General features: G+C 64.4%; 97 protein-coding genes, 2 tRNA genes and 9 pseudogenes (1 of these 108 only partly in view). 52 read left to right on the forward strand and 56 right to left on the reverse strand.

Translation table 11 applies throughout. The annotated features are described in order from the left end of the window. From RZR99_RS00205 to tssB, 16 genes are all read right to left on the reverse strand, one after another. Positions 1-1,480, reverse strand: a 1,480-nt coding sequence (locus RZR99_RS00205) for a type VI secretion protein IcmF/TssM N-terminal domain-containing protein (RefSeq protein WP_407655379.1), incomplete at its 3' end; no start/stop codon positions are given. Continuing rightward, on the reverse strand, positions 1,477-2,139 hold the full coding sequence (locus tag RZR99_RS00210; protein ID WP_323117715.1) for a DotU family type IV/VI secretion system protein: 663 nt from the start codon (positions 2,137-2,139) through the stop codon (positions 1,477-1,479). The genes RZR99_RS00210 and RZR99_RS00205, both read right to left, overlap by 4 nt. Continuing rightward, positions 2,136-3,530: a type VI secretion system baseplate subunit TssK gene (gene tssK, locus RZR99_RS00215; protein WP_323118011.1), complete on the reverse strand. Its 1,395-nt coding sequence runs from the start codon at positions 3,528-3,530 to the stop codon at positions 2,136-2,138. The genes RZR99_RS00210 and tssK overlap by 4 nt, the downstream gene beginning before the upstream one ends. A gap of 23 nt (positions 3,531-3,553) precedes the next feature. Beyond that, positions 3,554-4,264, reverse strand: coding sequence for a type VI secretion system lipoprotein TssJ (tssJ, locus tag RZR99_RS00220; RefSeq protein ID WP_323117716.1), 711 nt, complete (start codon positions 4,262-4,264; stop codon positions 3,554-3,556). Between the two features lie 8 nt (positions 4,265-4,272). After that, positions 4,273-4,665 (reverse strand): DUF4150 domain-containing protein, encoded by a 393-nt coding sequence (locus tag RZR99_RS00225; RefSeq protein WP_323117717.1) that lies wholly within the window; start codon positions 4,663-4,665, stop codon positions 4,273-4,275. Between the two features lie 29 nt (positions 4,666-4,694). Beyond that, positions 4,695-5,426, reverse strand: a complete 732-nt coding sequence (locus tag RZR99_RS00230) for a DUF3540 domain-containing protein (RefSeq protein WP_323117718.1) — start codon at positions 5,424-5,426, stop codon at positions 4,695-4,697. Further along, a complete protein-coding gene (locus RZR99_RS00235) occupies positions 5,423-6,487 on the reverse strand; it encodes a pentapeptide repeat-containing protein (RefSeq protein ID WP_323117719.1) in 1,065 nt (354 codons plus the stop codon). Before RZR99_RS00235 ends, RZR99_RS00230 begins: the two co-directional genes overlap by 4 nt. 17 nt (positions 6,488-6,504) lie before the next feature. After that, positions 6,505-9,054 (reverse strand): pentapeptide repeat-containing protein, encoded by a 2,550-nt coding sequence (locus tag RZR99_RS00240; RefSeq protein ID WP_323117720.1) that lies wholly within the window; start codon positions 9,052-9,054, stop codon positions 6,505-6,507. Positions 9,055-9,079: 25 nt separating this feature from the next. Further along, complete coding sequence (locus tag RZR99_RS00245) at positions 9,080-12,076, reverse strand: type VI secretion system Vgr family protein (protein WP_323117721.1); 2,997 nt, start codon at positions 12,074-12,076, stop codon at positions 9,080-9,082. 26 nt (positions 12,077-12,102) lie between these two features. Then, entirely contained in the window at positions 12,103-14,745 is a 2,643-nt protein-coding gene (tssH, locus tag RZR99_RS00250; RefSeq protein WP_323117722.1) for a type VI secretion system ATPase TssH, read from the reverse strand. Continuing rightward, entirely contained in the window at positions 14,732-15,748 is a 1,017-nt protein-coding gene (gene tssG, locus RZR99_RS00255; protein ID WP_323117723.1) for a type VI secretion system baseplate subunit TssG, read from the reverse strand. Before tssG ends, tssH begins: the two co-directional genes overlap by 14 nt. Further along, the gene (gene tssF, locus RZR99_RS00260; protein ID WP_323117724.1) at positions 15,736-17,472 is read right to left on the reverse strand and encodes a type VI secretion system baseplate subunit TssF; all 1,737 of its coding nucleotides are present in this window, start codon (positions 17,470-17,472) and stop codon (positions 15,736-15,738) included. Before tssF ends, tssG begins: the two co-directional genes overlap by 13 nt. Positions 17,473-17,499: 27 nt before the next feature. Next, entirely contained in the window at positions 17,500-17,952 is a 453-nt protein-coding gene (gene tssE / locus RZR99_RS00265; protein ID WP_323117725.1) for a type VI secretion system baseplate subunit TssE, read from the reverse strand. Continuing rightward, a complete protein-coding gene (locus tag RZR99_RS00270) occupies positions 17,949-18,437 on the reverse strand; it encodes an Hcp family type VI secretion system effector (protein WP_323117726.1) in 489 nt (162 codons plus the stop codon). The genes tssE and RZR99_RS00270 overlap by 4 nt, the downstream gene beginning before the upstream one ends. Positions 18,438-18,607: 170 nt before the next feature. Beyond that, positions 18,608-20,134, reverse strand: a complete 1,527-nt coding sequence (tssC, locus tag RZR99_RS00275; protein WP_323117727.1) for a type VI secretion system contractile sheath large subunit — start codon at positions 20,132-20,134, stop codon at positions 18,608-18,610. After that, positions 20,131-20,625, reverse strand: a complete 495-nt coding sequence (gene tssB / locus RZR99_RS00280) for a type VI secretion system contractile sheath small subunit (RefSeq protein WP_323117728.1) — start codon at positions 20,623-20,625, stop codon at positions 20,131-20,133. Before tssB ends, tssC begins: the two co-directional genes overlap by 4 nt. 261 nt (positions 20,626-20,886) lie before the next feature. Here tssB and RZR99_RS00285 point away from each other — a divergent pair, with 261 nt between their 5' ends. The 3 genes from RZR99_RS00285 to tssA are packed head-to-tail and all read left to right on the forward strand — an operon-like array spanning position 20,887 to position 25,110. Continuing rightward, positions 20,887-22,656 carry a sensor histidine kinase gene (locus RZR99_RS00285; protein WP_323117729.1) on the forward strand — a complete coding sequence of 590 codons (1,770 nt, stop codon included), beginning with the start codon at positions 20,887-20,889 and terminating at the stop codon, positions 22,654-22,656. Next, positions 22,653-23,387 (forward strand): response regulator transcription factor, encoded by a 735-nt coding sequence (locus tag RZR99_RS00290; protein WP_323117730.1) that lies wholly within the window; start codon positions 22,653-22,655, stop codon positions 23,385-23,387. Before RZR99_RS00285 ends, RZR99_RS00290 begins: the two co-directional genes overlap by 4 nt. A gap of 43 nt (positions 23,388-23,430) precedes the next feature. Next, a complete protein-coding gene (tssA, locus tag RZR99_RS00295) occupies positions 23,431-25,110 on the forward strand; it encodes a type VI secretion system protein TssA (RefSeq protein WP_323117731.1) in 1,680 nt (559 codons plus the stop codon). A 215-nt stretch (positions 25,111-25,325) separates the two neighbouring features. On the opposite strand, the gene RZR99_RS00300 is transcribed toward tssA, so the two are convergent. From RZR99_RS00300 to RZR99_RS00315, 5 genes and pseudogenes are all read right to left on the reverse strand, one after another. Then, a complete protein-coding gene (locus tag RZR99_RS00300; RefSeq protein WP_323117732.1) occupies positions 25,326-25,715 on the reverse strand; it encodes a hypothetical protein in 390 nt (129 codons plus the stop codon). Between the two features lie 49 nt (positions 25,716-25,764). After that, positions 25,765-26,511, reverse strand: a complete 747-nt coding sequence (locus tag RZR99_RS00305; protein WP_407655381.1) for a YadA family autotransporter adhesin — start codon at positions 26,509-26,511, stop codon at positions 25,765-25,767. 61 nt (positions 26,512-26,572) lie between these two features. Continuing rightward, the gene (locus tag RZR99_RS33260; protein WP_407655382.1) at positions 26,573-27,910 is read right to left on the reverse strand and encodes a hypothetical protein; all 1,338 of its coding nucleotides are present in this window, start codon (positions 27,908-27,910) and stop codon (positions 26,573-26,575) included. Between the two features lie 445 nt (positions 27,911-28,355). Continuing rightward, on the reverse strand, positions 28,356-29,711 hold the full coding sequence (locus tag RZR99_RS00310; protein ID WP_323117733.1) for an autotransporter strand-loop-strand O-heptosyltransferase: 1,356 nt from the start codon (positions 29,709-29,711) through the stop codon (positions 28,356-28,358). 46 nt (positions 29,712-29,757) lie between these two features. Next, a pseudogene (locus tag RZR99_RS00315) lies at positions 29,758-30,756 on the reverse strand (N-acetylmuramoyl-L-alanine amidase); the annotation flags it as partial. 916 nt (positions 30,757-31,672) lie between these two features. On the opposite strand from RZR99_RS00315, the gene RZR99_RS00320 reads away from it, so the two are divergent. From RZR99_RS00320 to RZR99_RS00330, 3 genes are all read left to right on the forward strand, one after another. Beyond that, positions 31,673-33,382, forward strand: coding sequence for a pyridoxal-dependent decarboxylase (locus RZR99_RS00320; protein ID WP_323117735.1), 1,710 nt, complete (start codon positions 31,673-31,675; stop codon positions 33,380-33,382). Between the two features lie 163 nt (positions 33,383-33,545). After that, positions 33,546-33,621, forward strand: a tRNA-Ile gene (locus tag RZR99_RS00325). Position 33,622: 1 nt separating this feature from the next. Then, positions 33,623-33,713 (forward strand) — tRNA-Leu (locus RZR99_RS00330). A 413-nt stretch (positions 33,714-34,126) separates the two neighbouring features. Here the strand turns inward: RZR99_RS00330 and RZR99_RS00335 are convergent. The 7 genes from RZR99_RS00335 to RZR99_RS00365 form a co-directional block, all read right to left on the reverse strand. Further along, on the reverse strand, positions 34,127-34,903 hold the full coding sequence (locus RZR99_RS00335; protein ID WP_323118013.1) for a phytanoyl-CoA dioxygenase family protein: 777 nt from the start codon (positions 34,901-34,903) through the stop codon (positions 34,127-34,129). Positions 34,904-35,089: 186 nt separating this feature from the next. Continuing rightward, on the reverse strand, positions 35,090-37,204 hold the full coding sequence (locus tag RZR99_RS00340) for a TULIP family P47-like protein (RefSeq protein WP_323117736.1): 2,115 nt from the start codon (positions 37,202-37,204) through the stop codon (positions 35,090-35,092). Positions 37,205-37,848: 644 nt separating this feature from the next. Next, on the reverse strand, positions 37,849-38,010 hold the full coding sequence (locus RZR99_RS00345) for a hypothetical protein (protein WP_323117737.1): 162 nt from the start codon (positions 38,008-38,010) through the stop codon (positions 37,849-37,851). A gap of 539 nt (positions 38,011-38,549) precedes the next feature. Continuing rightward, a complete protein-coding gene (locus RZR99_RS00350; protein ID WP_323117738.1) occupies positions 38,550-39,890 on the reverse strand; it encodes a TULIP family P47-like protein in 1,341 nt (446 codons plus the stop codon). Continuing rightward, positions 39,887-40,222 (reverse strand): hypothetical protein, encoded by a 336-nt coding sequence (locus RZR99_RS00355; protein ID WP_323117739.1) that lies wholly within the window; start codon positions 40,220-40,222, stop codon positions 39,887-39,889. The genes RZR99_RS00350 and RZR99_RS00355 overlap by 4 nt, the downstream gene beginning before the upstream one ends. Positions 40,223-40,307: 85 nt before the next feature. Further along, positions 40,308-41,711 carry a TULIP family P47-like protein gene (locus RZR99_RS00360; RefSeq protein ID WP_323117740.1) on the reverse strand — a complete coding sequence of 468 codons (1,404 nt, stop codon included), beginning with the start codon at positions 41,709-41,711 and terminating at the stop codon, positions 40,308-40,310. Positions 41,712-41,753: 42 nt separating this feature from the next. Beyond that, positions 41,754-43,904: a TULIP family P47-like protein gene (locus RZR99_RS00365; protein WP_323117741.1), complete on the reverse strand. Its 2,151-nt coding sequence runs from the start codon at positions 43,902-43,904 to the stop codon at positions 41,754-41,756. A gap of 1,263 nt (positions 43,905-45,167) precedes the next feature. Here RZR99_RS00365 and RZR99_RS00370 point away from each other — a divergent pair. The 7 genes and pseudogenes from RZR99_RS00370 to RZR99_RS00400 form a co-directional block, all read left to right on the forward strand. Further along, positions 45,168-46,604 (forward strand): MFS transporter, encoded by a 1,437-nt coding sequence (locus RZR99_RS00370; protein WP_407655383.1) that lies wholly within the window; start codon positions 45,168-45,170, stop codon positions 46,602-46,604. A gap of 1,615 nt (positions 46,605-48,219) precedes the next feature. Continuing rightward, entirely contained in the window at positions 48,220-49,344 is a 1,125-nt protein-coding gene (locus tag RZR99_RS00375) for a nitrilase-related carbon-nitrogen hydrolase (protein WP_323117742.1), read from the forward strand. Positions 49,345-49,586: 242 nt separating this feature from the next. After that, positions 49,587-49,961: a hypothetical protein gene (locus RZR99_RS00380; protein ID WP_323117743.1), complete on the forward strand. Its 375-nt coding sequence runs from the start codon at positions 49,587-49,589 to the stop codon at positions 49,959-49,961. Between the two features lie 105 nt (positions 49,962-50,066). Further along, positions 50,067-50,546 carry a glycoside hydrolase family 24 protein gene (locus RZR99_RS00385; protein ID WP_323117744.1) on the forward strand — a complete coding sequence of 160 codons (480 nt, stop codon included), beginning with the start codon at positions 50,067-50,069 and terminating at the stop codon, positions 50,544-50,546. Between the two features lie 516 nt (positions 50,547-51,062). Next, positions 51,063-51,431 carry a hypothetical protein gene (locus tag RZR99_RS00390; protein ID WP_323117745.1) on the forward strand — a complete coding sequence of 123 codons (369 nt, stop codon included), beginning with the start codon at positions 51,063-51,065 and terminating at the stop codon, positions 51,429-51,431. Positions 51,432-51,511: 80 nt separating this feature from the next. Next, positions 51,512-53,725, forward strand: coding sequence for a sigma 54-interacting transcriptional regulator (locus tag RZR99_RS00395; RefSeq protein ID WP_323117746.1), 2,214 nt, complete (start codon positions 51,512-51,514; stop codon positions 53,723-53,725). Positions 53,726-53,831: 106 nt separating this feature from the next. Continuing rightward, a pseudogene (locus RZR99_RS00400) lies at positions 53,832-54,215 on the forward strand (integrase core domain-containing protein); the annotation flags it as partial. 587 nt (positions 54,216-54,802) lie between these two features. On the opposite strand, the gene RZR99_RS00405 reads toward RZR99_RS00400, so the two are convergent. Continuing rightward, entirely contained in the window at positions 54,803-55,438 is a 636-nt protein-coding gene (locus RZR99_RS00405) for a hypothetical protein (RefSeq protein WP_323117747.1), read from the reverse strand. Positions 55,439-56,155: 717 nt separating this feature from the next. Between RZR99_RS00405 and RZR99_RS00410 the strand changes: the two genes are divergently transcribed. From RZR99_RS00410 to RZR99_RS00445, 8 genes are all read left to right on the forward strand, one after another. Continuing rightward, positions 56,156-57,541: an amidase gene (locus tag RZR99_RS00410; protein WP_323117748.1), complete on the forward strand. Its 1,386-nt coding sequence runs from the start codon at positions 56,156-56,158 to the stop codon at positions 57,539-57,541. Positions 57,542-57,564: 23 nt separating this feature from the next. Next, the gene (locus RZR99_RS00415) at positions 57,565-58,452 is read left to right on the forward strand and encodes a polysaccharide deacetylase family protein (protein ID WP_323117749.1); all 888 of its coding nucleotides are present in this window, start codon (positions 57,565-57,567) and stop codon (positions 58,450-58,452) included. 48 nt (positions 58,453-58,500) lie between these two features. Further along, positions 58,501-59,256, forward strand: coding sequence for an SDR family NAD(P)-dependent oxidoreductase (locus RZR99_RS00420; RefSeq protein ID WP_323117750.1), 756 nt, complete (start codon positions 58,501-58,503; stop codon positions 59,254-59,256). A gap of 26 nt (positions 59,257-59,282) precedes the next feature. Continuing rightward, on the forward strand, positions 59,283-60,041 hold the full coding sequence (locus RZR99_RS00425; protein ID WP_323117751.1) for an SDR family NAD(P)-dependent oxidoreductase: 759 nt from the start codon (positions 59,283-59,285) through the stop codon (positions 60,039-60,041). Between the two features lie 59 nt (positions 60,042-60,100). Further along, on the forward strand, positions 60,101-60,388 hold the full coding sequence (locus tag RZR99_RS00430) for a hypothetical protein (RefSeq protein ID WP_323117752.1): 288 nt from the start codon (positions 60,101-60,103) through the stop codon (positions 60,386-60,388). Further along, on the forward strand, positions 60,385-61,437 hold the full coding sequence (locus tag RZR99_RS00435) for a CobW family GTP-binding protein (RefSeq protein ID WP_323117753.1): 1,053 nt from the start codon (positions 60,385-60,387) through the stop codon (positions 61,435-61,437). The genes RZR99_RS00430 and RZR99_RS00435 overlap by 4 nt, the downstream gene beginning before the upstream one ends. Positions 61,438-61,514: 77 nt before the next feature. Beyond that, complete coding sequence (locus RZR99_RS00440) at positions 61,515-62,666, forward strand: ABC transporter substrate-binding protein (protein ID WP_323118015.1); 1,152 nt, start codon at positions 61,515-61,517, stop codon at positions 62,664-62,666. A 69-nt stretch (positions 62,667-62,735) separates the two neighbouring features. Then, positions 62,736-63,725: a GntR family transcriptional regulator gene (locus tag RZR99_RS00445; protein WP_323117754.1), complete on the forward strand. Its 990-nt coding sequence runs from the start codon at positions 62,736-62,738 to the stop codon at positions 63,723-63,725. A gap of 130 nt (positions 63,726-63,855) precedes the next feature. Here RZR99_RS00445 and RZR99_RS00450 read toward each other — a convergent pair whose 3' ends face one another. Beyond that, the gene (locus RZR99_RS00450) at positions 63,856-64,764 is read right to left on the reverse strand and encodes a LysR family transcriptional regulator (protein WP_323117755.1); all 909 of its coding nucleotides are present in this window, start codon (positions 64,762-64,764) and stop codon (positions 63,856-63,858) included. A gap of 78 nt (positions 64,765-64,842) precedes the next feature. After that, positions 64,843-65,148: pseudogene (locus RZR99_RS00455) on the reverse strand (IS256 family transposase); the annotation flags it as partial. A 554-nt stretch (positions 65,149-65,702) separates the two neighbouring features. Here RZR99_RS00455 and pxpA point away from each other — a divergent pair. Both pxpA and RZR99_RS33265 read left to right on the forward strand, forming a co-directional pair. Beyond that, positions 65,703-66,485 (forward strand): 5-oxoprolinase subunit PxpA, encoded by a 783-nt coding sequence (gene pxpA / locus RZR99_RS00460; protein WP_323117756.1) that lies wholly within the window; start codon positions 65,703-65,705, stop codon positions 66,483-66,485. A 619-nt stretch (positions 66,486-67,104) separates the two neighbouring features. Beyond that, positions 67,105-67,286: pseudogene (locus tag RZR99_RS33265) on the forward strand (IS3 family transposase); the annotation flags it as partial. Between the two features lie 244 nt (positions 67,287-67,530). On the opposite strand, the pseudogene RZR99_RS33560 reads toward RZR99_RS33265, so the two are convergent. Next, a pseudogene (locus RZR99_RS33560) lies at positions 67,531-67,714 on the reverse strand (IS110 family transposase); the annotation flags it as partial. 360 nt (positions 67,715-68,074) lie between these two features. Beyond that, positions 68,075-68,710, reverse strand: a complete 636-nt coding sequence (locus RZR99_RS00465; RefSeq protein WP_323117757.1) for a histidine phosphatase family protein — start codon at positions 68,708-68,710, stop codon at positions 68,075-68,077. A gap of 254 nt (positions 68,711-68,964) precedes the next feature. On the opposite strand from RZR99_RS00465, the gene RZR99_RS00470 reads away from it, so the two are divergent. After that, positions 68,965-69,573: a hypothetical protein gene (locus RZR99_RS00470; protein ID WP_323117758.1), complete on the forward strand. Its 609-nt coding sequence runs from the start codon at positions 68,965-68,967 to the stop codon at positions 69,571-69,573. 64 nt (positions 69,574-69,637) lie between these two features. Further along, a pseudogene (locus RZR99_RS00475) lies at positions 69,638-69,730 on the forward strand (GNAT family N-acetyltransferase); the annotation flags it as partial. Positions 69,731-69,913: 183 nt separating this feature from the next. Here RZR99_RS00475 and RZR99_RS00480 read toward each other — a convergent pair. Continuing rightward, on the reverse strand, positions 69,914-70,309 hold the full coding sequence (locus tag RZR99_RS00480) for a hypothetical protein (protein ID WP_323118030.1): 396 nt from the start codon (positions 70,307-70,309) through the stop codon (positions 69,914-69,916). Positions 70,310-70,811: 502 nt separating this feature from the next. On the opposite strand from RZR99_RS00480, the gene RZR99_RS00485 reads away from it, so the two are divergent. Together RZR99_RS00485 and RZR99_RS00490 are read left to right on the forward strand one after the other, a co-directional pair. Beyond that, entirely contained in the window at positions 70,812-71,189 is a 378-nt protein-coding gene (locus tag RZR99_RS00485; protein WP_323117759.1) for a hypothetical protein, read from the forward strand. A 100-nt stretch (positions 71,190-71,289) separates the two neighbouring features. Further along, positions 71,290-71,850 carry a cupin domain-containing protein gene (locus RZR99_RS00490; protein WP_323117760.1) on the forward strand — a complete coding sequence of 187 codons (561 nt, stop codon included), beginning with the start codon at positions 71,290-71,292 and terminating at the stop codon, positions 71,848-71,850. Between the two features lie 67 nt (positions 71,851-71,917). Here the strand turns inward: RZR99_RS00490 and RZR99_RS00495 are convergent, their stop codons facing one another. The 7 genes and pseudogenes from RZR99_RS00495 to RZR99_RS00525 form a co-directional block, all read right to left on the reverse strand. Beyond that, positions 71,918-72,601, reverse strand: a complete 684-nt coding sequence (locus RZR99_RS00495) for an ABC transporter permease subunit (RefSeq protein ID WP_323117761.1) — start codon at positions 72,599-72,601, stop codon at positions 71,918-71,920. Then, positions 72,588-74,216 carry a transporter substrate-binding domain-containing protein gene (locus RZR99_RS00500; RefSeq protein WP_323117762.1) on the reverse strand — a complete coding sequence of 543 codons (1,629 nt, stop codon included), beginning with the start codon at positions 74,214-74,216 and terminating at the stop codon, positions 72,588-72,590. The genes RZR99_RS00495 and RZR99_RS00500 overlap by 14 nt, the downstream gene beginning before the upstream one ends. Beyond that, complete coding sequence (locus tag RZR99_RS00505; RefSeq protein ID WP_323117763.1) at positions 74,213-76,504, reverse strand: methyltransferase domain-containing protein; 2,292 nt, start codon at positions 76,502-76,504, stop codon at positions 74,213-74,215. Before RZR99_RS00505 ends, RZR99_RS00500 begins: the two co-directional genes overlap by 4 nt. A 329-nt stretch (positions 76,505-76,833) precedes the next feature. After that, the gene (locus RZR99_RS00510; RefSeq protein ID WP_323117764.1) at positions 76,834-77,199 is read right to left on the reverse strand and encodes a DUF1493 family protein; all 366 of its coding nucleotides are present in this window, start codon (positions 77,197-77,199) and stop codon (positions 76,834-76,836) included. A gap of 3 nt (positions 77,200-77,202) precedes the next feature. Then, positions 77,203-77,433, reverse strand: a pseudogene (locus tag RZR99_RS00515) (STM2901 family protein); the annotation flags it as partial. Beyond that, positions 77,422-77,754, reverse strand: a pseudogene (locus RZR99_RS00520) (DNA adenine methylase); the annotation flags it as partial. The pseudogenes RZR99_RS00515 and RZR99_RS00520, both read right to left, overlap by 12 nt. Before the next feature lie 52 nt (positions 77,755-77,806). Beyond that, on the reverse strand, positions 77,807-78,343 hold the full coding sequence (locus RZR99_RS00525; RefSeq protein ID WP_323117765.1) for a hypothetical protein: 537 nt from the start codon (positions 78,341-78,343) through the stop codon (positions 77,807-77,809). A gap of 312 nt (positions 78,344-78,655) precedes the next feature. On the opposite strand from RZR99_RS00525, the gene RZR99_RS00530 reads away from it, so the two are divergent. The 9 genes from RZR99_RS00530 to RZR99_RS00570 all read left to right on the forward strand — a co-directional run bounded on the left by RZR99_RS00530 (position 78,656) and on the right by RZR99_RS00570 (position 86,177). After that, positions 78,656-78,958, forward strand: coding sequence for a YXWGXW repeat-containing protein (locus tag RZR99_RS00530; RefSeq protein WP_323117766.1), 303 nt, complete (start codon positions 78,656-78,658; stop codon positions 78,956-78,958). Between the two features lie 330 nt (positions 78,959-79,288). Next, positions 79,289-79,849 carry an RNA polymerase sigma factor gene (locus tag RZR99_RS00535; RefSeq protein ID WP_323117767.1) on the forward strand — a complete coding sequence of 187 codons (561 nt, stop codon included), beginning with the start codon at positions 79,289-79,291 and terminating at the stop codon, positions 79,847-79,849. Continuing rightward, entirely contained in the window at positions 79,846-80,280 is a 435-nt protein-coding gene (locus RZR99_RS00540) for a hypothetical protein (RefSeq protein ID WP_323117768.1), read from the forward strand. Before RZR99_RS00535 ends, RZR99_RS00540 begins: the two co-directional genes overlap by 4 nt. Then, on the forward strand, positions 80,277-80,771 hold the full coding sequence (locus tag RZR99_RS00545) for a periplasmic heavy metal sensor (protein ID WP_323117769.1): 495 nt from the start codon (positions 80,277-80,279) through the stop codon (positions 80,769-80,771). The genes RZR99_RS00540 and RZR99_RS00545 overlap by 4 nt, the downstream gene beginning before the upstream one ends. Positions 80,772-80,911: 140 nt before the next feature. Beyond that, entirely contained in the window at positions 80,912-82,366 is a 1,455-nt protein-coding gene (locus RZR99_RS00550; protein ID WP_323117770.1) for a DUF1800 domain-containing protein, read from the forward strand. Then, complete coding sequence (locus RZR99_RS00555) at positions 82,363-83,523, forward strand: DUF1501 domain-containing protein (protein WP_323117771.1); 1,161 nt, start codon at positions 82,363-82,365, stop codon at positions 83,521-83,523. The genes RZR99_RS00550 and RZR99_RS00555 overlap by 4 nt, the downstream gene beginning before the upstream one ends. Before the next feature lie 92 nt (positions 83,524-83,615). After that, positions 83,616-83,837, forward strand: coding sequence for a hypothetical protein (locus tag RZR99_RS00560; RefSeq protein ID WP_407655384.1), 222 nt, complete (start codon positions 83,616-83,618; stop codon positions 83,835-83,837). Positions 83,838-84,232: 395 nt separating this feature from the next. Beyond that, positions 84,233-84,493, forward strand: coding sequence for a P-loop NTPase family protein (locus tag RZR99_RS00565; protein WP_323117772.1), 261 nt, complete (start codon positions 84,233-84,235; stop codon positions 84,491-84,493). A 271-nt stretch (positions 84,494-84,764) separates the two neighbouring features. Continuing rightward, a complete protein-coding gene (locus tag RZR99_RS00570; RefSeq protein WP_323117773.1) occupies positions 84,765-86,177 on the forward strand; it encodes a hypothetical protein in 1,413 nt (470 codons plus the stop codon). A 138-nt stretch (positions 86,178-86,315) separates the two neighbouring features. On the opposite strand, the gene RZR99_RS00575 is transcribed toward RZR99_RS00570, so the two are convergent. The 9 genes and pseudogenes from RZR99_RS00575 to RZR99_RS00615 all read right to left on the reverse strand — a co-directional run bounded on the left by RZR99_RS00575 (position 86,316) and on the right by RZR99_RS00615 (position 93,828). Next, positions 86,316-87,956, reverse strand: coding sequence for a hypothetical protein (locus RZR99_RS00575; protein WP_323117774.1), 1,641 nt, complete (start codon positions 87,954-87,956; stop codon positions 86,316-86,318). Positions 87,957-88,026: 70 nt separating this feature from the next. Next, positions 88,027-88,830 (reverse strand): annotated as a pseudogene (sctT, locus tag RZR99_RS00580) (type III secretion system export apparatus subunit SctT); the annotation flags it as partial. Further along, a complete protein-coding gene (locus RZR99_RS00585; RefSeq protein WP_323117775.1) occupies positions 88,827-89,339 on the reverse strand; it encodes a type III secretion protein HrpB7 in 513 nt (170 codons plus the stop codon). The gene RZR99_RS00585 and the pseudogene sctT, both read right to left, overlap by 4 nt. Beyond that, positions 89,336-90,664 (reverse strand): type III secretion system ATPase SctN, encoded by a 1,329-nt coding sequence (sctN, locus tag RZR99_RS00590; protein WP_323117776.1) that lies wholly within the window; start codon positions 90,662-90,664, stop codon positions 89,336-89,338. Before sctN ends, RZR99_RS00585 begins: the two co-directional genes overlap by 4 nt. Next, on the reverse strand, positions 90,661-91,377 hold the full coding sequence (gene sctL, locus RZR99_RS00595) for a type III secretion system stator protein SctL (protein ID WP_323117777.1): 717 nt from the start codon (positions 91,375-91,377) through the stop codon (positions 90,661-90,663). Before sctL ends, sctN begins: the two co-directional genes overlap by 4 nt. Further along, positions 91,362-92,039, reverse strand: a complete 678-nt coding sequence (locus RZR99_RS00600) for a type III secretion protein HrpB4 (RefSeq protein WP_323117778.1) — start codon at positions 92,037-92,039, stop codon at positions 91,362-91,364. The genes sctL and RZR99_RS00600 overlap by 16 nt, the downstream gene beginning before the upstream one ends. Beyond that, positions 92,036-92,857 carry a type III secretion system inner membrane ring lipoprotein SctJ gene (gene sctJ / locus RZR99_RS00605; RefSeq protein ID WP_323117779.1) on the reverse strand — a complete coding sequence of 274 codons (822 nt, stop codon included), beginning with the start codon at positions 92,855-92,857 and terminating at the stop codon, positions 92,036-92,038. Before sctJ ends, RZR99_RS00600 begins: the two co-directional genes overlap by 4 nt. A 1-nt stretch (position 92,858) precedes the next feature. After that, a complete protein-coding gene (locus tag RZR99_RS00610; RefSeq protein WP_323117780.1) occupies positions 92,859-93,257 on the reverse strand; it encodes a type III secretion protein HrpB2 in 399 nt (132 codons plus the stop codon). 16 nt (positions 93,258-93,273) lie between these two features. Beyond that, on the reverse strand, positions 93,274-93,828 hold the full coding sequence (locus tag RZR99_RS00615) for an HrpB1 family type III secretion system apparatus protein (RefSeq protein WP_323117781.1): 555 nt from the start codon (positions 93,826-93,828) through the stop codon (positions 93,274-93,276). A 237-nt stretch (positions 93,829-94,065) separates the two neighbouring features. On the opposite strand from RZR99_RS00615, the gene sctU reads away from it, so the two are divergent. The 12 genes from sctU to RZR99_RS00675 all read left to right on the forward strand — a co-directional run bounded on the left by sctU (position 94,066) and on the right by RZR99_RS00675 (position 104,797). Then, positions 94,066-95,187 carry a type III secretion system export apparatus subunit SctU gene (gene sctU / locus RZR99_RS00620; protein ID WP_323117782.1) on the forward strand — a complete coding sequence of 374 codons (1,122 nt, stop codon included), beginning with the start codon at positions 94,066-94,068 and terminating at the stop codon, positions 95,185-95,187. Next, the gene (gene sctV, locus RZR99_RS00625) at positions 95,184-97,238 is read left to right on the forward strand and encodes a type III secretion system export apparatus subunit SctV (protein WP_323117783.1); all 2,055 of its coding nucleotides are present in this window, start codon (positions 95,184-95,186) and stop codon (positions 97,236-97,238) included. The genes sctU and sctV overlap by 4 nt, the downstream gene beginning before the upstream one ends. Before the next feature lie 11 nt (positions 97,239-97,249). Further along, positions 97,250-97,855, forward strand: coding sequence for a type III secretion system protein SctP (gene sctP, locus RZR99_RS00630; protein WP_323117784.1), 606 nt, complete (start codon positions 97,250-97,252; stop codon positions 97,853-97,855). Between the two features lie 32 nt (positions 97,856-97,887). Next, complete coding sequence (gene sctQ / locus RZR99_RS00635; RefSeq protein ID WP_323117785.1) at positions 97,888-99,012, forward strand: type III secretion system cytoplasmic ring protein SctQ; 1,125 nt, start codon at positions 97,888-97,890, stop codon at positions 99,010-99,012. Next, entirely contained in the window at positions 98,999-99,649 is a 651-nt protein-coding gene (sctR, locus tag RZR99_RS00640; RefSeq protein ID WP_323117786.1) for a type III secretion system export apparatus subunit SctR, read from the forward strand. The genes sctQ and sctR overlap by 14 nt, the downstream gene beginning before the upstream one ends. A gap of 19 nt (positions 99,650-99,668) precedes the next feature. Further along, positions 99,669-99,932: a type III secretion system export apparatus subunit SctS gene (gene sctS / locus RZR99_RS00645; protein ID WP_323117787.1), complete on the forward strand. Its 264-nt coding sequence runs from the start codon at positions 99,669-99,671 to the stop codon at positions 99,930-99,932. 80 nt (positions 99,933-100,012) lie between these two features. Continuing rightward, the gene (locus tag RZR99_RS00650; RefSeq protein ID WP_323118017.1) at positions 100,013-100,804 is read left to right on the forward strand and encodes a type III secretion system protein; all 792 of its coding nucleotides are present in this window, start codon (positions 100,013-100,015) and stop codon (positions 100,802-100,804) included. Between the two features lie 190 nt (positions 100,805-100,994). Further along, complete coding sequence (hrpD5, locus tag RZR99_RS00655) at positions 100,995-101,993, forward strand: HrpD5 family protein (RefSeq protein ID WP_323117788.1); 999 nt, start codon at positions 100,995-100,997, stop codon at positions 101,991-101,993. A 20-nt stretch (positions 101,994-102,013) separates the two neighbouring features. Further along, complete coding sequence (locus RZR99_RS00660; protein ID WP_323117789.1) at positions 102,014-102,265, forward strand: type III secretion protein; 252 nt, start codon at positions 102,014-102,016, stop codon at positions 102,263-102,265. 183 nt (positions 102,266-102,448) lie between these two features. Beyond that, positions 102,449-102,631, forward strand: coding sequence for a hypothetical protein (locus RZR99_RS00665; protein ID WP_323118018.1), 183 nt, complete (start codon positions 102,449-102,451; stop codon positions 102,629-102,631). An 89-nt stretch (positions 102,632-102,720) separates the two neighbouring features. Continuing rightward, positions 102,721-103,176 (forward strand): CesT family type III secretion system chaperone, encoded by a 456-nt coding sequence (locus RZR99_RS00670; protein ID WP_323117790.1) that lies wholly within the window; start codon positions 102,721-102,723, stop codon positions 103,174-103,176. Between the two features lie 187 nt (positions 103,177-103,363). Next, complete coding sequence (locus RZR99_RS00675) at positions 103,364-104,797, forward strand: helix-turn-helix domain-containing protein (protein WP_323117791.1); 1,434 nt, start codon at positions 103,364-103,366, stop codon at positions 104,795-104,797. Positions 104,798-105,118: 321 nt separating this feature from the next. Here the strand turns inward: RZR99_RS00675 and scpB are convergent, their stop codons facing one another. Then, entirely contained in the window at positions 105,119-105,958 is an 840-nt protein-coding gene (gene scpB, locus RZR99_RS00680) for a methylmalonyl-CoA decarboxylase (RefSeq protein ID WP_323117792.1), read from the reverse strand. After that, positions 105,955-107,142, reverse strand: coding sequence for a CaiB/BaiF CoA transferase family protein (locus RZR99_RS00685; RefSeq protein ID WP_323117793.1), 1,188 nt, complete (start codon positions 107,140-107,142; stop codon positions 105,955-105,957). Before RZR99_RS00685 ends, scpB begins: the two co-directional genes overlap by 4 nt. 115 nt (positions 107,143-107,257) lie before the next feature. On the opposite strand from RZR99_RS00685, the gene RZR99_RS00690 reads away from it, so the two are divergent. Then, positions 107,258-108,106, forward strand: coding sequence for a LysR substrate-binding domain-containing protein (locus RZR99_RS00690; protein WP_323117794.1), 849 nt, complete (start codon positions 107,258-107,260; stop codon positions 108,104-108,106). 315 nt (positions 108,107-108,421) lie between these two features. Here RZR99_RS00690 and RZR99_RS00695 read toward each other — a convergent pair whose 3' ends face one another. From RZR99_RS00695 to RZR99_RS00705, 3 genes are all read right to left on the reverse strand, one after another. Next, on the reverse strand, positions 108,422-108,724 hold the full coding sequence (locus tag RZR99_RS00695) for an XRE family transcriptional regulator (RefSeq protein ID WP_323117795.1): 303 nt from the start codon (positions 108,722-108,724) through the stop codon (positions 108,422-108,424). A gap of 80 nt (positions 108,725-108,804) precedes the next feature. Next, the gene (locus RZR99_RS00700) at positions 108,805-109,959 is read right to left on the reverse strand and encodes a branched-chain amino acid ABC transporter substrate-binding protein (protein ID WP_323117796.1); all 1,155 of its coding nucleotides are present in this window, start codon (positions 109,957-109,959) and stop codon (positions 108,805-108,807) included. An 842-nt stretch (positions 109,960-110,801) separates the two neighbouring features. After that, positions 110,802-111,647: a hypothetical protein gene (locus RZR99_RS00705; protein WP_323117797.1), complete on the reverse strand. Its 846-nt coding sequence runs from the start codon at positions 111,645-111,647 to the stop codon at positions 110,802-110,804. 312 nt (positions 111,648-111,959) lie between these two features. Here RZR99_RS00705 and RZR99_RS00710 point away from each other — a divergent pair, with 312 nt between their 5' ends. Beyond that, the gene (locus tag RZR99_RS00710; protein ID WP_323117798.1) at positions 111,960-112,565 is read left to right on the forward strand and encodes a GNAT family N-acetyltransferase; all 606 of its coding nucleotides are present in this window, start codon (positions 111,960-111,962) and stop codon (positions 112,563-112,565) included. Between the two features lie 337 nt (positions 112,566-112,902). Here RZR99_RS00710 and RZR99_RS00715 read toward each other — a convergent pair whose 3' ends face one another. Beyond that, positions 112,903-113,391 carry an HrpB1 family type III secretion system apparatus protein gene (locus RZR99_RS00715; RefSeq protein ID WP_323117799.1) on the reverse strand — a complete coding sequence of 163 codons (489 nt, stop codon included), beginning with the start codon at positions 113,389-113,391 and terminating at the stop codon, positions 112,903-112,905. 271 nt (positions 113,392-113,662) lie between these two features. On the opposite strand from RZR99_RS00715, the gene RZR99_RS00720 reads away from it, so the two are divergent. Both RZR99_RS00720 and RZR99_RS00725 read left to right on the forward strand, forming a co-directional pair. Then, positions 113,663-114,244 carry a hypothetical protein gene (locus tag RZR99_RS00720; RefSeq protein WP_407655385.1) on the forward strand — a complete coding sequence of 194 codons (582 nt, stop codon included), beginning with the start codon at positions 113,663-113,665 and terminating at the stop codon, positions 114,242-114,244. Positions 114,245-114,377: 133 nt separating this feature from the next. Then, on the forward strand, positions 114,378-115,343 hold the 5' portion of the coding sequence (locus tag RZR99_RS00725) for a sensor histidine kinase (protein WP_323118020.1). Its footprint extends 105 nt past the window's final position; 966 of the gene's 1,071 nt are visible here — the first part of the coding sequence; it begins with the start codon at positions 114,378-114,380; its stop codon lies off the right edge, out of view.

Raw genomic sequence — 115,343 nt, forward strand, 5'->3', positions numbered from 1 at the left:
CGGGCGTCGCGCCGGCGAGCCGGCGCGGAAACCGGGGGCCGTCGGGCCGGTCGATCGCGGCGAGCGCGCGGGCGATGCGATCGAGCGTCGCGGCATCGCGCGCGGGATCGCCGGTGTATCGGGGATGTGCCGGATAGGCTTGACGGAGCAGTTCGATGGTCCGCACGTCGACGACGAACCACGCGGTCATCCACGACCCGATTCCGACGCAGGCGAGCAGCCACGCCGCGAGGCCGATGCGTCGCGTGGTTCGGCGACGCCGGCTCGGCTGCTCGACGGGGCGCGACGCATCGCGATCCCGCGGCAGCAGGCGGGCGAAAACGTCGTGCAGGAACAGGCCGGCGTCCTCGGGGCGGTGGAGCGGCGCGGCGTCGAGCTGTTCGGGCAACGTCGACGAGCGCGCGCCGCCTGTCTGGCGGCCGCTCGCGAACAGCAGACCGCGCAGGTACGGCGTTTCCTGATAGACGTTCGGGCCGAATGCCGCGCGCGCGAACGTGTCGAGCGGCGGCCGCAGGCGGGCGAGTTCGTGCGGCAGCAGCAGCGCGCCCGGCGACGGCGGCCCGCCGCGCGCCCATAGCGTCGTCCGCAGCGCGCCCAGACGGTCCGCGACGCTGTCGAACGCGTGCGCGACGAATACGGTCGCGTCGTGATCGCCGAGATAGCCGAACGCGCGCTCTCGATCCGCCGGCGCGAGTTGCGCGGCCCATTCCTCGAAGCCGTAGAGGCGATCGCACTGCGTGACGAGCAGGTAGACCGGGAAGCGTTGCTCGAACAAGCGGATCAGATGTTCGAGTCGTTCGCGGATCGCGCAGCCGTCGCTCGTCAGCGCGTCGCGGTCCGCGTCGAGCAGGCGCGCCGCGTCGAGCGCGACGACGACGCCGTTGATCCCGCCGCGCGAACGCGTGCGGCCGAGTTGGTCCAGCACCGCGCTCCACGCGCGTTGGTCGGCGTCGGGCGCGCCGGGATCGGCGAAACGGCCGGCGAGATCGAGCACGATCGCGTCGTCGAAGCACCACCAGTCGCAGTCCTCGGTCGGTTCGACGTGCGCGGCGTGATCCGCGCGCCGCAGCGGCGACGCGAGGCGCGCGCGGGCCAGCGCGGTCGTCTTGCCCGCGCCGGAGCGGCCGAGCACGAGGTACCACGGCAACGCGTCCAGCGGCCGGCCGCCCAGCCGCGACGACGGCGCGGCGCGCGCGAGGGCCGCGACCGCGGCGCGCCAGCGCGCGGCCAGCCGGGCTTCCGGCGCGTCGCCGCCGGTCAGCCGTTCGGACGCGTCGAGCCGCGCCAACTGCCCGCGCGCACGGGCGGCGCGCAGCGCGCGCCGCGCGTAGCGGCACAGGAACCAGCCGCCGAGCCCCGCGCAGAACAGGGCGACGGCGAACCATTGCGGCCAGTCGAAATAAAGCGCGACGGCCCAACTGAAGAGTGCGAGCGCGAGCAGCGCGACGACTCTGAAGAGCAGCATACCGATGGTTTTCATCGCAGTTTCGAGAGAGTCGAGTCGACCATGTGCAGGATGACGACGTGATAGAGCAGACCGATCGACAACAGGATCGCGAGCGGCAGCCCGAAGTCCAGGCCGGCGCGCGCGAGGCGGCGGCGCGTGCGGGCGCGGCGCGCCGCGTCGGGCGATTCGCCGCCCGCATAGGCGGCCGGAAACGGCGGCTCGCCGTCGGCGGATGCGTCGACGCCGAGCTTGTCCAGCGTGCGCCGCAGAATCGCGTCCAGCGGCTGGCCGTCGGGGTCGTAGCCGTAGCGGCCGCGAAAGCCGAGCCGCAGGCAGAGCAGGTAGATTTCCAACACCGGCGCGCGGGTGGCGTCGAGCGCTTCGAGGCGCTCGAAGAACCCGACGCCCGCATGCGACGTGTCGAAATAGCGCTGCTGCAACAAGTGCGGCGTCCAGTGGGCGGCTTGCGCCCAACGGCTGTTCAGCACGGCTTCGTCGATCCACGCGCAGGCGGCGAACAGCGCGTCGTCGACGTCGGTGTCGTCGATCCCGGCGCGCGCCGCGTGGGCGCGCGCGCTTTCGATCTGCGCGTCGAGCCACATCGCCGCTTCGGCGGCCTCGCCGCGCGGGTGCTGCGTGAGCTGCCGCGCATAGGCGAAGAGCGGCATCAGCGAATCGGAGAGCCTCGTCATGCTTGCCTCACCGCGGCGAACTCCGCGTGCAGATCGTCCGGCGCATCGAGCCAGCGCAGCGACAGACGGCCGTCGCGGCGGATCGCGTCCCACTGCCGGCCGGTCTGCTCGATCCGGAAGTACTGCGCGCGGCCGCGGCGCGGCAAGCCGCGCGGCGCCTCCGGCAGGCGGGTCAGCGCGACCCCCGGCAGCGCGAGCGCGGCCAGTTGCGGCATCTCGTCCGTCGCCGCGACGCGGCCGCCGTGCAGGAAACGTCGGGCGAGCGCGTCGGGGTCGCCGTCGGCGCGGATCACCAGATAGCAGAGATGGCGCGCGCCGAACAGATCCGGCGGGAGTTGCACCGATCGCTGGTCGGGCGCCTGCGCGCCGTCCGGCTCGAACGTCGCGGCGAACTCGGGGCCGACCGCGATTTCGTCGAGCAGATGGTCGATCAGCGCGTGCGCGCGCGAGAAGCACGCGCCGAGATCGCGATGATCGTAGCCGGGCAGGCCACCCTGCGCGTCCTGCGTTTCGCCGAGCATGTCGAAGCGCTCCGAGAACGTGCTCAACTCGCCGACGATTTGCCGAAGCGCGCCGTAGACCGTCCACGGATGCAGCCGATCGCATTCGGCGAGCTGGAACAGCATCGGACCGAAGCGGTTCAATGAGCGCAGCGCGAGCAGGAACGCCAGGTAGCTCGCGTCGAAATCGGCGTGCCGCATCTCCCGTGGGCTCTTGTATTGCTGAAGCCGTCGGGCGCGGCCCGCGAGTTCGTCGCGGATGCAGACGAGCCGGGCGAGCAATTTCGGCGAGCCGGACATCGCGTAGCAAGGCGGCACGAAGTCGTCGTCGAGGCACAGGCGGTCCCCATCGCGCACGATGCGGGCGATCGGGATCGTTTCATGGTCCGCGAACGCATCGCGTTCCGGCTCGAAGATGATCTTCAGCACGTGCGTGAGCGTGCGAAGCGGCGCGGGCGGATGATCCGAATAGAGATCGCCGACGTCGTCGCCGACGGGCAGCGTCGCATAGCGGGTCGGCGCGTGCGGCAACGCGTCCGCCGCGGACGCGATCGTCACGTTGTTCGCGTCGCGCGCGAGCCGTTTCAGCGCGACGTGGACGAGCAGCGGGCGGTCGCCGTCGAGCCACGCGGGGTCGAACGGACGGGCGGCGACGACGGCGTTGCCGGGATAGACGACGTGACTGCGGTCGGCGAACAGCAAGCGCGCGGAACGGATCTCGACCACGCGGTTGTCGATCGCCGGCTCGGCGAGCGCGAGCGCCCCGACGCCCCAGAAGTGCGGCAGGCCGGCCGCGAGCCAAGGCTCGGCGCGGTGCTGCTGATGCAGGTCGGCCTGTTGAAAGTGTTGCGGCTGCAGGAGCATGCCCTGATGCCAATAGACGTTTTCCATGTCGTTCATGTCGGATGCCGGGGTTACCGTTTGGGCGGCGCGTCGCCGGCGTCGCGTGGCGGCAAGGTCAAGACCTTCGCGCCGTTGTCGAGCGTCGCCCATTCGCGCGCCCCCGGCGGGGGCAGGGTCAGGCGCGTCGCGCGCGCGTCGGTGATGCTTTGCGCGCCCAGTCGCAGCTTCAGTTCCAGCACGCTCGGCGCGGCGTGATAGACGGACGTGAACCAGCCGTGCTTGTCGACGGCCAACGGCACTTCATAGAGCCGCGTCGCGCGCGGACCGTCGAAGTCGTAGTAACCGGCGACGATGCCGACGTAGCGCGTCTGCTGCGCGCGGTCGATCGACAGCGCGATGCGCGCGCCCGGTTTGACGACGTAGCGCGTCGTCTGGATGAAGCCGGTCGCCGCCACGCCGGCCGCCAGCGCGACGCGCAGCCGGTCCGGATCGTCGGCGAGGGTGCGGAACGTTTGCGCGTCCGCGCCCTGGAAGATCGTGAGCAGCAGCGTGTGCGGCGCGCCGAGGTAGGTGTTCAGACTCGGCGACGCGTCGACGTCGAAACGCAGCGCATCGGGCGCGTAGTCCCAGTGCGTGTCGGCGCGCGCCTGTTCCTCGGTGACGCCCGCGGCGCAGGCGGTCAGCGCGATCGACACGATGAGCAGGGTCAGCGCGGCGACGGCGCGGGCGCCTGCCGCGGAACGGCGCGAGGCCGCCGGCGTGAAGGTCGTGAATGCGATCATGGCGGCCCTCAGCTCATCGCCATGACTTTTTGTTGGCTGGGCTGCAGCACGACGCCGGCGGCATTGCCGTCGTTCTGCTTCGTCGGCGTCGTGAGCCTCACGACCGGACTGCCTTCGAACTTGACCTTCGTGCTTCCCGCCGTGAATTCGACCTTGCCCATGATCTTCCTGGACATCACGCCGCCGACGCTGCCGGGCTGGTCGCCGTTCGTCATCGGGATCGTGGATTTCTTCGTGAGCGCAGGCGCGCCGCAGACGAGCACCTTCATCGTGATCGACGCGCCCATCGGCGGCATGCCGGTGTTCGGGTAGGGGATCGGAACCGGACCGGCGGGGGTCGGCGTCTCGCAGACGTCGACGGGACACATGCACAGCCCGGAGGCCGCGGTGACAATGAACATGATGGAACTCCGCAATAGAAAATGGGAAATCAGCCGAGATCGATGCGCGCGCCGTCGATGCCGACTTGGCGGTCCGCGAGCAGCGTCACGTCGCGGGCATGCAGATGCGCGCGTTCGTCGACTTGCCAGCGGATGCGTCCGGCGCGGGTGTCGTCGACGCCTCGCACGCGGCGAAAGCAATGGCCGAGCAGATGCCATGCCCGATCGAACACGCCGGTGAAGCGTTGCGCGACGAGACGGGCGTCGCGCGCGCGGCCGTCGACCGACTCGGCCCGGATGTCGAGCCGCGCGGCGGACACCCGGGCGCGCCCGGCGCTCAGATCGATGCGCGGCGCATCGGCGTCGATCCGGTCGCGGGCCGCGAGCGCGATGCGCGATGCGTCGATGCGCAGTCCGTCGACGCCCGCTTCGAGCGCGACGCCGCCGGGCAGCGCCAGCGTCGCGAGCGGCGCACCGCCGCGCGCGAGCACGGTCAGCACATAGGCGTGCGCCGAGCCGGCGTCGTCGAAGCCTGCGTCGCCGGACATCGATGGCGTGACCGGGGAGCGCCAGATCAGCACGAAATCGCCGACGTCGGGCGCGAGCAAGCAACCGGCGGCGCGGCGCGCGCGGACCATCGGATCGTCGAACAGCAGCCATTCGCCGACGCGGCCGGCGACGCGCGCCGTGTGCAGCGACGGATCGGCGGCTCGCGGCGGCGCGCTCGCCGAGTCGGGTGGAGGCGAGGCATGCCTCGGCGGGGGCGAGTGGCGGGGCGTCATGATTGATGCGCGGTCCATTGCTCCGCCCGCGCGAGCCCGGGGTCGGTCGGGCGTGCGCCGCGCTTGCGCGCGCCTTCCCAGCGGGTGGCGCGGTCATCGACGTTGTGCAGGTTCGCATGCGAGAAGTCCGCGCCGGAGCAATCGGCGCGCGACAGGTTCGCGTGAGAAAAATCGCAGTAGACGAAGCATCCGTCCGCGAATGTCGCGCGCTCGCAATCGGCGTGCGAGAACAGCGACAGGCGTGCGTCCAGTCGGCTCGCCCGCGCCGCGCCCAACTGCACGCGCGTGAAATCGGCCTGGTCGAACGTCGCGCAGGTCAGGGTCGCGCCGACCAGCGAGGCGCCCGCGAAGCGCGTATGCCGGCCCTGCGCGCCGATCAGCGTCGCGCGCTCGAGATTGGCGTCGAAGAACAGGGTCTGCATCAGCGCCGCGCCGCCGAATTCGCTGCCGGACAGATCGGCGCGACAGAAATGGGTCATCGTCAGGTCGCAACGTTCGAGGCGTTGCCCGCTCAGATTCGCGCCGGTGAAGAGCGCGTTGGTCAGTCGAGCGCGCTCGAAACACGCGGTGGACAGGTCGGCGTCCATCGCGGCGAACCGTTCCAGTTCGGCGCCGGTGAAATCGGTGCGCGCGAAGCGGCAATCGACGGCTTCGCTGCGCGACAGCTTCGCGTTCGCGCATCGCGCGTCGGTGAAGTCGCATCCGTCGAACGTCGAGCGCGCCCAGAGCGCGCCGGTCAGCGTCGCGTCGGCGAGATCGACGCCGGTCATCGTGAAGGCGTTGCCGGTCGTCGCCCGCAGGCTCGCGGCGCGCAGCGCGACGTCGTGCCAGCTCGACGCGTCGAGCGTCGCGCCGTCGACGCGCGCGTTCGTCAGATCGCAATCCAGCCAGCGCGTCCCGTCGAGCCGCGCGGCCGACAGATCCGCGCCGCGCAGGGTCACGCGCTCGAACGTGCAGTCGGACAGATCGCGGCACGACAGGTCCGCCTGTGAGAGATCGACGCCGGACAGCGTCCGGGTGTCGGCGAGGGCGGCGAGCGCCGCGTGAAGAAGGTCGGGCATCGGCATGATCGGTGAGGTCAACGGGAGGGCGTGAGTTCCGGGCGCCCCTCGACGACGAGCACGGTGCGCGCGATGTCGGCGCCGTCGAGCTGCGATGTTTCGAGGGCCGTGCCGTAGCAATCCACGCCGTACAGGTTGCTGGATTGGAGTTGCGCGCCGGCCAGCCGCGCGCGGCGCAGCGACGCGCCGAACAGATTCGAGAAACGCAGGTCCGCGTGATTCAGATCCGATTTGGACAGATCGGCATGCCGCGCGCTCGTCAACGTCAGCTGCACGCCGCTGGCGGCCGCGCGGACCAGGCTCGCGCGATCGAGCGTCGCCTTGTGCAGGTTCGCGTGATAAAGGTCGACGCCGTCCCAATTCGCGTCGTCGAGCGTCGCGAGGCTCAGGTCCGCCTGGGCGAAGCAGGTCGATGCATCGGCGCGCGAATGGCGCAGCGACGCCGAGCGGAATCGCGCGTTCGGTGCGTGCGCGCCGAACCATTCGACGCCGTCGCACTGCGCGGACGCGAAGGTCGTCCCCGCCAGCTTCGCGGCCTGGAAGCTGGCTTTCGGCAAATGGGCCGACGTGAAATCGGCCGCGTCGAGCACGCAATCCGCGAAGCGCGCGGAAGTGCCTTCGAGCCGCGCGGCGGCCAGCCCGGTCATCGTGCTGCCGTCGAACTGCGTGTGCGTGCAGCGGCCGTCCGTCAGCGACGCTTGCGTGAAGTCGCCGCCGCTGAAGTCGGCGCGGTCGAGCGTGGCGCAATCCAGCACGGCCGCGCGGCACGATGCGCGCGGCGCGGACGCGTCGACGAACGATGCGGCGCGAAGGTCCGCGCTCGCGAAATCGGCGTGCGGCAATATTGCGCGTTCGAACGACGCGCCCGCGAGCCGGCTGCCCGTGAAGCGGGTCCGGTCGAGGCGCGCGTCGCGGAAATCCGCGTGCTCCAGGCAGGCCGACGATAGATCCAGGCCGCTGAGATCCAGCCCGGCGAACCCGAGTCCGCGCGCGTGGCGCTCGATCACCCATTCGCGCGTCGGCGGTCGAGCGGTGGATGCGTCGTCGGAGGGCGGCGCGGCCGGAGGCGGCGGTGCGCCGCCGGCGGCGGCCGGGTCGACGCGCGGTCGCGGGTCGGGCGATTCCGTCGTGTCGGCCGGCGCGGGTTCGGCGAGCGCCGCGAGGCTTGCCGTCAACGCCTCGACGTCGAGCGGCGCCTCGTTCGGGTCGAGTGCATCGAACGAGGCGGCGAGCGCGGCAAACTCGGGCCGGTCTTGCGCCATCGTCCGCCACGCGGCGCGCGGCGCGGCGTGCTGTGCGACGAGCGCGCGGGCCTCCGCGTCGGCCTGCCGAAGCAACGCGCCGAACGCAGGGTCCGACGCATCGGAGGCAAGCGGCGATGCGGCGGCATGGGGATCGGCTGCCCCGGGGAATGCGCCGTACTGGGCGTGCCACTGTTCCGCCTGGGCGTCGAGTTCGGCGGCCAGCGCGGCCAATTCGTCCAGATTCAAGTTGGCCGGCGCGTCGCGAGCGGGCAGCAGTCGCTCGATATCCGCGTCGGTCAGGCCGCGCTCGGCGAGCAGCGCGTCGGTTTGGGCGTCGAGCGCGGCGGCGGCCTGTACCAGCGAGGATAGATCGGGCGCGGGGGCTTGCGGATCGATCCCGTGATCGTCCCCCGCCTCGACGCCGGCCTCGGTCTCGGCGGCGAACAGGGCCGCCGAGGCCGGCGCGGCGGCGTGAACGGATTCGACGCGCGGATCGGGGTGCTCCGTCGTCGGGCGATTCAAGTAGGCGTCGTCGGGCAACGGCGGCGCGTCGGCGTGCTCCCAGGCAGCGATCAGACGCACGACGTCGTCGCCGTCCTCGTCGTCGATCAGGACGGTCCCGCGATACAGCACGATCCCGCAACCCTCGCCGGGGAGCAGCCACACCGTTTCCGCGCGCAGCGGGCAGACATCGACCCGCGGCGCTCCATCGACCGAGCGTTCGACGAAGCAGCGGGCGCGAATGCGCGGCAGCGCCCCCGTCATGATGGATTGCTCGGCGTGCAGGTTGACGAGTTCGATGATTTCGCCCTCGCGCCAGAACGCGGCGATGCGCTGATCGCGGGGCGCGGTATGGAAGTAGTCCGCGCGCGTGCCGGCGGGCAGATGAGGCCAGTGCTCGGCTTGCCAGCGTGCGTCGAACGCGCCGAGATGCCGGGTGCGCTCGGGGTCGGACGGCGGCCGCGCGTGGAACTCGGCGAGCGCCGCGTGCGTCGGCGTGTCGATCAAGCGCGCCTTGCAGGCCGCGCCGATCCGGGCGCGCACCGCCACCGGCGTGCGCGTTGCGCGCGCGGGTGCGTGGGCTTGGCCGTACACGAGGAACTCGCCCGAGGGTTTCGGAAAACCTTCGTCGAGCGGCGCGTCGTCGCCCAGCGCTTGCCGCGCGATGCGCCAGAGGTCCGCTTCGGTCGCGAGATCGGCGGGGCCGACAGGCGTGTCGCGTAGCGGAAAGCAGGCGAGCGCGCCGATCGACAGCCGGTCGACACCGTCGAAGCGGAAGGTGCGCGGCAGTAGCGCGAGCGTGTCGGGTTTGATGATTTTCATGATGGGAGAGGAAAGCGCGGACGCATCAGCCGAGCTGGATCAGTTGGCCGTCCAGCTTCAGCGACGCGCTACCGTTCAACTTGAGATTCGTCGCGCGCACGTCGACCGCGCCGTCGCTGCCGAGCTTGAGCGACGCCGATCCGCACGCGGCGGCGAACTTGCCCTCGTCGAGTTCGACGCTCGATTTGCCCGCCTCGATGCCGACCTTGGTCTCGCGAAGATCGAGCTTCGTCTTGTCCTGCGCATGCGACAGCGTGAGACCGTCGGCGGTCGCGACGAGCCGGTTGCCTTTGAAGCCCAGCTCCGCGTCGGACGCGCCGATGCGCACGGCGCTCAGATTTTTCGTCTGCTTCGCGAGTTTCTGCTGCAGGTTGTCGCTCTTCAGCGCGAGCAGCTTCTTCTTCGCGTTCAGTTCGACGAGCTTGGCTTCCTTGACCTTGATGGCGACCGCCGCGACCGCTTCGCCCGGCGACGGCGGGGTCGGCACGAGGGCGCTCACGCCGAACGCGTTCTGATTGGTCGACAGCACTTCGTTCTCGGAGATGTCGGCCTCGAGATCGGCGATGTCCTTGATGCAGGCGTCGAGATCCTTGCGCAGGCCGATCAGGTCCTTGAGATCCAGCTTGGTCGCCGGATCGGCGGGCACCGCGCACAGCACGGCGTCGGCGGCGTGCAGATGGGCGTGCTTCGCCGCCTCGACGCTCCAGCGGCCCTTGCCGACGCTCATGGCGACGTCGGCCGCGCCGGGGCCCTTGCCGTGCGTCGACCACGTCACGCCGTCGACCGTCAGCGACATCCGGGTCGCGTGCGTCAGGTCCTTGGCCGCGAGACCGATACCGTGCTTGCCGAGCGACAGATCGGCGACGAGCGGCAGCGCCGCCTGCATTTTCGCGATGTTCGTCAGCAGCACGCGGGACGTCGTCATCAGGGTGGTGCTGACGGCGGTCGCGCCGACGAACTGTCCGGCGGATACGCCGAATCCCGCCCACGGCAGATCGGCGACCGCGCCGCCCTTGATGAGTCCCGCCGCCGTCGCCGCGGAGGCGGCGTTCGCGAGGCCCGACACGATCATGAACTTGCGTACGGTGCTTTTCAGCTTGTCGAGTTGCTTCTGCAGCAGCGCGGAGGCGTCCTGGCCCGCCGAGAGCCGGATCGCGCGCGTCGCGGATTGCCGGTGCAGCGTCTGCAGCAGATTGGAGGCGCTGTCGTTGATCTCGTAGGTGCGGCTGCCCGGCAGCATCCAGCGCAGGTTGCCCTGCAGCGTCGTCAGGAAATTCGCGCTGACGTCGAGGCTGTTGCGCACGCCGACATAGACGTCGGTGTCGCCGCCCATCGATACCGTGCACTTGAGCCCGCCGGAAAACCGGTACGCATTGCCGAGCGAAAAGTCGAACTTGTTGCCCGACGTGAGCAGCGCGAGGCCGTCGGCCGGGCCGACCGCGCCGAGGCCGATATGGTTGTTCGGCGCGTGCAGCCAAGTCGCCGCGCCGCTGCCGTCCTTCATGTAAAGCTGGTTGTGTTCGGTCAGAATGCGGTGCGCGGTCGGATTCTTGCGCGTCACGACGCTTTCGTGCGACGAGTTCGGCACCGCGCCGACGATGACCGGGCGGTCGGGGTCGCCGTCGTCGAACGCGATCTTCACCTCGGTCTTCTTGAGCAGCGGCAGATGCATGCCGCGATCCCGGCCCGCGAACGGCGTCGCCATCCGGATGCGCGCGGAACCCTTGTTCGCCGGGTGCGCGGTGCGCGCGAACGGAAACCGCACCTTGTATTGGCCATACTCGTCCAGCTCGGCGAGCTTGCCGCCGCCCTCGCCGTCGACCGTCGCACTGACGACGCCGGCCGCGCGCGGCTTGGGCGTGATGCGCGGCGCTCGGAACTGGACGTCGGCGGGAATCGCCTCGAATGCGACGCGATAGACCTGATCCGCCGGCACCGGGCCGAGCGGCGCATCGAGATCGGGAAACAGCAGGCTGGCCTGCGATCCCCGGTGCGAGATCGAGATCACCTGATAGCGGCCGTCGAAATCCGCGCGATAGTGTCCCGCGAGCGCGATGAAGCCGCCGGCCCGCAGGCCGGTCGCCGTCGCGTCGCCGATGAAGCGGCGGCCCTCGCACAGCAGCGCTTCCGCCCGCAGCTTCGCGTAGCGGCGGCCTTCATCCTTCGTGTGAAAGTGTTCGTCGCCGGACACCCGCTCGCCGACGCCGTCGCGCGCCACCGGTTCGCGGATCTCGAGCGACAGATCGGCTTTCCGATAGTTGAAATCGCGCAACACCACCTCGCGCGGCAGCGGCTGCATCCGGCAGGAGAACGCCTGGACGCGATCGGGTTCGACGCCGGTGTCGAAGTCCGTCGACGGCAGATAGCGGAGCGCGAGGTCGTCGGACGGCCCGGGTTGATGGCGGCGATCGTCGACGATGACGAGCGTGTCGCGCCGGCCGTCCTGCTCGAAGTAGTAGTAGAGGCCTTCCTTCTCCATCCAGCGCGACAGGAAGTCGAGATGCGTCTCGTCGTACTGGCAGACGAAGCTGCGCTTGCGGTACGCGCGGCCGTGGCGGAGCCGGTAATCGCGACTGCCGAACGACGCGTCGCGCAAGACTTTCCTCACGATGTCCGGGATCGTTTGTTCGTTCAGGTAGACGTCGGACACGCGGTACAGCGACAGGCGCCAAAGATGCGGCACCAGCACCGCGCGATAGACGGTGTAGCCCCGGAAGTCGTTCAACTGCTCGAATTCGGCGAGCACGCCGGAATAAGGCGCCGCGAGCGCGTCGCCGTACGGCGGACGAATCGTCAGCGTCGCCGTGCGGCTGAGCATCCGGGCGAGGTCGATGCGCGATTCGGCGCTGACGAGCGTCAGCTCGAAACGGTACGGTTGCGAGAGCGCCTCGCGCCCCGTCAGGTCGACCACCGCGAAGGTCGCGTCGTGATACGCGTCGCTGACGAACTCGAAACGCCGGCGGGCCGGCGCCCACGCGGCGGCGCGCGCGGCGTCCGGATCGTGTTGGAGGGACGTGGACATGCAATCTCCTGGAGGGCGAGGCGGCGTCAGCCGTCGGTGGACGCGTCGGGCGACACGACGAAGCGGCCGTCGGCCGCGACCGAGAGGCGCAGCGCGGCAGCGGGCGAGCCGTTCTCCGCGCCGATCAGGATCTGTTGCGCGATCGCCGGAAGGACGTGACGTTGCAGGACGAGATCCACGTCGCGGGCGCCGGATTCGGGTTCGGTGCACCCCCCCGCGACGTGTGCGACGACGGCGTCGTCGTGAATGATCGTCGTCGCGTGCTGCGCGGCGACGCGCTTCACGATGCGTTCGAGCTTCATGCGGGCGATGCCGGTGAGCGTGTCGGGCGCGAGCGTCGCGTAAGGGATCGCCGTCATCCGCGCGAGCAGCGCGGGCTTGAAGTGACGCGACAGCGCGGGGCGGATCGCCGTGAGCATCGTCGCGGCGTCGGGCCGGGGGGCGGCCGCGTCGAGATCGGCGATCGCGGCCGCGCCGAGATTCGAGGTCACGAAGATCACGGTGTTGGCGAAATCGACTTCCTTGCCCTCGCCGTCGGACAGCGATCCCTTGTCGAACACCTGATAGAAGAGGTTCAGCACGTCGGGATGCGCCTTCTCGGCTTCGTCGAGCAACACGACCGAATACGGACGCTGACGCACCGCCTCGGTCAGCATGCCGCCCTCGCCGTAGCCGACATAGCCGGGCGGCGAGCCGATCAGCCGGCTGGTGTCGTGCCGCTCCTGGAATTCGCTCATGTTGACGGTCACGATGGAGCGCTCGTCGTCGAACAGGGCGTCGGCGACCGCGAGCGCGGTCTCGGTCTTGCCGACGCCCGACGGACCCGCGAGCAGGAACACGCCGAGCGGGCGGCGCGGATCGTGGACACCGGCCGCGCCGGTTCGAATCGCGTCGGCGATCTGTTCGATCGCGTGATCCTGGCCGTGAATGCGCTGCTTGAGCGTGTCGGCGAGCCGCAACAGTCCGGTCGCGCGGTCGCGGCGCAGCTTGCCCGCCGCGATGCCGGTCCAGTCGGACACGACGTCGGCGACCGCGCCCGGATCGACGTCGATCCGGATGAGCGCGTCGTCGCGCTGCGCCGCCTCGAAGCGGCGGGTGGCGTCGGCCAGCGCGCGGTCGGCGCGTTCGCGCGCGTCCGCCGGCGCGGCGGCGTCGCGCGGGGCCAGCGTCCGGCAGTCGTGCCGCGCGCAGGCGAGCGCGCGCGCTGCGTCGCGCTGCGCGGCCCATGCGTCCCGCAACGTGTCGACGCGTCGGGACAGTGCGGCGAGCTCGTGCCCGATCGCGGCGACGCGCGGCGTGTCGGGGGCGCGCCGATCCGCGAGATCGAGCCGCAAGGCGGCGCGTTCGCGTTCGAGCGCCTGGATCGCGCGCTCCGCGTCCTCGAGGGCGGCGGGGCGTGTCTGCTGGCGGACCTTGACGCGGGCGCAGGCTGTGTCGAGCAGATCGATCGCCTTGTCCGGCAGTTGCCGGCCGATGATGTAGCGATCAGACAGCTCCGCGGCCGCGATCAGCGCGTCGTCGCGGATCGTCACGCCGTGGGCTTCCTGATAGCGGTCCTTCAGGCCGCGCAGGATCAGCACGGACGTCGCGACGTCGGGGCTGTCGAGTTTCACCGGCTGGAAGCGGCGGGCGAGCGCCGCGTCCTTCTCGAAGTACTGCTTGTATTCGCGCCAGGTGGTGGCGGCGATCGTGCGCAGCTCGCCGCGCGCGAGCGCGGGCTTGAGCAGATTCGCGGCATCGGAGGAGCCGGCTTGCGCGCCCGCGCCGATCAGCGTGTGCGCCTCGTCGATGAACAGCACGATCGGCGTGTCCGATGCGCCGACCTCGGCGATCACGCGCTTGAGCCGCTGCTCGAATTCGCCCTTCACGCTCGCGCCGGCCTGCAGCAGACCGAGGTCGAGGCCGAGCAGCGTCGCGTCCCGCAGCGATTCCGGCACGTCGCCTTCGACGATCCGCAGCGCGAGTCCCTCGACGATGGCCGTCTTGCCGACGCCCGGCTCGCCGACGCATACCGGATTGTTCTTGCGCCGCCGCGCGAGGATGTCGATGATTTGGCGGATTTCCTCGTCGCGGCCGAACACCGGATCGATCCGGCCGGCGCGGGCCTTTTCCGTGAAGTCCTCGCAATAGCGGGCGATCGCGCCGGGTTCGCCGCGTCCGCCGCGCGATGCGTCCGGCCCGCCCGGCCGGACGGTTTCGATCGATTGCGCGCACGCGTGCGCGTAGTGCTCGAGCAGCGCGTCCTTGCGCAGCGCGCGCAACACGTCGTCGCGTCCGGCCGACGGCTGCCGCGCGGCGCGGGCCGCCGCGGCGGCGAGCACGGCGGCCGAACGGACCCGCGTCTCGCCGAGATCGAGCGACGCGATCAGCCAGGCGTCCTGCAACAGTCCGAGCAGCGACGGCGCGAACGCGGGCCGGCCGCCGTCGCCGGTCGGCAGCGCGTCGAGCGCCGCGTCGGCTTGCCTGCGCAGGTGCGCGACGTCGACGCCGCCCGAGCGCAGCAGCAGCGCCACGTCGTTCGACGGATCGTCGCACAAGCGCGCGAGCAAGTGCTCGACGGTGACGTCGTCGTGCCGTCGCGCGACGCAGGCGCCGACGGCGCTTTCCAGCGCGTTCCGGCAATGAGGATTGAGGTGCTCGATCAGCGGTTTCAGGTCAACCAGCAGCATGATGGGAAGGCGTGCGATCAAAGAGGGAGAACGGAAGGCGGAATTCGGACGACGCGACGCATGCGTCGGCGGGACCGCCCAGCCAGGTGTCGAGGCCGATGCGCGACCACGCGTCGCCGCCGCATCGCGCGGGCTGGACCTCGCGCGCGCGGGGGCGCACGACGACGTCGACGATCAGCGGTTGCGTGAGGTAGATACGCGTCAGGAAGCGCAATCGCCGAAACGCGTCGCCGCCGGGCATCAATGCGCGAAACAGCGCATTCGGCACGTCCGAGAGCACGATGCGCACGCGCGCGCCGCAGTCGTGCATCCGGATGCCGATGCGCGCGTCGACGCCGAGTCGATGCGCATGCGCGCCGACGCGCGTGCGCTGATCGCCGGGGATCGGCAGCCACTGCGGCACGCACGATTCGATCTCGACCCGCGCGGGCGAGAACGCATCGGCGAGCAGCGTGCGCAATCCGAGCGCGGAGCGCGGCCGTTGACTCAGCAGGCCCGCGTAGCGCAGCAACGCATGCTCGTGCCATCCCGCCTCGCGCGCGCCGCGCGCGTCGACGCCCGCGAACGCATACAGCATCCGCAGCGCGCCGTCGTCGCGCGTCTCGACGATCCGCAGCGACAGCCGGTACTTGAGCCAAGAATCGAACAGCAGCGGGTAGAGGCTTCGATGCAGCACGTCGAGGAATCGCCGCGCCGCATGACGACCCTTGAACGCTTCGTCGATCAAATCCTCGGTATAGAACGTCGGCAGCGGTGACGACACGCCGTACAGGCCGAAGAAATTCGCGACGACCCGATAGCCGCCGTCTCCCGCCTTGTCGATGCGCTCGATGTCCGTGTCCGGAAACGACAAGGCGAGATTCGGCCGCGTGTGGATCGGCATCGGCGCGGCGCGGCCGGCGTCGCCGCGTCGCTCGTCGACGATGCGACGCAACAGACGAATCGCCTGGAAGTACGCGAAATGCTTCGCCTCGCCGAGCAGAACAGGTTCTAGAGCAGGCATTGCGACCCCATCCTGGCCGGCCAGACGAAGCGTTCGCCGTCGGGCGACGCGTCGATCTCGACGCGCGTGTACGTGTTGATCGCCGCGTAGTCCGCCAGAAAGCGTTCGAGCACGCAGCCGAACAGATACAGTTCGCCCGGACCGCCGAACGCGCCGGCGCGGCAGCGCAGCGTCACGTGCTGACCGCTCGCCATGCGTTCGCCGACCACGCGGGTTTCCGCGCGAACGTCGACGGATTCGATGCCGTCGATGCGGCGGCGGTCCGCTTGCGCGCGCGCGTCGTCGCGGCGCTCGTCGAACGCGTAGATCGCGAGCATGCGTTTCAGGTTGTCGACGTCGCCGAGCGACAGGAAGTTCAGCGCGAGATGGCTGAGCGTGCGCCACAGGAGCGGCTCGCCGAGCGGGGGATCGAGCGGCGGCGTCACGGCCGCGATATTGCTGAACGCGAAGCGTTCGGGCGAGCTGTCGGTCGCGTGGCGAACGTCGCCGATTTTCAGGCGCGCGGGCAGTTCGCCGTTCGTGCAGGACAGGGCGATCGACAGCGTTTCCGTCGCGAGCGCCTCGCCCGGCGGATAGGCGAGCGCGAGATGAACGTCGTGCCCCGGGCCGTCGATCGCCGGGCGGCGCACCAGCCGGTAGTGCGCGGCGTCCGCGTCGCCGGCGCCGAACGGCGCGTAATGCCGCTCGACGGCGTGGCCGGGCCGACAGCCGACGACGCGATCGACGGAGAAGATCCGATACTGATCGCGGGCGTCGCCTTCGGGCTGAAGCCGATAGTCGGCGGTGCGATGTTCGTGCTGGATCGGCACCGCTTCGTGCGGAAACAGATTCAGCGCGGGGACGACGTTGAGCCGGAGGCTGTCGCGCTCGATGCCGGGGAGCCATTCGGGCACGGAATCGAGCGTCAGCCAGACGCTGAACTGCGCGCCCGAGCGTTCGGCGCGCCAGCGTTCGAGCCCGGTCAATTCGACGAACAGGAATTTCTCCGCGAACGCGAAGTATTCCTGAAGGAGTCGAAAACCCGGAAACGCGTGGTTGGGATAGGGCAGCAGGTCGGCGTCGAAACCCGCCGGCCGCAAAGCGTCACGGCCGAGCTCGTGACGCGCGCCGGGACGATCGGGGGGGCCGGCCGCCAGTTCGACCGACGCGACGTGCCGGGCCAACAGCGCGAACAGCTTGCTCGCGTGCAACCGTTCGCCCGCGACGAACAGGCGGATGCGAGCCGCGCGCCATTCGCTCGCGTCGACGCCGAGCATCTCGAAGTCCAGACGCAACGCGGGCCCGCCGTCGGCGGGGGCGACGAAACGGCAGTCGGCCAGCGCGATCGGCTCGACGTCGAGGTCGCCGCAGGTGCGAAAGCGGCAGCGCGCGCCGTCGACGGGCGTCGACTCGATTTCGGTGCCGGCGGCGATAACCGCGTGCTCGCGCAGCGCGCCGCGCGGCTCGAACGCGATCAGCGTGGCGGCCGGCACCGGCCGCAGATAGTGCGGAAACAGCAGCGTCGCCAGCTCCTGAACCAGCTCCGGAAATCCGTCGTCGAGTTTCTGGCGCGCGAGCCCGGTGAGAAAGGCGACGCCCTCGAGCAGCCGCTCGACGTCCGGATCGCCCGACGGCGCGCCGAGCATCGGCGCGAGCAGCGGATGCGCGCGGCCGAAGTCGGCCGCGCGCTCGCGCAGGCGGCACAGCTCGTCCTCGTAGTAGCGATTCAGTGTGATGGTGGCCATGATGAGTGGGCGGCGCGCGTCGCGCGCTCAGATAATGGTGCGGATGTCGATCTTTCCGTTACCGTTGACGGTCGTCAGGAAGCGGGCGGATATTTCGCGCTCGTCGAGTACGAGGCGCGCGTCGAGGCTGAATTGCAGCGTCGTGGCGTCGTTCGGCCGCTCGGCGAGCACCACTCGGGCCGATAGGAGCCGAGGTTCGTAGCAGGCGATCACGCGTTCGATCTGCTGTTCGATCTCACGGGTGAACCCTCGCGCGAACCCGCCGGCGAGATTCGTGAAATCGGGCAGGCCGAAGGCGGGATCGATCGGCACGTGACCTTGACGGGTATTCAGGATGCGGCGCAGGTGATCGACGATCGAGTGCGCCAGCACGTCGGCGCGCGGGGCCTGGCTGTGCTCGGCGCCCGCCTCCCAGTCCGAGATGCGCTCCAGCAGACGCCGGCCGGCCGCCCGCGGGCGGCCGGCGCGGTGCGTCGTCATGCCTTCGGCGCGAGCCAGGAGTCTTCGGCTTCGATGCCGTCCGGTACGTAGGTCCAGGTGATCTTCTCGTAGGTGAACGACACGTCTTCCATGTGGCCGAGTTGCTTGTTGTCGATTTCGAGGCAGTTGGGCGTCCATGAGCGGATGCTCGTCAGGATCGCGTTCTCGAGCTTGACGGTGTAGTAATGCTCTTCCTTGCCTTCCTTCAGGATGCGATAGAACTCGAGCACGACCGATTTCATCTGCTCGCCCGCCGCGAGCGCCTGGGACAGCTTCGGCGACGATTTGTCGATTTCCTTCGTCAGCGTCATCGGTCCGTGAATGCGCTTGCCGGTGGGCAGGCCCGTCTGCGGACTCTTGGGGATCTCGATCGTGTGCTCGACGGCCTGGACGAGAATCTTGCCCTTGTGACCTTCGATGCTGACCGAGCCTTCGATGTTGCCCTGGTTATGCCCTTCGAGCGTGAGATAGCACGGCATCGGCATGGCGACTTCCTCCTGATGTGACGGCGCGATGGATGGGATCCGCCGGATTGACGAACGTCGGGGTCCGGCGCGGGCCGCCGACGTGATGAAATTATTGACGGGACGGATTTAATTTCCGTTTCAGCGCGGCGCGGGCATGTCACGAATGAAACATCCGGCCGCGCGCGCCGTCAGCGCTTTTCGAGCTTTCCGACGAGCGACAGCGTGAACGAGGCGCCCATGTACTTGAAATGCGGCCGCACCTTCATGTCGACGCGGTACCAGCCGGGCTCGCCTTCGACATCCGAGACGAAGATCTCCGCCTGGCGCAACGGCCGGCGGCTTCGCACGCCCTCGGTCGGGTTGTCCATGTCGGCGACGTACTGGCGAATCCACTGGTTGAGTTCCTGCTCGAGGTCGCCGCGCTCCTTCCAGGTGCCGATGTTCTCGCGCTGGATCACCTTGATGTAGTGGGCGAGCCGGTTGATGACGAAGATGTACGGAAGCTGGGTGCCGAGCCGATAGTTCAGCTCGGCATCCTTGCCTTCCTTGCTGATGCCGAAGAACTTCGGCTTCTGCGCCGAATTGGCGGAGAAGAATGCGGCGTTGTCGCTGTGCTTGCGCATCGTCAGCGCGATGAAGCCTTGTTCCGCCAGTTCGTACTCGCGGCGCTCGGAAATCAGCACGTCGGTCGGGATCTTGTTCTGGATCTCGCCCATCGCCTCGTACGCGTAGAGGGGCAGGTCGTCGACCGTGCCGCCGCCTTTCGGGCCGATCACGTTCGCGCACCAGCGATAGTCGGCGAAGCTCGCGGTGAGCCGCGTCGCGAACGCGAAGGCCGCGTTGCCCCACAGGAAATCGGCGTCGCCGCCGTCGACGCGCTCCTCGTAATGGAAGCGCTTGACGGGCGTCGTGTTGGGGCCGTACGGCAACCGCAGCAGGAAGCGCGGCAGTGTCAGGCCGACGTAGCGCGCGTCCTCGCTTTCGCGAAACGCGTTCCATTTGGCGAACTGCGGCCCTTCGAACAGCGACGACAGATCCTTGACGTTCGGCAGCACGGCGAACGAATCGATGCCGAAGAACGCGGGCCCGGCTGCCGCGACGAACGGCGTATGCGCCATCGCCGACGTGCTGGCGACGTACTGCAGCAATTTGACGTCCTGAGCGCCGGGGCCGAACGTGTAGTTCGCCACGATCGCGCCGATCGGCTGGCCGCCGAACTGGCCGTACTCGGCGGTGTAGACCTTCTGATACAGACCGGACTTCGTGATGTCCGGCGAGTCCTCGAAATCGTCGAGGAGCGCCGTCTTGCCCACGTCGAGAAACTGGATCTTGATGTTCTCGCGGAAATCCGTGCGGTCGACGAGGAATTTCAGCGAGCGCCACGTCGATTCGAGCTGCTGAAAATCCGGGTGGTGCAGGATCGCGTCCACTTGACGGCACAGCTTGCGATCGATCTCGGCGATCAGGTCGTCGATCATCGACGGATTGATCGTCTCGATCGCGCGCTTGGGCGTGGTCAGATGCGAGACGAACGCCTGGATGCCGTGGCGCGTGATCGGATAGGCATCCTCGTCGCGCTTCACGCGGGCGGTCTCGATCAGTTCGTCGAGCAGCGACGCGGGCGCGCCGGCCGGCGCCGAATCCGGCGCATCGGCGGCCGGTTGGGCTTGCGAGTGTTCGCTTTCCATGGTCATGGGTTCCGTGTCGCGGTTCATTGTTCGTCGAGGTCGAGCTCCGCGAGCAATTGCTGGCGGGCCGCCTTGTCGGTCACGATTTCCTGGATGCGCTTGCGAAAGCCCGGAATGTTGCCGAGCGGTCCCTTCAACGCCTTCAGCGCGTCGCGCAGCGCGACCAGTTGCTTCAATTCGGGCACCTTGTCGACGATGGCGTCGGGAGAGAAATCCTGAACCGACGCGAAATCGAGCGTGACGGGCAGGCGATCTTCGTCGCTCGCCTGGTCGTCGATCAGATTCGGCACGCCCAGCGTGAGCCGGAGATCCTGCGCTTTCATCACGTCGTTGAAATCGCTCTTGTCGATGTTGACGGGCGCGGTTTCCTCGAGCGGCGGCTTGTCGCTCGCCGTGGAGAATTCGCCGAGCACGAGCACCTTGAGCGGCAGCTCCACTTCGGCCTTCGCGTCGCCGGTGGCGGGTCGATAGACGATGTTGACGCGCTCCTTCGGGGCGGTGGATCCGTTCGTTGGCATGTTGGGTCCTCTTCTTCGTTGTCGCTCGTGGGCGACGGTTTTGGCCGCGCGCCTGCGGATCGTTTGCACGAAACGCTCAAAACGGCCGTCGGCGCGGCAAGTATCGAAGGAAAGCGGGAACCGGCGTTAGCCGCCGGGTTCCAATTTTTGGTCGCTGCGTGCCAGCTCGATTTCGGATGAAACGAACGGCGCGGTGCGTGGTTAAGATCGATTGATGTTCGATATGAAGGCGGTTTAGTATTCGCCCACTTGTGACGACTTATGCACGGAAATTCCATCGATGCCGGTGAGCCGGGACAGATCCCGTCCGCGCGCGCCACGCCAACGCTTCCTCTCGTTTCGCCGCGCGCCGGGCGCACGCTTTTGCAAGGCGGTACGCTGAATGCCGTCGTGCTGCTGCTGCTTTTGTTCTACGCGAATCATCTGCTGTCGCGGCCCGGCGGCTGCACGTCGCTCAATCACATCCTGTCCGCTGTCGTATGGCCCGCGCCGGTGCTGGGCATCGCGATGCTTATGCATTGCGAGCGGCCATTGACGCGGTCGCTCGGCGTGTTGTCGCTGTTCGTCACGCTGTTGATCGCGGGCTCGCTCGCCTGGGTTCCGTGGCACGTCGATGCGCTGTTCGCGGCGCTCAACGTGATCGAGGCCGCGACGGGCGCGTGGCTGGCGCGCCGCTACGTCACGCCCGGCGGGGGCGTCGATACCATGCGCGGCTTCGCGATGTTCGTCCTGCTGTTGCCGGTGGGCATGGCCGCGATGCATGCGACGCTCGCTGCGGCGATCCTGTCCGTGTGGATGAACGACCGCGAGTGGCTGAACGAATGGTCGCGTGCCTATGCGGCGAATGCGCTTGCGTTGCTCACGCTGTTGCCGGCGCTGCTTACGTGGAATGCGCGTGCATGCCGGATAGCTTGGTCGCGGCATCGAAACTGGCTGCCCGCGATCGCGGTCTGGGGTGCGCTGTGTTTCGCGTCGATCTGGCGTGATCAGGCGGAAGTCGCGCGCGCCCTGCTGGCGCTGTCGCTGTGCTGGGTCGCGCTCGAAGGCGGCCTGATGCTGGTCTCTCAATGCAACGCGGTCGCCGCGATCGGCCTGATCGCGATGACGCTCGGCGGCCGCGGGCCCTATGCGTTCCATCATGACGGTCACGGTGTCTGGGCGCTCCAGGTCGATTTGATCGGCGTCGCGATTCTGTCGATGTGCATCGCGGTCGCGACCGGCGAGCGACGCCGGCTCGCGCGCCAGATCGAACGATCGCGGCGTTTCGAATCGCTCGGTTTTTTCGCGGGCGGCATCGTGCACGATTTCAACAACGTGTTGACGACGATCGAGTGCTACGCCGAGTACGCGAAGGAGCAGCTCGCGGCGGGCAAGCGCGCGGATGCCTCCCTCGACGAGGTTCACCGCGCGGTCAAGCAGGGGCGCGACCTGACGACGCAGATTCTGCTCGCCGCACGTCGCGGCGAACCCGTGCTGACGCCGACGGATGTCGACGACGTGGTCGACGACGTGTTGCGCGGCGGCCGGTTCAGGGCCGGCCGGGAGATCGACGTCGTCCGGAGCGGGCGCGCCACGCGTGCCGTCGTCGCGGATCGCAGCCAGATCGGGCGTGCGATTCTTAATCTCGTCGGCAATGCGATGCGCGCGGCGCGCACGACGGTGGTCGTGCGCACCGGCGTAGGCGAGCCCGCCGCCGATGGCTTCGATGTGTTCGATGTCGTCATCGGCGAGGCGTCGATCGCCGGCGGCGTGTGGATCGAAGTGTGCGACGACGGCGACGGCATCGACGCCGAGCCGCTCGACCGCATTTTCGAGCCGTTCTATACGAACCGGACCGGCGCGGCGGGCACGGGGCTCGGCCTCGCGATCGTCGCGGGGGCGGCGCTCGCGCATCGCGGACAGATCGCGATCGCGACGCGGCGCGGGATGGGGAGCCGTTTCAGGTTCACGTTGCCGGTGACATACGAAGCGGGCGTGTCCGGCGATGCAGCCGTGGTCGCGCCCGGCGCAACACAGGAGAGGGAAGGATGAATACGACAAAATTGCCGGCGGTGCTCGTCGTCGAGGATGACGAGCCGATGCGGCGTGTGCTCTGCCAGTACCTGACCGATTACGGCATGGCGGTGGATGGCGTGGGAACCGCGGCCGGGGCGATCGAATCGGTCCGTCGACGCGACTACGACATGGTGCTGCTCGATCTCGGCCTGCCGGACGGCGACGGCGTCGACGTGCTCCTGGGCTGGCGCGATTCGCACCGTTTTCCGCTCATTTGCCTGACGGGCCGCAACGAGGAGGCCGATCACATCATGGGCCTCGAGTTCGGCGCGGACGACTACGTCGTGAAGCCGTATTCGCTGCGCGAGGTGCTCGCGCGGATGCGCGCGCTGTGGCGCCGGGTCGGACCGTCGACCGCGCCCGTGCGGCGCGGCAAGCACCCGCGCGCGTACTGTTTCGACGGCTGGACCTTGAACATGAACACGCGCCGGCTGACGACGCGCGATGCGGTGGAAACACCGCTGACGGTCAGCGAGTTCAATCTGCTCGCGTTCTTTCTCGGCTCGCCCTCCCGCATCGTCACGCGCGCCCAGTTGCTCGAATTCACCCGGGCTTTCGACGACGTGTTCGATCGGGCGATCGACGTGCAGATCTGGCGGTTGCGCCGAAAGATCGAGAAGAATCCGAAGCAACCCGAACTGATTCGCACCGAACGGGGCGTCGGCTATTACTTCGCGGCGAAGGACGTGGAAACGCTATGGGAATGACCGTTCGGCATCGATGCATTCGAACGCCGTCGGGGCGGCGCGCATGACCGTGAATCTGGAAGCGCTTGTCGAATTGGGCCGCGCGGACGTCGATCCCGGTTCCGGCGCGCATGCCGACGTGCGCGGCGATGCGCGCTTCGATGCGTTGCAGGCCGAACTCGCGAAACTCTCGTCGCCGGGCGCCGGGATGCACGTCGACTGGCAGGCCGTGGCCGGGGGCTCGGCGGCGCTGCTACGCGACGCGGGTAAGGATCTGCTCGTCGGCTGCTACCTGGCGGGCGCGTTGTTGCACGTCGCCGACGCGGCCGGGTTGCGCCGTGGTCTTGCGATCGTCGGAGATCTCATCGAATGGCACTGGGAGGGCATGTCGCCGCCTGTGTCGCGGATGCGTGCGCGGCGCGGCGCGCTGCAATGGCTGCTCGACCGCATCGACGCGGTGGGCGAGACGCGGCCGGCCGGAAGCGGCAACGCGTATCCGCCGGACCTGGTCGAGCAGTTGCGCGCGGATGCGCGCCGAATCGATGTTTTGCTGGCCGCGCGCGACGATGACGCGCCCACGATGCGCGCGGTGCGCGCGTTCGCGGATCGATTGCCGGTCGCGTCGGATGGCGGGCAGACCGATGGCGGGCAGACCGATGGCGCGGCGGGAGATATCTCCATGCGCCCCGGCGTCGTCCATGCGGAACCCGGGCCGGCCGGGCCGAGCGGCCGCGTCGTGCCGCGCCCGGATGACGCCGATGCGGCCTGGGCATTACCGCCGTCGTCGGGCTCGTCACTCGAGGACGCGGCCGGCCGCGAGCGCGCGCTCGACGACACGGGAGCGTATCTGCATCGCATCGCGACGGCGTTCGCGCGCGCCGACTGGACCGACGCGCGCGCGTTCCGGCTGCGCCGATTCGCTTGCTGGTTCAACGTGCGGAGCATGCCGGACGTCGAGCAGGAGAGCGGGCGCACGCGGGTCGCGGCGCCGAACGCGCGGATCGTCGACGTCGCGAAAGACATCGACCTGCGCGCGGAGCCCGAGGACGCGGTGCGGTTCGCGGAGGAACACGCGCCTGTGTTTCCGCTGTGGCTGGATTTACAGCGCATCGCCGGACGGGCGCTGGCCCGCGCCGGCGGCAGCGGCGAATCGGCGCGGCGGGAAGTCGAGGCGTCGACGCGGATGCTGCTCGCGCGGCTGCCGGATCTCGCCGTGTCGAGATTCGCGGACGGCACGCCCTTCGCCGACGACGCCACGCGCGCCTGGCTCGACGCGCTTCAAGGAACGACGAAAGCGGCGCAAGCCGCGCACGCGGCGGCTCCGGACGTATCCGGCCGCATGCGGTCCGACATGCCGGATGACCCGATCGACGACGCGGTCGCGCATGCGCGTGCGTTCGCCGTGACCGGCCGGCTGGATAGCGCGTTGGAAGCGATTCAGGACGCGATCGACCGGGAACCGACCGCCGAGCGCAGGTTGCGGTTGCGCATCGGGCTATGCGAACTGATGCGCGAGTCGGACACGGATACGTGGCCCGATGCCTTCGTTCAGGGCGTGATCGAGCCGATCCGGCGACACGACCTGCTGGTCTGGGCGCCCGGGTTGGCGCTCGACGGGTTGTCGGCCGCGTATGCGCTGCTGATCCGGCGCGATCGCGAATCGGCGCGTGCGCGCGCTGTTCTTGAAGCGATCGCGGGAGTCGATGCGGCTCGCGCGATGCGTTTGGCGAAGTCGTCGGGTTGACGCGGCGGCGGCGCCCGGTGAATCGCGAGCCGGCTCGGGTGGCCCCGGCGGGGTGACCGTCGTGGCGGTGTGTCGATTGACGCGTTGAGCGCAACGGACGCGTTGTTACCGCCGTCGTGAATTGAGCGAGGCGGTTGAGGGCGCGCGTGTCGATTCCGCTGATTCCGCCGACTACGTCGGCCCCGAAAGGGGCGGCGTAGTTGGTCGAGATCGGATCAGGAGACTTGGAATCGAGCGTCCGATGCTTGCCGCGGGGATGGGTTCGCCCGGTCCGCGCGACGCGTGTCGAACGCGACAGATACTGCCGCGCGGGCGGGCGGGGGCGCCTTGATCGTGTTGAACACGCCCCAGCCATGCTTGATGTGTCCGTCGTTGCGTTCGCCGCTCATCGAACGAACGGTGTCGTTGAACTCTTCCATGTAGGTGGGCTCGGTATGAACGGCGGACGCCCCGCTGTCGGCGGGCGTCGTGGTGGCGCCGACGCCGGAGGCGGCGTCGGTCGGCGGGGGCCGGCTGTTGTCGCCGCCGGGCTCGCAACCCGTCAGGCCCGCGCTCGACAAGACGAGCAGCGGAATCGCCCAGAGCAGGGGCGGAAATTTCATCATGTGTTTTCTCCTTGCAGGTTTTTGTCGGGCTGACGATGCGCGTGCGTCGTCACCATTGCCAGCTGACGCCGACGCCGACTGTGTTGCCGCCCGCGCTCATCGCCACGCCGGCCTTGACCTTGAGGTTCTCGCTGATGCGCGCGGTGCCGCCGAACGCGACGGCGCGATGGCCCTTGTAGACCGCGCCGCCCACGCCGATCGACAGCATCTTGTCGCGATCGACGTCGGGAATCATCGTCAACGCGGCGGCTGCCGCGATGCCTGAATACGCGTCGCGCGCCGTGTCGGTGATGCTGCGTTGCAGATCGTTGACGCGTTGATTCGTATAGGCGTTGGTGTCCGACAGGGCAGCCCTGAGCTGCGTGACGTTTACGGCGTCGGTGCCTTGGGTGCCGGCGGCGACGTGAGTGACTTGACGTTCGTTGCCGCGTTGACCGACGGATACCGTGTTGTCGCGCTCCGCCGTGGAACCCGCGCCGAGCGCCACGGCCTGCCGGGCGGGCGCTTGGGCGCCCGCGCCGATGGCGATGGAACGGGCGCCGTCCGCTTGCGCTTGCCAACCGTTCGCGAGCGATTCGCTGCCCTGCGCCCGCGCGCCCGCGCCGATGGCGATCGCGTTTTCACCCGTGGCCGCGGCGGCGGATGTGGTCGAGTTGACGTCGACGTATGGCGTGGCGGCGCGCGGCGGCGCGGCGGGAAGGAAAGACGCGCCGGGGGTGGAAGGCGCCGGCGCGATGGGGGGGCGAGCGGGCGCGTTTCGGCGCCACGATGGAACCCGGGGCGGATTTTGCAGCACGAAAGGCCGTGGGCGCGCCGCGCCGGCGTCGGGCGAGGGTTGTGATCCACTTGCATGCGGTTCACCCAGTTCGCGCGATGGTGGCGGGGAAGGCGGTGGCGGTGGTGGCAGCGACGATGAAGGTGACGGCGGCGGCGGCAGCGATGATGAAGGCGAAGGCGGTGGCGGCAACGACGACGAAGGTGACGGCGGTGGCGGCAGCGACGATGAAGGTGACGGCGGCGGTGGCAGCGACGACGAAGGCGGCGGTGGCGGCAGCGACGATGAAGGTGACGGCGGCGGTGGCGGCAACGACGACGAAGGTGACGGCGGTGGCGGCAGCGACGATGAAGGTGACGGCGGCGGTGGCAGCGACGACGAAGGCGGCGGTGGCGGCAGCGACGATGAAGGTGACGGCGGCGGTGGCGGCAACGACGACGAAGGTGACGGCGGTGGCGGCAGCGACGATGAAGGTGACGGCGGCGGTGGCAGCGACGACGAAGGCGGCGGTGGCGGCAGCGACGATGAAGGTGACGGCGGCGGTGGCGGCAACGACGACGAAGGTGACGGCGGTGGCGGCAGCGACGATGAAGGTGACGGCGGCGGTGGCAGCGACGACGAAGGCGGCGGTGGCGGCAGCGACGATGAAGGTGACGGCGGCGGTGGCGGCAACGACGACGAAGGTGACGGCGGTGGCGGCAGCGACGATGAAGGTGACGGCGGCGGTGGCAGCGACGACGAAGGCGGCGGTGGCGGCAGCGACGATGAAGGTGACGGCGGCGGTGGCGGCAACGACGACGAAGGTGACGGCGGTGGCGGCAGCGACGATGAAGGTGACGGCGGCGGTGGCAGCGACGACGAAGGCGGCGGTGGCGGCAGCGACGATGAAGGTGACGGCGGCGGTGGCGGCAACGACGACGAAGGTGACGGCGGTGGCGGCAGCGACGATGAAGGTGACGGCGGCGGTGGCGGCAGCGACGATGAAGGCGGCGGCGATGGCGGCAGCGACGACGAAGGCGACGGCGACGGCAACGACGACGAAGGTGGCAGGGGCGGCGGCGGTGGCGGCAACGACGACGAAGGTGGCAGCGGCGGCGGCGGTGGCAGCGACGACGAAGGTGGCAGGGGCGGCGGCGGTGGCGGCAACGACGACGAAGGTGGCAGGGGCGGCGGCGGTGGCGGCAGCGACGACGAAGGTGGCAGGGGCGGCGGCGGTGGCGGCAACGACGACGAAGGTGGCAGGGGCGGCGGCGGTGGCGGCAGCGACGACGAAGGTGGCAGCGGCGGTGGCAGCGATGACGAAGGCGACAACGGCGGCAGCACCGTCGCCGACGGCGACGGTGGCAACGACGACGATGGAAGGCCCGTCGTGGATATGTGCGCTGCACTGCTGGAAGGTTGATGAACCGGTTGATTCCACGACAGAGGCGGCTCGTCGTCGGACCACGACGAAGGCGTCTCAGGCGTCGCCGGCGGCGAAGGTGTCCCGGCGAAGGCGAGTCGACGCGCATCCATCTCCCGCATCATGGCGTCTCCGATCTCGGAACCGGTCGAATGAGCCGGGCCCGGCTCGGGCGGCTGAACCCGTCTCAATAGAGGCCGACTCCTGATGGCCTCTAACAAATTCGCCCGAGCATCAGTGGTCGCCGCCGGATTTCCGGCGTTTGAGCCAACGGCGAATGCCTCGGCCGTGAACCCCAGCGCCAGTGGTGCGATCGACGAACACAGGAAGCGCGCGAACGGTCGCGATCGGGTGCCCGGAGCAGGTTGACCGGCGCGGTTCCCCGCGCGGGAAAGCGGTGTGCGGTGATATTTCATGGTGGTGTGAATGAACGAGTGACTCGAGTGATTGTCGGTTCCGAAGATCAGCCGGCGATACCAGGAATCGATCGAATCGCATGCTTGACTTGCTCGACGCTGATGAGCCGCGTGCATTCGAATTGCCGCAAGGTTCCCGCATGACGAGGACAGGACGAGGGATCGGCGTCGTCGAATTCGGCGCGAGGGTCGTTCCAGCAACTGTTGCAAGTGTGAAAATTGATCACGCGATGCGACGCGCTGAATTCGCTGATCGGATGGGTGAAGCCGCCGATGAGCACAACGGGCGTGCCGACTGCCCAGGCGAGCCAGGGGAAGTCTCCCGGCACGCCGATGAGACAGTCGGCGTGCCGCAACCAGCGCGCCCGTTCGATCCATCCCGCATCGGGCGGCAGGCAGTACGCGTGCTGCGCGAGTGCGCTGCTTTCATCCGCGAGGCCCGTCGGCGGGGAATCGATGCAGACGATTTCGTAGCCGCTGCCCGTGAGGAACTGTTGCAGCGCCTGCCAGCCGCCGGGCCGGTCCCATCGCGCGCAGCGCTGCGCGCTTTGCGCGGCGACGCAGACGTAGCGTCTCGCGAGCGGCCGGCTGTCGTCGGTCAATTCGATGCGCGGAGGCGCGTCTTGTGGATCGACGCCCAGCATGTAGGCGGCGCTGCGATGCCGGCCGACGAGTTGCGGCGGACTCGGTTGATAGGCGATCGCCTCCGGGCCGATGAAGCGTCCGAGTTTGTACGTCGCATAGTAGCGCTCGGCCCTGACGCGCTCGGGCGTGACGAATTCGATGTCGGGGTAGCCGGGTTGCAACAGCGACAGCAACGGCTCCGGCATCGAGCACGTCAGCTTGCAATGGTGCCGGCGTTGGAATTTCACGGCGTAGCCGAACCAGCCGAGCACATCTCCCGGCCGGTCCGGCTGGAATTGAATGAGTACCGGCTTGTCATGCGCATCGAAGCGATGGTCGAACACGCGCTCGCCGCCCGCGTCGATCTCGATCGAGAACGGCACGAAATGCTTTCGCGTACTCGTCACGACGCCGGCGCCGATCTGCGTGTCGAACAACATCGTGTCGGTATGCGCATCGCGCAGACGTATCGTCCAGTCGCCTTCCGGCAGCGATATCCGGCAGCCGTCGTTGAAATCGAAGCGCATGCCGGCGAATCCCGATTCCGTCGGAACGGGCGGGGCCGTCACGAAACCTCGGGTGTCGGCATGCGAGGGGGCGGCGGTCGACGTATCGGGCGAATCCGCGAGCGGGATCGACGTCGTCGCGGCCGAGCGCGGATCACCTAGCGGCGGCGCATAGGCGTCGATCGGCGACGGCGATTCGACGCGCGTGAGCCGCGGGGCGCTGAACGTAATTCGATCCGGCTGGCCGCCGGAATAGGAAGGGGATCCGTACATGGGAGCGATCGATGGGAGGGAAGGGGCGTCGCGACGACGCGGGAGGGGATGAAGCGGCCGGGCGCCTCACGTCGCGGTTTTCGCACGCGCGGCGCGCCGGATACGCGCGCCGCCGATTGCGGCCGGCGCGTATGTGGCCGCGTCAGGCGTACCGCTCGAGCAGCGCATCCAGGATCGCGACGGTCTCGATGTCGGGAACGCCGTCGTACCGTGCGGGGCGGAAGTGCATCTGGAATGCCGAGACGACATGTTGCGTCCGTGCGTTGAATGCACCGCTCGTGGGCGCGTCGTAGCCGTACGACCGCAGTTTCTCCTGGAGTTCCGCGATGTCTCCGCGAAACGGCTGGTCGATCCGATGCCGGCGGACGGTCGCGGCCTCGGGCCATGCGCCCAAGCCGTACCGTTCATGCAACGCCTGCCACGGAAACAGCGCTCCGGGATCGAACTTGCGCCCGGGCGCGACATCGGAATGTCCGACCACGTTTTGCGGGGGAATCGCGTGACGCGCGACGATGTCGGCGGCGAGTCGGCCGACCACCGAAATCTGTGCATCGGGAAAGGGGAACCATCGGCGTTGCATGAGCGGCGCGTCTTCGTCGTCTTCCGGAAACCCCGCGTTGACGATCTCGATGCCGATCGAACGGGTGTTGAGCAGCGATCGGCCCCGCCAGGCGCTGACCCCCGCGTGCCAGGCGCGACGCGATTCCGGCACGAGTTCGAAGACGCGGAAGCGTTCGCCGCCGTCCGCCGCGTCCGGGACGAGGTAGTGGGCGCTGACGGGCCGTTGCGAATCGGTCAGCAGCGCGACCGAGCGCGCCAGCGGAGCGGCGGTGTAGTGCAAGACCAGAACTTGCGCGCGCGAGTTCTGATTCGGAGACGGGATCGACGTGTCGATCGTGTAGGGCGCGTCGCGCGTGCAACCGTCCTTGGCGCGCGCTGCATCCGGCAGGGCGAGCGCGCCGACGACGGCGGGAACATACGCGAGCAGGCGGCGTCGGTTCGCGTTCGTGACAGCGGCACGCGGTTGCGGACGGGATCGGCTCATTCTGTATTTCCTCGTAGTGGTTTTGCAGTCCATATGAATCACTGACTGATGACGTTGCGTATCGATTCCCTGGCGGACGAGCGGTCTCGCGCTCGGAGTCGGCGAGTCACGGAGCGCGATTATTTCAGGCGATTGGTGGATTGGCGTCGGGCAAATCACCGATGTCGACGGGCGGAGACGACGGAGCGGCGTGACGAAGTGGACGATCGGGCTCGTTCGCGGAGGGCTTGGGGACGGGGCGGCGGCGTCGAGCGGAATGGCGGCGGCTCAGCGGGGGCAACTTCCCTCTCATGACCGTGATGTGGGACGGAGTATCAGGGTCTGCTGTGTCTGGTGTGCTCCGGGCGGTCCAATGTTCAGCGGAAAGTGCCGTCGCTTTAAAACCTTCGTTATGTCCGGCGGCAACGTCTTGCGTGAGATCCGTTCCTTCTTCGCCAGCATGTCGGGCGGATTTTTCACCCCTAATCATGCCCCGGCTCGTTATCTCGACAGAACCGTTCAGGGTTCCTAAAGCGGATCGATGGCCGACTTCGTCCTCCCTTTCCGAAAATTTCGGACTAATCCGTCCAGTCCCACCTGTTTCTCAAGAGCCATCCACTTCGCTTGTCCAATCGAAACAATGAATTAGCGATCTGGCATGGTTGTTGCACATGCAGTGCTGCCGAGGTGGCAGCATGAACCGAATCCATATTGGATATCGATTAATCAATCGGCGAAGAAATGTGGATGAATATCGAGTGGGTGGATTTATTTATTATTCAATTCCTTATTGCTGGAGGAAAGGAGCAGGTTTGGCAATGAATGTTTAGAGAGTGAACTGAATTCGCGGATATCGATGCCGGGATTCAGGATTTCATGCAACTCAATAGTTGATTTTTGTCAATTTATATTTGTTAAATACAGTGCAGAGATAAAAATGGATATTCGAAACAACCAAATTAAGCAGGACGGCGTTGAGGTTGATTATCTTACGCCGACTTACGGTCGGGGTGCATTCGTGAATTCCGCCCCCTCTAGTCGCATGAATGACGAGCCAATGGACCCGAGAGAGGCACGTCGATTAATTGAAGATGAGCTCGATTACGATGCAAGGAACTCCGCTGATTTGGGATCGTATATTTGCGATTACATGGACCCGGAGTGTGATGCGCTGATTAATCGTGCGATCGGTAAAGTATATATCGATAAAAGTGAATATCCGGCCATGACCGTGATGGGCGAGAGGGTGGTAAAAATCATCCATTCGTTCTTCAATGGCTCCAACGCAGAGAGCGAACACAAATCTTATCAAGTGCTGGGTACGCCGACGATCGGGTCTTCGGAGGCTATCATGCTTGGACTGATGGCTCATCGAAGGAATTGGGATCATACTTGGGAATCGCGTCGCTACCTGCGATTTACGGTGGGACAAGTACAGGAAGTTCCGTATTACAGCTATGACAAGCCGTTCTTGCTGTATGCGCGAGATGTGCATACTTGTTGGAATAAATATAGTAACTATTTTAATACCCCTGCGCTCGTAATTAATTTATCTGATAAGCGCTGGACCCTTCAGCCGAAAGATATTTCGGAGATGCTGGGGATGCGAGTGAAGGATCTCGTTGAGAGTCAAAGTCAAAAGCATGTCGGAATGAAGAAGGTGCTTAGCGACAATTTGATTTATTGTAATAAAGAATATATGGACGCCGCCAGTGGCAGGGAAAAGGAAATATTGACGGCGATATATGATAACAAGATGTTGGCGGAGTTGATTTGCTGCATCGGGGCAGTGGTTGGGACGACGTTCACCGGTGAGGCAGACGATGTATATAACGTTGCCGAGGAGATAAAGGCCGGCGAGGCGGACGCGGCTAGAGCGCAGAATAATTATTTTGACAAGGGCAAGATCAAGCTGGATATTCCGATGCACGTAGATGCGGCAAGCGGTGGGTTTCTTGTGCCGTTCTCGGATCCTGAGTTTGCCTGGGATTTTCGAGTTTCCAAGGTGAAGTCCATCAATGTATCAAATCATAAATTTGGAATGGTCTACCCTGGGTGCGGAACCGTCGTTTTCTCAGACTGGGATATCGTTCCGGAGGAGTTGATCAACTCGATAACATACTTGGGTGCCGCATTCACTGATTACAATGTGAATTTTTCGCGCGGAAGTTCTATGGTGATTGCGAGTTATTACAATCTTATCCGATTTGGGCGGCGCGGTTACGAAAGCGTGAATAAGCAGTGTATTGCTAACGCCAGATACTTGGAGTCTAAATTGAATGGGAGTCGGATCATTTCCAAGCGCTTGGAATTGATTAATGATCCGAAGAAGTTCACCATGGTTGTTTTCAAGCTCAATCAATCTGCTGGCCAAGACTGGACTCTGACTGATCTTTCGAATGAGTTGCTGAAGCAGGGCTGGCGGCTGCCGGCGTACAGGCTGCCTTACACCAATAATGAGAAACCCGACGGCATTGAGGTGATGCGGGTTGTTTGTCGCCAAGACATCTCTCACGATAAAATTGATTTTCTAGTGAATGATATCGAGAATGGATTTAAGTATTTGGATTCCAAGACGCCGGAGGAATATTCGTTCATCGCAAAAGAGGCGGAATCTAAAATGTTCGGCGGCGTGTTGGAGTGTTAGTTTGAAAATTAACCCCGGCACTATTTAGGGTTGGAAATTTTGCCCTGCAGAAGTTTGCAGGGTATTTTTTGATTGGGTAAATTCTCGGAGCCAGTTTGTGTGATGAATTGGTGTCTGAGGAGACTGAGTGGTTTTGTTGGCACTGCTTGAACGGATCTGATTGGGGCCCGTAGCTCAGGGGTAAGAGCAGTCGACTCATAATCGATTGGTCGCTGGTTCGAATCCAGCCAGGCCCACCATGCCCGGGTGGTGAAATTGGTAGACACAGCAGACTTAAAATCTGATGCACTACACTGGGTGCTTGCCGGTTCGAATCCGGCTCCGGGCACCATCAACCGAAATTTTGGTGGACTGATTGTGCTGAACCAGGATCTGCGACGGGAATGAAGCAATGCGCTGTTTTCAAGAGATCTCAATTGAGTCGAAGTTTTTCAGCAGGTGGGGCCGACTGAAATGCTGTCTCGATTGACGAGTGATATTGGGCGTTGAACTGGTGCGGATGGCACGTCCCCCCTTGGGGAGTCATCATCTCGATCGCCAGGGATGCTCGCGTGTGGCATCTGCGATCGTGTGTAGTCTGGCCGGTATGCTTCAGTTAGAGCGTGTCCGGCTCCGCGTGCGTCACTGTATTGGCGATCTGTATTCGATCAGCTTGCCATGCTTCCCGCCATGGCCGTTCGGTTGTCGTTTCAACATTGTGTTTGGACTGTCCCGCGTCATATGGCGTGGTGTCGAGGACCACGGTCATCTCAACAGACCCTTTGACGGCATCGCCGCCGAGCGGGAACCGGCGATGGGTTGGTTGCTCATCGCATGATAGGCAAACACCAACGAAAATTTCACTTGATCGGACGTGTTTCTCCCCGCGGAATGCAGTGTGTTGCAATGAAAGAACAGCGCGTCGCCCGCTTCGAGTGTCGGGCAAATCGCCCGATCGATGAGTGGTCGATTGATCGATGCAGTGCCACGGAAAAATTTCGCGCCGTCGAAGCATTCGGGTCCGAGCTTCGCGTCTTGCGAGCCCGGCACCAACCAGAGTGCACCGTTCTCGTTCATCTCAGGTCCCAGCGCCAGCCACACCGATATCAGATCGGAGCGCTCGAATGACCAGTACCGCGAGTCACGATGCCAGTCAGTCAAGCTCCCATACGAAGGATGCTTGGTCATGACACAGTTGTGATGTGCGTGCGACAACACGGGATCTTCACCAAAATAGATTTTCATCCATGCGAGGATCTCAGGCGCTGCCGCTTGTTGTGCAAATGCCGCGTCGCGCGCGTACGCGTTGAGCAGACGTCGAACCGTATTGCCGCCTGGTGCATGCCTCGATCCGGGCGCGCCGGGGTACCCCAAGTCGGCCTCGAATTCTATAGGTCGGCGGGTGTCGCGCAATTGCTGCTCGGCAATGGCTTTTAGAACCACATGCTGTTGGGGCGCTACGAAGTTTCTCGCGACGACAAACCCATGCTCGCGCAACGTCGCCACTTGCTGGTGGATCGGTGCTAACTGCAAAGAAGGCATAATCCATCCCATTTCGTCTGCCGAGAGAAGGCGGTTTTGATCAAGGCCTGCCAACTGCGCGATCTGGTTGGTCAAGGTCAGCCGATAGGCGTTGTATGGGCTACGAGCGCTCAGTATTCGCTAACACGGCGAGCAGGATGTTCGTGAAGATTCATCCGCCGCCGCGATTCACGTGCTGCGTTCCGGTCAGGTTTTCTGCTTGGTCTTGAATCCCAACTGCAGGCTGCCTGCCAAATTGGCGCTCACCAATTCGAAGCCGTCGACATGCGGGAACGTGTATGGCGTGATTGCCCCTTGAGCGAACTCATCGAAACTGGGCACGTCCTTCCATTCCTTTCTGATGGATTTCTCGATCAGCGCGGTGATGAGTTGATCGGCAGAAGCGTCTATAACCGACAACGTCATGATGGCGCTCATGATCTTCCAGCGAGTCATGCCAAAGGCTTGCTTGATGTTGACCCACCGGCCCCCCGCTTGCTCGACGGCCGCGCTGCCTGCGGCTACGGAGTCGGCCTCCACTTCCGCCGGGAGCTCGGCTTCCACGCTGGCGAACACCTCTTCGGAAATAATGGCCGTGCCGGCTTCTTCGGTCACTTCGGCTACCGTGGCGCCAGCACGCAAGCCCTGGATAACGGGACCCGCGATTGCCACCAAGGAGAGCACCCCCGCAATCGCGCCCAAAACAATTTCACGGGTGATTGCCGTCTGTGTTCGCACTACATTGACAACCAAATTGCGTTGTGGGTTTTCAAACCAAAAGATCTTCTGGCCGTCTTTTTCCTGAAGAGAGAGTTGTAAACTTTCCGTATAATTCACATGGACATCAAAATCGTCTGAATAAGAATACAAAGCGTCGGTGAAACTAACCTCGAGCATACTGTGATTGAGGGTCATTTTGAACCGATTGCTTTTAATGCTGATTTCAGTGGAGCTGTAAATTTCTATGGATGATTCTTTTACATTTAAAATATATTCTTTACCGTCGGTGGTTAGTAACCACTGGCCGCCGGAAGAAATAATTTCAATCTTGTAGTCGTTCGGGTTGGTGACAATTCCATGCTGCGAGAGAATCAATAGCATAGATTGTGTTAAATGCCCTTTGTCGAGTTCGGATGGATTGTCTTCTTTCGGAATAGCGGTGATCTTTTTTTCGTCCGACATGAATTTTCCGAAAATCAAATCCTTATTATTTTGAATTGTGAGTCGGTCGTTGGAAATTTCGAAATCACTCTCGCTGGCTTTGTAAAAAAAGCGGTGAGCGCCGCCCAGCATGATGTTTTTCATAAACATCGGGCCGCTGATGAGGAAACCGGCATTCGCACCGCTATTTTCAGGAATGGCAAACGGAGATATTTGATGACCAAGATCTTCCACGTTGCCGCTGGCTTTCGATAGTATGCCGAAGAGACTGGTCGCGAGCGAATTTTTGTCCGTGACAGAATAACTGGCTTCAACTGGCTTGAGCCATCCGTACTTGTCGGATTTCGATATGATCGGATCTATATTTAAAGTGGCAAAAACGTGATTGAATTCACTGATGTGCGCGTTGAACCAAATGCTGGTCAGGCTCGATAACACGGCTAGTGCGATCGTACCGGTGGCAGGGTTGTTTTTGATCGTAATGACTGCAACGGCCGGTTCTTGTTCGCTAACAGCCTGCTCAAGCGCCTTCAGATTTTGGCTCCAGCCTTCTTCGAATTGATAGACATTGATGAACTCATTTTTATCTTTGTCTTGATTTTTGAATAAATAGAAGTTTATCTTTCCGTCTGATATTAGCCACTCCAGACCGGATTTCTTGATTTGCGCAGTGGCGCCATCGGTTAGTGCCTTATTATTCTTCTTGAATTCGTCTCGTAGCTGTGCGGGAATTTGCTTTTTTTCAAGGGCGCTGAAAATGGCATCGATTTCCGAATTTCCGCTTATGACAAAGGAAAATTGATCTGGATTCGGAACCCACTCCATCCCTATTTCGATAATAACTTCCGCCTTGCTCATATCGTATTTCTTTTTGCCCGCGAAATAGGCGCCAGATACGATGGGGCACATCAGGTGAATATTCTTGCCGTCGCCTCCCGGAGTCAGTTGCCAGGGGCCGAAAGTTGCGTCGATTTTGTAGCTGTCATCGTCCTCCGCGGTCTGGGCGATATGTTTGGCGTTGTTGCTAACCTGATCCCACGCAGCGTTGACCGCCTGATTGGCATTGTCGAAATGGATGGCGAAAACGCTATCCCAGCCATACGTATCGGCTTCGTTGCCGCCCGTGGATTGGGTGTTGGAAAGATCGAGTGCTTGATTCATGGAACCTCCGTGGTAGGGAACCCCATCTACAGCAACAGATGTGCCATGACATTTAAATTATTGTTTTTAAAAACAAATCTTCGATTCCATCCATCGAAGAGATGACTGAATGGACGGATCAGTCCACCATCGGAAACGGCTGGTAGGACGGTATCGTCCGTCGAAGGCACGCTGGCGATGTGGAAATTCGATGTTGGGAGCCGCTATTCCGATAATCGGCCTTAGCGTATTACTGCTCAGATGGCAGCGAGCGGTGTTAGCTGAAGATGTTTGATGGTGACTAGGGCAACCCGAACTCATGGTGCCTTGCACGCCTGATCATGTCGTTGTCCGATGCGGCGAACGACGCTTCGAGATGCGGCTAATGTGGAGATCGATCTCTCGCGCCTGACGCTCTGGTCTGAAATTCGAGGAACGAATCCCTCGCGGGCGCTGACCGGAGGTTCTGCTATTCGAGGATGCCGGCGCTAGAACAAGGTCTGGCGCGAGTGCGATGACGTGATCGTGATCTCGCGCTGCGATGGATGGCGCCGACGAAATCCGTCGGCCAGCGCGCTATCCGGGGTGATTCGGCCAGCCCAGGGGCGTAGACATGCGTCAAATCAGGACGAGGCGAAAATTGAATCAACCAAATGGGCTCAGCGTCATATCCTCTTCGCGATGCGTAAGGTCGCGCCGTCCTGGTTGAGATAGGCGACGGCAACCGCAGCGCCAATCGCGATCAATGTGGCCACGACGAAGCCGAGTGCTTTATTTTTCGCGTAGCACCAATCGAGCAACGCGCCGAGATAATCGAACGGCGTCATGGTGAATCTCCCGCGCACACGGCGACGAGCAGATACCATCCCGTGCCAATCAACAGGCCGTAGCCTATCGCAGCTACGATCGATTGCCGGATGCGGGATGGCCGGCATGCTTCGAGCAGGGCATTATCATGGCGAACGCGTATCATAATCTTGATGTGAATCTATAAATATCGGCACCATCTTGAGTAAAAATATTCGATCGCGTCGCGGCAAACGAGATTTTTTTGCCATTTAAATTAAGTTTCGCTTGGAAAGCTACAGAGAATAAAGTCATTGTCGATGTTTAAAATGTGAAAATAATAAGACGAAAGATGGGCCGTATAATTATCTATTCGCCGTGGCGTTGATGGCTTGGGAAATGGAAATCCGGAATCAACGGCCGAACTTTCCGCCGCTGACGCTCGAAGTGATTTTTGTCTTGTTGGCTGACATTGGTCTGAAACATGAGAGATCGACTGGATTGAATACCGCAGCGCCATGCAAACTTGCAAGAGGGATACATGGCATCTGTCCATTCGGTGCTCGGCTAGCATGCTCGGTTAAGTGCTACGGTAGGTTCCTTGTACGTAGAACGCACCATTCAGCCCGGCAGTGTGAGCGACGAAATGCCGAGCATCGCCTCGCCAGGCAAGCAGATTACTCAATGAGGCTATGTTGCCGCCGGTCGCCTTTTGAATATGGCTGTTGATCGACGACATCCCCGTCTTGTTCACGCCGTCCGAAAAATGATTGACGAGGTCGTAGATCGTCGATGCAAGTCCTACTGCGTTGGCGATCCCCACCACAGCAAGCAAGATCCAGTCATACCAATATACAGTCTGATCATGCGCCAACTTGGGATTCGGATCCTCCGCGAAGCTGACTGCCGGATCTTTGAAAACAAGCGGATTGACTGTCCCAACACTCCACCAGTAGCTGGCATCTGGAAGATTGGCCAATCCGAACAGAAATTTGAGTGGACCGCCGCCAGACGCATTGCAACTGAGACCATTGCCGTCATGGCTGGTTCTGATTTCGAAATTATTAACGGTAACCTTCTCGAAGTCGAAGCTATGTTGGTTCGTGATCGCGCATTGATCGTTGGTACACGAAAGAGAGAACGATGCCGAAGGAAAGGCTGCCTCGACACCAGGAAGAACGACGTGATTGAAGAAAGTCTCTTGGCTGACGAGAACGGTGACGTTGCTCTTCGAATCGAGTGACGTGGAATCGAATTTGGGTGAAGGCAGAGGCGTATCGTCGAGCATGCACAGAAAACAAAGAGCGGCCGCCGAAGATGTCTCGGTGTAGTAGTAATTCCATCGCTTCGGATTCAACCAAGAGGCAACCGACGCCGGCGCCGGGTTGACATTGGCCAGAATATATTTGAGCGCCTCCTTATTGGTGCGAAGGGCGCTTGCGAAGTAGGACTGCAAGAGTGCCGATGCGACGGGATCGAGCTTCTTATTAGGATCGATGGGTTTGATGACGGAGACATTGCCTGGCGAATCTTGGCCTTGGGCCTCGGATGGCTCGAAGATCAGTTGGGTATGACCACTTGCCCCTTGTGCTTCCTGCTGCGTGCCCGCTCCGATCCAACCAAGGCGAATTTCCACGATGACCGACACGGTGGCGAGATCGTAGTCTCCGGTGATCGCACCTCCCTCGAGCGTCAGGCGACCCTGCGAGATCGGAACGTTGACTCTAAGCAGGGTATTTTGGCCGCCTCTGACGATACTCCACGGAGAGAGCTCGGCGTTGAGCGAGATCTTCGAACCCGTATCGCCGTCCGTCGTGCTGAACTGCATCCGCATGGGAACCGCGGCTAGATTGCGCTTCAGCATGTCATTAACTTCATCAATGCTGATCGCATAGGCATATTGATAATCGTAAGTTTTCAAGATAACTCCCAGGCTTGAAAAAAGTCATCCGCTAAATTAGGCAGTGCCTGCCGCAATGCCGCGATGGGGTCGTCGAGATAGAGTTTGACGTTTTCGCTGTCGAGTTCGAGCCAAGCGAACAGGGCATTCTCATGTCGAGCGAGTTCAGCAAGCTGCGCTGCGATCAGCGTGCCGCGCGAGGGGTCGTCCTGAATCAGTTGATCCAACAACGGATGAGGGAGGGTCCTTGAGTCAGCCCCGGCGGGACGCTGAACCAGTGTCGCCGTGACGTGATGCTCGTCGGGGCTTGGGAGGCGCAGCCTCACGAAGCGGTCGCTAGGAAAGGTTTTCATGGTGTATCGATCGGTCACATTGGTGGTTGAATTCGCGCGCTGCAATGAAGGAAGGCAGGCGCGACGCTACGGGCCGTAAAGTCGGTCAGGTAAACGTCGGGTTGCCGCCGAGCTGAAGAGACATATTCAGACCGGCATAGTCGAGTTTGAAAGCCTTGCTGGAATTCCAGCGTATGGGTGACACAGCATTGGCGATCAACAGATCGATTGCCGGGCTGTCATCCTTGTTGGCTTTCTCGATCAATGCAGGAACGATATGATTCGCCCCGACGATCAAACCGATGACGAGTCCACCGAGAATCAACGCCATCCCGCTGGTGAGAATCGTCAAAATGATCAAAGCGATGGCGGCGATGACATCGATGACGATCTGCGCGATGTGACTACCTTGAGTTTGGTGGATCTCATGGACGATGCTGGGCTTCTGCGCTTCCTGGAACAGAATGGTTTGTCCGGCCGACGCATTGCCAAGCGTTATCTTGTACCAGTGATCGGATTGGCAAGTGGCGATGATGCCCGGCACGATCTCGGTTTCGGTGAAGCTGGTGAGCGTGAGAATCTGACCATTCGAGGAGATTTTCAATTGCGTGAGCTTGGGGTAGTAGGTGACGCCACCATGTTGGACAGGACTGAGTGCGACCGAGCAGCCGTCGGTGAGATAAAGTTGAGTCGCATCCGCGGTCATCAGGAAATTTTTCTCGGTAAGCCCCGGGTACGCCTGCATGACCGCCGGTCTGACCAAGTCGTAGAGCCAGCGAGCTTGGCTGATCAGGAAACCCGCCACGCTCCCTCGAGGGATAGCCAACGGGCTCATTTCCTCGGATATCGAGTCGCCGGTTCTATCCTGCGTCATGGTTAGCACTGCGAATAGACTGTCGTCAAAAGAAGAATGGTCGAGGTAGGCATAGCTCGTGTAATTGGGGGTGACGAATCCCCATTGCTCGCGATCCACGGAGCGGTTGAGATCCACTGTTGCAAACACGTGCGAGAAATCGCCGAGATTCGCGTTGCCCCAATCCGACAGTGCCTTCATCGTGAGAGCGTTTGAGACGGTAGCCAGCGGCGGGTCCGTCGTCAACGAGACGACGCTCATGACAGGCACGTCGTCGATGACCTGATTCAGCGCAACCAAGGCGTGTTGCTGGCCGTTGTTGCCTTCTTCATTGTCTGTGTGCGGAATATAGTGAAGCCGAATTTCCACTATGGCATGGCCGGAGTTGAAACTAAATTCTTTGTTTGTCTTGGTGTAATGAATCTTTCCATTCTTCATGGGCAGGCTCAACCGCACGTTCTTTCCGTCACCACCTGGGCAAATCTGCCAGTCTTCAAAGTCCGCTTGGACCGTGAAGGTGGGATAGTCGATCGTGAAGTTCTTCGGGCTGGAATGATGATTCCTGATGGCTTGATTCACATCTTTGGCCGGGATGGAAAAAACGGTATCCCAGCCGTATGTGTATACAGCCTGTTCATTGGCTTCCGTGTTGTACATTATTAAATTTCCATGAAAATATATTGGTCAAACTATATGAAATCATTGATGAATCGATTGGTTGCTGTATTTCGTTTTGAATCCAATTTGTAGACTGCCCGCAATCTGAGCACTGACTAGATCAAACCCGTCGATCTGAGGGAATGCGTATGGGTTGATTATCGATTGAGCGAATTCATCGAATCCGGGGAGCTTGTCCCATTGCTTGTGCGCCATGTTTTCAAGATGTCTATTGATGACTTTTTCATCGAAGGTGACAATCAATGCTGTAATGCTGGCGAGAGCGGCGACGACCATCCAGCGTGGAGCGTTAAGCGCTGTGCCGATGGAGGTCAACATGCCCTCACTCCGCTGAGCCATCGCCGCTACTACTTCTTCGGCTAAGGCTGCAGCAACTCCATCATCGGTCGGGGCTAGAAGACCTTCATTAAGAAAGGCTCTAACCGAATTTTCAGAGGTTTCAGCAATTTCAGCATTGGCTACGCAACGCGCGATGCATGAATATCCAATAGGACCAATGGCAAACAGTAGCGCCAATCCCGCGCCGACACCTGCTTCAATTGTTAGGCGATTTATTGCGGAATCAGTCTTGGTTACAGTTACGTCGAGTTTTGGGTTCGTGATTGGGTCGAACCAGAGTATATTTTTATTGCCTTTCTTTTGAAGTGTGAGCTTCAAATTCTCTGTATAATTTATATGAACATTGAAATCTGAATTGGCAGAATAAGTTAAATCAATGAATTTAATTTCAGCGCTATTGTCCTGTAGCGTAATTTCAAAACCGCCACGCTGAATTTTTATCTCAGTGGAAATGTAAACGTCGATTGTTTTTTTGGTGAGGTGAAGTATATATTCACTACTATTGTCGCCCTTGCTCAATAGCCATTGCTCTCCGGAAACGATTACGTCAACTTTGTATTGATCGGATACGAAAAATATTTCGGCGAGATCGTCTCTCAAGTCTTGAGAGATTTTGGAATCGTCAAGTTCATCTGGGAATGATTTCGCGTTGATAGTTCCTTGCTTCTTCTCGTCCATTTCGAATTTTCCAAGAAGCAAATCCTTATCATTTATAACAGTGAGTCCATCATTGGTGATCAGAAAATCATCGTCTTTGGAGCCCTTGAAGAGCGCGCGTGCGCCGACCAGCAGCATGTTCTTGACGAAAAGTCGGCTGCTAATGAGGAAACCCGCATCTGCCCCACTGGGAATGGCATTCGGTGATACTTGGTGGCTAGCCGCACTTATGTTTTGGGTTGTCATGGACAGCACACTGAAAATGCTTGAGTCAGTGGGGCCGTTGTCGATTACCGCGTAGCTCGCTTCGATAGGGCTGAGCCAGGAGAATTGCGGAGATTTGGAGATGATGGGATCCAAATTCAAGCTCGAAAAAACGTGATTAAATTCCCCTACGTTTTTATTAAACCAGATGCTGAACAACTCAGGTAAGACCGTGGCTGCAATTCCTTCGGTTGGGTTGTGCGTGATATTGAAAATAAGAATCGCCGGTTCGCCGTCAATTATTTCATCTTGTATGATCTTGAGGTTGACTTCCCAGCTTTTTTCGTATTGATAAACATTGATGAATTCATCTTTGCTCTTTTCTTTGTCTTCTTGGTAAAAGAGGTAAAAATTAATGTGATCATCGGAAATAATCCACTCGACTCCCTTGCCGTTCTTGTTTTTCTTTATAAGTTGAGCAGTGGATTTGTCGGATAATTTTTTCCCTTTGTTGGAGAACTCATCTTTTAGTTGGGAGGGAATCTGATTTCCGTCCAAGGACGCGCGGATTGTGTCGATCAGCGTATTTCCACTCATCACGAAGGCGAACTGATCGGGATTGGGAATCCACTCCATGCCGACTTCGATGAACACGTCGACGCCAGCGAGGGGATAGTTCTTCTCTTTGGTGAAATACGTTCCCGATGTGATGGGGCATTGCATGCGAACATTTTTTCCGTCCCCACCCGGCGTCAATTGCCAGGGGCCGAATGTCGCATCGATTTTGTAGCTGTCGTCGTCGTCCGCGCTCTGGACGATGTGTTTGGCGTTGTTGTCGATGGTGCTCCAGGACGCTTTGATAGCCGCGTTGGCGCCATCGAAATAAATGGCGAAGACACTGTCCCAGCCGTAAGTATCCGCGCTTGAGCTGCCGGTGGGCTGTTCGGCGCGAGCAAACAATTTTTGATTCATGGCACCTCCTGATATGAGAAACCCACCTTTTGCAACAACCATGCCAAATTGCTAACGCGTTGTTCCGTATCGAAAAATCGAATGGATGCCATAGTCGGGATTGCGGGAGTGGACGGATCAGTCCATCCGGGTTGCGTGGCGATTGGACGAGATCGGCCAATCGCCACGCCGTCTCGTGAGCAATGAGGGAAGAAGCGTGCCGATCTGAGTGCATGCACCGCCGAGCTATTCGTCGCGTGGCGTGTGCTCCGTGCCGGTGCGCAGCGTTCAAGCTGCTCGGAGCCTGCTCGCGGCTTGATCTATTTCTACACGCTCAATTTCATGAGCCGACGCATGAGCCATGTTGTCGCCCAAGGCGATGGGGACACGCCGAACGCGATTCGCCCCCTCTAGGCTGAGGTGGCGCCGCTCAAGGCAAAGACAGCCTTCGGCTTCCTTGAGCTCTGTGCTCGAGCTTGCGCCGTCCGAAATGCGCCTTTACGCCACGCCAACAGTGATGCCGGTAGCGACTGAGGCATCTGTTTCGGCGGTCGTGTCAATTCCAGCCGCCGTTGGCGCTCGCGAGAGGCGCTGACTTGGCAGACGAAGGTAGTTCTTTGGATGCTCGATATTGCATCGCCCCACGGACCGGGATTCGATGCAGATAGAACAGCGCACACGACCACGCCGGTCGGGCTGGCGGCGATGCTCGGCTTGCGATCGATCGATTTGTCCGCGCTGGGAGGGGATGAACGCCGGGTTCGTTTCCATCCTTCCGGTCCGTTGCTTGTCGGTTTTGCTGGACGAGAACATCTGCGTTGGGTGTCGTGGAGCGGCGTTGGGCGATGTCGACGTGGGATCGATGAATAGGGATAGCACCTACCCGCGAGGTCATATCGGCATTTTTTTTACGTATAAAATGAACTATGTCGACAATATACATTCGTGTGAAGTAAAGACACTGGATCGCGGCCGGTATGGTGATGGCAAACAAACGAAGTTGCCCGACCAGCCGGCTAGGAGGAGTCGTCCGCCATGTTTCTGTAGAAGGGATGGAATCAGCATGGAAAGTCCGCATGCTGAAACCATTGAGACCGGGTAATCGGAGTCGCCTGGCACTTTATTTGCATGCCTAAACATCTGGTGGGCTAGCCCGTGTCGCCCCGTGTCGCCGATTGGGCATCGGAAGTAGACGGCCTGTGTCAGGTCGCAGGCCAAGGCGAGGGGAAAACGGAGACGGGTTTTCATGAACTAAGTCAATACCAACGAGCATGAGGAGGAGTGATGACCGATGTCTTGAAGCAGCAGTGCGAGCAATACGACATGGCGGGAAGCGATCCGTCTGCCTGGGCGCCGGCGACGGTGAGCAAGCAGCAGGTGAAATACGCAACGTATGTTTGCTTCTTCGCTTGGGTGTTCGCCGTATACGACTTCATCTTGTTCGGCACGCTGCTGCCGCGCCTTGGCGAGCATTTCCATTGGAGCGCGGGCACGCAGACCTACATCAATACCTGGGTGACGCTAGGAACCGCGATTGTGGCATTCGGAATTGGTCCAATCGTCGATCGGTTGGGGCGCAAGAAGGGGATCATCCTCGCCGTCGTGGGCGCTGCGCTCTGTTCCGGCCTGACGGCGGTTGCGGGGTGGGTCATCGGCGTATCCGCCGGCATCGGCATCGTGCTGCTGATTCTCGTGCGGTCGCTTGCCGGGCTTGGATATAGCGAGCAGTCCATCAACGCGGTGTACTTGAGCGAATTGTTTGCGGTCGTCCATACGGATGAAAAAGCGACGGGTCGTCGCGGGTTTATCTACGCGCTTGTCCAGGGCGGCTGGCCGATCGGTGCCGTGCTGACCGCGGCGCTGGTGGGCGTTCTGTACCCGATCGGCGAGCATCTGTTTGGGCCGGGCGGCGGGTGGGCTACTTCGTTCATCTTCGCAATGTTTCCCGCCGTCATCATCGCGCTCTTGGGGAGAGGGCTCGTCGAGACGCCGCAATTCGAGGTCGGCCGGCGCATCAGGCAGCTCCGCTCAAATGCTCAATTGCAAGAGGCGGACGCACTGGCCCGGCACTGGCACATCGATCCGGATCAGCACAGCCGGGCGGGCATCGGAACCATCTTTCGCGGCAAGCTGCTGAGGCCGACGCTCGCACTGTCGCTGAGCACGTTTCTCAACTGGTTTGCCATCGTGATCTTCGCGGTTCTGGGCACGTCGGTGCTTTCAGGGGCCGGTGGGACGGCGGGCAAGCAAGTTGCGTTCACGAGCGCGCTCGACGTGCTGATCGTGTCGAATCTCGCGGGCTTTCTCGGGTATTTGTTTCATGGATGGCTCGGAGACAAGATCGGTCGACGTAACACCGTGTCGATAGGTTGGATCATCGGCGGCATTGCGTTCGCCCTGATGCTGAAAGCGCCCGATGGCGACTTTTGGAAAATCGTACCGCTGTATTCGCTCGGGCTATTCTTCATGATCGGACCGTACTCGGCCAATTTGTTCCTGATTGGCGAGAGTTTTCCCAGTCACGTCCGCGCGACCGCCGGTGCATTTGTCAACGCATGCGGCCAACTCGGCGCAATCTGCGCGGGTTTTGGTATCACGCATACGCTTTCCGGCGGGGAAGGATGGGTACAAGCCGCGCTGTATTGGGGCGCGATTCCATGTACCTTGTCCGGGATTTGCATGGCGTTTGCGAGACATGTGGATCCTGCGTCCGTGAAGTAGCCATACGATTTGCACTCACGCGCCGGGCAAGACACTCATGCCCGGGCTGGTCGCGCAAACCGGCTTCCGGGCCTGTGACGCCGCAGGTCCTTTGCGCTGAGTGCCCGTTTCATTGAGCGCGCGGTTGCTTTGGCATGACTCGATCGTGGTCGTTTCATGTTGCCGTAGATTCAGCATCGCGGCGCGTCATGAAGGCTTAAAACCTGAAAATGTGCGTATCGAGCAGAATTTCGCGATTTTGCTTCGGATAGCCTATCAACAAGCGTGCATGATCGGAGTCGAGCTTGGCATGTGCGACTTCAGCCGCAGATATCGTCTCCCGACGGAAGCGCAGCCGCAGAGTCAATCGAACCGGGCCCCCTCGCTTGGCTGGAACGCTTTGCGCTTGGGCGCCCGAATTCCTGTTTCGCGCCACCGACACACGCAAGTGCGCATTCGCTCGTCACTGCACGCATAGCCCTGATCGAATGCTTCACGCATCAAACGTGCCGCATGGTGCCCGGCTTGGGCCGACGATGTGGGCTTGCAGCCAGTCGAAGCGTTTTCTCATGGCCGGTTCGTCGGTGACTGTCGAGATTACGCACCTCGGATAGTCGGTCCGGTTTCCTCCGCCCGCCTCATTTATGCGCGCGCGATCGTGCGGGAATGGGTTGCGCGCCGCGCGCTCGCATAGCCGAACCTTTTCACGAAAATACTCCTGCCCGGTTTCGGCCGTGATGCTCCCCGTGATTACCTTGGCATGCCCTTCGTAGGATGACGCTGGACATCCATCACGGAAGTCGCGATACGAACGATCGGTTTGAAATACGACGCGACATGGTTTCGTTATCTTAACCACGGCGTGTCGAATCCATCCGGACTTCGGTTTCGTAAGAACGCAGCGAAGCTATTTGAGCAGGGAGTTCGGGAGGACCACCCGGCTCGCAAACTCGACACTGAATCTCGATATCCAGCGAGGTGGACGATACCGTCCACGGTTGAAGAGCATCGAGTAGTCCAATCCGTCCATCCAAATCTGTGCCAACCGCGCGACATATGGAAATTTCCATAAAAGCAGGACCTTAGCGTACTTGGCATAGCTATTGCGTAAGTGTGATCTCCGATCTACGGCGTTCTCGTGATGCTGCTGACTGTATCCCGGTGTAGTCGCCGTATATCCCTGATGAGATCGGAGATGTCGATCATGAAAGAGCTTCATTCTTGTTCGTCGCAATCATGATGAGATGATCGGCGAATTGGAAGTGGATCATTAATAAGGAGGGCGTTTTTAAATGAAGTAAATTTCAATTAATTGTTTGATGTTTAAATGAATCAATTGATGATGGATTGGCAATAATATTCGGCCGGAGTAGCGGTTGGAGTTTAGATCGAAAAAGATTTTCGCTGATCGTGATTTTGGCGAAAAGATTCATATGATCTTATGATGAATTGGGAGGGGATTTATTCATCATGAATAAGCTTGAGTTCGAGCAAGCAAATTTCAGTGATCTTGGGTTGCAAGCCATGAATCACATGGGTTAAGAATCAGGCGATAAATCAGGGAAGTTGCTGGACATTATGAATTCAAGATGGCATCAGTAAAGTTACTTATCGAAAATTTTCAAGAGGAAATATCATGACTCACACGTTTGATCCCGTCATTCAAAGCTATTTTCGTCGGAACACGCCGCCCTCGGTAAACAAAGGAGTGCGGTATGCCATTGCACAAGGGCCGAGTCAAGTGGCTACGCTCAGTACTATCAAGGAAGCGATCGCGTTCAATTTCGGTACATTGGAGGAAGCTTGTGAGATGGCTGGTTTTTACAACAGTCAACTCATCAGCTTCCCGGAGTTATTTCTATCTGGGTATGAATTCGGTGAAACCGATAAATCGGATGAGCCCGTAAGGACGGTTAAGGAAACTGCGGAATATATTAAGAATAATGGCTATCTGGAAGAATCGGGGCCGATCTCGAAAATTGCAAAGTATAGAAACATCGCGATTATTTGCCCCTTGCCGTATGCTGGGAGCGATCCAAAAGGGAATGATGGAATTTATGATGCCGCTGTTGTTTTTGATGCTGATGGCAAGAAGCTAGGCATGCAGTTCAAGAATCACCTGTGGGGAATTGACGAACGACGCTGGTTCCGTATCCCGGAATATGGTGATACAGATAATCCTTTCCGGACATTCGAGATCAATGGGATTCCTGTTGGCGTGGCTATTTGCTATGACGCGGAATTTCCGGAGGTTGCTCGGTCACTGGCGCTCAACGGGGCGTTGATTTCCGCAATGCCGACTGCGGCACCAAATTCCAAGCTGCCCGGGCAGAGTGAGCCTTACCCGGATATTTCTGAGCATTACATCCCCGCCAATGCTTTGCAAAATCAGAATTTTTGCAGTTATGGAAATCGAGCAAGTTGGGAGTTTAAATTAGAGAATGAAAAGCAGGAGAACGTTCTCGAGTATTCCGGGAACAGCATCATATGCAGCCCTTATGGGAAGCCGCTGGTGAAGGCCTTTGGAAATCAAGACACATTGTTGATCGCTGATTGCATTATCTGTGATTTCCCGAGTACCCAACCTCCTGACACGGATTATCTGATAAACCGACGTCCGGAAATATACGGAGTCATGACATCGATGGAGGCTGATTTTCCGGGCGGAAAGAAATATCGATATCCTGATGAGCCCAAGCAGCATCAAGATCCGGACCGTCCTGACGATAATAAAAATAGCTGTCAGAAAGTATCGACGTAAGATATTTATGGTTTAACTATGTAAATTTGGACTCCAAGTAATCGGAGTCCAAATCTATTTATTCTTAATATTTTTATTTTCAAGGAAGTTTGTGATTCGTCATTGAATTTGAGGTTTCTGCTTGTGCGGTTGACGTGATCGAGGGGGACAATAATGTTGGGATGGAGTCGTGTTTTTTATAAAAAATTATGACGCTCATAAACATTTCATGACGAATGCGTCGGGCATGAGGGGGGCTACGGATGGACGATTTAATTAAATTATTCACGGAGTTGAAAGGTGTGGTGGGAGGGGTGCTTGCGATTGCGGTGTCGGCCGTGGTCTGGATGTGGCGGGAACGCAGTCAGCGAGAGATGACTGGAGCCGATGCATCAGGACAAATCAAAGCACTGGCGGTTTATGAGGGTCTCCTGAAGGCAGAGCGCGAAGCACGAGTGAGCGCCGATCAACGCGTCGATCAGTTCGCAAAGGAACGGAATGATGCATTTCAGCAGGTTTGGGAGCTTAAAGGTCAATTGAAGGGGGTGCTTGAGCAGTTGGAGGGGCAAAACCGTGAACTGATGTTGTCTCAAGAGCGTATTCGATTTTTGGAGGAGAGGCTTGATGAAAATAAATAAAAGAAATTTTAATAAATTGATGGGGAGATTTAATTGTCGAAGATGGGCGGTGAGGAAATTTTCAGACTTTGGGGAGATTTATAACTCTATTGTAGGGAGAGAGAGATGCAAAATAGAAAGGCATTTTTAGATATGCTGGCGGTGGCAGAGGGTACCAGCATCAGTCCCGCAACGCGGAATGACGGCTACGATGTCATTGTTACGGGGATAGATGGAAGGCCGGAAATTTTCACGGATTACAGCACGCATCCATTTGAACGCGGCCGTGCATCTAAATTAATTAATAGTAGAGGGCTGACCTCCAATGCGTCCGGGCGCTATCAGTTCATGCTCAAAGACTGGTCTCATTATCGTAGATTGCTTAATTTGTCTGATTTCGGGCCGGATTCTCAGGATTCGTGGGCTATTCAGTTAATTAAGGAACACGGCGCGTTGGGCTTGATTGATTCGGGTAACTTTGATCTGGCGGTTTATAAAGTTAGGAACTTATGGGCCAGCCTTCCCGGAGCTGGTTACGAGCAACCCGAGCACTCGTTGGGTGCGCTGCGCCAGGTTTATCTAAAAAAGGGTGGCGTAGTGCTTTGATATTGTTAATTTTTTTGGTCATTTAATTGGCGTGGCACTATGGTTCCGAACTGGAAATGCGTGCTTGTCTGATCGATTGGCGTGATCGTGTAGGCTAATGTAAATCGATGCGGAATTTTTAATTAATGTATTAAAAAAATATGGCGACGCGAATTATTTTTTGAGGGAGTTATATTTTTGATGATGTCGAATATTATAGGGTTTACTCCAATACAAAAGAATCAACATTGGTGTGAGATTGAATGCACATTGATATCAATATCCATTTTTTTGTAAGTGAATATGTGGCTTAATTATCAAATGGTGCGAAGCAATACCTGTATGAATTACTAGGGTAGCGACCGCGTAGCCCGTGCCATGAGCTTTTTCGGCTCCCGTCACGAGAGCTGCCGGAAAATTTTACGGCATATTTTATTTATTTATTTGAAATGATTCGGTTTGAGATGTCGGCAGTGTGAGTGTGATGCGGCGACGATATGTGCTGATTTGGATGTTTCGATTGATCGAGAATAAGAGATGAGAAATGCCAATGTCGAGGGTGTTGTTGAGTATGGCGAAGAAGTTTTTCCTTGCGCAGTAGAATCAATAGGGCTGCATATAAGCGGGAGTGTATCAATCGAGGATTTGAAAATTGAATTTTTATTTGATGAAATTGACGCCTTTCGTCAAATTTTTCCATGGAGGGATATTTTATTATTTAATTCATGTCGCGATAAGAGCTTGGTGACCGAGAGTAGTGGGGCAAAGGGGATGGTATCCAAGATGCTTTTGTTAATACCGGGCGAGACAAAAGTCGACGCCGATATCTCCATGCATCTTGATGAGAGTCAATTTGCCACACGCGCTGTCGCATACTCGAGGTTGACGCCATGCCCCGGATGCTGACTCAAGTGCCTCCCGGTGTGCAGGAGGGCGTCGTTGCTTTGTCTTCCCGTTCGTCTGCATATAAAGGAGCGTCGACCGAAATGATCGGCACTTCACCTACTTGGCGACATCTCAACCAACTGATCGAACGCATCGCCCCAACTGATCGACCGGTGCTGATCAACGGCCCGACCGGCGCGGGCAAGGAGGTGCTCGCTCAACGCGTGCATTCGGTGAGTCCTCGAGCCAATGCGCCATTCATCGATGTGAATTGTGGCGCCATCCCGGAGAATTTGGTCGAATCGGAACTGTTTGGCCATGTCAGGGGCGCATTTACCGGCGCCTCCAACACGCGCAGCGGATTTTTTCAGGAAGTCGGAAAAGGGACGCTTTTTCTCGACGAAATCGGAGAGTTGCCCCTGTCTCTACAGCCCAAACTCCTTCGGGTGTTCGAGACACGTTGCTTTCGCCAAGTTGGCGCTTCAAATAGCTTGCCATTCGAAGGCCGGATCATTGCGGCGACCCATCGCGACCTGGTGTCCATGGTGAAGATGGGACACTTCAGGGAGGATCTATATTATCGGTTGGCTGTTTTCGTGCTGGATCTGCCGGGCCTCAACGAGCGGCGAGAAGATATACCCGCGCTTGTCGAGTATTTTGCCAGCATCCAGCCACGTAAGCTCACCTTCACTTCGGACGCTATGCAGCGATTGTATCAACAGCCTTGGCCGGGAAACGTCAGGCAATTGCGCAATGTTATCGAAAAACTGAGCGTTCTGTCTGAAAGCACTTGTGTCGACGTTCTCACGTTGGACTCTTTTCTGATGCCTGTTGAACGTCCCGACAACTCCCATCATGCGCTGGCGGATACCTTGCTTCTACTCGAGGGGAGCAATAAGCTGGCCTTTGCCGAGAGCTTGCTCATCGATCGAGCCTTGCAACGAAGCCAGGGCAACAAGACAGTCGCGGCAAGGCTGCTGGGTGTGAGCCGCAAGACCGTGGAGCGGCGGCTTAAGGTGAGGGAAGCCAACATTCATGCCGCCGATACGCTCTTGATGCAAGTGCGCGGGCTGGTTGAAGTATCCCAATTCTCGGCGGCAATTCCAGCACTGCGCCACTACCTCGAGCGATTCGATGGTGACGAACGAACGGAAGTGTCACGTCGACTGGAGGCATTGAGATTGCTGGGCATCTGCCTGCGTGGAGTCCATGGCTGGTCGAGTGACAAAGTACGCGTTTGCTATGAAGATGCGTTGAAGATCAGTCAGGGGAAAGAAGGTGAACTGGAATGGTCTGCCATTCGGTTCGGCATATGGGTTTCCCAACTCATGACCTTGGACTTGAGCAAAGCTCGTGCTACGGCACTGGATATGCTTTTACGCGCGCAGCGCATCGACGATCGAAATGCGTTGGACGAGGCGCATGTCGCGATGTCGAGCACCCTTTTCCTATTGGGTGATTATGAGGAAGCACTGGCCTACTTGGGCCGTGGCGGTTTATTGAGCATCAATCGTGACGATGTTCGCGTGGGCATCCAAGGCTTTGATCTCGCGGAGATGGCATTGACCGCGGAAGGACTCTCGGCCTTCCAGATCGGCGCCTATGATCAGGCGCGTGCGGCAATGGAGAGGCTCATCACACGTTCGTCGCGGCAACCGTCGCACGCTTTTAGTTGTGCGATTGCTTTGCAAGGAGCGGCTTGGCTGGCTTGTTCGTTTGAAGAGGTCGAGCTGCTTGGTGAAATCTCGACCGCCCTCGAGAATCTATCGGTGGCCCACGGATTTAGTTTTTACGAAGATAGGGCGAAGGTGTTTCGTGGCTACCATCTTGCGTGGAAAGGGTGTTACGAGGAGGCTGAGAAATGTATGCAAGACGCTTACCAGCACTACACGCAATTGCACGGCAATAACCTGTTGGGATCTTTTCATGCCTGGCATTTTGCTGACATGTTGTTGAATATGGGGGAGGAGCAGCGTTGCATCGATGTGATTACTCAAGCACTTGATAATGTTTTGCAGCATCAGGACCGTACATATTTGGGCGAAATGCTCGTGCAGATTGCGCGAGCAAAGTGGGCGCTGGGCAATCGCGAGGAAGCCGAGCAGAGATTGCACAGCGCATTATTGACGGCCAGAGCGATCGGGTCCGTTCCCGCGCGCATTGCCGCAGCGTATCAATTGGCGATGTTGAAGCGAGAGGATCGGCCCGCGCAAGCCATTGAGATCCTGAGTCACGCCTTGCAAGGCGTCTCTCAAGCACATTCGCCACCGAGCCATGCCCGCGCATGGCAGTTGCTGGATCACTTGCGTTCGTGATTCCGCCCATCCGTTGTGCGTTCATTCGCGCTTAAGCGCGCCTCGGCGCACGCCATTGGACGACGAGTTTGAGTCGTGGAGGGAGGCCACGTCGATGCATCCCCCCGAGTGCCTGGCAATCGAGGTTGGCGCCAGCCTGTGCTCGCAGGATGCGATTCTGACGCTGTCGCGGCTGAGGCGGTTGTTATAGGGGCTAAGGCACGCGTTCGCGCGGGCGGACAACGGCGCCGAATTTACCGCTGTCAAGGTTATGCGCTGGTTGCAAGATGCTGCAATCGACCCGGCCTGCATCGTGCATGGCAGTCTGTGGCACAACGGATTTGTCGAAAACCTCAACGGCACGCTGCGCGACGAATGGCTGCATCGCGAATGGTTCCGCAGCCGTGCCGAGGCCAAGGTACTCATCGAACGCTGGCGACAGTTTTACAACAAACGCCGGCCTCATATCGCACATCGTTACGAACCTCCGGCCACGGTCCGTCGAGCCTGACGGGATGCCGGCAATATCGACGCGAAACTCACCGTCTGCTTGGTCAGAAACTTCCGTTTCAGGTCAGGTACTGTGATCGGCACCGATATGGATTTCATGGGCCACATGCAGTTAAGTTGCCGGGCGAGATTCCCGCGCATCACGATGAACGATGCAACCGGCTGCGCGACGCGCGTATCAACGTCGTCCCGGACTGTTGCGCGCCGTTCTGAAGGACTGATTCGCGGGCCTTCTATCTTCTCGTTGCCGGCGCGCATTCAGGCGACGTCGTCTCGATTGCGGGAGCGCGGCGGCCTGTCAGCTGTTCGCGCTCGCCGACGAGATCGTCAATCCAGGTTGAATAGCGCTCTATCGTCAGGGTGCGTGAGTCCACTGTCCAACACGTACTGGAACACGGATTCGTCGAATACTCCTCGTTGCATGGCCAGCAGCACTGCCGTGCCGATCAATTGATTTTTTCGATCGAAATCCACGTGATCCTGTGATGAAATGGATTGTATCAATATTACACGGAAAATGGGCGCTGACGGAGCTCGGGGTTTAATCATTGACATGGTGTCGTCTCTCAGTTAATTATTAAGATACATTTATTCTTGATCGGCGTTGATGCACTCGTCTGTGGCGCTTCTCTTTAGTGAATTTTCCAGTGTAGAAATGGAATGGATTAAGTGAGGCGCCGCGATCGTGTTCAAGAATGGGACGTTGTAGCACAGTGGATATTCGACGTACCTCGGATAGGGTCTCAGAAGCGCGGCCGACCATTGATCACCGGCGATCAATGCCATTCGAGACAGTTGTTTGGACAAGTTGACGACTCGCTCGAAGCGTCGGATCGATTGAAATTCCTTTGCGGCCCAGGAAATCTTCTTGTTATTTTCAATTTTGAATGTGCCATCGGCCAAGATTGTTCCGCGTCTGGCCGCCTGACCGACATGGATTGTCCACAATGCCGAACAGCACCACGTGCTCCCCGTTCGGCGTTCAATTGATGCGTAGGCTCGGCTCGGCGTTCCATCCGGGAATGCGGAGGGGCCGATATAGTCGAACAGTATGATCTCGGAACCTATGCGCATACCCCGCGCGATTGCAAGGGTTTGGGGTGGTAGTCCCAATTTTTGTAGCCAAACATTAACGTCGCGAACAACTCGAGTGTAATTCTTATCTGCCAGGTAGTGGCGTCGAATGGAGTGATGAAATTGAATTTTTGGATTATTCATATTCACGGATAAATTTGATAGTTTCGTGTTTGCAAGATTTTCTTGTTGCGATTAATGATCATGTGTGAAATGAAATTAAATATTTGTTGAAATTTATAAAAATGAGTGACTCGAGGTGAGGGTGTGCAAATCATGCTTCGATATGAATTTTTCCCAGATGGTGTGACCCCGTTTTAATTTTATATGTTGTTCAGATCGCGGTGATGAATTTTTGATTAATCATATCAAAAGATGATTGATGGATGGAGTTTTATTTTTTAATGACGGATATATATTTTTTTGATTTTATGCCGGTGGTTCGTCGGCGAGCGATCTGATTTATCAATTTTGAGTTGATAAATCAAGTTCATTATTATATTGAGTGAATCGTTTTGAGTTGTAATGCTCGATTGTGTCGAGGTGGTGAGTTAACGAAATGACCGACATGGCCGGGAAAAGAGACTGCCAACGTCGCAAAGGCCTTGTGTCGTCGTGGGGGCGGGATGTCGGACAGCGGGAACCAAAAAAATATCGACATCGTGGTTTTCGCCGCCGCCGGTATTCGGAACCAATATTTATTTTCTAAACGTTGCCAATGCTTCAGATGTCGATGCGGTCGATGCAGCGATGTGGGGATAGTCGTCACGTTCTTTCCCTGGATGTCGTTCATTTGATGCAATGGTGCTGAAGTGACCTCCGCGTAAACACCGATTTCCGTCCATTCATTGAACAGTTTCAATATAAATGTATATGTTTCTCAATAACCATTTATGTCAAATCATGGTCGATGAGTCGTTTCCCACGGTTGAGTCGCTGGTGCGTGCGTATGCCGTTGGCGCGGCCGATCCAGTGAAGGTGACGAGAATCGCATTGGCCCGGGCGGCGGAGATGCCGACGGTGTTTCTGTCTGTCATGCCGGAACGTGCATGCGCGGAAGCGGAAGCGGCGGCGACGCGCTGGCGGGTGGGGCGGCCGCGGAGCATGCTCGATGGCGTGCCGATCGCTTGGAAAGATCTTTTTGACGTTGCCGGCACGGTCACCACTGGTGGCGCAGCAGTATTTCGCGACCGAGCGCCGGCTGTCTGCGATGCGGCGCTGGTTGCGGCCGCCGCGCGGGCGGGGATGGTCAGCATCGGCAAGACCAATTTGAGCGAGCTCGCGTTTTCAGGGCTCGGTCTGAATCCCCATTTCGGCACGCCGACGAATCCTTTGCTGGAGAACGGCGCGCGCGTGCCGGGCGGTTCGTCGTCCGGCGCCGCCGTCGCCGTTGCCACTGGCGTGGTGCCGATTTCAATCGGCACCGATACAGCCGGCTCCATCCGGGTTCCGTCGGCGTTCAACGGCTTGGTGGGGTATCGCGCAAGTACCGCCCGTTACGAACGCGATGGGGTGATGCCGCTGTCGACGACACTCGACACGCTCGGACCGCTGGCACGCAATGTCGCCGATTGTGTTGCGTTCGATTACGCTGTCCGAGGCGTCACCTGCCCGACCGGCCGGATTTCACTGCGCGATTGTTATTTCATTGTCGATCCCACGCTGTTTGAGCGCTATCGAGTCGATGCCGTTGTCGAACGCCAATTGTTGCGCTTCGTCGAACGACTCGCAGCCGGCGGCGCGCACATCGTCACTCGTCCGCTTGCGGTGCTTGCGGATCTGCATGAGTTGATTGAAGGGCAGGGCTGGCTCGGCGCGCTTGAGGCGTTTAACCGATATCGAGGCCTGCTCGACAGTGACGACGCGACGCGTCTCGATTCACGTGTGCGGGTACGACTCGAGCGGGCGAGGGCGATTCCCGCCGCGCGCCTGACGGCGCTGCTGGATGTTCGCGCCGGATTCATCGCGCGCTTCGCCAAAGAAATGGGCGAGGCGACACTGATCGCACCGACCGTCGCCCACGTCGCACCGTTGCTCGCGCCGCTCGAGGCCGACCCGGCATACTTCGCGGAGGTCAATCTACGGACGCTCGCGCTTACCATGCTCGGCAGCTTTCTTGATACGCCGGCGATCGCCGTGCCATCAGGTGTCGATGTCGCGGGCTTGCCGACAGGTGTTCAACTTCTTCGCGCGCAAGGTCAAGACGACAAGTTGCTGGCCGTTGCTCTGGCGCTCGAAGCGCTTCTTTTCTGATACGAGACGAACAGGATGGAACTATGGCCAAGGAGATTCTGATTTCATTCGGCGTTGACGTCGACGCCGTCGCCGGCTGGCTCGGTTCATACGGTGGGGATGATTCACCCGATGATATTTCACGGGGATTGTTTGCGGGCGAGGTCGGTTCGATCCGTTTGCTCAACTTGTTCAAGCGCGAGAATATCCGCACGACTTGGTTCATTCCTGGTCACTCGATCGAAACATTTCCGGACGCAATGAGGGCGGTCGCCGATGCCGGCCACGAGATCGGTATTCATGGCTACAGCCATGAAAACCCAATCGCGATGACGGCTGAGCAGGAGGAGATCGTGCTCGACTACAGCATTGAACTCGTCACGCGTCTGAGCGGCCGCCGGCCGACGGGTTATGTGGCGCCGTGGTGGGAATTCAGTAAAGTGACCAACAGGCTGCTGGTCGAGAAAGGCATCAAATACGATCACAGCCTCATGCATGACGATTTTCATCCGTACTATGTGCGGGTCGGTGATACGTGGTCCAGGATCGATTACAGTCAGCATCCCAAAACCTGGATGAAGCCACTGGTTCGTGGGGAGGAAACAGACCTCGTCGAAGTACCCGCCAACTGGTATCTCGACGACCTGCCACCGATGATGTTCATCAAGAAATCACCGAACAGTCATGGGTTCGTCAATCCCCGTGACATCGAGACGATGTGGCGGGACCAGTTCGACTGGGTTTATCGCGAATACGACTACGCTGTTTTTCCCATCACGATTCATCCCGACGTGTCTGGCCGGCCGCAGGTGCTGTTGATGCTCGAGCGCTTGATCGCGCATTTCCGATCCCATGAGGGTGTTCGTTTTTGCACGTGCGATGAGATCGCCGACGATTTCATCTTGCGTCATCCACGCGGAAAGGCCGTCTGAGTACCGACGTGCGGCTCAGGCTTCCTCGTTTTTACCGGAGAATCGAGCATGAAAGTAGCTGTTGTCACGGGGGCTGCGAGCGGTATCGGTCAGGCGCTGGCTGTCGCGTATGCGCAGGGCGGAGTCGCGGTGGTCGGCGGGTATCTGCCGGGCGATCCGCACGATCCGTCGCTGACCCTGCGCGCGGTCGAGAAAGTGGGGGGCCGGTGCGTGATGCAGGCTGTCGATGTCACGATGTCCGACGAGGTGGATTCGCTGGCTCAGACCGCGCTCGATGCGTTTGGCCGACTCGACTACGCAGTCGCCAACGCGGGTCTGTTGCGCGCCAGCCCGTTCCATCGAATGAGCGACGAACAATGGTTTCAGATGCTCGATGTGGATCTGGGCGGGGTGATGCGCACGTTGCGTGCCGCCGCGCGCCGAATGGCGGATGACGGCGCGATGGTCGCGGTGTCGTCGATCGCCGGAGGGGTTTATGGCTGGGATGGGCACGCGCACTACGCCGCGGCGAAGGCCGGCATTTCGGGATTGTGTCGTTCCATCGCCGTCGAGCTCGCTGATCGGAATATCCGTTGCAACGTGGTGGTTCCCGGGCTCGTCGAAACGCCGCAATCGCTCGACGCACGGCATTCGCTGGGCCGCGATGGTCTGCTCGCCGCGGCGGCGGCGATTCCTCTGGGTCGTGTCGGCCGACCGGAGGAGATTGCGAAACTGATCCGGTATCTTACGAGCGACGACGCTTCTTACATCACCGGACAGACCGTCGTCGCAGATGGCGGCCTTTCCGTTCGCTGGCCAAGTTGACCGATATTGCGGTGGAGCGTGGCGATATGAACACCTTGTTCTCTCTATCCGGACGCCGGGTAGTCGTGACCGGCTCGGCGAGCGGTATCGGCGCCGCCATCGCGCTGACCTATGCACAGGCCGGCGCCGATCTAGTGCTCGCCGATCTCGATGGCGGTCGTCTCGAAACGATCGCGCAACGATGTCGTGCGTTTGGCGTGATGGCCTTGCCGGTGCAAGCGGATGTGAGCGACGAAGGCGACGCGGAGCGGATCGTGGATTGCTGTATCGAGTCTTTTGGCGGCATCGACATACTCGTCAACAACGCGGGAATGCTCACACAAGGGCGTTGTGTCGATCTCACAACGCGTGCGTGGGATGACATGTTGCGGGTCAACCTGCGCAGCGTGTTTCTCTGTACCCGCCGCGCATTGCCGTCGATGCTCGCGCGGAAGTGGGGGCGAGTGATCAACATCTCGTCACAGCTCGGCATCAAGGGCGGAGTCGAGTTGAGCCACTATGCGGCAGCCAAGGCCGGCGTGATCGGATTCACCAAATCGCTCGCGCTTGAAGTCGCTTCGGAAAACGTGCTGATCAACGCGATCGCTCCCGGTCCGATCGAAACGCCGCTCATCGATGGCATGAGTGCTGCCTGGAGGGCCGCTAAATCTGCTCATCTACCTCTGGGCCGCTTCGGAACGCCTAGCGAAGTTGCGCCGGCTGCGCTGCTACTCGCATCGGATCCGGGCGGTAATCTCTTCGTCGGTCAGACGCTCGGCCCGAACTCGGGCGACGTGATGCCTTAAGGCGACGTCGCATCCTGGGCGCGACATCATGAACAGGGAGGGCGACTGATATGTGCGGGATGTGCGGCCTGTTCAAGGGAGAGAGTCATTGGGCGCATCGCGGCCCGCCAGACACCACCATCAACGCACGTCAGCGCTGGCTGACTCAAATGGCGCTCGCCAACGAGGTGTTGCGAACATTTCGACTACGGCTCGACGATTTCCACGGACAATCATTCGTACTGACTTCGCCAACCGGCGCGACGGCGCTGGTTGAGAATTTCACCGAGGTCTGGAAAATGGCGGAGACGATGCTTGGGCGCACGCTTGATCCGCTCGACATGTTCATTGACCAGGCACCGCGATGAGCCTCGCAGACGATGTGATTCCCGTCACCCTGATCACAGGTTTTCTCGGCAGCGGCAAGTCGACGCTGCTCGCGGACTTGCTCGAAGGTGAAGCGGCACGCGACACGGCAGTGATCGTGAACGAGTTTGGTGCAATCGGACTCGACCATCTTCTGATCGGGTCTATCGACGCGCAGACACAGTTGCTCAGTCATGGCTGCCTCTGTTGTGCGTTGCGCGGCGAGTTGACGGACGCGCTGACGACCCTGTTCTCTCGCCGCGCGCGCGGCGAGGTGCCGCCGTTCTCGCGCGTCGTGTTGGAAACGAGTGGTCTTGCCACGCCCGCACCCATTATCGCGACGTTACTTGGCGATCCGGTTGTCCGGGGTCGTTATAAGCTGGCCGGTACGCTGACAGTCGTCGATGCGCTGAACGCCTCGTGGCAACGCGAACGGCATCAGGAGTGGCTCGATCAGGTCAGCGCGGCGGATCGGTTGCTGATCAGCAAAGCCGATCTCGTCGACGAATCCGAAGTTGATGCGCTGCAGGATGCGCTGATCGTGCTGAATCCGGTGGCGAGCGTCATGGTGCGGCGCCTCCGCGCGGATGTCGATGCGTTACGCGAGGATATCTTCGCGTTGGGCGATCCATACGTCTTGGTCAGGAACCTCGGGAGAATAACGCATCCACCTCCGTCGTCACGATCGCTCGTGTTGCGTGCTCATCAAGAAGGGTTGGCGGCGTCCCGCGTCACATCGTTTTGCCTCACGCTCGATATGCCGCTAAATTGGGAGGTATTCACGCTGTGGTTCACCATGGTGTTGAATCGTCACGGTGATCGAATCCTGCGCGTGAAAGGGTTGCTGTGGCCGGACGGCGCCGAGCGGCCGGCTGTACTGCACGCGATTCGCCATGTCGTGTATCCCGTCGTGCATCCGCCCATCTCGCGTGTCGAACTCGACGGGCCTCGCATTTCTCGACTCGTGTTCATCACCAACGATCTGGCCGCCGACGCATTGAGGGCGTCCCATCAGCGTTTTCAACACTATTTCAAGGATACCAGGCGTTGAAATCCGAAAATCGACATCCCGGCCGTGTTGTCGCGACGCGTGCGCCGGCCGTCGTGCGCGAAAAAGTCGAGCTACGGGTGCTTGGCACGTCGGTGACGTTGCAAGAACATCTCCGACGACAAGCCGAGCAGGATTTGGGGATCAAGCTACGCTTTCTAGTGCATGACGGTGCCTCTGTGCAGCGTGAAGGGGTGATGCACCCCGAGCGCTACGACATCTACGACCAGTGGTTTCACAGCCTGGACTGCTTGTGGCCGGCGCACGCGTTGCAGCCGATCGAACTCGAACGTATCGAGCGCTGGAGCGAAATCAACACACTTCCGCGCACTGGCCGCGTGGCAGGACGCCACACGGCCACCGAGGGCAGCGTGCCCGCCGATCGCCTGTACGTACAGCCCGACAACTCGCTCGGCCGCACCGTGTCGAACCGCATCAGCATGTTGCCGCTGACGCACAATGCGGACAGCTTCGTTTATCTCGTCGATGCGTTACCCGGACGCTTGATCGAGCAGGAAGAAAGCTGGTCATGGTTACTCGCTCCCGAACTTGCCGGGCGCGTCGCGTTGCAGGCCGATCCGGCCATTGGCGCGATCGATGCCGCATTGGCGGTACAGGCTTGCGACTTGGCGAGGTTTGCCGACATCGGGAATTTGACGATCGAGGAAATCGATTGCCTGATCGACATTCTGATCGGATATCGACGGAGGGGTCATTTCGCGGGTTTCTGGTCAAACTTCGGAGAAGCCGCGCAACTGATGATGCGGAAAAACGTGGCGATCCAGAGTATCTGGTCGCCGGCGACGCTGGAACTCGAACGGGCGGGGCTGCGTTTTCGCGTGGCGAGCCCACGCGAAGGCTACCGCGCATGGTTCGGCGGGCTCGCCTTGTCGCGACGGATCGACGGTCGTGTTCGCGACGCCGCCTATCGTTACCTGAACTGGTGGCTCGATGGCTGGGCGGGCGCGGTGATGGCACGGCAAGGCTTCTATGTCACGAATCCCGAGCGAGCACGCCAATACATGGACGAGCGTGAATGGGCCTATTGGTATAATGGCAAATCCGCTACGAGTAATCTTCCCGGGCCAATTGGGCAACTGCGGGATATCAGCGGACAACAACGCGACGGTGGCAATTACACGCAACGCATGAGTCACATTGCGGTGTGGGATTCCGTGATGGACGAGCATAACTACCTGGTACGTCGATGGAACGAATTCCTGAAGGCCTGATGAACGGCGCTTCATGCGATGGCTAGATCTACACCGGTTCCAAAGCCTCTCGCAGGGCAGGCGGCCGTCATGGAGGCGGATAGCCGATACCGCTATCGGCTGATTTACAGTCATCTGGCACGCGCGATCCGCGCCGGCCGAATTGCACCGGGGCTGGTCCTGCTCGAGGGGCCGGTCGCCCAGTTGTTCGGCACGAGTCGGGTGCCGGTTCGCAGGGCGTTCGAAATGTTGCATAAGGACGGCCTGTTGTGCACGTTCGACGGGCGAGGGTATTTGGTCGCGGGTCGGGGACGCGCTGTGCCGGAGCCGCTTCGCGTGACGCTTTCCGAAACGGCTCTCGGCTTCGACACCCCATCTGCGCCACTGGACCTGCCGGCTACCGGCGAACGGATTTATCGCACGCTCGAGGAAGCGGTGTCGGTTGCCATCATATTCGGTCATTTTCGCATCGACGAAAGTGCGGCGGCGGAAATGTTTCAGGTCAGCCGCGGCGTGATTCGGGAGGCTTTGACTCGGTTGCGCGATCGCGGGCTTGTCGAAAAATCGGTCTATTCGCATTGGCGCTGCGGTCCGTTGACGGCGCGTGCCGTTGCTCAGGATTACGAGCTGAGGATGCTGCTGGAGATCGCCGCTTTGAGGTCGAGTCAGCCATTCCTGCAACGCGAGATGTTGACCGACGCGATCCTGGCGGTCGAACAGGCCATCGCCTGTCCGGATTCGGTCAACGCCGATGTACTGAGGCAGATCGAAACGACGCTGCACGTCGATTGTCTCGCGTATGCGCCGAACCGTAAGCTGCTCGACATGATTCGCGAAGCTCATATACCGCTGACCGTCAACCATGTGTTCCACAACGCATTCAATTTTCACCCGGAACCCAGTACGCTGAACGAGCATCGTGTCGTTCTCCGTCATTTGGCGGCGGGCGACATCGACCAGGCTGCTGCTGCGCTGCATGCGCATCTTCGTGCGGCTCAGACTCGCACGCTACAACGCCTGAAAGTGCTGGCGGTTCTGCCGGAACCTGAGTTGCCGGCCTTCATACAGCGATTCGCCTGATGCGAGGTCTTTTGAATCGAGCCCGTCGCCATCGTGATCTCGACGAACCGAGCCCCGAGGCCTTTGAATGGGGCGCGGTGTGAGGGTCTGCCGTGTCGGGTGTGCTCTGGGCACGCCAATCCCCGGCACGCTATCCTCGAGTCCTTAGCTCCATAAACGTGTGGCGAAAATACTCTCGTATCGCCTGCATCGCGGGAGACAATTCCGCATTTCTTCGCCATGCCAGACCGACGGTCATCGCAGGGACCGAATTGACGAGCATAATCGTTTCGATGCGCCGCCCTTCCAGGGACCACGGGCGATAGACCATATCCGACAGGATGGTCACCCCGGTGCCGTTGGCGACCATACTCCGTATTGCCTCGACGGAGGAGGTCCTGAGAATCACCGTCGGCTGGTACGGTGTCTCGTTCCAATAACGCATAGCAGTCTGAGCGGCCTCGTCCACCGTCAACAGAATGAACGGTTCTAGTGCAGCTTCGGTGAATGTCACATTTTCTCGTTTCAACAAAGGATGATGCGCGCTGACCCACAGCCTGCGAGCGGAACAAATGATGGGTTCGAGGGTAAGCTCGGGATTTGAAACGTTGGAGGTGAGCAGCACGGCCATGTCGTATCGACCGGCAATTAGGCCCTTTTCGATGGAATTTCGGCTCAACTCATGCAATTGAATTGTGAGGCGAGGGTACTGTGAACTAAGCCGCTGTATGTGGTGAGGCAAGAAATATCCGAGAACCGTGTAACTTGCTGCGATGACAAGCTTACCAGTGAGTGTGCTTTCAAGATTTTCAATCCGCATTGCCTCATCCACCGACGAGAGAATAGTGTATGCGTGATTGAGAAATCGATGCCCGGTATAGGTCAATGTCACACCAGAAGGCGTGCGCAGAAAGAGTTGTGCTCCCAGTTTGTCTTCCAACTCCTTGATGGCGCTCGTCACTGCTGATTGAGAGATGGTCAAATGAATAGCGGCCTGCGATATTTGCCCGAGCTCGGCCGTCGCAACAAAATATTTAAGCTGTCGAAGGGTCAGTGGCATTGTCTTAAAAGAGAATAGTTGTTTGGCCGTCGCCTGATCGGGCGATATTCGGACTCCGCGTGTGACACGAGGTAAGCGTCAGGCCTCGGCGTTGAATCGCTCAGAGTAAAGCAGCGCAAACCGCGCTATCGCGCTTTTCCAATCGCGCAGGGATCCGCTCCACTTGGCCGCAACGTTATGCAAGCACGGCCAGATCAGCTTGAGCCCGGCCTCGTCCAGCGGTAAATGTCGGCGTGCATTGATGATTTTGCTCAGTTGCATATGTCGCGATTCAATGGCGCCCATGGCGTAAGTGATCTCCTGATGCTCGATGCAAACACGTAAAAGCGTCTCACTCGCTCCCAGGCTCGTAGCCAAGACCCGGCATGGCGGGCATGTCGTGCCCGACCGGCCGGTTTGGAGCAAGTCGTCGTTGGTCGTCACGCGCTTGCAACTCGTGTCGTTGCGGTGATTTATGTTGTCGGTCAGTTTCGTTTCGCCCTTTTCGTATGCCAGGTTGCGGGTCGACTCACCACACAACTTATGTTCAAAGTCACCTTCGTGAGCGCGACGATCTGTTCGTAGATCGTTGCCCGGTCCGGCGCCCCGGACATCCATTGCTTGATCATTTTCGGGCTCGGGTTCAAGCCTTTGCCCGATTTTTTCCTTACGCTTGCGCAGCATGAACTGGGTCCTCGGCCATTAGTTTATGCCTCATACAACGAAGTTCGGGTAAGTATTCTGATTGCATCGTCGGTATACATAATCAATGAATGGGGGATCGATTAATGTTGGTGCACGCGACCATGCGCAGGTATCTGCCGATATTAGGAAAACCGATAATCGAGCATATAAAAAAAAGACTTTCTTGAAACGTGACACCCGTGTACCGTCTGCGCTAACGCTGCAGTGAGGTGAGTTTCAGGACATCCGGTCGCACAGCCTTGGAGGAAAATAATATGACAAAGCAGTGCATCGACCTGAACTGCGACATGGGCGACTGGTCGGGTTCGTGGCGCGTTAGTGCTGGAATCGACGAACAGATCATGCCGTTCATCAGTTCAGTGAATATCGCCACCTGTCGTCACGCCGGCGATCCGAATATCATGGCGCGAACGGTGCAATTGGCGAGAGATGTCGGTATCGGTATTGGTGCGCATCCTGGGTTCCACGATTCCATTGGAGCCGGTCGCCGCGATACTACCGAAATACCTCAGGCGCTCGTTAATGATGTTTTGTATCAAATCGGGGCGCTACGCGAGTTGGCGCGGCTGCATGAAGTAAAGCTGCAGCACGTGAAACCGTACCGCGCGCTTTGCCTGCACGCAGCGCACGAGGAAACGTTCTCGCAGCTTCTTGTAGACACGCTGCAGCGGTTGGATCCAAGTCTATTGCTCTACTGTACGGAGTCATCGACGGCTTATCGTGTTGCACGTGAGATGGGCCAACCCGCAATTCGAGAGTTCTACGCCGATCGCGACTATGACCGCAGTGGTTCGATCGCGCTCATTCGTCGCAGTGATCAACTTGATCCTGATCGGGTCGTGGACAAAGTTGTACGAGCGTGTGTCGACCGGAAGGTCCGGACGATCGATGGAGACGATATCGATATCGATTTCGACTCTATCTGCATCCACAGCGATACGCCAGGAGCGTTGCAACTGGTCCAGAAAATACACGACGGACTGGTCCGCCAGGGGATTGTTATCGTGAGACCGCAGATGCTGAAGGCAGACATTTAGAGAACTATTTAAAAACCATGCGAGGGGGCTTGTGCTGACTTCCTAGGCGCGATGTTTTAAGGCATCGGCACAACGAGTGCTCAAGGATGGACGTGACGATCCTCGGCGAGGGACTGTGGGGGCGAATCAACCCAATGCTGTTGCCTGCAAAGCCTCGGAAAACGATCTGAGTCGTCGGCGCGTTTCCGATCGTGCGGCGTTCAACGGCATCTTGTGCGCTCAAAACGGGAATCCGCCGGGACCACGTATCGACTCGATTGGGGCGTCGGCTCGGACGTAACTCGCTGGAGGCGACGAATCACTGACAAAAGGCTGGTAATGAGACCCGCTGTACGAGCCGCGCTTCGACAGTTGCATGTGGCAATCCGGATCGAACCGTCAAATGCCGCGCTCGATTCGTCGTCCGTGTCGGGCCACTCCAGAAAACCGGCTTCGTCAACGCCGATCGAGGCTTATACACGCTACCGACGTTCGCGGTGCGAGCATGGTATCTGGTCGTGGTCGCTAATCACCGGACCGAACAGCGAGCTTGGCAAGTATCGTTGGGCAGTCGAACGTACGCACTCGATAGAGTATGAGTCGTCGTTTAAATTATTAGGATAGCTACCAGATAGAGGAGCGGTTCCATAGCCTGCATGCCAAATGGCTGCCGTCGGTCGGTTACATGACAGCACAGGCCGTACACCGGGACCTCAGCCATGACTTGATACACGGGCACAACCGGATACGGCCGCATCAATTCAACGAAGGGCTGGCGCCGGCTATGCGGAAGAGAAACTTAACGCGGTGTCCAAGGCGAGTCGACCACTACAGTGCTCTCCTGTGATTTTCGGCACGATACAGCATGTATCGTGTCCCGTCTGCATTCGATGGCCCTCGGGATGTGCAGACGGCCTAGCGGCTAGTGCTCACTAGTCGCGCTTTCTATTCGATACCGCCCCAGCATCACACAATGCAGGGCAGGGTGCCTGGAGAGCGCGAAACCAGAAACGGTTTCGCGCTCTCGCGTGCTTCGCACGCTTTGGATTGTTGATGTCACGGAGGTGATCCGCCTGGCCAGACCGTTCCTCTGGAGTAGCAGTGCGCTTCCCGGCGAGGACCGCACGTGCGGCGTTTTCGGCGTCAGTGGGATCGGGCTTCCCTTTGGATCGGCGCATCGCGAGATCGGGACGATTGACTTCAAGCACGCCGATCTCATGATCGCGCAGCACGCGGGCCAAACCCGCTCCAGTTCGACGAAAAGGCGCTGGCGTTTTTCGAAACCCACCTTCGGTAAAGGGGATATCCGTTCCCGGCTCGAGGCAACGCGGCGGGCAGCGAAGGAGCGTGAGCCGCTTCGCGGCTGGCGGAGCAGGTCGGCGGCGGGAGCGATCGAGCGTCAAGGCGGGCTGGATGCGGGGGCTGGGCGATGGCAGCGGAATACCGTTCTCGCGCGCGGCATGCGCGACCCGGTGACGCGGCGCAACCCGCATCGATGCAGCCCGCGCGGCAAGCGCTTGCGCAGAGGCGAGCGGGATGGGATCCCGACGGCGTATCGCTGGGCGGGATGCCCTTCGCCTGGGCATCCCGTCTTCAACGATCAAACCGCCTCATGCGCCGGGGCACCTGTCGCTCTGCCCGTCGAGCTGCTCGTAGTCCTGCCGGAACGACGCGGTTTTCCGGCCGCTGCCGTCCGTCTTGATGGTCACGATATAGATGCTGTCGTAATCCTTGCCGCTCCAGTGCGGCACCACGCTGGAATTGCCGTTGGCGGCATCGAGAATATTCTTGACCGCCGCTTCCAGCTTGACGTGTTCCCACGCGACGAACACCAGCGCATTCCTGTATGTGTCGCTCAGCAATTCGCCTTGCAGATCGTCGATCTGCGCAAAACCGAACGTCGTGTTCACCGGCATGCCGAGCCTGATGGCGGTCGGCTCGATCGTCGCGAGGGGGCGGATATAGTCGAAGGTGCCGTCCGGGTCGCGCACGCGGGTCTTGGTCGTGTTGGGCGCGAAGAGGTAGTCAGGGTTGCCAAATTTCGCGGCCAGCACGCCGGGCAACGCCAATGCCCTGTTCAGACCTTGACAGGTGAGCTGCCCGAGTCCGCCGGCCGGCTTTTCTCCATGCCGGACAAAGACCAGCGTTTCGGTGGCGGACTGCGCGGCAACCGCCGGGAGGGACGGGTAGGTACAGGTGAAGGCGAAACCTAGACCGATCAGGAAAAATCCGAATTTCGTTTTCATGTGTCGAGTGTCCAGTTGGGAGATTTTCATTATGGACGCGGGACATGATTGTTCCGTGTCATCGAGGACGTACTTGGTCCTCGATCGGGCATCGATTCCACTCAACGGCCGGCGGCGGACAGGGGTCGGCCTGTCGAGCGCCGCTCGCGGCTCCGCTTCACAAACGTCCCGATCGCGCGTTCCTCGAAACGGGCCCCCGCGTCGGACGGCCCGCCGACTCACCCGGATATCGACCAGACAGGAAGGAACGCGAAATGATCAATTGGATCGTCACCTACGACATCAGCCCGATGGATAAGATCCTCGGCTACAGGACCGTGCTGCGAGACATGCGGGCCTTTGTTCTGACCGGCAACGTAGTGCGCTGGGAGGAAATCAGCATCTACCGCGACGACACTCCCACGCAGATGAGCCCGCGAACCACGGTGCATTTCTCCAACAACAATTTTCAGGTGGACCAGATCAACGGACGACCGATCAACTACAACTATCCGATCGATCTTCCGGAGTTCGATGCCGGAGCGTTTCCGTATGATCTCCCGACCCAGCCCAAGGAAGTGAATGCCAATGAAAAAACGCGGCTGCTGTTCCTGTTTGCCGAGGCGGCCCGCAGCCAGGTGATCCAGGACAAATTCGAGCACGCTTTCGAGCATTCCGGCGCGCTCGCCCTCGAACCCCTGCGCGTGCTGGCGAACTCCTACGACGACACCTGCAAGCAGATCCACATCGATCCGGCGCATCCCACCCGGCCGCTGACATGTGCCGACTATCTCGCCTACGCGGTGACGCTCCCGGCGGGTACGCCCAAGCGCGACGCCATCCAGGATCTGTGCCGGCCCGGGCAGTGCGACGACGGCAATTGAGACATCGCTCACGCGCCGGCCGTTGCGCGTTGAGCGAGTGGTTTCGGCGTCATCCGGGCGATACGCCGTTCCGTTCTACCTGAAGCTCGGCGTGGAACAGGTCGGCGAAAGGGAATCGGCAGTGATCCCGGGAAGATTCGCGCCGATCCTGCGCATCGCGATGCAATCCGGAGACGTACGGAATCTCATCTGTTCAAGCAACCGGCGCTGTCGCCTGATCGACGAGGACGGGCGCGATTCCGGTCGGGTCTGCCGCTCGATACCGCGGTTCGCCCGATTCGGCGGAGAGCCGCCACGCGTGTTGCGCCTCTCCGTCGCACAGGCGCAACGATCGCTGCGATCAATGGCGCGGCCGGCCCCCGGCGTCGAAACGCATCGAGCGTGCCGACCCGGTCGATGACGATGTCGTCGCGGGATGCAAAGCCGTAGCGGGCGGTGACGGCGAATCGGCCGTCGCTCCGATGGGTCGCAGGAAACACATGCGGACCGAGCCGGAACGGGGGGAAATCCGCTGTCCGCGTTGAACCGGTCGATCTCGGCCGGCCGCGCATGCCGAGATCGTTGTCAACGCAACGTCGCCGGCCAGCCGATCGAGAAGGGCCGTCATGCAGCGCTCGCTGGACAGTCTCTTCGTTCCGGCCTTCAGGCTGGAGGGCATCGGGACCGCGCCGACGCGGGCCACGCACGCGCCTTGCGTGAACGTCGCCGTCTCGTCGATCGGTGCGCCCTCGATCATGAAGTGATCGAATTCCCGTCCGTTATCCGGGTAACGGACGACGACTCCATCCTCGCAGTCATGAATCGAGACCTCGCGCTGAAGGCGTGCGGCGCTGTAGCCTTGAATGAACGTATGGACAGCGTGCCGCCGGGAGGCCGGTCGTGATCCTCGTCTTGGGGGACGCTCGGCCAGTCCGTCAAAGCACTTCGAGGCGATCTTCGCGATGGCTGAAGCAGGGGCGCCCGCTTCACGCCGATGATCAATTGAGGTATCGCCGGTACGTGCTTTCGGCGGACGTCGGAATGGCTGTTCCGCCCGGTCGATGCGGTGTTTCCACGAAGCGACAGGATGAATCGGCGCGCGCCCGCCGGCTTGACGGTGCGAATTCGGCGGCGAATAATCCGCCAGATTCGATACACGTCACGCGAGCGGCCCGGTCGGCCCGCCGGCATCGCGCGGGTTTTCTTCTCGACCGTCAATGCATTCCTCAAGAGGAGTCAGAATGGCATACGACGCAACGGTGTTCGGCAAATGGATCCGCCGGATCAAGAAGCAGTTGCTGGAAGGGAAAATCCCGCCCAAGCTGGCCCGCGATATGGCAAGGACGATTCGGGCTGCCATCCGATCGAAGGAAGTCGGATTGACGGCCGAGGCACGGCAGGCGCTGGAGATCGAGTGGAAAGATCTGGAGGAGGCGATCGATCAGCGCGAATCGCCGGATGCGGGCAATGCGCGTCGGAAAGCGGCGGCCGGGCCGGGAGCCAAGCGCGCGGCCAAACCCGCACAACCGGCGGCGCGCAAGGTGTCGAAGCGCGTCAGCCTCGACAAGACAGCGAAACCGGGGAAGACCGCGACGGAAGGCGCGGCCAAGAAGGCATCGCCGAAGATCAAGAAATAGTATCGGCGCGACGCCTTGCAGAAGCCCGCTGCGTGCAAGCCAGCGGGCTTTTTCCAATCGCGAGGGCGACCCGTTCGGCCGCTTTCCGATTCAACGACAGGTGAACGGTGCCGCGCGGGTCGCTCATCGCCCGCGACGGCGGTCCGTCGGAGAGTGCATGAATACGAAAGTCGAAGACCTTGCCCGCAAGCTGATCCGCAATTTCGATACGGTGGACAAGACGCTCGACGTCCGCGACCCGCTTTACGAAAGCCTCTGCGCGCGCCTGGCGTCCGGCACGGCGGCGCGGCATCTGGGCGCCTCGATCGATATCGTCGCGCCCGGCAAGCGCTCTTGCCCCTACCACTTCCACTACGCGCAGGAAGAGATGTTCGTGATCCTCGAAGGAGAGGGCACCTTGCGTGTGGCGGGCGAACTCGTTCCGATTCGCAGCGGGGACGTTCTGTTCATTCCGCCGGGGCCGGAATACCCGCATCAGATCATCAATTCGTCCGCCGCGCCGCTGAAGTACCTGTCGATCAGCACGCGCGAGGATCCGGAGGTCGTCGAATATCCGGACTCCGGAAAATATCAGGCGATCGTTCGCGGCAGCGGCGGGAAGATCGTCCGCGCCATCCAGCGAGAGGCCAACTCGCTCGATTACTGGGAAGGCGAGCCTTGAACCCGGCGTAACGCGGTGCTGCGCGGCTCGCGAGAGAGCGGCGTCCCGGTCCTGCCCGGCGTCGCGTTCAGATTGCCCCGCGCCGGTCCTCGGCATCGAGGCCCGCATCGCCGCCAAACCGCCGCTCCAGCCCGCGGGACAGCCACGCGACGAGCGCCGTCGCGAGATGGCAGAACAGAAAGAACGCGCCCATCGCGTACAGATACACCCACAGCATCGCGTCCGTCGTGCCGATCGCGGCGATCATCGTGTTGCAGCGGCTGACCAGCTCGGGCACGCCGATCACCGAAGCGGTCGACGATGCCATCACGATCGTCACGAGGAAGTTGCCCCAGTTCGACACGAAGACCGGCAGCGCCCGGCAGCGCGCCGCCCGCGATTCGCGCAGGATCCGCGCCAGATGGTCGGAGACGAAGCCCGCCACCGCCAGCGCCAGCGCCAGCGCAGCCTTCAGCCACGCCGGAAACGGCAGGCTCACGCCGATCGCGGGCCATGACGCCGCGTCGGGCAGCATGAACATCAGATAGAACTGGAACACGAAGGTCGGGATGTTGCGCGTGAGTTCGGTCGCGGCCGCGCCCGTGCGCGCCAGCGCCCGGCGCGGCGAGACGCGCCACCGCGCCAGCAGGTACCCGCCGCCCGTTCCGGCGGTCATCGCGACCAGCGAGATGACGATGTTCCACGCGAAGCCCGCCGCGAGGTAGGGGCTCCAGGCGGCCAGTTCGCCGACGACGCGCTCAACGCCGCCCATCGCCGCCTCCGCGTTCGATCCATCGCAGCAGCCGCACGACGGCGAACACCAGCAGCAGGAAGCACAGCATCAGCGTATTCATCATGGTGGCGGTGTTGCCGTGTTCGGCGACGATCGAGGTCGACACCGACAGCAGCTCGGGCACGGCCACCGTGCCCGCCATCATCGTGGCCTTCGTCACGTTGACGAGCAGCGCGACGATCGACGTCGACGAATGCCCGAGCATCCGGCCCAGCGTCGCGGGCGTCAGCGTGAAGCCGGGCGCGAATCGGCGTTCGTGGCGGACCGCGTCGTCGAGTGTGCGCATCAGCCCCGCGCCGGTGTAGACGCTGAGCGACAGGACGACGATCCAGAACGCGTTGAAATGCAGATCCCAGCGCGCGGCCGCGACGCTGCCGATGCCGAACATCAGCACATAGATCTGCAGCAGCGGCGGCGTCGTGCGCGCGAGCCGCGCGAGCGCCCGGAGCGGCGCGGCGAGCGCGGGCGTGCCGCATGCGGCGGCCAGCGCGAGCGCGATCCCGCAGAGGACGCTGCCCGTGATGCAGCACAGGGTCAGCGCCCCGGTCAGCGCCAGCGCATGCAGGAATTCGGCGCGTTCGTAATCGTCGTAAAGGTAGGTCAGATTGATGCCGGTGATTTCGTCGAGCCGCATTCCCCAGCGCCGCAGGCCGCTCGCGCCGGCGGACGTGACGAAGGCGGGATTGCGGCATGCGACAGGCCAGCTGCCGTCGGGCTGGCGGGTGCAGAGGTAGCGGCCGTCGGCGGTTCGGCGGCTCCACAGCGCGTGCATGTCGGCGAGAAAGGCGGACGGCGGCAATCCCCATTTGCGTTCGAGCGCGATCAGCGTTCCTTCGCGATGCCAGTCGGCGACGGCGTCGCCGATGAGGCGGCCGAGCGGATCGTCCGGCGTGGTCCGGGCGATCGCGATCGCCCACGGGGTCGGCAGCACGGTCGGCAGCGCGATCCGGTAGCCGTGCCACTCGGCGGCGCGCAGGTCGCCGGCGATCGCGGTGTTGTCGAACAGCCAGCCGATGCAGCGCCCGTCGCGCACCGCGAGTTTCGCGTCGCGTCCGCTGCCGTAGATTTCCAGGGTCAGCAGGTAGCGCGTCGCCATCGGCCGGTTGAAGTAGCTGGCCTGCGTCGCGCACACGGTCTTGCCGCGGATGTCGGCCCAGGTTTTCACGGTGCTGTCCGCGCGCGTCATCAAGGTCGCGCCCGACGAGTAGTAGTCCGGCTCGATCAGCGTGGCGATTTGCCGCCGTTGCGCGGTGTCGGCGATCGTCGCGATCGTTACGTCGACGCGCCCGTCGTTCAGCGCCTGCAGCCGGTTCACGCCGGTCACGCCGGCGGTGCGCAGCGGCACCCCGAGGCGTCGGGCCAGGTCGGCCGCCAGATCGGTTTCGAAGCCTTCCTGCCGTGCGTCGCCCGTCAGCATGCCGAACGGCGGATAGTCGGTCTTCACTCCGACCACCAGCACGCCGCGCTGCCGGATCGCGTCGAGCCGTCCCGCCGCGTGTCCGGCGCCGACGGCCAGCAGCAGGCAGGCGGCCGCGCCGAGTCGCCGGGCCCGCCGTGCGCGCCGTGCCGTGCGGTCCGGCGCGCGCGCGCTCATACGGGCACGGCCAGCACGCGGATGCCGTAGCCCAGTACCGGCGCGAGCCGCGCCGCGATCCAGCGGTCGACCCGGCCGACGCGCGCCGAACGCGTCACCCACCATTCGGGCAGCACGCTTTCCGCCTCGCAATGGCGGATCGCGAAGCCCGCCGTCGCGAGATCGGCGCGCAGGTCCTTCAGCGTGTACAGGTGGTAGAAGAACGTCAGCGGATGGGCGCCGACCTGCCGCGTGAAATAAAGGTTGCCGGGCTCGTTCAGAGGAGGCCGTGCGCGGCCCAGGCGGCGGGCGAGGGCGGACCTGAGCAGCGCCCGCGGCCGCCGCCGCAGGATCGACGGCACCGACAGGATCAACCGGCCGTCGTCATCGATCATCGTGCGCAGGGTGCGCAGCGTGTCGATCCGGGCCGCGCGATCGCCGAGGTGGGACAGCACGCCGAACAGCAGCAGGATCAGGTCGTACGGGCCGCTTCGCGCCAGCGCGGGCAACTCGCCGTGGACCAGCGCGACGCGTTCCCGGTACGGCGTGCCGGCGAGGTTGCGCTCGAACTCGCGCAGCGAGGCGAGCGAGATGTCGTAGCCGGTCACGTGCGCGGTCGAGTGCGCCAGCAGCGCGACGGCGTAGCGTCCGTTGCCGCAGCCGAAATCGAGGATCCGTCCGGCGTCGCGCGCGCCGTTCGCGAGCAGATAGTCGAGGGTGGCCGCGTTGGGATGCGGGTAGCGCCGGCGATAGCCGTCGCTCAGGAAATACTGGTCGTAGGTCCGCTGCATATCCGCCGCGATCCGGCCGGGAGGCGGCGGATCGCACGCCGCCGGCGTGGCCGGTTCCGCCGGTTCCGCCGGTTCCGCCGGTTCCGCCGATGCCGCCGATGCCGCCGATGCCGCCGATGCCACCGATGCCACCGATGCCACCGATGCCACCGATGCCACCGATACCACCGATGCCACCGATGCCACCGATACCACCGATGCCACCGATGCCACCGATGCCACCGATGCCGCCGATGCCGCCGCATCCCAAGTCGTCGCGGGAGGCGCGGACCACGCCTGAACCGCATGACGCAATTCGGCCAGCAGCTCGCGGATGCCGTGACTCTCGTTCTCGACGCGGGCCTCGATCGCCCGCACCACCGCGCGCGCGCGCCCGGACGGCGCCGCGCCGCGTCTGCCGTGCCAGCGGACCCACCAGAGCGCGCCGCGCGCGACGGCCAGCAGCGCGAAGAACCGCACCTTGCCGAGTTCGGCGATCACGTTCAGCACGCTCGTCGCGAACCAGAGCGCCACCAGCGGGGCGAGATAGGCGTCGATCACGCTGGCGAAGTCGAGCGGTAGATGCGCATAGATCCACGGCACGCCGCTCCGATAGAAATCGTCGACCAGCCCGATCGTCGGCGCGGCGTTGGCGGAGTAGCGGGGGAACGCGTTGGTGCCGTTCACGTAGCTGCTCTTGCGGTGCACCTCGCGCATCGCTTCGAGCACGACGTAGGCGGTCGCCGGCGGCAGGTCGCGCCGCGCGACCACGGAGATCGTGGCCGCCAGCATGTCGACGTCGCGCGGCGGCGTGTTGTGTTCGAAATCGTAGATGCCGGCCGGCAGCGTGACGTCCTTCAGGTCGGTCAGCTTCTTGGCGAGCGCGCCGCGTTGCGAGACCTGCACCATCAGCAGATCCGGATCCTTCGCGAGGTCGGCCATCCATTCGCTGTCGGCGCCGAGCATGAACAGGCCCGCGTCGAATTCGCCCTGTTTCAGGCGGGCGAGGCCCAAGGTCAGCGGCAGGAACACGAAGCGGGTATTGGTGCCGTTCACGCCGCTCAGCGCGAAGATGCGCAGCAGCGTGCGGCTCGTCAGGCTGTGCTCGGGCGGCAGCACCAGCGTCAGCCCGCGCAAGTCGGAGAACGAGGCGATCGACCGGATGGCGGCTGCGCGGCGCTGCTCGAACACGAAGATCGGCTGCAGTTGAATGTCGCCGAGCGACATCAGCCGCGCGCGCTCCGCGTCGCCGTGACTGCCGGCGACGAAACCGATGTCGAGGTGTTCGCGCGGGTCGGCCACTTTCGCGCCGATCTCGTCGGTGTTCTCGAACGGCACGACGTCGACGCGATAGCCTTTCCGCTCGATCAATTGCTTGTATTGCAGTGCGGTGGCGTAGAAGCTGCCGTCCACCGGTCCCGCCGCGATGCGCAGGTGCCTGGGCGGCAGCGCATGCAGGGTCGCGGCGACGAGGATGACCAGCACCGCGATGCCCAGCAGTGTCTTGGGATGACGGATTGCCTTCGGATGGAGACGCATGTCGATGAATGAACGGGAGTCGGGGCACCGGTTCATTCTGGGTTGGCGTCGCGCGCATTCCTATAGAGCAAGTGTCATGGGGAACTTGGCATGGCGTGCGACGGCGCGTCGAGGTGCGGCGGGATGCATTGCGCTGCATGCGCGCGGTCCGGGTGCGCGGGGGGAGACAGGCTCCCGGCATGAGAGGGCGGCGAATGCTGAAGCCGCGCGCGATAATTCAAGCGTCGCAGGCGCGATAAATAGGTAGGTGGAAATATTTCGCGCGGCGTAATTTATTTCCGCCAGTGAAAAGGGCCTGTCGGCACATCGACCGGCCCTGTCATATGCGATCACTTCCCTGCTGAAGCCTCGATCGCGTCCGTGTCCCACTTCCCGCGTCGCGTTGCCTCGGCCAGCATCCCCAAGGTCAGCGGCCGCCGCTCCGGCCGGCGTAGCCGCTTCACGAACAGCCCGAGGAGCGACGACAGTAGCGCCTGACCTTCGGGGCCGAAATAGCGCCGGTACGGGAACCCATGGGCGTCCACGCCGAATTTCTCTGCCCACCTGTCGATGAACTCCACCCCGTCCAGACCCGTGACGCCGAGATCCTGCTCAAGCCTGGATTCCGGCTGCAGGTTCAGCCGGCCGCCGAGCAGCGGCCGACCGAGTTCCTCGCGCGTGAAGGCTTCGAGGCGTTCCCAGGTATCGTCTTTCATGGTTTAGCGCACCCGGTCTTCGGGCTTCACGATGCGGTTGTAGGTCGAGACGGTGTTGCGCATGATCAGGAACGCGTCGCGCGCCGGAAAGACTTTTCCCACGACGGGAAGCGTCCGGCCGATCCACGCCCCGAGGCGGCGCGTGAAGGCGACCCGGATGCCGGACAGCCCGACGCCGGTGATCATCGGCAGGCGAAACGGCAGCGTCTGAGGGAACAGCTTGCGGGCCGCCATCTGCTCGTACTCGCCGAACGGGAAAGCGACGCCGTAGCCCTCGGTTTGCCGGTACGGTGGATCTCAGTAGGCAAACGTGTGCGGCCGGTCGTAGCGGCTGATGCAGTCGCGCCACGACAGGTTCTCGACCGTCGTGCGTTGGGCCAGCCGCAGGTGGGCAGCCGACACACGCTCTTCGATGCGCAGGAGGTGAATCGTCGGGGCCGTGGCCGCCGTGCCGAAGGTCTGTTCCTCGACCTTGCCGCCGAAGGCCTGCTGTTGCAGGTAGTAGCAGCGCGCGGCGTGCTGGATGTCGGTGAGCGTTTCCGGGAGCGTCTCCTTGGATTTATCTCACTGCCTGTCAGAATGCGCGCCGTCGTGATGCGCGGGCGGCCTACCGGTCGTCGCAGGGTGTCGAATCCTGTGGGGCGGCGATCACCTGATCGCCGAGGTTGTCGGCGAACCGCGCGAGCGCGGCGAGTTGCGTTTTCGGGTTGGTCACGCGGAGCAGTATTTCATCGATGTGGCGGTAGTAGCCGGCGCCCATCACCTGGCTGACGCACTCGATCGACCGCGCAAGCATCGCCATGCCGGCTCTCGCGCCGTCCGGGGTTCCGCCGAGGTCGAGCGCCGCTTGCCGGGCGCGGACGAACTGCAGCATCGCCGCGCGCCGGTCGGGATCCCGGTATCGGGCGGCGATGTATTGGCGGATGTCCCGGGGCGCGTTGCCGGACGGCTCCGGCGAGAGGACGGGGGCGGCGGCGGCGCGCCGGGCGGACGTCGACGGGTCGAGCGCGCCGGCATCGTCGGGCTCCCGCTCAGGGAGAGCCGGCCGGATGGAGAACCCCGATGTCCCGACCCGGGCGGTGTGCTGATCGAAGGCAATCCACACACTCATCAGGACAGCGAATGCGCCGCTGATCAGACCCACCCGACAGTATGTTTTCATTGCGGCGACACTCGGCTTTCCAGGGAACGGTCGGGGGAGTTTAGGCGCTCGGCACTCGAACATCAAACCAGCGGCCGGTGCCGATGCGGGCCCGAGCACCGCGCCAAGCGGACCCGGCCCGCCTCGCTCGGCAGCCGCGCGAACGGCACCGGCGGCGCCCGACGCTTCGCGCCGCGCCGCATCCTTCGAACCGGATTCGTCGAACCCACGCCTGCGCGACGGATTTTTCCGCCTGGGCCGTTTAAGTATCGACACGGGACCGATCCGGTCCCGCCACTGCCTTGGAGCCCCGTCATGAAATCCTTCGCCGCCGTCCGGCTGGCTGCCGCCACCGCGCTCGTTGTCGTCGCGTCGTCCGCGTTCGCGCAGGCGGTGATCGTCGCGCCGCTCGCGCCGCCGCCGCCTCGCGTCGAGGTGATGCCCGCGCCGCGCGTCGGCTACGTGTGGGATCACGGCCGCTGGCGCTGGGATCACGGCCAGTACGTCTGGGTGCCCGGCCACTGGCAGCCGGTCCGGGTCGGCTATCGCTGGGTGCCGGGCCACTGGGTGAGTCGCGGGCCGAACTGGCGTTGGGTCGAAGGCCGCTGGGCGCGCTGATCCGATGCCCGCCCCCGGCGCGGCGCCGCGCCGGCGCCGCGCGTCGCTACCCCTAACGGAGCCGATCCCGATGAAAACGCTCGCCATTCTGATTCTGACCGCGGCCACGCTGGCCGGCTGCGTCGTCGTGCCCGCGCGGCCGGCGTATTACCGGCCCGCAGTCGTCGTATATTGATACCCGCGCGCATCGTCGCGCCACCGACTTCCATGTCCGGACCATTACTCTCGCAAGGGGCTACGGCAAGTGAGCAGCAGTCGCGTCGATATTTTCCGGAGGCGCGCGCCGCGACGGTTGCGCCGCGCGCCTTCCCACCCACGGGACGATGCGCGTTGAGCGAATACGATCCCGACGCGGAACTGGTCGCGCGAGTCGGCGACCAGGACCCGGCGGCCGTCCGCACGCTTGTCGCACGCAAGCTGCCGCGGCTGCTCGCGCTCGCCACCCGCATGCTCGGAGACCGCATGGAAGCTGAAGACGTCGCGCAGGAGGCCTTCCTGCGGACCTGGAAGCAGGCGCCGCGCTGGAAGTCCGGCGAGGCTCGCTTCGACACCTGGCTGCACCGCGTGGTGCTGAACCTGTGCTACGACCGGCTGCGCGGGCAGCGCGAGGAACCGGTCGACGAGCTGCCCGATCGGCCCGACCCCGGCGCGTCGCCCGACATGCGGCTCGAAGGCCGCGCGCGCGACGACCGGGTGCGCGCGGCGCTCGCCGCGCTGCCCGCGCGGCAGCGGGAAGCACTGGTGCTGAATTACTATCAGGAACTGTCGAACATCGAAGCCGCAGCCCTGATGGGCATCACGGTCGACGCGCTGGAAAGCCTGCTCGCGCGGGCTCGCCGCGGCCTGCGCGCACAACTGGCCGGCAGCGGCCTCGGAGAGGATTTGCGATGACACCCGAACGATTCCGTGAAATCGTCGACGCCTACGGCGCCGAACCGCAGCGCTGGCCGGCGCCGGAGCGCGCCGACGCACAAGCCTGGGCGCACGATCATCGGCGCGAAGCGGACGCGTTGCTGCGCGACGCGGCCGGCGTCGACGCGTGGCTGGCGAGCGATCCGGCGGTCGAGCCGGACGCCGCGCTGGTCCGGCGCATCGTCGCGTCCGCGCCGGTGCGTCCCGCCCGCCCGCCGGTCCGCTCCCGCGCATTCGGGTGGCCCGGCGCGGCGCTCGCGGGCCTCGGCATCGCGGGCGGCCTGGCCGGCGCCTTCGCGCTGTCGTTCTTCCTGGTCGCGGGCGCGGCTCGGCCCGCGCACGATGCGCCGGATTCGTCGTATATGACGACGGGCTTCGGCGGATCGTCCGCCGACTGGAGCGGCGAATGAACGAACGTTCGCTGAAATTCGCGCTGCTGGGCTCGTTGATCGTCAACGCCTTTCTGCTCGGCGGGATTGCCGGGGCGGCCTACGGAGGGTTCGGCGGCCTGCACGCGCGCACGGGCGCCGCCGCGCAGCCGCAACAGCATCCGCTGCGCTTCGCCGCGCACGACCTGTCGGCGGATCGCCAGGAGGAATTTTCCGATGCGCTGAAGGACGCGCGGCGCGACGGCCGGCCGTTCGCGCGCGCCGGCCGCGACGGCCGGCACGACGTGCTGCGGCTACTGGCCGCGCCGCAACTCGATCGCGCGGCGCTCGACGCCGCGCTCGCCCATACCCGCGAAGCGGACGGTGCGCTGCGCGCGCGCGTCGAGCAGGGCGTCGCCGATTTCGCCGCGACGCTGTCCCCCGACGAGCGCGCGAAGTTCGCCGAAGGTCTCCGCGAGAACGGCCAATGGCGGCTGCCGCCGCCGCCGAAGCTGCCGGCGGCAAGCCAGTAAGCCTGCCGAAGGGATCCTCCGCGCGCATCGGACCGCGCGCTTGCCCGGGCCGCCGCCGTCGCAAAAAAAATCACGAAACGGCGACGGATTTCCCCGCGCTCGACGTTTAACCCACGTCTCCACCGCGCGAAGGAACGAGCATGGTCCATTCACCCGCCGCCGAAGCAGCCGCGATCGCGCTGAATCGCTTCGGCCTCGGCGCGCGCGCGGACGATCCGCCCGTCGGCGATCCCCGCGCGTGGCTGCTCGCGCAGTTCGACCGCTACGAGGCCGCGCCCGCCGCATGGGCGGGCCAGCCCGGGTCCGCCGCGCTCGCCGGCACTTACGCGCAAACGCGCCGGGAGGTCGTCCGCGCGCGCGCCGCCGCGAACGGGACGGCCAGCGCCGTGCCGGCGCTGGCGGCGTCGCCGGCCGAGGTCGACCCGGCGATGCAGGAAGCCCGCAAGATGCTGCGCGACGAGGTCGTCACGCGCTACCGGTCCGATGTCGACGCGCGCGTGAACAGCGCGCTGACCGCGCCGGCGCCGTTCGTCGAACGGCTCGTCCATTTCTGGGCGAATCACTTCGCCGTGTCGACCGAGAAGCCGCAGGTCGCGATGCTGGCCGGCGCCTTCGAGGTGGAGGCGATTCGCCCGCACGTGCTCGGCCGTTTCGAGGACATGCTGGTGGCCGTCGAACGCCACCCCGCGATGCAGTTCTTCCTCGACCAGGCCGGATCGGTCGGCCCCGACAGCGCTGCCGCGCTGCGCGCGGAGCAGCGCAATCCGGAGCGCAAGCGCGGGCTGAACGAGAATCTCGCGCGCGAGATCATGGAGCTGCACACGCTCGGCGTGCGCAGCGGCTACACCCAGCAGGACGTGACGGAGTTCGCGCGCGCGCTGACCGGCTGGAGCGTGGCCGCCGCGCAGGGGCCGCAGCGGATGGCCGCGCCGCCCGGCACGTTCGTGTTCCGCCCCGCGCTGCACGAGCCCGGCGCGCGCACGGTGATGGGCCGCGCCTACGACCAGCCCGGCGAGCAGCAGGCGCGCGCGATCCTGCACGATCTGGCGGTCGCGCCCGCCACCGCCCGGCACGTGGCGGGCAAGCTCGCGCAGCATTTCGTCGCCGATCGCCCGCCGCCCGCGCTGGTCGACCGGCTCGCCGCCGCGTTCACGAAGAGCGGCGGCGATCTGCCGACCGTCTACCGGACGCTCGTCGAGTCGTCCGACGCATGGTCGCCGGTGCCCGCCAAGTTCAAGACGCCGTGGGACTGGGCCGTCTCGTCGCTGCGCGGCCTCGGCTGGCGCGACCTCGGCAGCCTGCAGGCGGCGCCGCTGCTGACGCAACTGGGCCAGCCGGTCTGGCGGCCCGGCTCGCCGGCCGGCTACGACGACATCGCCGCGAGCTGGGCCGCGCCCGACGCGCTGGTGCGTCGAGTCGAAGTCGCGCAGCGCCTCGCCGCGCGCGCGGGCGGCGACGTCGATCCCCGCCGGCTCGGCCAGCGGCTGCTCGCGGGCACCCTCGGCGCGCCGACCGAGCAGGCGGTGTCCCGCGCCGAGAGCACGACGACCGCGCTCGCGCTCCTGCTGGTGTCGCCGGATTTTCAACGGAGATGAACACGATGATTTCCCGCCGCCGTTTCATTCGCGTCGCCGCCGCCGGCGCCGGCGCGCTGCTCGTCGCGCCGCGCATCGCATTCGCCAGCGCCGCGACCGAGCGCCGCTTCGTGTTCGTGATCCAGCGCGGCGCCGCCGACGGGCTGAACATCGTCGTCCCGTATGCGGAGCCGGCCTACGCGTCGCTGCGCGGCGCGCTCGCCGTCGACGTATCGAATGCCGCGAAGCTCGACGGCAGCTTTGCGCTGCACCCGTCGCTCGCGGAGACCGCGAAGCTGTACGCCGCGCGTCAGGCGCTGTTCGTGCATGCGATCGCGTCGCCGTATCGCGACCGTTCTCACTTCGACGGCCAGAACGTGCTGGAGACGGGCGGCACGGCGCCGTACCAGGTGAAGGACGGCTGGCTGAACCGGCTCGTCGGCCTGCTGCCGCCTGCGCGCGCGAATGCGATCGCGTTCGCGCCGACCGTGCCGGCCGCGTTGAGGGGCCGTGTCGAGGTGGCGTCGTATGCGCCGTCGGGGCTGCCGGCCGCGCCGGACGACCTGCTCACGCGCGTGACCGAACTGTACGGACACGACGCGCAGTTGCGGCCGATCTGGGACGAGGCGATGGCCGCGCGCGGTCTGGCCGGCGATGCGCGCGCGCGCCAGGATCCGGCGGGGCTCGGCAAGTTCGCCGCGAACTTCCTGTCGCGCGACGACGGGCCGCGGATCGCGATGATCGAGACGGGCGGATGGGACACCCACAGCGCGCAGAACCCGCGCCTTGCGGCGCAGCTGAAGGCGCTGGACACGCTGCTCGCGGCGCTGCGCGACGGGCTCGGACCGGTGTGGGACCGGACGACGGTACTGGTCGCCACCGAGTTCGGCCGCACGGCCGCGGCGAACGGCACGGGCGGCACCGATCACGGCACGGCGTCGGCCGCGATGCTGATCGGCGGCGCGGTTGCCGGCGGGCGCGTGATCGCGGACTGGCCGGGGCTGCGTCCCGGCGATCTGTACGAGGCACGCGACCTGAAGCCCACGGCGTCGCTGGATGCGCTGATCGCCGGCGCGGCGAGCGAGAGCCTCGGGCTCGATCCGCAGCGCACGGCTGCCGCGCTGTTCGCGCAAGCGGGGCCGCCGCCGCGCGCGATGAGCGGGCTGATCCGGACGTGACGCCGCGGCGCATCGACCTGCCTTCGGCCGCACGAGATGACGCGAACGATTTTCCATTGCATCACCACAACCCAAAAAACAGGGAGAACACGATGAGAACGAAACTGCACCTGCGTACCGCGACGCTCGCGGCCGCGCTGGCCGCCACGCTGTCGGCATGCGTCGTCGAACCGGCCCGTCCGCCGCAGCCCGCGCCGATCATCGAGGAAGTGCCGATCGCGCCGGGACCGGCGTATCACTGGGTCAAGGGGCATTACCGCTGGGAAGGCAATCACTGGGGCTGGGTGCGGGGGCATTGGGCGCCGGGGTATTGACGCGCGGGTCGCGGTCCGGCGGTCCGGCGAAAGGATCGCCGCGGCTGGCGCGTGCGACCGGCGCCGCCGCGACGGCAGGACCGGCGGTTTCGCGGCGCGCGCCATGACGCGCGGATGCGAAGCCGCGTTGCTCCGCGCCGGCGTGGAGCCGGTCGCGCGCGGCGCGTGAACGCGGCGTCTCGGCCGCGTCTCGGCCGATAGAAAAGCCGGGGCCGGACGAGGCCGGAGAGCGGGTGAAGGTGCTGCCCGCTCTCCGGCCTTGCGTCGTGGCGGAGGGCGGCGACGGGGCGTGCGCCGTCGAAGGCCGGGCTTTCGTTGCGCGAAGTCCGTCAGGCCGATTCACGCCGCTCAATGTGTGACGAGTAAAAGGGGATTCAGGTGGGCGGGACGAATTGATGGATGCCTATACGCTGGTCGGGCTCGCGTGCCTGGCGGTCATCGTCATGGGCGACTGGCTGGTTTCCCTGTTCCTGAGCAAACGCGGGGCGCCCGATGCCGACGTTCCATCCCCGCGCCGCCATCCGGCCGAGTCGCGACCTGCGCGCGACGGCGAACCGTTCGATGCGTCCGAACCGGCGCGACACGGAACGCGGCCTCGCGAGTGCGCGCCGTCCGATCCGGAGCCCCCGCCGCCTCGCGTGTCCGGCGACGCGTAGCGAGCGCAGCCGCGTCGCGGCGAGTGGGTCGATCCGCTTCCCGGGCGGCGCCGCGAGGCGGCAACGCGCATCGGCCGAACGACGTGGCGCGCCCGCCGCGCCGCGATGCTTCGGCCATGCCGACAGGTTTTCGCGCGATCCGTCCGCGCGGGGCATGCGCTCTTGTTAAATCCATGCATTGGCGCTGCATCTTGTCGGCTCGCCTCGCCGCTTCCGGGCGCAGGCGAATGCCCGACCCCCTTCATCCGCTCAACAGAAAGGTCCCGCTTGCATGAATCCCTCTTCCATATCGCGTCCATCGAGTCCGTCGAGCGTCGCGCGAACCGATACGCCGCGGCCGCTGTCGCCGGCGGACAATCAGCGCGCGACGTCGTTGCGGGGCAGCCATGCCCACATCGATCTGCAACCGCGCGTCGCCGGGGCGGGGGCGGCACAGGCGGTTTTCAAGCCCCGGCTCGGCAAGTTGCCCGGCGCGTCGCCCGCGCAGTCGGCTCATCTGGCCAGTTCGGTGGAGGGGTATCGCGCGCTGGCCGCGAAGATCGACTTCAAGCCGGAAACCGTTGAAGACAACCTCGCTGAACTGGGGCACCTTGTGGAGAATTTCACCGGCTTCCTCGAGAGCGAGGGGAAGCTCAAGATGGTCGACCGGAACGCCTTGGCCAGGCACTTTGCCCGGGACCAGGTGCAGGGTGACGAGGACAAGCAGGCGGAGCTCAATGCGCTTGAGCACGGGTCGCCCGAGAGGGCGCAGCGTGAGGGGGCGATGCTTGACGCCGAAGAGAAAACCGCCGCCGCTTACATCGCGACGACGAATTCGCTGGGTTTCACCGCGTCCCACCTGAAGGGCGAGATCTATGCGGCCAACGAAGACGGCGGCGCGCATTACGCTCGCCACGAAGTGCTGCACCTGCTGTCGGCCGAGGCGGGAAAGACCCGGATACAGGCGCACAACAACAACCTGAACGAGGCCGTCACCGAGACGATCACCCGCCTGATCGAGCGGCAGCGCGGTATCCCGGACGAAGGCGGCGCCTACAGCCACGCGTATCCGGCGATGACCGAGGTGCTGATGAAGACCGCCGATTCCGATGCGAGCATCAAGGCGGGGATGTTGAGCGCGTACGTGCATGACAAGGGGACGGAGGCGATGATCGCGCCGATGGCGGCGCGCTGGGTCGCGCGCGATGAGGCGCTGCCTGACACGCACCGTGCGCCGAGGGCGAGAAATACGCCGGCTCCCGCCATATCGCCGGCTGCCGGCGCAGCGCGGGCAGCCGGAATTCCGCCCGCGCCTCCTGGGGCACCGCCCGCGCCTCCTGGGGCGCCGCCCGCGCCTCCTGGGGCACCGCCCGCGCCTCCTGGGGCACCGCCCGCGCCTCCTGGAGCGCCGCCCGCGCCTCCTGGGGCGCCGCCCGCGCCTCCTGGAGCGCCGTCTGCTCCCCCTGGAGCACCGTCTGCTGGTCCCGGAGCGCCGCCGGCCCCCGGCACACCGCTCGCCCCCAAGGTACGGCTGGCGCCCGATCCGGAGAAAGCCGCGGAGCAGATGCTCAGGCAACTCGCCACGGTGACCGGCGAGCTGGGCGGCAAGCCCGCGCTGAGCGAGTTCCTGCACAAGCCCGAGGGCGAGTCGATCAAGCGGAATCTGGACAAGCTGGGGAAGTGTCTCGGCGTCGAGTACAGCTAGCCCGCTCGTCCGATCGCATCGGACGCATGGCCCGGCACGCCCGGGCTCGATTCGCTTCGAGCCGGGCCGCCGCCCGCTTGCGCCGCGCGCGTCGTCGGACGGGACGCGAACCGCCGCGCGTGTTCCGTCCGACTCCGCTCAACGCCGCTGCAACACCCCGCGCATCGACGCGATGTCGTCCGGCGAGCGCTCGCCCGCGGCGGCCCGCGCCGCATGCTTGCGGCCCGACTCCGTCGCGCGCGCATGCGCGGCTTGCGGATCGTTGGCGAGCCCGATCTCGATCCGGCGCGCGATCAGACTTTCGATCGCGTAACGCGCTTCGCCGCGCCGCATGCCCAGATCGCGCATCAGCCGGTACGCGCTGCCCAGGTCGGGATCGCGGTCGATCGCGTCGCGCAGCGCGCGTTTCTTGCGCGACATCGACGCATCCTTCACGTGGATCGCCGCATGAAACGCGTGCAGCTTCTCCTGCCCGTCGCCCGCGAACCGGTCGACGCTGCGGTCGATGATCCGCAACGCATGCTCGACAGTCTGGTCCGCCATGCGGTTCTTGTTCGACGAGGACTTCTCCTCGTTGATCAGGCGGCCGGGAAAGAGCTTGCCGAACAGCTTCCGGTCCGCCTCGATCCGTCCGTTGTCGCGCAGCACGGCATGGACGCCCGCGACGGCTTCCTCGGGGGCGTCGGCGGGGATCGTGGCGGGGTCGAGCCGCATGCGCGCGGACCGCTCGTTGCTGTCGATCTCGCGCGCCTTGTCGTTGCGCAGCCGCTGCTTCAGGCCGCGCACGCCCTTGCCGACGTCGAGCGCATTCACGACGCCGAGCGCGAAGCCCGCCTGTTTCGCCGCGATCGCGCCCGCCGCGCCGGGCGCGATCGCGAGCCCGTGCGTGCCGGCGATCAGCGCGGCCCCCGACGCGATGCCGAGCACGTTCCGGCCCAGTTCGTAGGCGGCCCGATTCATCCGCTTGCCGGCGACCTCGTCCCTCACGTACAGCGTCAGCAGCACGTCCTTCGCATGCGCGCTTTCGTTCGCCAGCGCGGGATCGTCGCTGGCCGCGAGCTTCATCACCTTGGCGAGGTCGTAGCGGAACGCGCCCTTGCGGTCGCGCGTGAGGATCAACGTGTCCAGGCGCGGCTTCGCGCGGCTGCCGGCCGCGTTGCGAAACGCATCGACATCCGCGTTCAGCATCGCGTTCAGGTGGCGGTCGTAGCGCCGGTGCTTCTGCCACGACGCGGCGGCCGCATGGCCGTTGAGGCCCGCGCCGAGCACTTCGTGAGCGAGCCCCGCCGCGGTGCTGCCGATCCCGAACTGCGCGGCGGCTATCCCGGACTGGCCGGCGCCGCCGGCGTTGAGCGCGGGGGCGAGCGGACGATAGCCGTTGGCCTCGACCACGGTGAAGCCCGCCTTGCCGCGATCGAATGCCTGACCGGGCTGGCGGTCGGGCTCCGGGGCGAGAAACAGCGCGGGCTCCGGCGGAGGGGGCGTGGCGGCGGCCGGCGCGGCGCGCGGCGCGGCGGGGGGAAGGGTCAGCGCCGCGCGGGTGACGGCGGTGCGGTCGATGTGGGGAATCCCGCTGAACCAGTCCGAGGTGTCGGGCCGCACGGCCGGCAGGCGGGGCGGCGTGCCGCCCGCCGCGCTGCGCAGCGGCGTGTTCGGGAGCGTGCCGAGGGCGTGCCGGCGCACCGGCGCCGGCTGCCCGGGCGTCGGCGCGCCGGGTTCGTCGCGCTCGGCGGCGCGCAGGGTGGGGGACGACGGCGAGCGCGGGATGGATCGGGTCATGCGCACCTCTTTCCTGAACGGGTTGAGTAAGACGGGAGCGCGGCGGCATCGGCGTCGGCCGGCCCGCTCATCGCTGCGCGAGTTTCCTGATCTGCTGCCCGAATCCGGCGAGCGAGATCTGTCCGCTCATTTCGGTGACGAAGCTGCCGGCGAGCAGCGCGACGATCAGGACCGCCACCGCGCCCTTGACCGGCTGGCTGATCGACATCACGTCGAATTTCTGCGCGGATTTGGCGACGAACGCGAGACCGACGTCGATCAGCAGCAGCATCACCATCACCGGCGTCGCAAGCCGCGCGACCATGTCCATCAACTGGTCGAGCCGGGCCTGCGCGAATGCTTCGAGCAGCGGCGCGGGAATCGGATCGAAGCTCGCGAGCGGCCACCACGCATACGACTCGTACAGCGCGCCGAGCAGGAACATCATGCCGCCCAGCATCCAGAACGACGCGACCGCGAGCTGGCTCAGCAGCGTCGCCATCAGCGACGACTGCGCGCCCGAGCCGGGGTTCTGCATCTGCACGTTGTTGAAACCCGCGAGATCGTCGATGTAGGTGCCGATGCCTTCCGCCGCCCAGAACACGGTCGACGCCGCGATGCCGAGCACGAGCCCGATCAGTACCTCCTTGGCACAGACCGCGAGCAGGAACGCGCCGTGCAGCTGCGGCAGCAGCGCTTGCTGACCGAACGCGACGAACAGGCACCAGACCGCGGCCGCGCCGTTGCGGATCGAGCCCTTGAGCACGCTGTCGGCGGTCGGCGGAAAAATCGTCATCAGGACGAGCAGCCGCGTGCTCGACATCGCGAGCAGGGTGATGAAGCCGATGAACTCGTCGCCCAGGTGCTGCAGCGGAAAGACCTCGAAGCTGGTCATGCCTGCGCCTCCGCCCGGACGGAGGCGAGGCGGCGCGCGAGCACCCCTTCCTCGATCTCCTCGTCCTGCGCATCCTCGGCGGCCGCTTCGGCGGCGCGTTCGAGCCGCCGGATGCGTGCGCGCACCACGTCGATCTGCGCGTCGTTGCGGGCAATCCGGCGCGCGGTGTCGGCGAGCCGGTCGGTGCGGGTCTGCAGCGCGGCGCGCAGCCGCGCGCACTGCGCGTCGGCGAGCACCTGCTCGTCGAGCAGTGTGTCGCGGTAGCGCCGGCACGCGGCGTAGTCGGCCAGCGCGAACGGCGTGCCGCCCGAGGCCAGCGCGTCGATCCGGGCGGCATAGCGCTGCGTGGCGTCCCGCTTGGCCTGTGCGTGGGCCTCGCCGTCGGCCAGTTCGGCGGCGGCCGCCGCCTCGTCGGCGCGCTGCTCGGTCTGTTCCGCGCGCAGCGCGGCGCCGCGCTGTTCGCGGCGCGCGATCAGCAGTTCGAAACCGCGTTGTTGTCGATTTTTCATTGGACGAGATCGTGCAGCGCGGCGAGCGTGGCGTCGGGCGCCATGTATTCGTCGGTGCGCTGGTTGAGAAAGGCGCGGATCCGGTCGATCTTCGCGACCGCCTCGTCGGCCGCCGGATCGCTGCCCGCCTGGTATTCGCCGAGCTGCAGCAGCGTCTCGATCTCGCGATGCTTCGCGAGCAGCTGACGCAGCCGTCCGGCCGCGCCGACGTGTTCGCGCGTCGTCACCTGCGGCATGATGCGCGACAGGCTGGCGAGCACGTCGATCGCCGGATACTGGTTGTGCGCGGCGATCTCGCGCGACAGGATGATGTGGCCGTCCAGGATGCCGCGCACTTCCTCCGCGATCGGATCGCTGCCGGAGTCGTCCTCGGCGAGCACGGTGTAGAGCGCGGTGATCGAGCCGTGCTCGCCCATGCCGGTGCGTTCGAGCAGGCGCGGCAGCTCGGCGAATACGGACGGCGGAAAGCCGCGCCGCGCGGGCGGCTCGCCGGCGGCGAGGCCGATCTCGCGGCCGGCGCGCGCGAAGCGCGTCAGCGAATCCATCATGAGCAGCACGCGCTTGCCCTGGTCGCGGAAATACTCGGCGATCGCGGTGGCCGCATACGCGGCCTTCGCGCGCTCGATCGACGAGCGGTCCGACGTCGCGCAGACCACGACCGAGCGGGCCATCCCGTCCTCGCCCATGATCAGCTCGACGAATTCGCGCACTTCGCGGCCGCGCTCGCCGATCAGCGCGATCACGTTGACGTCGCACGACGCGCCGCGCGCGAACATGCCGAGCAGCGTGCTCTTGCCGACGCCCGCCGGCGCGAAGATCCCCATCCGCTGGCCCTCGCCGAGCGTGATGAGGCCGTCGACGATCCGCACGCCGGTGGAGAGCGACGCGTCCACCATCCGGCGCGACATCGGGTTCGGCGGCGGCGCGAGCACAGGGCGCAGCGTGTCGCATTCGAGCGGACCGCGTCCGTCGATCGGTTCGCCGAAACTGTCGATCACGCGGCCGAGGATGCCGTGGCCGACCTTCACCGACAGCGGCCGGCGCAGCCCGATCACGCGGGTGCTGCGGTTGATCTCGCCGAGCGCGCCGAACGGCGACAGCAATGCGACGTTGCGCGTGAAGCCGACGACTTCCGCGTGCTGGAGCAGGGCGCCGGACGGGCTGCGCAGCTCGCACAGCTCGCCGAGCGTCACTTCGAGCCCGACCACGCGCAGCAGCGTGCCGATCACTTCGAGCACCTTGCCCGTCATGCTGACGGCGGAATCGATCGAAAGCCGCGCGGCCATCGCATCGGCGACGCGGGACAGGTCGGTCAGCGCGTTCATGGCCGCTCCGCTTCGTCGAGCGCGCGGGCGAGGGTCGCCCGGATCGCGTTCAGTTGGGTGTCGAGGCTCGCGTCGACGGTGCCGAAATCCGATTCGCACAGGCAGGTGCCGGGCGCGACGCGCGGCTCGACGATCACGTCGATCGGCACGTTGCGGCCCTGCCTGCGCCACGCGTCGGCGAGCTGGCCGAACTGCTCGCGGGCGACGTCGTAGTCGGCATCGCACACCCGCACGGTCAGATAGCTCGCATCGGCGACGACGCGCTCGACGGTCTCCGCCGCGCGGGCGAACAGGCCGCGCGCGTCCTCGGTCCGCACCATCTGCTGGACCGCCGCCGCGACCAGCTCGGCGAGCCGCTCGCGCATGCCGTCGCGCACGCGGCGCTCCTGCTCGAACGCGTCGGCGGCCTGCGCGTGCCAGTCGGCCAGCGCCTGCGCGCGCCCGGCGTCGTAGCCGCGCGCGAACGCGCTGTCGTGTTCGGCGCGGGCGGCGTCGAGCAGCGCGTCGGCGGCGGCGCGGGCGTCGGCGTCGATCCGTTCGGCGGCTTCGCGCGCCGCGCGCAGGATACCGTCGCGCTCGGCGGCGAGCGCGTCGAGCGCGGTGTCCAGTTCCGCGACCGTCTCGAACGCGTCGCGCCGCAGCACGCCATGCGGCGCGTCGAGGCAGAGATCGTCGGCGAGCGGGATCTGTCGGTGTTTCAGCCAAACAACCATGTCCACTCCGGATACTGCGAAGGCAGATGGGCGAGCAGCAGCGCGCCCTGCGCGTCGTCGCCGGCGCGCTCGAGCCATGCAGGACGAGCGGCGTCGCGCGGCAGCGCGAGCCGCACGGTCCGCATCGGGCCCGAGGCGGACCACAGCCGCTCGCGTTCGAAGCGGCACCAGCCTTCCCACGCCACCTCGTCGCCGGACAGCTGCGCGAGCGGCGTCAGCGGTTCGCGCCGGTCGACGTCGCGCGCCCTCGGCGCGTCGGGCAGCGCGGCCAGCATGCGGCCGGCATCGGCGCCGACCCAGTCGGCCAGACGCGCGCGGCTCGCGCGATCGATCCAGTGCCGCAGCTCGGCGCGCCGCGCGAGCAGCGCCCGCAGTCTCAGGACTCGCAGCGCGTCGGCGACGGGCAGCACGGCGAGCCGGTCGGCGGGCGCGTCGAAGCCGTCGAGCGGCGGCGGCACCTGGCCGAGCGTGCGCAGCAGCAGTTGCGAGCAGCACGCGCGCAGCGCGGGCGCATGCGTGTGCATCGCCTCGACCAGCGGCGCGAGCGCGCCTTGCCAGCTGGCGTGCACCCAGTCGGCGGCGTGCCGCAGGTTCGCGTCGTAGCCCGCGAGCCACGCGGCCCGCTGGCTGACGCCGGGCGTCGGCAGGCCCGTGGCCGTCATGATGCGGCGCCCGTCGGTTCCGCGCCGCGCGCGCGGCCCGGCGGCGTGCCCGCGTCCGGCGCCGCGCGGCGGCGTTTGCGCCACCACAGCGCGCCGCCCGACGCCGCGAGCGCGAGCGCCGCGAGGACGGCGGCGAGCGCGCCGAGCAGCGGCAGGCCGCCGGATTTCGCATTCGCCTGCGGCGCGGTCGACACCAGATCGACCGGGTCGGCGGCGACGGACGTGACGCTGACTTCGTCGTAGGTCAGCCCCTCGACGCTGTGGACGACGAGGTTCTTGATCTGCGGCGTGAGCGTCGCGAGGTTCGCGTTGGGCCGGTACTTGATGAACACCGATGCCGACGACGGTTTCGTCACCTGCGCGAGCGGATCGTTGTGCGGCAGCACGATATGCACGCGCGCGATGACCACGCCGTCGATCTTCGACAACGTGTTCGACAGCTCCTGCGACACGCCGTAGATGAAGCGCACGCGCTCCTCGGTCGGCGTCGACACCAGACCGTCCTTCTTGAACAGATCGCCGAGATCGTCGTAGCGGGCGGCGGGCAGGCCGCGCGCGCGCAGCACTTCCATCGCCCGGACGATCTGCTTGTCGTCGACCGTTAGGGTCCAGCTCTTGCCGCCGTCGGGGGTTTTCTTCTGCGCGTCGACGCCGTTTTGCAGCAGCGCGGCCATCATTTCGTTGCAGTCGCGCTCGGCGAGGCCGCCGTACAGTTCCTGCTGGCAGCCGGCCAGCAGCGCGGCGCACAGCAGCAGCGCGCCCAGGCCGGCGATGCGGCCGCCGCGCGGGCCGGGGGACGGGGAACGGGTCGGCTTCATGTCACTGGTTCTTCATCAGTGAGCCGACGGCGTCCTTCGCCGAGGTGACGACGCCCATCTTCGCCTGCAGGTCGATCTGCATCGCGGCGGCTTCGGCCGATGCCTGCAGCGATGCCGCGAGCATCTGGTTCATCGACATCTCCTGCGCATGCAAGCCCAGGTATTCGACGTTGTTCAGCACCTTGCGCATCTGCGCGTCGGAGCTTTCGACGAGCTTCGAGATCGCGGTCGTCTCCTGCGCGTGCGCGACGGGCGGCGTCGGCGTCGAGTGCGCCATCAGCGCCTGGAAGCGGTCGGCGACCTGCGCGGGCACGTCCGATGCGGCCGGCGCGGCGGCCGCGTCGGAGAACGCGGCGTCGAGCGCGCGGGCGAGATCGGGGGCGGGGTGGATGGGATTCATGGGGATGCTCCTCGCGTCAGAGACGCAGATATTGCTGCTGCGCATACGCGGCCTGAGGATCGAAGGCGGCGGCCGGCGCGGCGGTGCCTTCGCCGGTTTCCGCGACCGATGCGGGCAGCTCCCAGACGCCCGTGCGTTCCGCGTGTTCCTTCGCGAGCAGCACGTCGTTCTGCCGTTCGAGCGCGCGCACCAGCGCGATCGCCTGCGCGGGGCCGCCCGCCGCGAGCACTTCGTCCGCGCTCAGCCGCCACGCGGGATCGCGTCTGGCGTGCAGCGCGAGCGTGAGCAGCGCCTTGCCGTAGGTCGCATTGGTCGAGCCGCTCGCGATGTCCGAGAAGGCCCGCACCGCATCGTCCCAGTTGCCGAGCGCGATGTGCAGCATGCCGTCGAACATGTCGGCGGCGGGCAACTGCGGCGCGAGCACGCGCAGCGCGTCGATCAGCATGCCGATGTCGTACGGGTCGGCGGCCGGGCCGTCGAGCGCGCCGCCGAGTGCGAGGTTGGTGGCGTCGATCAGACCGTTCAGTGCGGCTTGGTTGCATCGCAGATAGGTCGGCCGGGATTCGTCCATGGTGTGCGCTCCGTGTGGCCGCAGCTGCGGCGCTAGGGGTGGAAGGGGGAAACCGCTTGGGCTGCAAGTTAGCAGCGCGGTGCGGCCGATGGACGGCGGATGCGAAGCGCGCGCGCCGCAGGCGAAGCGCCGCGCGCGCTTCGCGCCGGGCGGCGCGGCTTCGGGTCCGGCCGGGCCCGCCGCGCGCCGCGGCGCTAACGTGTGCCCGTTTCCGACTATCGATACGGACGGGCGGCCATGGCCGACGCAGAAGACAAGACCGAAGAGCCTTCCGAGCAGAAGCTCAAGAAGGTGCGCGAGAAGGGCCAGGTCGCGAAGAGCAAGGATGTCGGCGACACGGTGTCGCTCGGCGTGGTGATCGGCGTGCTGGCGATGGGCGAGACGCTGCTCGGCGGCGGGCTGCAGCAGGTCGTGCGGACCGCGCTCGATTTCGTGGCCGGCGACCGCTCGCCGCATGCCGCGCAGACCGCGCTGTACGACCTCGGCGCGAGCGCCGTGCAGATGACGCTGCCGTTCGCGGCGGGCGCGATTCTCGCGGGCGTGGTGTCGCAGGCGCCGCAGGCGGGGTTTCTCATCACCATGGAAACGGTGATGCCGAAGCTCGACGCGATCAGTCCGATGGCCGGCCTGAAGCGCATCTTCTCGCTGAAGGCGCTGCTCGACCTGGCGAAGACGATCATCAAGGCGGTGGTGCTGCTGTGCGTGGTGTGGAAGACGGTGTCGTCGCTGTTTCCGCTCGTCATCCAGGGCATCTACGAAGCGGCGCCGCAGCTGTCGCGCGTGATGTGGACCGTGCTGATGAAGCTGCTCTACACGGTGCTGCTGGTGATGACGGTGCTGGCCGCCGCCGACTACAAGATCGCGAAGGTGATGTTCATCCGGCAGAACCGGATGGGCAAGGAGGAAGTGAAGCGCGAGCACAAGGAATCCGACGGCGATCCGCACACCAAGGGCGAGCGCCGCCGGCTCGCGCAGGAGTTCGCGACGACCGCGGCACCCCGCCAGCGGGTCGGGCAGGCGAACGTGCTGGTCGTGAATCCGACCCACTATGCGGTCGCGATCCGCTACGCGCCCGAGGAGCACCCGTTGCCGCGCGTGATCGAGAAGGCCGTCGACGACGGCGCGCTCGCGCTGCGCCGCCACGCGCATGCGCTCGGCGTGCCGATCGTCGGCAATCCGCCCGTGGCGCGGGCGCTGTACCGGATCGAACGCGACGGCGCGATTCCCGAGGAACTGTTCGAAACGGTGGCCGCGATCCTGCGCTGGGTCGAGGCGATCGCCGGCGCGCGCGCCGGCGCCGGTGTCAACGCCGTCGCGGCCGTCGCTTCTTCCACATCAACGTCCGCGAGGTCCGCATGACGATCAAAACCCTCAAACTCCCCGCCGGCGGCGAGGTCGGCATCGCGGCGCTGGTCGTCGCGATCGTGTCGCTGATGATCCTGCCGCTGCCGCCCGAAGTGATCGACGTGCTGCTCGGCATCAACATCGCGATCAGCGTGACCCTGCTGATGGTGACGATGTACATCGGCAGCATCGTGTCGCTGTCGGTGTTTCCTTCGGTGCTGCTGTTCACGACGCTGTACCGGCTGTCGCTGAACATCGCGTCGACCAAATCGATCCTGCTGCACGCGAACGCGGGCGACATCATCGAGAGCTTCGGCGAGCTGGTGGTGGGCGGCAATCTGGTGGTCGGCCTGGTGGTGTTCCTGATCATCACGACCGTGCAGTTCATCGTGATCGCGAAGGGGTCGGAGCGGGTCGCGGAAGTCGGCGCGCGCTTCACGCTCGACGCGATGCCGGGCAAGCAGATGAGCATCGACGCCGATCTGCGCGCGAACATCCTGACGCCCGACGAGGCCCGCCGCAAGCGCGCGACGCTCGCGAAGGAGAGCCAGCTGCACGGCGGGATGGACGGTGCGATGAAGTTCGTCAAGGGCGACGCGATCGCGGGGCTCATCATCACGCTCGTCAACATCGTCGCCGGCATCGCGATCGGCGTGATGTACCACGGCATGACGGCGGGCGAGGCGGCGAACCGCTTCTCGATCCTGTCGATCGGCGACGCGATGGTGTCGCAGATTCCGTCGCTGCTGATCTCGGTCGCGGCGGGGGTGATGATCACGCGCGTCGGCGACGATCACGACGACGCCGAAGGCGCGTCGCTCGGGTCGGAAATCGCGCGGCAAATGGGTAGCAGCTATCGCGCGCTGTACTTCGCGTCCGTGCTGCTGCTCGGCTTCGCGGCGGTGCCGGGCTTCCCGGCGGCGCTGTTCCTGCTGCTGTCCGGCATCCTCGCGTTTACCGGCTACCGTCTGCAGAAGGGCCGGCGCCGCACCACGGCGCGCGGCGAGCCGGTGATCGCGCTGCAGCGCGCCGGCGCGAAAAGCAGCACGCCGACGATCCTGCCGCGCGCGCCGCTCTTCACCTGCGCGATCGGGGTGCGGGTCGCGCCCGATCTGGTCGCGCGTCTCGTACCCGCCGCGCTCGACCGGGCATTCGACGAGGAGCGCGCGAAGCTGCAGGAGGAGCAGGGCCTGCCGTTTCCCGGCATCACGCTGTGGACGAGCGCGGCGCTGCCCGCGTCCACCTGCGAGGTGCTGATGCGCGACGTGCCGCAGAGCCGCGTCGAGCTGCCGGCCGATCAGACCATGCTGCCCGACGCGGCGGCCGATCCGGCGCTCGCCGGCCGCTGCACGAAGCGCGGCCCGGCGGGCGGGTTCGCCGAAAGCTACTGGATCGACGACAAGGCGGTGCCGGCCGACGCGCGCGCATGGCGGGCCGAACAAGTGATCGCGCACGAGACGATCGCGCTGCTCCGGCGCAACGCGCACCTGTTTCTCGGCATCCAGGAAACGCAATGGATCCTCGATCAGCTGGGCGTCGACTACCCCGGCCTCGTCGCGGAAGTGCAAAAGGCGCTGCCGACCCAGCGGATCGCCGACGTGCTGCGCCGCCTGCTCGAGGAGCACATCCCGATCCGCAACGCGCGCGACATCATGGAAAGCCTGATCGCTTGGGGGCCGAAGGAGAAGGACATGCTGATGCTCGCGGAATACGTGCGCGGCGACCTGTCGCGCTATCTCGCGTATCGCGCGGCGCGCGGCGAGAGGCAGCTGTCCGCCGTGCTGCTCGACCTGCCCGTCGAGCAGCACATCCGGCAATCGATCAAGCAGACCCCGGCAGGTAATTTCCTGGCGCTGCCGCCCGAGCAGGTGCGCTATCTGGTCGACAGCGTCGCCTCGTTCGTCGGCGAGGCGCCGCGTGACGACGTGGTGCTGGTCACGTCGATGGACGTGCGCCGCTACACCCGGCGCATGATCGAAGCCCGGCTCGGCTGGCTGCCCGTGTATTCGTACCAGGAGCTGGGCGATCAGGTCGAACTGCAGCCGCTCGGCCGTGTGACGATGTGAGCGCGCGGACCATGAGCGGAACCGAACTGCGGCCGGTGCGGATCATCGCGGGTGAAAGCGCGGGCGAGGCGGGCACCGCGCCGGCCGCGCGCGCGGCACGGCGCGGCATCGACTATGCGCAGCTGATGCGGCGCTCGCGCGCCGTGCCGGCGGCCGACCGCGCGGCGACGGACCGCGACGGCCGCGCGGGCGCGCCTCCTTCGCGCGGCGAGGCGTTCGCGCCGCTCGCGCGCGATGCGGCGGCGCTGCCGGAGGCCGTCGAGCGGGAAGTGATGGCGCGCGCGTGCGAAGGCTCGGGCGCCTTCGTCAATCAAGTGTTCGCGCAGCGCGAGCGGATGGTGCGGGTCGCCGAGGCGCTGGCGAGCGAGATCGCCCCGCTGTGCGGCGACGAGCTGGCCGGCCAGTGGGATCTCAGCCTGCCGCTCGATCCCGCGCTGTTGCCGGACACCGTCCTGCATCTGGTTCTTTCGCGTTTCGACCTGCGGCTTCGGTTCGACACGTCGGACGCGGCGACGCGGCACTTACTCTGTTCCCATGGCGCGACGCTGCATGCGCGGCTCGATACGCTGCTGTCGCATCAAGGCGTGTCGCGCACGATCGAGATCGACGTCGCATGAACGCCGCCCGCCCGACCTGACCGACTGTGACGATGGACGCACTGCTTACCGATTCCGAATCCGAATCCGCTCGCGAGCCCGCCCGCGCCGAGCCGGCGGCACCGCGCGTCGATGCCGCGCTGCCGCTGCCCGCGTGGACCGCGCGCGATGCGGCGCTGGCCCGCCTGCAGGCGGACGCGCGATTGCCGGCCTGGCTCGCGCGCTTCCCGATGTTGTCGGACTGGCGGGCGACGACGGAGGACCGGCCGGTATTCGAGCGGCCGGGGCTGCTCGACTTGCGATTCAACGGCGCGACCGCGCGGATCGCGATTGATCTGGCCGCGTTTCCCGCGCTCGCCGTCGTCGCCGCGCCGGCGGGCGATACGCACGGCGACGCCAGCCTGTCGCTGCGCACGGCGCTGGCGTCGGCGCTGCTCGCGCCGCTGCGCGCGGCATTCGCGGCGGCGGGGCTCGCGGACGTCACCGTCGGCGGGCTGCGTGCCGCGAACGCCGCGTCGTTCGAAACCGCGCGCTGCGTGCTGTCGTTCGCGCTGGACGCGCAACCGGTGCGCTGCGTGCTGGTCGACGTGGAGACGCCGTGGATCGACGCGCTCGCGGCCCGGCTGCGCGGCGAGGCGGCGCGCGGCGCGGGCGCGGCGGCACGCGTGCCGTTGCCGGGCCGGGTGCGGCTCGGCACGCGCCTGCTGCCGCTCGACGTCGTGCGCGGACTGCAGCCGGGCGACGTGCTGCTCGGCGCCGCGCCGGCCGGATTCGGTCTCGCGCCGGGTTCGCCGCTGCCCGCGTGGTGGGGCGCGCGGCGCGCGACCCAATGGCACACCAGGGTTCTGATTGAGGGTTCAACAATGATGATTACCGAAATGCCCGATACCGCCGACGATCTCGACCAGCCGGTCGTGGCCGACGATCCGCCGGAACCCGCCGACCTCGGCGCGCTCGACCTGCCCGTGCACATCGAGATCGACACGCTGTCGCTCGCGGTGGCCGAACTGGCCGCGCTGCGGCCCGGCTACGTGCTCGAGCTGCCGCTGCCGGCGCGCGCGGTGCCGGTGCGGCTGGTCGCGTACGGCCAGCTGATCGGCGGCGGCGAACTGGTCGCGGTCGGCGCGCATCTCGGCGTGCGGATCAACCGGATGGCGGGCGACGATGGTTCAGTTTAACGACATCACCGGCCTGCTGATCGCCGTGCTCGTGATGAGCATGGTGCCGTTCATCGCGATGGTGGTCACGTCGTACGCGAAGATCGTCGTCGTGCTCGGGCTGCTGCGCAACGCGCTCGGCGTGCAGCAGGTGCCGCCCAACATGGTGCTGAACGGCATCGCGATCCTGGTGTCGCTGTACATCATGGCGCCGATCGGATTCGCCGCGCAGCAGCAGCTGCAGGGGCAGGCGCTGTCGCCGGAGCCCACGCAGGCGATGCTGCAGGCATTCGGCGCGGCGAAGGAGCCGTTCCGCAAGTTCCTCGCCGCGCATTCGCGCGAGCGGGAAAAGCGCTTCTTCCTGCGCTCCGCGTCGGTGGTGTGGCCGAAGGCCGCGGCGGACCAGCTGCGCGTCGACGACCTGATCGTGCTCGCGCCCGCCTTCACGCTCGCGCAGATGACCGATGCGTTCCGGATCGGCTTCATCCTCTACATCGCCTTCATCATCGTCGACCTCGTGATCGCGAACGTGCTGATGTCGATGGGGATGAACCAGCTGCAGCCGACCAACGTGTCGATCCCGTTCAAGCTGATGCTGTTCGTCGTGATGGACGGCTGGTCGACGCTGGTGCACGGCCTCGTGCTCACTTATTCATGATTTCGCGGGGAATGACGCTATGGAAATCGACGACCTGATCCGGCTGACGTCGCAGGGCATGATGATGTGCCTGTACATCTCGCTGCCGGTGGTGATGGTGGCGGCGCTGTCCGGCCTGACCATCTCGTTCGTGCAGGCGATCACGTCGCTGCAGGAGCAGAGCATCTCGTACGGCGTGAAGCTGGTGGCCGTCACGGTGACGGTGGCGATCGCCGGGCCGTGGGCCGCGTCGCAGATTCTGCATTTCGCGCAGCAGCTGATGTCGGCGGCGGTGCCGTCGTGAACCGCGTCGTCCGCCTCGCGACTCCGATCGCGCACGCGCCGAAACCCGATCCCCGCCGCCGCAAGCCGGTACGCGCGCGCATGGCGACGACCTACGGCCGCTATGCGACGCGCTTCACCTATTCGAACGGTTTCCAGGCGAATGCGACGGCCGCGCGCAACCAGATGCTGAACAAGCTGAAGCCGCGCCCGAAGGTGGCCGCGGCCTCGACCCGGCGCCGCCGCCGCGCGGACAGCCAGACCGAGACGGCGGATACCGGCGAGGACACGCTGGTGCAGCACGCGCACGTCGCGCCGCACGACGAACCGGACCGTCAGGGCGGCGGGCAGGGCGGCCGGCAGCAGCGCAACCGGGACGACCGCGAGGACGAAGCCGCGCCGCTAGCCGAACTGCCGCGCGTGCGCGCGGCGCGCGGCCGTCCGGCGCCCGCGCCCGCTCAGCGGGCGCTGCGCTCGACGGTCGAGGGACTGGCCGATGCGAGCGAGCGGGAGCGCGCGCTGCGGCATCTGTGGGCCGATTCGCTGCTGCGGCTCGGGCGGCGGCTCGAAGCCGACCCGGCCGCGCGGATCACGCCCGCGCTGCTGGGCCACGGCGCGGATCTGCTGGCGGCGCGGCTGCGCGCGGGACCCTGCACGCCGATCGGCTGGGAGGGCGTGAAGCAGTTGCTGCTCGACGCGACGCGCGATGCCGCCGCCGCGCCGCGCGAAGCGCGCGGCGCCTCGGGCGAACGTGCGCGCGCTCATTTTCTGCTGCTGCCCTTGATGGTCTTCAACGCGGAGCGTCCGTCCACGACGGCCCAGCTCGAACGCGCGTTCGCGAGCGTCGAGACGCTGCGCGGCGGCGTGTCGACCGTGCGCGGCGGGCAGTCGTGAACGGCGGGCCGCGCGCGATGCTTCGCAAACGTGGCGGCGGATTCGCATGCGGCCCCGGTCCGGCAAGCGATGCGCACTATTCTGACTGCATGACGAACCGACACCGCCCGAACGCAACGACCCGCACGGGATTCTGCCCGCGCAGCGATTCGCTCCGGCGCAACGACGTACCCGATACAAGGAGCCGTTCATGAAATTGCTGCGCATCCTGACCGGCCTGCACGCCGGCGCGGAAATCGCGCTCGATGCCGGCGAACACCGGATCGGCGCCGGCGAGGACGCGGCGATTCGCATTACCGACTGGCGCGACGGCGACCTGCTGCTGACGATCGACATGCAGGGCGTGGTCAGCGCGCGGCGCGCCGCGCCCGTCGCGCCGGAAGCCGCCGACGATCCGTTCGATGCCGACGGTTCGACGCTGCTGCTGCTCGATTTCGTGCCGGTGCCGTTCGGCGAGACGGCGCTGTGCGTCGGGCCGGCGAACGGCGCGTGGCCCAGCGATCTCGACCTGCTCGCGACGCTGTGGGCGCCGCCGCCCGGCGCCGATGCGGCGCGGCGCGGCGCGCAGCGCAAGCTCGCGGTCTGCGCGGCGGCGGGCGGCGCGCTCGTCGCGGGCCTGCTCGCCACCGGCGCGATGCTGGCGAGCGCGCATTCGAGCCCGCCGCCGCCGCCCGAGACCGTGGATGCGCTGGCGAAGCGGGTGGGCGTGGAATTGCGGCGGGCGGGCTACGAGGAACTGAGCGTCGCGCCGCGCGGCGCGATGGTGGCGGTCACGGGCATGGTGTCGAGCCCGGCCGACGATCTGGCGGCGCGCAAGCTGCTCGACCGGCTCGCGGCGGGCCGCGCCGAACGCCAGTACGACGTGGCGCAGGACGATGCGCAGAGCATCGGCGAGTCGCTCGGCGTCGCGGGCGCGACGGTCGCCTATGCGGGCCAGGGGCGGTTCCGCGTGTCGGGCACGGTGCCGAACGTCGCGCAGCTGAACGCGGCGATCGAGCGGGTGCGCGCGGACGTCGGGCCGAACGTGCGGGCGATCGACGTCGACGCGCGCCAGTCCGGCGACGCGCCGGTGCCGGTCGCGTACTCGGGGATGCTCGAGATCGGCGACGTGCGCTACATCGAGACGCCGGACGGCGTGAAGCATGTGTTCGCGGGCGCGTCGCCGGACGGCGCGTCCGACCTCAACTGACGATGGACGGGAGAAACGGCATGTACGAAGCACTGGAACGGGTAGCGGGCGATTTCGGCTCGCTCGAGAAGACGCTCGCGGCACCCGACGCGGCATCGCGGATCAAGTCGATCCGCGATGCGCTCGGCGAGACCGCCGAACGGGTGAGCGCGGCCACCGCGCAGGCGGCGAGCGACTACGACCGCGACGCGATGCAGAAGATCTACCGCGGCCTGCTGGCGGCGCAGCGCATCGTGCTGACGCTGCACGAGGAGCGCGTGGCGGCCGCCTAGCCGCGCCAAGTTTCGCCGCGCTGCGCGGGCGACGGACGAATCGGACCGGCCGGCAAGGCACGGCCGGTCCGGTCGGCGCCGCGCGCAGCGGGGCAAAAAAACGGCGGGCCGCGATGCGCGGCGGCGCCGGACCTTTGTCAACGCGTGGATGCACGCACTATCTGGAGAGTGATCATGGGAGCAATTGCAGGACTGGCAGGCGGCGCTGATGCGATCGCCAGCATGACGGCATCGATGAATTCGGGCATCGCGATGTCGAATGCGGCAACGCAGATGCAAATGAAGATGTCGGAAACGAACACGAAGAACGAAGTGATGAAGCAGGCCGTGAAGATGCTGGCCGACGCGGCGAAACCGCCGCAATAAGCCGGCTGCTGCTCGGCATCGTGTTGGGCAGCCGGCGCCTGTGCGCCGGCTGCATCGTTTTGGATGTCGGATACCAGGGTGGGACTGTCATGAGTTGGGAACGTTATGTGCAGGTCGTCGCGGAGGTATGCGAGGTCGTCGATTTGCCGGACGTCGACTACGTGCTCGAGACGCGCTCGATCGACGTCGAGGGTTTCGATGTCCGGATCGAGCATTTCGAGGAAGACCCGGAATCGATGTATGTGAATTTTCACTACGGGATCGTCAGCGCGGGACGGACGCTGGCGGTGTACCGGCTGCTGCTCGAGGCGAACCTGCTGATCTACGCGCAGGACCAGGCCCAGCTCGGGATCGACGCCGACACGGGCGGCATCGTGCTGCTGATGCGGCTGCCGCTCACCCCGGACGTGACGGGCGAAACGGTGGCCGACCTGTTCTCGCACTACGCCGAACATGGCCGCTACTGGCGGCAGAACATCATCGAGTCGGGCGACGAGATGTTCGAGGGCATCGCGTCCGGCGAATATTTCTGGTTGCGGGTGTAGCGGACGCCCCGCCGGACGGCGCGGACCAATCGTAACGGATCGTCACAAATTGCTGCGTGAACCCGGCTTGGACGAGACCATGGCGGCACGCATTCACGCACGGCCCCGGGCAGACAGCCCGGGCGCCCGGTGCGTGGATCGAGCTTGATTCCTTTGTCTTCGAACCCGCTTGCCGAGAGGATCCGCCATGTTTTCGACACTCTATTTCGCCGCCGCCGCCGCGCTCGCCAACCCGTCGTCGCACGACGCTTACGCGGGCCGCGTGTTCGACGGCCGCTTCGCCGAAGCGGCCGCGCTCGTCGCCGCGCGCTGCGACGGCGAGCCGGGCGGCCCCGTCGCCGACCTGCGCGACGTTCAGGCCTACGCCGACATCCAGCTCGTGCTCGGCCGTGTCGAGGAAGCGGAGGAAACCTTCCGCCGCGCGCAGAAGCTGCTGCGCGACTCGCGCGATCTGGCGCGGGTGATGACCTGCCGCAACGCCAGCTGGCAGGCCTTCTTCCAAAACCGTTTCGGCGTGGCGCAGGCCGGCTTCCAGCGGATCGCCGACGACCGGGCGGCCGACGCCGGCCAGAAGCTCGAGAGTCTGCTCGGCATGTGCGTCGTCATGCATCACCTCGGCCGCGCGGACGCCGCGATGTCGGCGCTCGACGTGCTCGACGCCGCCGCGCGCGACGCCGATCCGCGCTGGCTGCCGCTCGCGGGCGCATTGCGCGCCGACCTGCTGCTGCAATACCAGATCGGCTGCGCCGATGCGCTCGACGATCACGTGTACTGGCGCTCGGTGCTGGCCGACCTGCCGCCCGCGGCATTCGCCGACGCCGGCGCGGCCGCCGACGGCGATGCGCTGCCGCTGCTGCGGATGCGTGTCGACTACATGCGGCAGGTGCGCCGGCTGGCCGCCGGCGATCACGCGGCGCTTGCGCGCATCGACGTGCATGTCGACTGGTGCGCGAAGGGCGGCATCGGCGACTACCAGCGCAGCGTGCGGCTCGAAGTGGCGCTTGCCGCGCTCGCCGGCCATGCGCCGAACGTCGCCGATACGATGATCGCGCCGTACCGCGATGCCGCGACGCGCTGCGGCTCGCATGTGCGCTGGACGCTCGACTATCTGTACTGCGCGGCGAAGGTGCGCGAGCAGCAGGGACGGATGCGCGAATCGTCGTCGCTGTACGGCCGCTATGCGCTCGCTTCCGTCCGGCACGTGCGCTCCGACGGCGCGGCACTGGCGCCCGCGCTGGCGATCGCGCGCTGCGGCACCCACGCGGCCGCGCCGAGCGACGACGTGAGCGCGCGGCTGCCCGGCAAGTATCGGCGCGCGTATCGCTATCTGATGGAACGGCTCGATCAGCACGACCTGTCGGTGCGCGACGTGGCCGCCCATATCGACGTGACCGAACGCGCGCTGCAGGCGGCGTTCAAGGCGCATCTCGGCCTGTCGCCGAGCGAGTTGATCCGCCGCCAGCGGATGGAACGGATTCGCGGCGAGCTGATGTCGGACGCGCCGCGCGCGGAAAGCGTGCTGGAGATCGCGAGCCGCTGGGGAATCCAGCATCGTTCGACGCTCGTGAACGGCTATCGGCGGATGTTCGACGAAGCGCCGTCGGAGACTTTCGCTCGTTGAGCGGGAAGGCGAACGGCGGCGGGAGGGGGGGGCTTCGGGCGGCATGTCCCGCTTTGTCGGGCGCGCTGTGTGCGCATGTTGTCCGTCGCTTGTCGTTGCGCCGGGGGCACGCGTATCGTCGAACGGCTGATCGGGCGAGCGGTCGATGTCAGTCATCGGCAACCGGAAGATGCCGCTGCCGCCACGATTCTTTTCACGTTTGCGTTCGATCGCCGCGATTCGGATCGGCAACTTGATCTCCGGCGAGAACTTGCCCGTGAACGGCCGCCATTCGGACGACGCGCGCGGTCACGCCGGCGGGCCGTCACGCTCACGAAGCGCTCAGGATTGCGCCGGTCGCACCGAAAAGCGCCCTTTGAAGCTGGGCCGTCGTTTTGCGCGGAAAGCGGCGACGCCTTCGACGAAATCGGCACTTCGATACGCCTGCCGGCGTAGTTCCGCAATGTGCGCCAGCGCGTCGTCGGACAGCATGGACGGATCGCACAGCATGCGGAGTTGCGCTTTGACCGCGGCGATCGCCAACGGCGCTTTCTCCGCGATTCCCGACGCCAGTTCCATGGTTTGCGCAACGAGCGCCTCGGCCGGCACCCATCGATTGACGATTCCGAGCCGGAACGCGTCGGTTGCGCCGATCGGCGCGGCGGTAAAAAACATCTCCTTCACCGCGCCGATCGACAGGCGTTCAGCGAAATGCAGCAAACCACGGGTGTTGTAGGGCAGACCGATGTTCGCCGGCGTCATCGCGAAGCGGGCGCTGTCGTCGGCAATCACGATGTCGCAACACATGACGATCTCTACCGCGCCGCCGAACACGGCGCCTTGCACCATCGCAATGACGGGAAAGGCGCAGTTGCGCAGCGCATCGATCGCGGTTTCCAGCGCACTGCCGGAGGCCAGCGGATCGCTGCCGTCGAGCGGAAGCGCGTCGATGTCGTGACCTGACGACCAGATGGCCGAGCCCGCCGACGAACGCAGCACCATGGCCCGGACATCGCGTTGCATGCAGTCGCGACAGGCCGCGGCGATCATGCCGAGCAGGCTGGCGTTCAACGCATTGCGTTTCTTCGGATGGGAGAAGGTCAGCACGGCGACATGGCCCAGGAAGGCGACGTCGAGGCGAGCGTCGCCGGCGTCGCCGGTTGAAGAGATCGGGCTGTTCATGAGCAATCCTTCTCCAGGGTAACGAATTCGCCGATGAGCCGGCTGCGGTCGGCATCCAGTTCGGGAGCCGGCGGGTACAGCAGCGCGTCGTCGACGCCGTCGATCTTGATGGGATTTCCCGCTACCCGGAACGCGCCCGCGCGGTCGCCGTCGACGGGAACGATCATGCGGCGTGCGGCCAGTTGAGCATCCGTCACGACATCGGACATGTCGTTGATCGGTCCGCACGGCACCCCCTCGGCGCGAAGCCGTTCGATCCACGCCTGCGCGGAGCGTGTCGCCAGCGTGATTTCCAGTTCTCGCGTCAATGCGTCGATGTGCCGGCGACGCAACGCATTGGTTCGATACAGCGCGTCATTCAGCAGATCCGGCCGCGCCAGCGCATGACACATTTTCGCGAACAGCGCATCGTTGGCGGCGGCGATGACGAGGTAGGCATCCGCCGCGCGAAACGCGCTGAACGGCGCGGCGGACGGGTGGCGCGACCCCTGCGCCTGGGGTACCACGCCGGTAGCCGCGTAGCCGGTCAGCGCATCCTCCAGGATCGCGATCTGACAATCGAGCATCGCGATATCGAGACGACGGCCGCGGCCGGTATGCGCGCGCTCGTACAGCGCGGCGCAAAGCCCGATCGCCAGATACAACCCGGCGGTGATGTCGCCGACCGATACGCCGACCCGCGTCGGAGCGCCTCCCGTCTGGCCGGTGAGGCTCATCAATCCGCTCATGGCCTGCACGACGATATCGTAGGCGGGCCGGTCGCGGTACGGACCGGTCTGGCCGAATCCGGACACGCTGCCGTAGATGAGGCGAGGGTAGCGCGCACGTATCGATTCCCAGTCGAGGCCGAAGCGTTGGAGTATTCCGGGCCGGAAGTTCTCCACCAGCACATCGGCGTCGCGCAGCAACGCGTGGAGGATGTCCCGTTCGGATGCCTGTTCGAGATCGATGGCGATGCTCTCCTTGCCGCAGTTCAGCGCTGTGAAGTACGTCGATTTCCCGCTCTGGAAAGGACCGAAGGCGCGCGCGTCGTCGCCCGTTTCCGGACGCTCCACCTTGATGACGCGGGCGCCGAGCTGGCGAAGGATCATCGTCGCGTACGGACCTGACAGCACGTGCGTCATGTCGACGACGGTGATTCCTTGAAGCAGCGGTTTCAGCTGCGCGGCAGTGCCGGATGTCATGACTGGCTCCTGGATGACTGGGGACGCATTCATCGTAGGCGTGTTCAATTGATCAATAAATATGGATAAATGGATATGTGTGATATGTTTTATTGATCAAATCAACGAGGCCGCCATGCTTGATCTCGACGAAATTCAGAGTTTTGTTTCCGTCGCGACCTGCGGCGGTTTTCGTCGTGCGGCCGAGGTGCTCGGCCGCACCCAGTCGACGGTCAGCCATCATGTGGTCCGGCTGGAGCAGCGCCTCGGGCGCAGGCTGTTCGTGCGCACCACGCGCTCCGTGCGCCTGACCGACGAAGGCGAGCAATTGCTTGCGGACGCTCAGCGCCTGCTCGACGCGGAAGCGAGTCTGCGCGAGCGCCTGACGTCGCAGCCCTTGCAGGGAAGGGTGACGTTCGGCGCGTCGGAAGAGGTGGCCAGTACACGCTTGCCGCCGGTATTCGCCAGTTTTGCCCGAACATATCCCGGCGTGTCGCTCGAAGTGAGAGTCGGGACGAGTGTGGGGTTGATTCGCGCCTGCGACGAGGGCGAGTTGGATCTCGCGGTGATCAAGCGTCCGCCCGGCTCCACCAAAGGGGAAGCCCTATGGCAGGACGCGTTGCTGTGGGTGGCGGCCGATCGCTACCGCGTCAACGATCAAGTGCCGCTGCCGCTGGCTGTGTATCAGCAGGAGGAGTCCATTTCCCGAAAGGCCATCCTCACGGCGATGCGGACCGCCCGACGGGATTTCCGTATCGCCTATACGAGCTATAGTCTGGTCGGCGTGCGCGCGGCCGTGATTGCCGGGTTCGCGATCACAGCGTTACCCGAAAGCGCATTGTGTCCGGGCCTCAGGATCCTCGGCGAAGCGGAGCGATTGCCTCCGCTTGCCGGCCTGACTTATGTCGTCGTACGCCGGGCAAGGCGTTCGCACGGCGGCGCGGTGGATCTGCTGCACGACGCGCTCTTGCAATTGCGGACATGACGCGCCGGGTGGGCCGGGATTTTTCGTCGATCCGCGTACGACGGGCAGGTAAAACCATCGACGGAATCCGGGGCTATCCGTATGTCCTTCGACTGCCGATTCCATCGCTTGCCTCGATCGTCAATCGTGCATGAAAGCCGGCGAACGAGATCGGGATGCGGTGATCGTTGGCGAGCCTCGGCCGTTCTTCGTCAGGCTTGGTCATTCAGGCGGGCATCACGATCCGCATCGGCGAGACGCCCGATTCGCGGTGCGTATCGGGACGGCGAGCCGCAGCCCCGATCAGTCCGCCGGGCCGTCAGCGACCCCGCCCGCTCACAACGCGTCGTCGCCGCTCTTCTTCGAACGCGGCGCGTCGGCCGTGGGAAACGTGCCGTTGCCTCGAGGCCGTTTCGGCTCGATCTTCGTGCGGCGGATCACTTTGCGGAAATCGATCTCGTGCGCGGCCAGCGCGCCGATCAGTGTCGCGATGACCGCGAGGTGGGAGGGCACGGTGCCCTTGCTCGAATAGTTCGTGATCGAGCTTTCGTTCATCCTGATCAGGCGGGCGAATTCCCGCGCGGTCAGCTGGGCCTTTTTCAACTCCTGCTGAAACTCGGCATATGCCATGGCGCACATGTCGCTTCATCTCCGTAGAACAGCGATTGGCTGCGCGGCGGCGCGGCCGGCAAGCGATGCCGGTCGCGCCGCCGTGGCGCTTACATCTTGACCTGGTCGAGGAAGGTCTTCTTGCCGCTCTTGTAGCCGTAGATCGAAATGATCCCGTGCGTCAGGTCGCCCTTCGCGTCGAAGGTCGTCGTGCCGATCACGCCGTCGTATTTCGTCGCGGGCATCGCGGCGAGGATCTTGGCCGGATCGGTGGAGTTCGCGCGCTTCATCGCGTCGACCACGATGTAGACCGCGTCGTACGCGAACGGCGCGTCGAACTTGATGCCCTGGTTGAAGCGCTTCTGGTACTTGGCGACGAATGCGGCGCCGCCCGGCATCTTCTCGAGCGCCGCGCCCGCCTGCGAGCACAGCACGTTGTCGGCGGCCGGGCCGGCCAGCTCGCCCAACTGGTCGGTACACACGCCGTCGCCGGACAGGATCTTCGCGCGCAACCCGAGCTGCCTCGCCTGCTTGGCGAGCGGGCCGCCCGTCGCGTCCATGCCGCCGTACATGATCGCGTCCGGGTTTTCGCCCTTGATCTTGGTCAGGATCGCGCGGAAGTCGACGGCCTTGTCGTTCGTCGCGTCATGCGACAGCACCTTCAGGCCGAGCGCCTTGGCCTTCTTCTCGAACTCGTTCGCGAGGCCCTGGCCGTAAGCGGTCGAATCGTCGACGACGGCGACGCTCTTCACGCCCTTCGACTGCGCGTAGCTGGCGAGCGCCGGACCTTGCTGCGCGTCGGTCGCGACCACGCGGTAGGTGGTCTTGAAGCCTTGCTGCGTGTAGGTCGGGTTGGTGGCCGACGGGGAGATCTGCACGATGCCGGCGTCGCTGTAGATCTTCGACGCGGGGATCGACGTGCCGGAGTTCAAGTGGCCGATGACGGCGACGACCTTGTCGTCCACCAGCTTCTGCGCGACTTGCGTGGCCTGGCGCGGGTCGGCGCCGTCGTCCTGCGCGTCGAACTGCAGCGTGACCTTCTGGCCGCCGATCGTGAGGCCCTTCGCATTGATTTCCTCGACCGCGAGGCGCGCGCCGTTCTCGTTGTCCTTGCCGAGGTGCGAGATGCCGCCCGTCGTCGGTTCAACGCTGCCGATCTTGACGACCTGGTCGGCCATCGCGTTCGACGCGGCCGCGAACGCGGCGGCAGCCAATGCGACGGTGATCAGGGGTTTGCAGCGCATGCCGACAATGCTTCGTTCCATCTGCCATCTCCGAATTGAATGATATTTCTATTGACGTCCCGGTCGGCCGGCCGCTTTGAGGGGCGATCGGGCTGACTGGACGAGTCTCCATCACCCGTGAAGGGTTTCGCCTGCAGGCCGCCGGACGTTGCGCGGCCCGCGCGGGCAGGCGGGCGGCTTCTCCAGACGACATGCAATTGTATGAATATATCCGAACCGGTTTCCGTCCGCTTCGATGAATCGCGTAATCGGGCGTATGCGCCGCGCACTCACGGTCGGGTCTCGCCGTCCGTCGCGCGGGCGGGGCCCCGGGTTCGTTGTCGGTTCCGTGATCGATTGAACTGATTATTCGACCGGTCACCGGCCGGTGACCATGGACAGTCCGGTGCGATCAGTTGAGAACTGTCCGGTCGGTTTGGCTGCACACTTTGCCGGCGCGATCGCGAATGCGATCCCGCGCGGAGCGGGCGAAGCGGCCGGACTTGCTTCGACATGCAACTAACGGTCGATGCGGACGACACCTGCGAATGGCCGGCGTTCAGGCCGGCGACGAGGCTTCCCGTCTTGCAGGTGTCGGGGGCGACTCGGGCTTGACCACTGCGGCATCCGCCGGGCGGCCTCGCCATCGGGCGCAACAGCGGCACCGCGACCGAGCGCGCCATGCGATGGGCCACGCGGGCCATCGCCGGCGGGCCGTCTCGAGCCGCGCCGATGCCCGGCCGCCCGCCGGGCGGCGCCTTCGGCAAGGCGATCACGCTTGCGGCCGCCGGCGCCGCATCGAGGCCGCTCAATTCGCCCCGCGTGCCAAGCCGGAATCACCGGCGCCGGCCGCCGGCGCTCCGTGCCTGCCTTCATCGGCGCCGTTATTGCTTCACGGCGTTCTTGATCATCTCGATGACTTGCTGCATGAATTTGTTGAGCGTCTCCGCGATCATCATTTTCTGGCTCGCCTGGCTGATGGCGTGCTGCATCGCGATGGCCTGGTCGGTGGTGTGGTGAATGTCCTGGGCGCTCGGCAAATCGGACGCGGCCAGGGTATGAGACAGCGAACCCGCGCCGTGCGCGGCGTGGGTAGCGTTCGTCGCCTGCGTGGCGCTCGTGGCGGCGGGCGCGTGCGATTCCGTCTGGTGCACGGCGGCGGCATCGGTCTGGGCGGCGCCGGTCTGGACGGGGGCGGCTTCGGCGTGCGAGGCCGCCGCGTTGGGCGGCGGTGCCGTCTGCGCCTGGGATGCCGGTTTGTCGTGCAGGGCAGCGGCGCTGTCGGATGCGCTCGGCGCCGCGCTCGCGGCGGGCTTCGCGGCAGCGGCGCTTTCCTTCGATGTCGACGCGGGCGGCGTCGCGGCGGCGGAGGCGGCCGGCTGGCGTTCGGGCAGCTTCGCGCGCCGTATCGCGTTGTGCCGCCGCAGTGCCGGCGCCTGTTTGGGCGCCGTGCCGGTATCCGCCATCAATTTTCCCAGCCCGGCGCGGTCCGCCGCGGGCTGTTTCGATGTCGTGCCGCGTGCGCGCGGGCTCGGTTGTGCGTCCTGGGTGCCGCGCGAATAGGGATGGGAATGCGCCCCGGTGACGCCGGGATTGGAAGTAATTTTCGGCACGATGATGCTCCTCGAAGAATGGCAAACCCATGAATGCCTCGCGGAGCGGATGAACCGCCGGCGATGCCGAGCACTGTACGTCGATGAGGCGCCGCGGCAGGCGGCGACCCGAAGCATTGGAGCCGCATGCGAACGCCGCCGCGTCGAGCGGCGGGCAGTCCGCCGAAAACCGTTTCGACGCGCATCCGGACGGACATCCGGACGGACATCCGGAGCGGGCGCGCGTCAGCGCTTGCTCGAATCGCGCGAGCGGCGGGGCGGGCGTTTCCGGAGGCCGACGAGTGTCGGCGTCGACGTCCCGGCGTTTCTCGACGGGCAGCCCGTGGATGCGCCGCGTTCGCGCGCATCGCCGTGCCTTCGCGCTTGGCCGGGCGCGGCGCGCGGCGCGCGTCGACAATCGGCGCGGATCTTTCCCGACCGGAGTCGCCCATGACCGCCTTGTGCCCCCCCGCCCTGATCGAAACCGACCGCCTGCGCATGCGGCCGCTATCGGAGGCCGACGCAGACGAAGTGTTCGATGCGCTGTTCGGCGACGCCGAGACGACGCGCGATCTGCGCTGGCCGATGCATCGGAGCGTCGACGAGTCACGCGCCAGCATGCGCCGTCTCGTCGAAGGGTGGCGCAGCGGGACGTTCTTCTGCTGGGGCCTGTTCGAGAAAACCGACGGGCGGCTGATCGGCACGCTGGAGCTGCACGGCGATCTGCCGCGCGTCGAGATCGGGTTGCTGACGAGTTTCGCGCCGGGGCGAGTGCGTACCCGTGCATGGTCGGAGATGTTGCACAAGTTTCTCGCGTGGCTGATCGCGCAGCCCGGCGTCTACCGGATCGAGGCGTTCTGCTCGGTGACGGGCAAGGCCGCCCCGCTGATGCCGCATTTCGGCTTCATGTGCGAGGGGACCGTGAAGAACTACGAGGCGCGGCCGAATCGCGGGATGAGCGCGGGCGACAGCTATCTGTTCGCGATCACGAAAGCGCCGCGAGCCCTGGCCGACATCCGGGCGGACGAGGCGGCGGCGTCGCGGGAAGCGGCGTAGAGCATGCCGCGAGGGCCGTCGCGATACCCGCGCGGCGGCGGACCCGGCCGACTTGGGTTCGCCGCGGTCGGCTCGACTGAAAGCCGGTTGCCGGAGCGATAGGACGGCACGCCACCGCTTTGACCGCGCGCGCTTGCCGCCCGGGCGGATGCGCAACGCGTCGCCGCCGGGATGCGCGTCTCGTCGATGCGTCGATCCGAATCTGAACCGAGACACGCAAGGCGATAGCGCGGTGCGCGTCGCGCAAGCGAGCCGGCGAAGGCGTGCAGGTGCGAACGCATCGACGCGCAAGGGTTGTCGTGCCCGCACCGCAGGTCGCGGACGGCGGCCCGATCCTTCACGCATGCCCGCCGGTCTGCAGATACCGGGTCCACTGATAGCGGTCGAGCCGGAGCAGTTGCGCGATGCGCGTGGCGACGGCGCCATCGTAGTGATCGTCGGCGAGCGGCGACGTCGCATCCACTTTCAGGAAGCGCGCCACGAGCGTGGTCGACGCCGGATCGCCGCAGAGCAGCACCATCTGCGCGTAGCGCCGCCACTCGTCGTCGTCGAGGGAGTAGAGACACCAGCCCTGCAGCGCGGTACACAGCGGCGTGCCGCGCTCCTGCTCCTCCAGCGTGCGCAGGATATGCAGCGCGCCGATCCAGTCGCGCCGGCTGATGCGCAGCCGCACGTCGCATAGATCCACCGCGACGCTGCGCGGCTGCAGCACGCGCAGCGCGAGCAGCAGTTCATCCAGGTCGGCATGCGCGCTCGCGCGCAGCCCGGCCGAGAAGGCGGAGAGCAGCACGCGCAGCGCCGCCGCGTTGCACGGTTTGATCGCCATGTCGATGCTATGCAATGAAGAGAAGAGATCCGGCAACGATGATCGCCGTCCCGCGCATCGGCCTTGCGAGCGCGTGCGAAGCGGCGTTGCGCGCGACGAAGCGCGGGGCGGCGCCTCGCGCGCGCGAGCGGATCGGTTCGGCCGCCGCGACCTTGCTTCGCCCCGTTCGCCGCGGGCGCGCGCGCGCTGCCTAATCTTGTCGGCGAGCCGGCGGTGCGGGTGGGCCGCGCGGGTTCATTCTTCCTTTTTCTCACTCCGTGGAGAGACGATCATGAGCATCAACCGCATCTCGTCGCAGACCCTCAATCCTGCGCAAACCCAGAACACCCAGTCGTCGCAAGGCAGCCGCGACGCGAAAATCGAGCAACTGCTCGAGGAGATCGAACAGCTGCTGATGGGCGACGACGGCGGCGACGATTCGAGCATCGGCGGCAACGGCAACACCAATGGCAACAGTAGCGGCAACGTCAACGGCAACACCCCCCCGCTCGCCGGCAAGACGCAGGAACCCAGCTCCGCACCCACGGGCGGCGCGCCGGGCCAGGGCCTGCACGACATCAAGCTGAACACGAAGGCGGGCGGCGAAGCCCTGCACTTGAAGGAAGACTCGCAGGGCAACCTGTACAACGGCAGCGGCAATTCGGTCGGCGTCATCGACAAGAACGGCAACGTTACGCTCAACTCCGGCGCGACCAAGGAGCGCGAGCGCCTCGAGACCGGCAACAAGTCGTTCATGGGCATGCCGATCGGCGGCGGCCCGTCGGGCAAGGAAGGCGCGGGCGGCAACGTGGAGTACTCGGCCAACGACGTGACCGTGAGCGCGGGCGACCTGGACCAGAAGGCGGACTTCTGACGGCAAGCCCTGGACGGCCCGGCGGCACTGGACAAGCGGTTTCGAATCGGTACACACTGCGCGCTCGCGCCGCCGTGCCGCGGTCTGCCGAATCAGTCGCCGAACCTTTCGCCCGCCGGAGTCGAACTTGAGTGTGCCGCATGGGGCCGATGCCCGCCGTTTCCAGATCATGCAGGAACACCAGGCGTGGGGGACGCTCGCGCTCGACCGGGACGGCGCGATCGTTGCCGCCACCGCGCGCGCGCAGGCGCTGCTGGGCCGCGCGCTGCCCGCCGGGCTGCCGTTGCGGACCGTGCTGGGCGATGCGGCGGGCGCCGACGCGGCCGGGCTGTTCGAACTGCTCGGGCAAGGCTTCGAATTCAGCACCGGGCGCGCCGTGCTGTGGCTGACGCTGCAGCCGGTCGCGAACGATCCCGAGATCGCGGCCACGGTTTCCGTCGCCGATGTGTCGCCGCTGCGCCGGGCACTCGACGAACGGGTCGCGTCGCTGCGCTTTCTCGCGCACGACCTGCGCTCTCCCCAGAATTCGATCCTCGCGCTCACGCAGCTGCGCGAAGCCGATGCCGATGCGTTCGACGCGTGCGGGGGCCTGGAGCGGATCGCGCAACTCGCGCGGCATGCACTGCTGCTCGGGCAGGATTACCTGGTCGCGTCGGCGGCCGACGATCTGCATCAGCATCACTTCGTGCGCTTCGATCTGCGCAAGATGCTGCGCGATCTCGTGCCGAAGCTGGAAGTCGGCGCGGTCTATCGCGGCGTCGCGCTGCAGCTGTGGCTGGGCGACGCGGAGCCGGTGTGGCTGAGCGGCGCGCGCGTGTTCGTCGCCCGGGCGTTGCAGAACCTGATCGACAACGCGGTGTACGCGTCGCGCCAAGGCGCGCGCGTCGAGCTGCGCATGCGGGTGCTGGATGCGCACGCGGAGGTGTCGATCCGCGATTGGGCGGGCGGCCTGCCGGGCCTCGCGGCCGACGGGCGGATGACGGATTTCGCGCCGCTCGCGAAACGCGGCTCGATGGGTTTCGGCCTCGGGCTGCAACTGGCCGCTCAGGTGGTCGCCGCGCACGCCGGCACGCTGCACGCCGAATCGAACGGGGGCGTC

This window comes from Burkholderia alba, assembly GCF_034721475.1.
Lineage (GTDB): Bacteria > Pseudomonadota > Gammaproteobacteria > Burkholderiales > Burkholderiaceae > Burkholderia > Burkholderia alba.

Excerpts from the sequence above, each read along its gene's own strand:
- RZR99_RS00210 (WP_323117715.1), bottom strand. The coding sequence starts at position 2,139 with ATGACGAGGCTCTCCGATTCGCTGATGCCGCTCTTCGCCTATGCGCGG.
- tssK (WP_323118011.1), bottom strand. The coding sequence starts at position 3,530 with ATGGAAAACGTCTATTGGCATCAGGGCATGCTCCTGCAGCCGCAACAC.
- tssJ (WP_323117716.1), bottom strand. The coding sequence starts at position 4,264 with ATGATCGCATTCACGACCTTCACGCCGGCGGCCTCGCGCCGTTCCGCG.
- RZR99_RS00225 (WP_323117717.1), bottom strand. The coding sequence starts at position 4,665 with ATGTTCATTGTCACCGCGGCCTCCGGGCTGTGCATGTGTCCCGTCGAC.
- RZR99_RS00230 (WP_323117718.1), bottom strand. The coding sequence starts at position 5,426 with ATGACGCCCCGCCACTCGCCCCCGCCGAGGCATGCCTCGCCTCCACCC.
- RZR99_RS00235 (WP_323117719.1), bottom strand. The coding sequence starts at position 6,487 with ATGCCCGACCTTCTTCACGCGGCGCTCGCCGCCCTCGCCGACACCCGG.
- RZR99_RS00240 (WP_323117720.1), bottom strand. The coding sequence starts at position 9,054 with ATGAAAATCATCAAACCCGACACGCTCGCGCTACTGCCGCGCACCTTC.
- RZR99_RS00245 (WP_323117721.1), bottom strand. The coding sequence starts at position 12,076 with ATGTCCACGTCCCTCCAACACGATCCGGACGCCGCGCGCGCCGCCGCG.
- tssH (WP_323117722.1), bottom strand. The coding sequence starts at position 14,745 with ATGCTGCTGGTTGACCTGAAACCGCTGATCGAGCACCTCAATCCTCAT.
- tssG (WP_323117723.1), bottom strand. The coding sequence starts at position 15,748 with ATGCCTGCTCTAGAACCTGTTCTGCTCGGCGAGGCGAAGCATTTCGCG.
- tssF (WP_323117724.1), bottom strand. The coding sequence starts at position 17,472 with ATGGCCACCATCACACTGAATCGCTACTACGAGGACGAGCTGTGCCGC.
- tssE (WP_323117725.1), bottom strand. The coding sequence starts at position 17,952 with ATGACGACGCACCGCGCCGGCCGCCCGCGGGCGGCCGGCCGGCGTCTG.
- RZR99_RS00270 (WP_323117726.1), bottom strand. The coding sequence starts at position 18,437 with ATGCCGATGCCGTGCTATCTCACGCTCGAAGGGCATAACCAGGGCAAC.
- tssC (WP_323117727.1), bottom strand. The coding sequence starts at position 20,134 with ATGAACCGCGACACGGAACCCATGACCATGGAAAGCGAACACTCGCAA.
- tssB (WP_323117728.1), bottom strand. The coding sequence starts at position 20,625 with ATGCCAACGAACGGATCCACCGCCCCGAAGGAGCGCGTCAACATCGTC.
- RZR99_RS00285 (WP_323117729.1), top strand. The coding sequence starts at position 20,887 with ATGCACGGAAATTCCATCGATGCCGGTGAGCCGGGACAGATCCCGTCC.
- RZR99_RS00290 (WP_323117730.1), top strand. The coding sequence starts at position 22,653 with ATGAATACGACAAAATTGCCGGCGGTGCTCGTCGTCGAGGATGACGAG.
- tssA (WP_323117731.1), top strand. The coding sequence starts at position 23,431 with ATGACCGTGAATCTGGAAGCGCTTGTCGAATTGGGCCGCGCGGACGTC.
- RZR99_RS00300 (WP_323117732.1), bottom strand. The coding sequence starts at position 25,715 with ATGATGAAATTTCCGCCCCTGCTCTGGGCGATTCCGCTGCTCGTCTTG.
- RZR99_RS00310 (WP_323117733.1), bottom strand. The coding sequence starts at position 29,711 with ATGTACGGATCCCCTTCCTATTCCGGCGGCCAGCCGGATCGAATTACG.
- RZR99_RS00320 (WP_323117735.1), top strand. The coding sequence starts at position 31,673 with ATGGATATTCGAAACAACCAAATTAAGCAGGACGGCGTTGAGGTTGAT.
- RZR99_RS00335 (WP_323118013.1), bottom strand. The coding sequence starts at position 34,903 with ATGCCTTCTTTGCAGTTAGCACCGATCCACCAGCAAGTGGCGACGTTG.
- RZR99_RS00340 (WP_323117736.1), bottom strand. The coding sequence starts at position 37,204 with ATGAATCAAGCACTCGATCTTTCCAACACCCAATCCACGGGCGGCAAC.
- RZR99_RS00345 (WP_323117737.1), bottom strand. The coding sequence starts at position 38,010 with ATGACGCCGTTCGATTATCTCGGCGCGTTGCTCGATTGGTGCTACGCG.
- RZR99_RS00355 (WP_323117739.1), bottom strand. The coding sequence starts at position 40,222 with ATGAAAACCTTTCCTAGCGACCGCTTCGTGAGGCTGCGCCTCCCAAGC.
- RZR99_RS00360 (WP_323117740.1), bottom strand. The coding sequence starts at position 41,711 with ATGTACAACACGGAAGCCAATGAACAGGCTGTATACACATACGGCTGG.
- RZR99_RS00365 (WP_323117741.1), bottom strand. The coding sequence starts at position 43,904 with ATGAATCAAAAATTGTTTGCTCGCGCCGAACAGCCCACCGGCAGCTCA.
- RZR99_RS00370 (WP_407655383.1), top strand. The coding sequence starts at position 45,168 with ATGACCGATGTCTTGAAGCAGCAGTGCGAGCAATACGACATGGCGGGA.
- RZR99_RS00375 (WP_323117742.1), top strand. The coding sequence starts at position 48,220 with ATGACTCACACGTTTGATCCCGTCATTCAAAGCTATTTTCGTCGGAAC.
- RZR99_RS00380 (WP_323117743.1), top strand. The coding sequence starts at position 49,587 with ATGGACGATTTAATTAAATTATTCACGGAGTTGAAAGGTGTGGTGGGA.
- RZR99_RS00385 (WP_323117744.1), top strand. The coding sequence starts at position 50,067 with ATGCAAAATAGAAAGGCATTTTTAGATATGCTGGCGGTGGCAGAGGGT.
- RZR99_RS00390 (WP_323117745.1), top strand. The coding sequence starts at position 51,063 with ATGAGAAATGCCAATGTCGAGGGTGTTGTTGAGTATGGCGAAGAAGTT.
- RZR99_RS00395 (WP_323117746.1), top strand. The coding sequence starts at position 51,512 with ATGATCGGCACTTCACCTACTTGGCGACATCTCAACCAACTGATCGAA.
- RZR99_RS00410 (WP_323117748.1), top strand. The coding sequence starts at position 56,156 with ATGTATATGTTTCTCAATAACCATTTATGTCAAATCATGGTCGATGAG.
- RZR99_RS00415 (WP_323117749.1), top strand. The coding sequence starts at position 57,565 with ATGGCCAAGGAGATTCTGATTTCATTCGGCGTTGACGTCGACGCCGTC.
- RZR99_RS00420 (WP_323117750.1), top strand. The coding sequence starts at position 58,501 with ATGAAAGTAGCTGTTGTCACGGGGGCTGCGAGCGGTATCGGTCAGGCG.
- RZR99_RS00425 (WP_323117751.1), top strand. The coding sequence starts at position 59,283 with ATGAACACCTTGTTCTCTCTATCCGGACGCCGGGTAGTCGTGACCGGC.
- RZR99_RS00430 (WP_323117752.1), top strand. The coding sequence starts at position 60,101 with ATGTGCGGCCTGTTCAAGGGAGAGAGTCATTGGGCGCATCGCGGCCCG.
- RZR99_RS00435 (WP_323117753.1), top strand. The coding sequence starts at position 60,385 with ATGAGCCTCGCAGACGATGTGATTCCCGTCACCCTGATCACAGGTTTT.
- RZR99_RS00445 (WP_323117754.1), top strand. The coding sequence starts at position 62,736 with ATGGAGGCGGATAGCCGATACCGCTATCGGCTGATTTACAGTCATCTG.
- RZR99_RS00450 (WP_323117755.1), bottom strand. The coding sequence starts at position 64,764 with ATGCCACTGACCCTTCGACAGCTTAAATATTTTGTTGCGACGGCCGAG.
- pxpA (WP_323117756.1), top strand. The coding sequence starts at position 65,703 with ATGACAAAGCAGTGCATCGACCTGAACTGCGACATGGGCGACTGGTCG.
- RZR99_RS00465 (WP_323117757.1), bottom strand. The coding sequence starts at position 68,710 with ATGAAAACGAAATTCGGATTTTTCCTGATCGGTCTAGGTTTCGCCTTC.
- RZR99_RS00470 (WP_323117758.1), top strand. The coding sequence starts at position 68,965 with ATGATCAATTGGATCGTCACCTACGACATCAGCCCGATGGATAAGATC.
- RZR99_RS00480 (WP_323118030.1), bottom strand. The coding sequence starts at position 70,309 with ATGATCGAGGGCGCACCGATCGACGAGACGGCGACGTTCACGCAAGGC.
- RZR99_RS00495 (WP_323117761.1), bottom strand. The coding sequence starts at position 72,601 with ATGGGCGGCGTTGAGCGCGTCGTCGGCGAACTGGCCGCCTGGAGCCCC.
- RZR99_RS00500 (WP_323117762.1), bottom strand. The coding sequence starts at position 74,216 with ATGAGCGCGCGCGCGCCGGACCGCACGGCACGGCGCGCACGGCGGGCC.
- RZR99_RS00505 (WP_323117763.1), bottom strand. The coding sequence starts at position 76,504 with ATGCGTCTCCATCCGAAGGCAATCCGTCATCCCAAGACACTGCTGGGC.
- RZR99_RS00510 (WP_323117764.1), bottom strand. The coding sequence starts at position 77,199 with ATGAAAGACGATACCTGGGAACGCCTCGAAGCCTTCACGCGCGAGGAA.
- RZR99_RS00530 (WP_323117766.1), top strand. The coding sequence starts at position 78,656 with ATGAAATCCTTCGCCGCCGTCCGGCTGGCTGCCGCCACCGCGCTCGTT.
- RZR99_RS00540 (WP_323117768.1), top strand. The coding sequence starts at position 79,846 with ATGACACCCGAACGATTCCGTGAAATCGTCGACGCCTACGGCGCCGAA.
- RZR99_RS00545 (WP_323117769.1), top strand. The coding sequence starts at position 80,277 with ATGAACGAACGTTCGCTGAAATTCGCGCTGCTGGGCTCGTTGATCGTC.
- RZR99_RS00550 (WP_323117770.1), top strand. The coding sequence starts at position 80,912 with ATGGTCCATTCACCCGCCGCCGAAGCAGCCGCGATCGCGCTGAATCGC.
- RZR99_RS00555 (WP_323117771.1), top strand. The coding sequence starts at position 82,363 with ATGAACACGATGATTTCCCGCCGCCGTTTCATTCGCGTCGCCGCCGCC.
- RZR99_RS00560 (WP_407655384.1), top strand. The coding sequence starts at position 83,616 with ATGAGAACGAAACTGCACCTGCGTACCGCGACGCTCGCGGCCGCGCTG.
- RZR99_RS00565 (WP_323117772.1), top strand. The coding sequence starts at position 84,233 with ATGGATGCCTATACGCTGGTCGGGCTCGCGTGCCTGGCGGTCATCGTC.
- RZR99_RS00570 (WP_323117773.1), top strand. The coding sequence starts at position 84,765 with ATGAATCCCTCTTCCATATCGCGTCCATCGAGTCCGTCGAGCGTCGCG.
- RZR99_RS00575 (WP_323117774.1), bottom strand. The coding sequence starts at position 87,956 with ATGACCCGATCCATCCCGCGCTCGCCGTCGTCCCCCACCCTGCGCGCC.
- RZR99_RS00585 (WP_323117775.1), bottom strand. The coding sequence starts at position 89,339 with ATGAAAAATCGACAACAACGCGGTTTCGAACTGCTGATCGCGCGCCGC.
- sctN (WP_323117776.1), bottom strand. The coding sequence starts at position 90,664 with ATGAACGCGCTGACCGACCTGTCCCGCGTCGCCGATGCGATGGCCGCG.
- sctL (WP_323117777.1), bottom strand. The coding sequence starts at position 91,377 with ATGGTTGTTTGGCTGAAACACCGACAGATCCCGCTCGCCGACGATCTC.
- RZR99_RS00600 (WP_323117778.1), bottom strand. The coding sequence starts at position 92,039 with ATGACGGCCACGGGCCTGCCGACGCCCGGCGTCAGCCAGCGGGCCGCG.
- sctJ (WP_323117779.1), bottom strand. The coding sequence starts at position 92,857 with ATGAAGCCGACCCGTTCCCCGTCCCCCGGCCCGCGCGGCGGCCGCATC.
- RZR99_RS00610 (WP_323117780.1), bottom strand. The coding sequence starts at position 93,257 with ATGAATCCCATCCACCCCGCCCCCGATCTCGCCCGCGCGCTCGACGCC.
- RZR99_RS00615 (WP_323117781.1), bottom strand. The coding sequence starts at position 93,828 with ATGGACGAATCCCGGCCGACCTATCTGCGATGCAACCAAGCCGCACTG.
- sctU (WP_323117782.1), top strand. The coding sequence starts at position 94,066 with ATGGCCGACGCAGAAGACAAGACCGAAGAGCCTTCCGAGCAGAAGCTC.
- sctV (WP_323117783.1), top strand. The coding sequence starts at position 95,184 with ATGACGATCAAAACCCTCAAACTCCCCGCCGGCGGCGAGGTCGGCATC.
- sctP (WP_323117784.1), top strand. The coding sequence starts at position 97,250 with ATGAGCGGAACCGAACTGCGGCCGGTGCGGATCATCGCGGGTGAAAGC.
- sctQ (WP_323117785.1), top strand. The coding sequence starts at position 97,888 with ATGGACGCACTGCTTACCGATTCCGAATCCGAATCCGCTCGCGAGCCC.
- sctR (WP_323117786.1), top strand. The coding sequence starts at position 98,999 with ATGGTTCAGTTTAACGACATCACCGGCCTGCTGATCGCCGTGCTCGTG.
- sctS (WP_323117787.1), top strand. The coding sequence starts at position 99,669 with ATGGAAATCGACGACCTGATCCGGCTGACGTCGCAGGGCATGATGATG.
- RZR99_RS00650 (WP_323118017.1), top strand. The coding sequence starts at position 100,013 with ATGGCGACGACCTACGGCCGCTATGCGACGCGCTTCACCTATTCGAAC.
- hrpD5 (WP_323117788.1), top strand. The coding sequence starts at position 100,995 with ATGAAATTGCTGCGCATCCTGACCGGCCTGCACGCCGGCGCGGAAATC.
- RZR99_RS00660 (WP_323117789.1), top strand. The coding sequence starts at position 102,014 with ATGTACGAAGCACTGGAACGGGTAGCGGGCGATTTCGGCTCGCTCGAG.
- RZR99_RS00670 (WP_323117790.1), top strand. The coding sequence starts at position 102,721 with ATGAGTTGGGAACGTTATGTGCAGGTCGTCGCGGAGGTATGCGAGGTC.
- RZR99_RS00675 (WP_323117791.1), top strand. The coding sequence starts at position 103,364 with ATGTTTTCGACACTCTATTTCGCCGCCGCCGCCGCGCTCGCCAACCCG.
- scpB (WP_323117792.1), bottom strand. The coding sequence starts at position 105,958 with ATGAACAGCCCGATCTCTTCAACCGGCGACGCCGGCGACGCTCGCCTC.
- RZR99_RS00685 (WP_323117793.1), bottom strand. The coding sequence starts at position 107,142 with ATGACATCCGGCACTGCCGCGCAGCTGAAACCGCTGCTTCAAGGAATC.
- RZR99_RS00690 (WP_323117794.1), top strand. The coding sequence starts at position 107,258 with ATGCTTGATCTCGACGAAATTCAGAGTTTTGTTTCCGTCGCGACCTGC.
- RZR99_RS00695 (WP_323117795.1), bottom strand. The coding sequence starts at position 108,724 with ATGTGCGCCATGGCATATGCCGAGTTTCAGCAGGAGTTGAAAAAGGCC.
- RZR99_RS00700 (WP_323117796.1), bottom strand. The coding sequence starts at position 109,959 with ATGGAACGAAGCATTGTCGGCATGCGCTGCAAACCCCTGATCACCGTC.
- RZR99_RS00705 (WP_323117797.1), bottom strand. The coding sequence starts at position 111,647 with ATGCTTCGGGTCGCCGCCTGCCGCGGCGCCTCATCGACGTACAGTGCT.
- RZR99_RS00710 (WP_323117798.1), top strand. The coding sequence starts at position 111,960 with ATGACCGCCTTGTGCCCCCCCGCCCTGATCGAAACCGACCGCCTGCGC.
- RZR99_RS00715 (WP_323117799.1), bottom strand. The coding sequence starts at position 113,391 with ATGGCGATCAAACCGTGCAACGCGGCGGCGCTGCGCGTGCTGCTCTCC.
- RZR99_RS00720 (WP_407655385.1), top strand. The coding sequence starts at position 113,663 with ATGAGCATCAACCGCATCTCGTCGCAGACCCTCAATCCTGCGCAAACC.